The organism is Halomonas sp. hl-4 (assembly GCF_900215475.1).
Lineage (GTDB): Bacteria > Pseudomonadota > Gammaproteobacteria > Pseudomonadales > Halomonadaceae > Vreelandella.
On the sequence record NZ_LT907845.1, the window covers coordinates 338,233 to 452,055 of the forward strand.

Consider the following 113,823-nt stretch of genomic DNA (forward strand, 5'->3'; position numbering starts at 1 on the left):
CCCTTTACGTGGCTACGGATAATACCCTTGAAAATTATTCATTACTTAATGAGGCCGCACGTGAGTCAGCAAACGCTCGATAACGTTTTTCAAGAATGGCAAAGCAACGAAGCTCTGGCGGAGCAGATGATTCCTTTGATTGGCCGTCTGTATCGTCAGCACAATGTTGTGGCGACCATGTACGGGCGTTCGTTGATCAATCAGTCGGTCATTCGCATCCTCAAAGATCACCGGTTTGTGCGCAAAATCGAAGGTACCGAGCTATCGGTTGAAGATACCTATCCGATTGTCAAAACGCTGTGTGAGCTTAACCTTGGGCCTGCCCATGTGGATGTCGGTAAGCTTGCAGTGATGCTGAAACGCCAGGGTGGTGGCAACGTTGAGGCGTTCCTGCGCAAAGAGCTCCACCACATTGTTGATGGCTACCAGCCAGGCGCCAGTAAGGGTGAGCCAAAAGATGTAGTGCTATACGGGTTTGGCCGCATCGGTCGTTTGTTGGCGCGCGTATTGGTAGAAAAAGCCGGTGGCGGCAATCTGCTACAGCTGCGGGCAATTGTGGTGCGTGGGCGCGGTGATGTAGCGAAAGACCTGGAAAAGCGTGCCAGCCTACTGCGCCGCGATTCGGTTCACGGGCCTTTTGACGGCACCATCATCGTTGATGTTGAGGCGCGCACCCTGACGGTCAACGGCAATGTGGTTCAGGTGATTTACGCCGATAACCCCAGTGATATCGATTACACCGATTACGGCATCAATAATGCGGTTATCGTTGATAACACCGGCATTTGGCGCGATGAGGCGGGGCTGGGGCAACACGTCGCATGTCCGGGAGCTTCTAAAGCACTGCTGACCGCGCCGGGTAAAGGCGATATCAAGAACATCGTGTATGGCATCAATCATGAGTCGATTACCGAGCAGGATCGCATTGTATCGGCGGCGTCTTGCACCACGAATGCGATCGTACCTGTGCTCAAAGCGCTCAACGATGAGTACGGTGTCGTTACCGGCCACGTGGAAACCGTGCACGCCTATACCAATGACCAGAACCTGATCGACAACTACCATAAAGGCGATCGACGTGGCCGCAGTGCGGCGCTCAACATGGTGTTGACGGAAACTGGTGCCGCCAAAGCCGTGGCGAAAGCCCTGCCGGAGCTTGAAGGCAAGCTGACGGGCAATGCGATCCGTGTGCCCATTCCCAACGTGTCCATGGCGATCTTGAACCTGACGCTTGATAAAACCACCGATGCCGAGGCGTTAAATGACTACTTACGCCGGATGTCGATCGATTCAGCTTACCAAAAGCAAATCGACTTCGTGGACTCGCCTGAAGTCGTATCGTCTGATTTCGTGGGTAACCGACACGCCGGCATTGTGGATGCCAAAGCCACGATAGCCAACGGCCACCATGCGGTCGTATACGTTTGGTATGACAATGAATTTGGTTACAGCTGCCAAGTGATTCGTATTCTCCAGCAAATGTCGAACGTCAGCTTTTTGAAGCTACCTGCCCAAGTGAGTTAGTACGATAATTATGATTGATTATCATTAACTGATAAACGCCACCCAAGGGGGGCGTTTTTGTCGTTAGTTTCAATAAAAAATCTTGAAATGAGAGCGTCTATAGCACTTTTGGCGATACCAGTTGATGTGGTCATTAGGCTCGCTTGTCTTTATAATACGGTAGATTTTTCGGGGTGGTTCAAGCACTGCTTGGGCCTGACTGGTAACAATCTGAACAGAAAACAACAATTCACTGAGCAGAAAATAAGCATTCGAACCCCTTACCTTCGTATATCCGATCCATCAACTGGGCGAGACTATGATCGAAGTCAAAAAAGGCCTGGATCTCCCCATCACGGGAGCGCCCGAGCAGCGTATTGAAGATGCGCGTCCTGTGCGCCACGTGGCAATCCTGGGTACTGACTACGTTGGCATGAAGCCGACAATGGAAGTTCAGGAAGGGGATAAGGTCAAACTGGGCCAGCTGCTCTTTACCGACAAAAAAACTGACGGCGTGCGTTTTACGGCACCCGCAGCCGGTGAAGTGCTCGCAATAAACCGTGGCGAAAAGCGTCGTTTACTATCTGTCGTAATCAAAGTTGACGAGCAGGAGGAGGGCGTTAGTTTTACATCGCACGAACGCGCCTCGTTAGGCCAGCTTGACCGTCAGGTCGTGGTCGATCAATTGGTAGAGTCTGGACTTTGGACGGCGTTGCGCACGCGTCCTTTTTCGCGGACGCCCGCGATTGATAGCATGCCAGCCGATATCTTTGTCACCGCAGTGGATACCCACCCGCTAAGCGCTGATCCTGCGCTGATTATCAATGAAAATACCCAGGCATTTGAAGACGGCCTCAAGGTGCTAACTCGCCTGACCGAGGGCAACGTTTTTCTGTGCACGGGCGCTAACGCCTCTATTCCTGGCAGCGATGTAGAGGGCGTTACAACCGAGAGCTTTGCGGGGCCGCATCCTGCCGGCTTGGTCGGTACGCATATTCACTACCTGTCGCCGGTCGCCTTGCACAAAAAGGTATGGCACATTGGCTATCAGGACGTCATCGCTTTTGGCAAGTTGTTTGCTGAGGGCAAGCTGGATATGAGCCGTGTGGTCGCGATCGGCGGTCCACGTGCCGAGAATCCACGCCTGGTACGCACCCGCGTAGGGGCTAGCACCGATGAACTCCTGGCGGGCGATGTAATCCAACCCGAGGACACCCGTGTTATTTCTGGATCGATCTTCTCAGGCTTTTCCGCTGAAGGGAAGTTGACGTACCTGGGTCGTTTTGACAATCAAATCAGCTTACTTGAAGAGGGCAATAAGCGCTCCTTCATGGGCTGGTTGTCGCCGGGCGCCAACCGCCATTCCGTGCTGGGTATTTATATTTCTAAACTTAAAGGCCTGAGCAACTACGCCCCTACCACGTCGACGAACGGGTCGGAGCGTGCCATGGTGCCAATCGGCGTTTATGAAACCGTGATGCCGCTGGACATCATGCCAACGCAATTGTTGCGTTCGCTGATCGTGGGCGACATTGAGGTTGCCATGCAGCTGGGGTGTTTGGAGCTGGATGAAGAGGACCTTGCACTGTGTACCTATGTTTGCCCTGGCAAATATGAGTACGGTCCCATTCTGCGTGACAATCTCACCATGATCGAGAAAGAGGCCTGATGATGGGTATTCGACAGACACTCGATAACATCGAGCCGCACTTCCATAAAGGTGGTAAATACGAAAAGTTTTACCCGCTTTATGAAGCCGTAGACACTATTTTCTACTCGCCACCGACGGTAGCCAAAACCACCGCTCACGTGCGCGATGGTATCGACCTTAAGCGCATCATGATCACCGTCTGGATGTGTACCTTCCCGGCGATGTTCTTCGGTATGTGGAACGCTGGCTGGCAAGCCAATACAGCCATCGACGCTGGCTATTCCTCTATGGATGGCTGGCGCGAAGCGATAATGATGACGGTCGCGTCCGGGCATGATCCCAGCAGTCTGTGGGCCAACTTTGTATTGGGTGCGACCTACTTCCTGCCCATCTATCTGGTCACTTTTGTGGTCGGGGGCTTTTGGGAAGTGCTGTTCGCCATCAAGCGCGGTCACGAGGTTAACGAAGGCTTCTTCGTAACATCCGTGTTGTTTGCCTTGGTATTACCCGCAACTATCCCGCTTTGGCAGGTGGCGCTGGGCATTACCTTCGGTGTCGTGATCGGTAAGGAGATATTTGGTGGTACGGGTAAAAACTTCCTTAACCCGGCACTTACCGGGCGGGCCTTTTTATACTTTGCTTATCCGGCGCAAATCTCCGGCGACGCTATTTGGGTAGCGGCTGACGGCTACACGGGTGCCACGGCACTGTCGCTGGCTTTCCAGGAAGGCATGAGCTCACTAACCGACACTTACAGCTGGTGGGACGCCTTCCTTGGCTTTATCCCCGGTTCCGTAGGTGAAGTGTCGACGCTGGCGATCTTCATTGGGGCCGCTGTTCTGCTGTGGACGCGTATCGCCTCGTGGCGAATCATGCTGGGTGTTTTCCTTGGTATGGTGGTGACGAGCACACTGTTCAATCTGATGGGCTCGGAAACCAATCCGATGTTTGCCATGCCGTGGTACTGGCATCTGGTCATCGGTGGCTTTGCATTTGGCATGGTATTTATGGCAACCGATCCGGTATCCGCCTCAATGACCAACCAAGGGCGTTTGCTGTTTGGCGCGCTGATCGGTGTCATGACGGTGCTGATCCGCGTGGTCAACCCGGCCTTCCCGGAAGGGATCATGCTGGCGATTCTCTTCGCTAACCTGTTTGCGCCGCTGATCGACCATTTCTTTGTCCAGGCCAATATCAAACGCCGCCTCAAGCGCACAGGCGTACCGGCCGAGGAGGCAGCCTAATGGCAAAAAGTAATAACTCGATAAAGAACGTATTAATTGTCGCGTTCGCGCTGTGTATCGTGTGTTCCGTGATTGTGTCTACCGCTGCCGTGGCGCTGCGCCCGGCGCAGCAGCTCAATCAGGAGCTTGATCGCAAAACCAATATTCTGAACGTTGCCAAGCTCTACGAGCCGGGCATGGACGTAGAAGAGGTGTTCAGCGAGGAAATCACCGCTCGGGTTGTGAACATGGAGAGCGGTGAGTATACCGACGAGTTTGACGCGGATTCCTTCGATCAGATCGAAGCCTCGCGTGACCCGGCCACCGGCCGTACGCTGTCGGGCGACCAGGACATCGCAGGCCTATCACGGGTGGAAGATTACGCCACCGTGTATCTGGTTGGCGACCCTGATGACCCCGAACAGATCGTGCTGCCCATGCGCGGCCAAGGGCTTTGGGGCCTGATGAGCGGCTTTTTGGCCGTGGAAGGTGACGGTAATACGATTGTCAGTATCACCTACTACGAGCACAGCGAAACGCCGGGTCTGGGTGCTGAAGTCAACAACCCGCGTTGGCAGTCGCAGTGGGAAGGCAAGGAAATCTACGACGAAGAGGGCGACCTCATGCCGGAGATTCACTTGACCAAAGGCGGTGCCAGTGATGAGCATGAAGTCGACGCGCTGTCCGGTGCTACCTTGACCAGTAATGGCGTCACTAACATGCTGCAATTCTGGTTCAGTGAAGAAGGGTTCGGAACGTATTTAACCAAGTTCCGCAGCGTAACCGATACGGATGACGCTGAAGACGCCGACACCGACTTCCAAGATTCGGAGGGAGCTTAATCATGGCGGATGCAAATGCGAAAAGCGTTCTGGTAAGCCCGATTTTTCAGAACAACCCAATCGCCCTGCAGATTCTTGGAATTTGCTCGGCGCTGGCGGTCACCACCAGCATGAGCGTTTCGCTCGTTATGGCGCTGGCGGTAATTTTTGTGACCTCACTTTCCAGCTTCTTCGTGTCGCTGATTCGAAATCGAATTCCTTCATCGATCCGTATTATCGTGCAAATGACGATTATCGCCTCGCTGGTAATCGTGGTGGACCAGATTCTCAAGGCGTACGCCTTTGAGATGTCCAAGCAACTGTCGGTATTCGTGGGCCTGATCATTACCAACTGTATCGTCATGGGGCGCGCGGAAGGCTTTGCCATGTCCAATACGCCTGGCATGTCATTTCTTGATGGCATTGGTAACGGGCTGGGCTATGGCTTTGTGCTGATGGTCGTGGGCTTTTTCCGCGAACTGTTGGGTGCGGGCAGCGTGTTTGGCTTTACCATCTTGCCAACCATTCAGGATGGCGGCTGGTACGTACCCAATGGCTTGCTGCTGCTACCGCCTTCGGCGTTCTTTATCATCGGTCTGATGATCTGGGTGTTGCGCTCGGTTAGCCCAGAGCAGGTTGAAGAGAACGAGTTCAAGATGAAGGAAAATACTCAGCCGAAGGAGGCCGTGTAACATGGAACACTATCTAAGCCTTTTTGTTGCTTCGGTCTTCGTTGAGAACATGGCGCTGGCCTTCTTCTTGGGCATGTGTACCTTTTTGGCCGTTTCCAAGAAGGTCTCTTCAGCCATTGGCCTGGGTATTGCGGTTATCGTGGTGCTTACCGTCACGGTGCCGGTTAACAACCTGGTGTTTACCTATCTGCTGCAAGAAGGTGCCTTAACCTGGACGGGCATTAACGGCGCGGAAAACATCGACCTGTCGTTTTTGGGCCTGTTGAGCTATATCGGCGTAATTGCCGCCCTCGTTCAGATCATGGAAATGTTTTTGGACAAGTATGTGCCGTCGCTGTACAACGCTTTGGGGGTTTTCCTGCCGCTGATTACTGTGAACTGTGCCATTTTAGGCGGCGTACTGTTCATGGTTGAGCGTAACTACAACTTTGGCGAGTCGGTGGTATACGGTTTTGGCGCAGGCACCGGCTGGGCGCTGGCCATTGCGGCGCTGGCGGGCATTCGTGAAAAGCTCAAGTACAGCGATGTACCGGCCGGTTTGCAGGGCCTGGGGATCACCTTTATTACCGTAGGGCTGATGTCGCTGGGCTTTATGTCCTTCTCAGGCATTCAGCTTTAATCGGAGCCGGTTTTTCCCGGCGGTGCGTTGGCACGGCCGGGTTACAGAAAACCCTCAGCAATAGGAAACCGATATGGTTGATACAACTATCATCTTGCTCGGTGTTGTCATGTTTACGGTCATCGTTCTTAGCTTAACGGCGATCATTCTGGCAGCGCGCAGCAAGCTTGTGAGTAGTGGGGATGTGACCATAGAGGTCAATGAAGACCCCGAGCATACCTTGAAGACCCAGGCCGGCGGCAAACTACTGAACACCCTGGCGGCCAACGGTATCTTCCTTTCATCGGCATGTGGCGGCGGCGGTTCCTGCGCCCAGTGTAAATGTCGGGTGGAAGAGGGCGGTGGCTCGATCCTGCCCACAGAAGAATCGCACTTCACCATGCGCGAAAAGAAAGAAGGTTGGCGCCTTTCATGCCAGGTACCTGTCAAGCAGGACATGAAGATTGAAGTGCCTGAAGAAGTGTTTGGCGTCAAGAAGTGGGAATGCGAGGTCATCGACAATCCCAACGTCGCCACCTTCATTAAAGAGTTGAACCTCAAGCTGCCAGAAGGCGAAGAAGTGGCCTTCCGCGCCGGTGGTTATGTGCAACTCGTGGCACCGCCGTACGATATTAAATTCTCCGATTTTGATATCGAAGAAGAGTACCGTGCCGACTGGGAAAAGTTTGGCCTGTTCGACATTTCCCACAAGAACAATGAGGAAATCATTCGCGCTTATTCAATGGCGAATTACCCGGACGAGAAGGGTATCCTCAAATTCAACATTCGTATTGCAACACCGCCTCCGGGCACAAGCCATCCGCCTGGGTTGATGTCCACTTATGTCTTCAATCTGAAGGCGGGTGACAAAGTGACCGTGATGGGGCCGTTTGGTGAGTTCTTCGCTAAAGACTCAGACGCCGAAATGATCTTTATCGGTGGCGGGGCCGGCATGGCACCAATGCGTAGTCATATTTTCGACCAGCTGAAGCGGCTGAAGTCGGACCGTAAAATCTCGTTCTGGTACGGTGCGCGCTCATGGCGTGAAACCTTCTACAATGAAGAATACGATCAGTTAGCTGAAGAATTCCCGAACTTCGAGTGGCACCTGGCATTGTCCGACCCGCTGCCCGAAGATAACTGGGAAGGGCCAACTGGCTTCATTCACAATGTACTCTACGAAAACTATCTTAAGGATCACCCCGCGCCTGAGGATTGTGAGTACTATATGTGTGGGCCGCCCATGATGAATGCCTCGGTCATTAAGCTACTGCTTGATCTGGGGGTTGAGCCGGAAAATATCCTGTTGGATGATTTCGGCGGATAACGACCCACTTCCGGGACGTTTCGGGGCTAGCCAATGGCTGGCCTCGTTTATTTTCACGTCACGGATTTAAGGCACTAACTAGGCTGGTTACTGTCTATGGGGTAGCCCCATCGTAAGAGGAGGTAATTATGGCCACTTGGCTACTTGTTTTCGGGTTTATGGCACTGGTCATGACCGTCATGGCCGTTGGCGTCATCATGGGTCGTAAACCCATTGCTGGCTCTTGTGGCGGCTTGAATCAAATCGGTATGAAAGACGGCTGCGATATTTGCGGCGGTAAAGACGAGGTTTGCGAAGAAGAAAACCGCAAGCGTGGCAGTGCACGTCGCCGTAGCGATGAAAGTCGTGGCGCTGACCTAGGCTACAACGCTTCTCGTCGCTAATCCGCGACTTCCAGACTGTTCGTTTTTTCAAAACGCCGTGGCTTAGCCACGGCGTTTTCAGTTAATCTTCCAGTTGATTTTCCAACACCTCCTGAGCACGCGCCTGCCAGCTACCTTCGATGGAGGCCGCTTTATCAAGTGCCTCTCTGGCCGCTTCCGGCTGCTCGTTCTGCAACTGCAACAGCCCGATATTCAGCCACGCCGCGCCCATTTGCGGGTCTCGCTCAGTGGCCACTTGAAAGGCATTGAGCGCCTTTTCCGGCTGTTGATCGGCGTAATACGCATTACCCAGTGCAAATTGGGCAACCGCATTGTCGGGATAACGCTCGACCATCGCCTGCCAGCTGCTTAACGCTGCCTCGGGACCATGTGCTTCTTCGTAAGCACTGATCGCATTAACCGCGTTACGGGCGGTGATGCCCTCGGGAAGGGTGCCCGGTTTGGCCACCACAAAGCCCCAGCGGTCGGTTCGTGCCCAGGTCGCATCAAAGCGGCTGAAAGACATCGTGTGTCGCTCGATTTCACCGCTGTGCAGCGTCAGGGTTTCGTCATCCAAATCGTAGCCAATTGCCACCGCGTAATGCCACATGGGATACACCGGGAGCGACAGGTTCTGCATGACGACGACCGGATCACCGGCGGCTAAGTGCGCTAGCAGATCGTCGAAGCTGCCGCGAATAGGAAAGGCAAGCCGCTCGTGGCGTCGCACGGTGGCCAGCATTTCCGGCTGCACGCTGCCTTCGCGGTCAGGAATAAACACCTGGGGGATCAGCGTCTCAATGTCCGTATCGACCCCCTGGTGGTTCAGTACCATGGCCAGGGCCGCAGGGCCGCACTGGTATTCGGTTTGAGCGTAAAAGGGAACGTCGCTCAGTTCGCTTTGGCGGGGCAGGCGCTGTTCTGTGCTATCGCGTAGCTGAGGGGCGCTAGCGCAAGCCGTCAGTAACAACACTAGGACGAAAACGCCCGCTAAGCGGGCGTTGTGAAGTTGATGTACAGAGATCATGGATTAGCGCGTAAACGGATAAACGTCGGTCAGGCCGAGAATATCGGTCACCAGCAGAATCACGAATACCGCAAACAGGGCACCGATCACCCCTGCGCCCGCGGGCAGTTCTTCGAGCTGGTTGGCCATTTCTTGCGCTTCGGCATCGCTTAACGCTGCCACTCGAGCGTCTACTTCATCCAGGTCAACGCCTTGCTCGACCAGTGCATCCTGAATGTCGGCGCGGTTGAGTAGCTGATGGATGCGTTCGCGGTCAGCCTGACCGCTATCGTTGGCGAGTACCGATTGCGTACTGACAAGGTCCGTTGAGGGTGATGCAGCCGGGGCGGCGGCGGCGGGTAGGCTGGTAATGACCAGTGCGGTAATCAGCAGCGTCGAGAGGTAGGCACGTAATTTCTTCATCGTCTTGATCCTTAGACATATTTATAGGGATGAGCCAAGCACATAGGGCTTGAATAAAGAGTATAGGAATAATTGAGTATTTTTTTAAGCTAGGTATACCGTTGGGTACCGAGAATTCACGGTTATTGCTTATTCCTAACCTGGGGGTGATGGGAACGCTGTCGTTGACTTGTCGCGCTTAAAAGCTGGGCGCAACGCGATAGGTCCAGGCGGCTTCGGCAAGCAGGCCCCGAGCTCCGGCCATGGTCATCGCCAGGTCGTGTAACCCTGGCCATAAAGGAACCGGTGATGCGCCTTTCACGGCGAGATCCAAGCGCTGAGCCATCAGCAGCAGTTTATGTAAACGCTTCATAGGCAGACGCTGAATGGCCTTTTGATAACCTGGACGGCGTTTATCAAAGATCATCGGTTTTTGTGCTTTGCAGGCGTGTTCAAAGCTCTGACCTTGGTCCAGGTGTTGATGAAGCGACAGCAACGTTCGCAGCTCCCGGGTTAACGCCCAGAGGACAATAGGCGCTTCCACGCCCTCGCCACGTAGCCCGGTAATAATCCGTGAAACGCGGCTGGGTTCACCTTTCAAACAGGCGTCGGCCAGGGTGAAGACATCAAAGCGGGTGCTGTCTTCCACGCCCTGGGCGATGCTTTCTGCGTTTAGCCGTGCGCCCTGGGGGTGAATGAGGGCCAGCTTCTGCATCGCCTGGTCGGCGGCCAGCAGGTTGCCTTCGGTACGCTCACCCAGTAGGCGGGCGGCGTCCAGGTCAATCTGCAAGCCGTGCAGCGAGGCACGGTCGCGTAGAAAATAGCCCAGCCGCGAGACATCAACCGGCCATACCGGGACAAACAGACCATGTTTATCGAGCGCCTTGAACCAGGCGCTTTTTTGCTGCTTGGCATCGAGCTTGCCCATGCTGATCAGCAGCAGGTCGTCGTTATGGTCCAGATGTTGGGCGTACTCAGTGAGCGCTTTGCTGCCTTCCTGCCCCAGCTTGTGGTTGCCCAGGCGAAGTTCGAGCAGTTTGTTGGTGGCGAACAGCGAGAGGTTGCTGGCGACTTCAAGCAGCCGCCCCCAGGCAAAGTTAGGCTCAACGTCCAATACCTCGCGCTCTTCAATGTCCGCCTTGCGGGCGGCGGCTCTCACCGCATCGCAGGCGTCGCGGTGCTGCAAGGGCTCTTCGCCCGCCACGATCACGACCTTGGGCAGCGATTTGGTCAGTGCCGCGGGGAGTTGATCGGCGAAGACTTTCACGAGGCGTTATTCAGTGCGCTGAGACGTTCGATAATACGCTCTGCCAACTCGCTGTTGAGGGACTGCTCAGCGTCACTGAACAGCGTCTCGCGGTTGAGCAGGTCATCGTCGTTGACGCGTATGCGCGTGCTTACCGACAGCGTCTCGTCGTTGAGCAGGTAGGCATTGTCATCCAGTCGTTGAACCGACACCGTGCTGCTTAGCGTCAGCTCATGGTCGCGGGTGCCACGGCCTTCGCCGCCCAGGCGCCGTTCGTCCAGGTTGGGCGACCCCAGCGTGACGCGCCATTGGGCATTATCACCGCCGGTGTTGCCCTGGCGTTCCAGCCGCGTCACCAGCTCGCGGGCCATGTCGCTTTGGGTGTCACCCTCTAGGGTCAACGGCGGCAGGTTCGGCATCGAGCCGGTGCCGCGTAGACGAAAACCGCAGGCACTCAGGAGCAGGGCCGCCGAGGCGGCCATGCTGGTGGCTAAGAAAGTCCGTCGATTCATCCGCTCACCACTATGTTAACCAGCTTGCCCGGCACGACGATGACTTTACGCACCGTTTTGTCTTCCAGGTGACGCTGGACGTTCTCATTTTCCATCGCTAATTGCTCGATGGCTGCTTTTTCAGCGCTGGCTGGAGCTTCCAGACGGGCGCGCAATTTACCGTTGACTTGAACCACTAGCTCAATGGTGTCGCGGGTCAGTGCTGCTTCATCGACCGCGGGCCACGGCGTTTCAATCGCCGGAGTCGAATGGCCGAGCTGCTGCCACAGGCGATGACACACGTGTGGGGTAATCGGTGCCAGCAGCAACACACAGGCTTCAAGAGCTTCGCGGCTTACCGCCAGCCCCTGAGCGGAGTCGTCATCAAAGCGGGCCAGGGCGTTGGAAAGCTCCATTACCGCGGCAATCGCTGTGTTGAAGGTCGTCCGGCGGCCGATATCGTCACTGGCCTTCTTGATCGTTTCATGGGTTTTGCGGCGCAGGGCTTTTTGCTCGTCATTGAGCGCGGCAACGTCCAGAGCGCCGGGAGTTCCGGCTTCCAGATGCTCGTGGACTTGGCGCCACAGGCGCTTGAGGAAGCGGTGGGCGCCTTCCACGCCGGAATCCGACCATTCCAACGACTGCTCCGGCGGCGCGGCGAACATCATGAACAGGCGCACGGTATCGGCGCCGAACTTGTCGATCATCGACTGCGGGTCAACGCCGTTGTTCTTCGACTTGGACATCTTCTCGATGCCGCCCATCTCCACCGGCTGGCCGTCGCTCATCAATATAGCGCTAAGCGGGCGACCTTTTTCGTCTCGCTTTACTTCTACATCGGCGGGGTTAAACCATTGTTTGCCGCCATTTGCGGTGCTGCGATAGAAAGTTTCCGCAATCACCATGCCCTGGGTCAGCAGCTGCTGGAACGGCTCGTCGGAATCGACCAGGCCGAAGTCGCGCATCAGCTTGTGGAAGAAACGCGCGTAGAGCAGGTGCAGGATGGCGTGCTCGATACCGCCGATATACAGATCCACCGGCAGCCAGTAGTTGGCGCGCTCGTCGAGCATCGCCTCATGGTTGTCGGCGCAGCAGAAGCGCGCGAAGTACCAGGAAGACTCCATGAAGGTGTCGAAGGTGTCGGTTTCGCGGGTCCAGCCGTCGCCCAGATCGGAAAATGCCGGCATCTTCTTGAGCGGCGAGCCCGAAGCGTCGACGGTGACTTCCATGGGCAGTTCAACCGGCAGTTCGTCGTCGGTGAGCGGCACCGTCTGGCCTTCGGGGCCGTATTTGACCGGAATCGGTGCGCCCCAGTAGCGCTGGCGTGCCACGCCCCAGTCGCGCAGGCGGTAGTTGGTTTTCACCTCGCCGCGCCCCAGTTCGGCAAGCTTGGCGGCAATGGCGTCAAACCCGGCGGCAAAGTCCAGGCCATCAAACTCACCAGAGTTAATCAGCGTGCCGTGTTCGGCGTAAGCGCCCTGGGACAGATCCGGCGTGTTGCCGTTTTCATCCGCGATGACCGGCTTGATCTCGATGCCGTACTTGGTGGCAAACTCCCAGTCGCGCTGGTCGTGGGCGGGTACCGCCATTACCGCGCCGGTGCCGAACTCCATGAGCACGAAGTTGGCCACAAATACCGGCACTTCATCGCCGGTGAGCGGATGAATTGCGCGGTGTCCCGTCGGCAGGCCTTTTTTCTCCTTGGTCGCCATTTCGGCTTCCGAGGTGCCGCCCCGGGCGCATTCTTCGCGGAAGGCTTGCAGCTCAGCGTTGCCTTCGGCGGCCTGTTTGGCGAGCGGGTGGTCCGCCGCGACGGCCATGTAGGTCACGCCGAACAGCGTATCCGGGCGCGTGGTGTAGACCGAAAGCGGCTCGCCGCTAGAGCCGTCGGGGACCTTGATGTCGAAAGACAACTCGACGCCCTGGGACTTGCCGATCCAGTTGCGCTGCATGGTCTTGACCTGCTCGGGCCACTCGACGTTGTCGAGGTCCGAAAGCAGCTCATCGGCGTAGTCGGTGATCTTCAGGAACCACAGCGGTATTTCCTTGCGCTCGACCAGCGCGCCGCTGCGCCAGCCACGGCCGTCAATCACCTGCTCGTTGGCCAATACGGTCTGGTCGACCGGGTCCCAGTTGACCGTCGACATCTTCTTGTACACCAGGCCTTTATCCACCAGCTTGGTGAAGAACCACTGCTCCCAGCGGTAGTAGCTGGTATCGCAGGTGGCGAACTCACGGTTCCAGTCGTAGGCAAAGCCTAATGCCTTCAACTGGTTGCGCATATAATCGATGTTCTGGTACGTCCACTTGGCGGGCGGCACCTGATTTTGAATCGCGGCGTTTTCCGCTGGCATACCGAACGCGTCCCAGCCCATGGGCTGCATGACATTTTTGCCCTGCATACGCTGAAAGCGAGACACTACGTCGCCGATAGTGTAGTTACGCACGTGGCCCATGTGCAGCTTGCCGCTGGGGTAGGGGAACATCGACAGGCAGTAAAACTTTTCGCGGTTGGCGTCCTCTACTGCTTTAAAGCACTGATGTTGATCCCAGTATTGCTGGGCGTCGCGTTCAATTTCACGAGGGCTGTATTGTGCGTCCATCGGTTTATTTAATGCCTTGGCGTATCGCCCAATTTGGGCGCAAAGTGAATGGTAGATGACGACTGTCGGATTAGTGGCGTCGATTGTATCCTATGCAGGTGTATCCTTGAACGGCTAGCCGATGATAGGCCACACCCCGCGTCGACAAAAGGAGAGGTACCATGAGTGAACAACGCAACGACCATCGCCTGCGCGAAGGCTACGAACGTTTGCTGGAGCGGATGCAGGACGGCGCTGACGAGCTGACCTGGGATAACTTGCAAAAGGATTTGGACGACGCCGTCGAGTTTGAAGCGGAGCTGGAAGAGTACACCAAGGACGAACTGGCGTTGCTGCGTGCCTGGGTAGAGCGCGACCTGAAAGACATGCGCCACTACATGTCCGATACCGGCAAGCAGGTAGCCCACTGGCTGGGCATCGATCTAGAGCACCTTTCCCGCCGTGTGGTGGAGTCGCTGCTGTCGATTGCCGACCGTAGCATTGTCGATCGCGAGCGCTTTGCCGACGACCTGGAAGCGGCACGCGCCGACTACTGCGAAGGCGAAATGGCCGCTCCCGGCCTGATGGCCTGCGTGCACTGCGATGCGCAGGTGATGCTGGAAAGCGTCGCTCGGCTGGAACCCTGCCACCAGTGCGGCCACCGCTACTTCTACCGCTTCCCCAGCAAGATCGTCGAGACCTGATGCCTTCACGGCCAACATGCTAGCCGACAATCAAACTGACGCCTGCGATCGCCCCAAGCGAGAGCAGGCTCAGCACGCCAGCGTACAGCAGATTATGGGTCATCATCCGGTAGCCGCTCACCCCGTAGCGGCCCTGGAGTGACAGATTGATGCCCGACAGTGGCCCCACGCTGGTCCCCACTGCCCACGAGCTTAACGCCACAAAGGCAAACAGCGTTTGCTCGCCGCCCTCCAGGTTGAGTATCGAGGCCAATACCGACACGCCGATAATTGGGTGCAGCCCGACCAGTGCACTCAGCGAAATGGCGGCGAAGCTGATCATCGCCTGAGGCGTGCCAAAATCGGTAAACAGCGTCCAATCGTCACCCGCCGCGGCCGACACCAGCGTGGAAAGCCCCAGCGTCAATAACCCCGCCGCCAGGAACAGCGACACCTCGCCACGCATAGCGGGTAAACGGGTGAGGGTATGCTGACGAACTCGCCGCAGGGTATAGCGTGGCCCCTCGCGCAGGTTGCTAAGCACGGCAACGGCCGGCAGCAGAAAGGTAATAATGCTGACAATGGTCAGTGATGGCGTCAGCCAGAAGTGAAACAGCATCACCAGCGTCGCCATGCCCACCGGCATCAGCAGGCTACGCGGTGCCAGCGAATAGCCATCGACCTCGCGTAAGTCAAACCGGCGACGCAGCTCCAGCGTGGTGAACAGCCCCGAGAGCATCGCCAAGGGAAAGCCTACCAGAGCAATTTGGACGTACTGGACGTCTGGCACCAGCGAGATCACCAGACCCATCGAGGCAAAAAACGGCGACCACAGTGCGGCGCTGGAAAGCCCACGGTTAAGCGCCAACAACTGCGGCATCGTCAGCGGCCCACGCCTTGCCAGCTTATCGCCAACCATCAGCACGGTGGAAAGATTCAAAATCGTGCCCAGAAAATGCACGCCCAGCCAGGTGCGCAGCACGCCACCCGCACCGGTCACCCGACTCCCCGAGGCACCTTTGCTGCCTTGCTTGCCAATCAGCGTAATAAAACTGACGCCCACCAGCATGGCCACCACAAACACATTGCCCTGAAGCATGGCAGGCCAAGCAACGTCAGCGCCGTAAACAAACCGCGCCACCAACAGCATGCCCGCGCCCAGCGCAATCAACACCCCCGCCTGAATGCGCGAACGGCTAGGGATATCCCGCCAAAGCAAAAAAACCGCCGCCCACAGCACATAGCTAACCGCCTGAGTGGTAGCCACCCATCCGGTAAAGCCTGCAATTTGCACCATCAAGCCAAGTAAAATCAGCACGCCCGCCAAGCGCTGCCGAGAAGTCGTCTCTTGCATCTCAATCCTTTACTGGTTGAGTTAGCAGGCTAATCGGGTTTGCAATGGAAGGCCAGCCCCGAACCGATCTGCAAGGCCTCAACACTTGATACATGCGTAAGTTCGGTAAAAGCCCCCTCGAAATGCACAGAAATCCACCGCGCCACGCAACCCCCTAAAAGCACCACACCAATGTAGGAGCTCGACTTGTCGGGCGATTGATAAGGCCACAACACCTAACGCATGCATGGGTCCGAGAAAGGCACTAATCGAAATGCCCAGAAATTCAAAGTGTCACGCAACCCCCTACAAGCACCAAACCAATGTAGGAGCCAGACTTGTCGGGCGATGATAAAGCCGCAACACCTAACGCATGCTTGGATTCGAGAAAGGCACTAATCGAAATGCCCATAAATTCATAATGTTACGTAACTAACTATAAGCACCAGATCAATGTAGGAGCCAGACTTGTCGGGCGATTGATAAAGCCAAAACATCTAACGCATGCATGGATTCAAGAAAGGCACCCACCGAAACGCTCAGAAACCCACCGCGGCCCGCACCCCCTACAAGCACCACACCAATGCAGGAGCAACACTAGCCAAGCGATGAAAAGGCCAAAACCCCGCCATGAACTCGCGGTGGTAAATGTCATATAAAAATTAGCTTACGCTTTGCAATCCCGAAGAAAGCTGAGTAACGTCAACGATATAACGTCTGTGTAATCCAAAATAGACGAGAAAAATTGATGAGACGGTCGCAGGCGGAGCGTTTTAACGCATCCCAGACGTACCGGGGCGGTAGCGTGCCTTGCTTTAGCTCATTAGCCTAAAGGGCTGCGCACACCGGCAAATTCCTTTCCTATCACATGCGTATAAATTTGCGTTGTCTCGATGCTCTTGTGGCCTAGCAATTCTTGTACCGTGCGAATATCCGTGCCTTGGCTCAGTAATTGGGTGGCGAAACTGTGGCGTAAGGTATGGCAAGAGCCAGGACGAGGCAATGATGCAGACTTCATCGCTTTCTTCACTGCCTTTTGCACAGCGGATGAGTGAATATGGTGAAGAACGACGTTACCGGCATCATCACAGCATGGCCGGCTGGCAGGAAACAGCCATTGCCAACCTAGGGAAATGCCCGCGTTTGGGTACTTACGATTCAGAGCATGAGGTAAAGTGACTGGTACGCGACCACGTGCTAGCCGATAAGCAAGTTGCTGTTTAGCCGACTCAATTTGCGCCTCTAACGCTGGAAGACAGACAGCGGGTAGTAAAGTGGTTCGGTCTTTATCACCTTTCCCTGCCCTGACGGTGATGATATGGCGTTCGGTATCAATATCTCTTACGCGCAAACGGCATGTTTCGATGAGTCTCAGTCCCGAGCCATACATCAGGGTTGCCATCAAATGCATAGGTTCAGACAATTGATTTAATACGCGCATAACCTCTTCGTGTGAAAGCACGACAGGTAATCGACGCGGGCGTTTAGCTCGTGAAAAGGCGCCAATATCACCCAATGGCATATCAAGGATATGGCGATACAGAAATACCAAGGCATTTAGCGCCTGGTTTTGTGTAGCCGCAGCCACATATCGCTCTACGGCAAGGTGCTCCAGAAAAGCCTGCACTTCAGAAGGGCCCATACTGGCAGGGTGCCGCACCCCATGATAGCGAATAAAGTAACGTATCCAGTAACAGTATGTTTTTTCAGTACGCGGGCTATAGCGCTTTACCCGCATAGCAGCTTTCACACGATCCATTAGTTTCGGAGGCCTGTTTTGCATATCCATTTGGTGTCTATCTCCTGGTGGTGGATATGCATACAGTATTATTGAGCTTGGCAAAACGCGCAAGCGTGTGAATTCAGCAAATGCAGCCTAATTAATATTAATTTAATTTGAAATCATGTGGTTATGCACGAACAGGTAGGCTACATTTACTAAGTAAACATGCTGGCGCGTTCATCCAATCATAGAACGCGCCGTCTAATACCTGTTAAGTTCCTTAGAGAAGTGCTCAGACAAGAAGGAGGTGTAATGAAAAAGATGTTTTTAGCTTCATCTTTCGTAGATGTGGCTGATTTATTCGTGAAATTCACCGAGGAAGAATGTGCAGGCAAAACCGTTACATTCATACCTACCGCTAGCCTTGTCGAAGAGGTAAAGTTTTATGTGGGCGCTGGTAAAGAGGCTCTTGAAAAACACGGGCTAATTGTTGATGAGCTTGAAATTTCAACGGCAACAAAAGAAAAAATAGAAAGCACAATTCAGAAAAACGATTACATCTATATTACTGGCGGCAACACTTTCTTTTTACTTCAAGAGCTGAAAAGGACGGGTGCGGATAAAATCATAGCGGAACAAATAAATTCCGGAAAACTGTATATTGGTGAGTCTGCCGGCTCTATTGTTGTATCACGCAATATTGAGTATGTAAAAGATATGGATGATTTCACTGCCGCTCCGAACATTGGTACGTTTTCATCATTAGATGTGATTGATTTTTATCCGGTTCCTCATCATACAAATTTTCCATTCAAAGAGTCAGTTGAGAGCATCATTTCTAGCTATGAAGGGAAAATAGATCTTTGCCCAATCAGCAACACACAAGCAATTGTCGTAAATGGTAGTAAATTTGAGATCTGGGGCGTCGAAACTTAACAAGTTACTGCACCGGAAAAATAACTCGCTGGCGCTCGTCATTTTCCGGTGAGTAAAGCGTTATGTCAGTAATAGAGGAATCGATGGACGACCTAGCTGAAGGTTTTATCAAAGGTGTAGGCCGAGTGATTGCATATATCCTCGGTCAAATCCTGTTTGAGTTCGTGTTTTACTATGTGGGCTGGCCGTTCGTAAAAATTCTCACTTTCGGCAAGTATCCAAAGGGTCAGTCCCGCAACGGATGGTACACTGAAAGCCGTGAGGGTACCTGGACGAGCTGTTTAGGTTTGTTGGTGCTGGCTATCAGTTTGATGCTGTTTCTAACTTATGGCGGCAGCACATAACCAGTGAATCAAGCCGACCAATTTTCCGCGGCCGCTACAAATTAGTAGCTTATTAAAGACGTTGGGCGACAAGAAGTGGAGCGTTGATTCGGCCCAAGGGGGCGGTATGATATTGTCATACTTCTTCTGTGTTAGGAGCGTTAGCTATGAGCATGCACCGGAAAACCATCACGCTGACTGAACAGCAAAACGACTGGGTAAAAGGTCAGATTGAAAGCGGTCACTTTGGTAATGACAGTGAGTATATCCGCGATCTCGTCCGAAGAGACCAGCAGGCCAAAGAACGTCTTGCCACGTTGAGGCAAGCGCTCGCTGAGGGTGAGTCAAGTGGGAAACCTATGCCGCTCGATATAGCGGCTATTAAAGCGACGGGACGCAAGCGAATGAAGACGGCCAATTAGTGCTTAGGCTGAGTGTCACGCCAAAGGCGGAATCAGACCTCATCGGAGTTTGGATATATACCTGCGAAGAACGGGGGGTGATCAGGCGGATAAATACTTGGATCAGTTGGACGAAGGAATGAAACAGTTGATCAACCATCCATCACTTGGCACAGATTACACCCATGTTTTTCCTGGGTATCGCAGATTGCAGGTCGAGCACCACGCAGTTTTTTATCAAGTGCTTGAACCGGAGGTGATCGTTGTTCGTGTGCTGCACGAGGACATGGATGCACCTGAAAGGCTTCTGGAGTAAGGGCAGCTATGTTTTGGTCCCAGATTCAAGATTTCCATCCGATTCCATGCCATTGTCGCCCAACAAGTAGCTGCACTCGGAAAAATTACTCGCTGGCGCTCCCAATTTTCCGGTGAGCTAGGCGTTATGTTCAACAAGGCCATCGTAGGTGAGATTGATTGGAAGCAAGATGGAGGAGGACTTTCGTGAGGAGCTGGTGTATTCAAATGCAGCTCTTCAGAATCCTGATTCCCGTCTACACCAAGTACTAGAAAGCCATGGCTACAGCACTTCTCGTGCTTATGTGCTTCATTGGACTCCGGAACAACTTGAAGACATCTATGTTGTCCTGATTGATGCGTCTGTATTGGTAAGCGTTGAAATCGAGAAATTCGAGGGAGCTCGCTTGCCAGAAGTCGACGAATTGGAATTAGAGGCTTACGTCCGGGGGTTAAGCAGAATGAATCAGGTGCGTCTTGCGGTTGCGCAGGATCTAGCATCGGGAAAAACATAACTAGGTCAGGCACGGCGACGCCTTTTTCGTTGCGGCTTCGCCTCCACTACAAAGGCGCACGTGCTGACCGGCGTTATACGTAATTGAGGGAGAATATGGATCTAGAGTCAAAGCGTTTGGATTGGTGGATCAATAACCTGAAAACCATGCCCCGCGACATTTGGCTCTGGGTATGGCAGGAGGCCAACAGTCTTCAGCCTGATACACGCTGTTTTGCAGTAGATGACGGGATCGATCTAAGTCCAGAGGAGCAAGACCAGAGGGAAGTCGATCTCGAGAACAGTGACCTCATGTGCTTTTTCCATAAAGATCAACTCGAAGATATCGAGCAAAACCTAAAGGCCCAGAAGAAGGACTATGACCAGCGCGACCTCTATGCGGCCATAAATTACTACTGGAAGAATGATGCGTTCATCAACCTGGGCAGCGTATAACCAGCGGCTTTACAGCGACCGATTTTCCGCCGCTCTGCGGCTCCAAACCGGCGCGTGAGCCGAGCGTTGAGGCTGTAGAAAAACCCGCGGACGCCTAAGTTTTGGTAGGATCGAGGAAACAGACGAGGAGTGGTCAGCATGCCGCGCTTCAAGGCTTATAACTACGATCAGAACGCCATGGTGGTGATCAACTACCAGGATCAGCTCCAGCCAGGTACCTTTGAACACGCCGTGCACTACCTGATCGAGTACAAGCTCGACTTATCCGTTTTCCATCCCAAGTACCGCAACGATGCGACCGGTCGGCTGGCCTACGATCCGGCCATCCTGCTTAAGATTATCGTAAGCGATCCAATAAACCCATCTACCTAATCTCGTGAGGGCTGATCACACTGGTGATCTCTTTGGTTTTGGAGATCGTCATGACCTGTGAACTCAACCCCACTCAGGCCTTTTGGTTGGGCCATCTCTATCATGCCTCAGCGCTGAATATGCCGTTAAGTGATTACGCCGACTCACAAGCGTTACCCCTCACCGACCTGCTGACATGGGAGAAGCGGTTAAGCGTGCAAGGCTTGCCGGTGCCACCACGCTGCCGTCCCGCGCGGTTTTTGTCGGTGGAGGTGGTGACATGATCCGCCCTGGTACCGACCTGACGGTTTATTTATGCCGCGAACCCGTGGATATGCGCAAGCAAATCGATGGGTTGGCCTTGCTGGTCCAGGAGGCCATGGACTTGAACCCGTTCGATCAGGCGCTGTTTGTGTTCGGCAACCGCCAACGCGATAAGGTGAAGCTGCTATTCTGGGAACGTAACGGCTTTGTGGTGTGGTACAAGCGCCTGGAGCGCGAGCGATTTAAATGGCCAACGCATCTGGAAGGCGACACGGTGACGCTGACCGGTCAGGAACTGAACTGGCTGCTGGATGGCGTTAACCTTAAGGCCATGCAACCTCATAAAGCGTTGTATTTTCAGCAGGTTGGTTAGTTTTTTCTCCTGTCTCAGCGGTGTTTTTGGTATACTCGGTAGTATGCAAAACGCCGATTCTTCCTCGCCAACGATCTCCCAGCTTGAGCGCAAGCTGGCCGCTGCTGACGCTGAAAATGCGCGGCTATTGGCGTTGATGGAGAAAAAAGAAGCCCAGTGGGAAGCCACCAAACAATCGCTGTTTGAACAGTTCCGGCTGGCCCTGGAGCGTCAGTTCGGTCCTTCCACCGAGAAGTATCAGGTGGATCAAAAGGACCTGCTGATCAACGAAGCCGAAGTGGCGGTTGACGAGGAAGACGGCGACACCGACGCAGCGGACAACGAGGCGGTTAATGACACCGTGGCCGAGCCCACGGCGCCGGCGAAGAAACGCCGCTCTCGGGGTGGCCGGGTAGCGTTGCCGCCCGAGCTTCCACGGGTTGAGGTGGTGCATGATCTCCCTGAAGAGGCACGTCACTGTCAGGATGATGGCACCGCGCTCACGGTCATCGGCGAAGAAGTGAGCGAGGAACTGCACGTCGTGCCCGCCTGGGTGGAGGTGATCCGTCATGTGCGACGTAAGTATGCGTGCCGAACCTGCGAAGACGGCGTCAAGACTGCCCCGGCGCCCGCTAAGTTACTGCCGAAAAGCAATGCCAGCGCCACGCTGCTGGCCTATGTCGCCACCGCCAAGTACCAAGACGCCTTGCCGCTGTATCGGCAAAGCCAGATTTTTGCCCGCCATGGGGCGGAGATCCCCCGCAATACGCTGGCCCGGTGGATGGTGCAGGCCGGTGAACGCATCGCCCCGCTGATCGAGACGCTACGCCGACACCTGCTCCGTTCCCTGCTGATCCATATGGATGAAACGACGCTCCAGGTGAACCAAGAAGCGGATCGCAAAGCCAGTGCCACCTCTTACATGTGGGTGCAGCGCGGGGGGCCGCCAGGCCAACAGGTGGTCTTGTTCGATTATGACGCCAGCCGTGCCGGGCGAGTGCCTGTGCGCCTGTTGGGTGACTATGCAGGTCGCTTGGTCACCGATGGCTACGAAGGCTACGCCGAGGTGGTGCGTCGCAATGGGATCACCCAGGCGGGCTGTTGGGCACATGCACGGCGCAAGTTCGTCGAGGCGCAAAAAGTGCAGCCCAAAGGCAAAACCGGCAAAGCGGACTGGGCGCTGAACCAGATCCGTAAGCTGTACGGCGTGGAAAAACAGGCCAAAGCACTTGAGCCCGAAGCACGCCACAGGCTGCGTGAGCAGAAGAGCCAACCCTTAATCGCTCAACTGCGCACCTGGCTCGACAAGTCACTGGCGCAGGTGCTGCCTAAAAGTGCGCTGGGAAAAGCCCTGCACTACCTGGATCATCAGTGGCCGCGCCTGACCCGGTTCCTCGATGATGGCCTGATCCCGCTGGACAACAACCCGGCCGAAAATGCCATCCGCCCGTTCGTCGTCGGCCGCAAAAACTGGCTGTTCAGCCATACGCAGAGCGGCGCTCACGCCAGTGCGGCGATCTACAGCCTGATCGAAACCGCGAAAGCCAATGGCCTCTCGCCCTACGACTACTTACAACACGTCTTCAAGACACTGCCCACCCTCAACGATGATGAACTGACGACGCTGCTGCCCTGGCAGTGGAAAGAGACCTTACCGGTCTAAGCGAAGCTTGCATAGATGGGGTTTATGGCGCGCTTACAGATTATCCTGTTTGCTTACTCAAAAGGCATCACCTCCAGTCGCGAGATGCAGTGGAGCTGCGAGACCAATATTATTTTCAAAGCCCTTTCTTGCGATACCGTTCCCCACTTCACCACACTGGCCAGCTTCGTTAGCCGCCATGTCGATGAGATTGAAGTGCTGTTCGAACAAGTGCTGCTGGTGTGCCACGAACAAGGCTTGCTAGGTAACGAACTCTTTGCGATTGATGGCTGCAAGATGTCCTCCGATGCCTCAAAAGAGTGGTCTGGCACGTTCAAAGAATTGGACGAGAAACGTGAGAAACTGAGAGGCCTGATTCGGCATCACCTACTGGAGCACTACGCGCGTGATGAGGCCGAGACGGAAGCCGATCTGGATCGGGATATCCGACGGGCCAAGACGATTCTCTCGCTAGATACCGCCATGAACAAAGTGGATCGTTTCCTAAAGACGCACAGCCCAAGGATGGGCCGGGGGAAGCGAATCAAGGAAGTGAAGAGCAATCTGACCGATAACGAAAGTGCCAAAATGACGACCAGCAAGGGCACGATCCAGGGCTATAACGGTGTCGCCACGGTGGATAAAAAACACCAGATCGTCATTGACGCTCAGGCCTTTGGTGAAGGCCAGGAACACCACACTTTGCAGCCCGTACTGGAAACGGTCGAAGCCCGTTTTCAGAAGCTGGAGATTGCGGAAAATATCTACCAGCAAGGCACCGTCGTCACCGCGGATACCGGCTTCGCCAATGAAGCGAATATGAAGTACCTGCACGAACGACAGATCAATGGCTACATCCCCGATAACCAGTTCCGCAGCCGAGATCCGAAGTTCGCCGACCAGAAAGACAAATACGGCAAGCGCCATCAGAACCTGCCGGACAAAGGCTGGCGAGAGACGACGCCCGCCAGCGCGTTCCAATTTGATCCTGTAAAGCTAACGTGTATCTGTCCAGCTGGCGAAAAGCTGACCTATCGAGGGCAGCGGGAAGCCGACAATGGCAAGATCCGGGTGCACTTCGAAGGCCGTTTACTGCAATGTCGGCATTGCCCAAAGAAATACCGGTGCATGCAGAACCCAAGCTCGGCCGACCATCGCAACGGCGCTGGGCGACAAGTGTCTTTTATTATCGGGAACAATAACTTACCCAATTATACCGGCTGGATGAAGCACCGAGTCGATAGCCCCAAGGGCAAAGAAATTTACAGTCATCGAATGTCAGTCGTAGAGCCGGTGTTCGGCAATATTGGCACGACAAAAAGACTGAACCGCTTCAGCCTTCGGGGTAAGAAAAAGGTGCAAGGTCAGTGGCAGCTATACTGCTTGGTGCACAATATTGAGAAGCTAGCGAATTATGGCCATTTGGACGCGTCATGAAGGGCTTGGAGTGGGGTATGTTGCTTTGTGAGCGCAAAACACTGTCTTCAACTGGCTTAAGCTGGGCGCTCAAGTGGCTAAATGCCGACATTAAGATTACTCAGCCAGATGACCGGCTGGGTAAATAAATAAGGATAACAGGCGGTGGAGATGGCTCGAAATCAGGTTTTTCTACAGCCTCGTTAGCCCTTAATAGGAATATCACGTGAAATATTTTCAAAAAGGTAGTGGTGAATATTTAGTCTTAGTTCATGGAGCATTAACGGATGGTTCTATGTGGCTACCTCATATAGATTCATTGGCTCAGTATTTTGATGTCGTTTCAGTAACTTTAAGCCATTTTGATAATGATGACGGCTTAAGTTTTGGTCTAAATTCACATGCTCAAGAACTACGTGAGCTCGTGAAAAAGTTAGTTTCAGATAAGCCAGTGAATGTTGTTGGTTGGTCTTATGGCGCAGATGTTGTGTTGAACATGATAGCAACGTCTCAGTTAGCATTATCTAATGTATTTTTGTATGAGCTAGGATATCCCGGCTGTGTTCAAGAAGATGAAATGAAAATTTGGGTTACTGATGCAGAGTCAATGTTTGAGCCTGTTTTTAATCATGTACATCAGGGGAATTTGAGTTTAGCTGTTGAATCATTGATTGACGGTTCTGGGAATTGTCAGGGTTACTTCGAAAAGCAACCAACTGAGGTGAAGAGCTTACAATTACAAAAAGCTTATACATTACCTTTGCAACTGAATCAACAAGAACATCCATCGATTGACGTCCAAAGTCTATCAAATATCGATCTGTCTTTGATATTTGGGTATGGCGAGAAAACTCGAGCCTTATTTAGGCTAGCAACACTGAGTGATGCGCGAGCTTCAAAACGCTCAAAATTGGTAGTTATTGAAAATGAATTCCACATGTTACCCCAAGAAAATCCAGAAAAGTTTTCCAATTTACTAATTGATTTACTGGGAAAGAAGGGTTAACAAACGCTTCAAGAGGGACAGCCAACGCGCTGCATTTTTACTATGCGTTGGTTTTTGTGATTACGGTGTCATGCGGAGACTTGGTAGTAGCGTTGGCTGCCCCTTAAGCGGGCGTTAAATGTAGCAAAGAGGTTAATCGGTGCTTCTAGGGAAAGCTGAAGAAAATAGCCCATACCTTTGCCACAATTGTAACGGGGCAACTCGATGGGTATTACCGCTTGATCTCAGAAATGCCGTTGTTGCTTTGTCCCACCTGTCTTATTTCATTGGCTGCATTCTATTTATGATTTTCTACGCCAAGAGTGGAGCCAGCGATTTAATCACTATGGTCGTTTGGGCTCTGGGGTTGTGGTTCATTCGAAAGCTCTATAAGACCAGATTGGTGTGCGTCCATTGTGGCATCGCCGCCAGGTGAACACATTTAACCAGTCATTCCCGTTCGTTACGGCCCTGGCGGGTCTCCACCGGACAGCCTTTTCTCCGCTTCGCTGCGCAAAGGCCGCCGTTGAATATTGGCGTTAAATTTTTGCAGCACTCTCATCGACTATGGTGTAATACATTGTAGTCAACTAATTCGAGGGTACGGCCATGAGTGTCACTACAGTTCGCCTTCAGGCAGAAGTTGAACAGCACCTGGAGGCAATCGCCAGCAGGCTCCACCGGAGCAAAGGCTGGGTGATTAACCAAGCGCTTTCGGAATACATCGAAAAACAACAGCTTGAGCAAGAGCGTTGGAAGCAAACGCTAGAGGCAATGGAGTCAGCCGCCCAAGGGAAAGTGGTTGATGCCAGCGAGGTCCATCGTTGGCTCAATAGCTGGGGAACCGAAAACGAGCAGGATGCACCGAGGTCAGGTAAGTGAAACTGGTTTACACGGATGACGCCATTGAAGATTTGAAGCGCCTCAGGGAGTTCATCGCAGTCCATAATCCTGCAGCGGCAGCCAGGATAGCCGCAGAGCTGGTAGGCAAAATCGAATTGTTACCAGACTTCCCCAAAATGGGGATACCGGTTGAAATGGCACCGGTACCTGATTCGATCCGCGACATGGTTTTTGGGAAGTACGTTGTCCGTTATTCAGTACATGTCAGTGCCATCATCATTCTTCGGGTATGGCACGAGCTGGAGGGTGAACGGTAACAATTTAACCAGCCGTTGTTGCCGGACAATTTGTCCACAGCTGCACGGCTCCAAAATTGCCGTAAAGCTTCGCGTTATAAGTCATTGAGAGTTTGTACATGGGGTTGATTGAAGCGATTATAGTTGGCCTTCAGTTCAAGCGGCTAGAAAGGCCGTTGGTGTTCATTACTATGCTTTTCGCGTTAGTGTGCTTCGTCGCCATCGGCATTGTAATTGTTCTTGCGGGCATTGAGCTTCTCTCATCAGAAAAGGGTTTTCTTCCCGCCTTGGGAGCAGTTCTATTGTCGTTCCTATTTTTCGGGTTATCCGCCGTGTGCGGCCATTTCGTCAAAAAGAGCGTACAGTAAATGCCTTAGCGATGAGAGTCTGCTCGGTAATTTCGAATTGGACGGGCCGATGAAGAGGGCAAAGTCTCCAGGTTATGGCAACCCCGTGGGTTGTACGTCAAATCACGACGAGGCTCAGCTCGACAGCCCCTCGTGACCAGGCACGAAACCGCCCAGCAGGCGGTCGATTTCCTTGGCAGGCATTGGCCGGTAGAAGAAGAACCCCTGGATGAGATCGCAATGCATTTCGCGAAGCAGTGACAACTGTTCGGCGTTCTCGACGCCCTCGGCCACTACCTCCAACCCCAACCGATGACCGATGAAGATGGCTCCCTCCATGATGGCCCTATCCTTGGGCTGGGTGGGAGCGTCATGGATGAAGGAGCGATCGATCTTCAGAGCGGTGACTGGAAAGTGCTTGAGATAGCTCAGGGAAGAATAACCGGTCCCGAAGTCGTCGATCGCAATGCGAATACCGCGATGATAGAGGCGCCGCAGGTCCTCGAGGAGGGTCTCGTCGGCTTCGATCAGGACATTCTCGGTCAATTCGATGCCGATATCCCGCGGGCCTAAGCCGTGACGCTGCAGCGTGTCCTCGAAGCTCTTCAGGGCATCGGGGCGCACCAGTTGACGACCCGAGACATTGATGTCGATGCGGTGCTCATGAAATCCCTTGGCGCGCCATTCCACCTGCTGGCGGCAAGCCTCTTCGATGACCCAGTCGCCCAGCCGATGGATCACACCGGAGCGCTCGGCCAGCGGGATAAACTCGCCAGGCGAGATCGGCGGGCCCTCGGCAGGCTGCCAGCGTAGCAAGGCCTCGAGATTCTCTATTCGCCCACTGGCCGCCGAGACCTGGGGCTGGTAGTGGAGGGAGAATTCACCGTTATCCAGGGCTTCCTCGAGTCGCGCCGAGAGATAGTGCTGGCGAACCAGCTCATCATGGAGCTTCTGTTCGAAGAAACGTACAGCACCCCGGCCCTCCAGCTTGGCACGATTCTTGGCAACATCGGCATTACGGATCAATTCGCGTGACGATTCACCATTCTCGGGAAAGAGCGCCACCCCCAGGCTGGCCGTGACGTGACGCTCCCGGCCATCCAGGACGAAAGGTTCCCGGAAGACATTCTGGACATGACGAACGACCCGTCTGACATCGGGGGCCAAGTGGACGCCGGGAAAGGCCAGTACGAATTCATCGCTAGAAACACGGGACACCAGGTCAGTGATTCGCTGGCACTCTCTCAGCCGCCGCGTCAGCTCAATGAGCAGGCGATCGCCCTGATCATAGCCAAGGGCATCATTGATCTCGACGAAGTGATCGAGGTCCAGGTAGATGGTTGCCAGGCCATTGCCCTGGCGCCGACAGGAATCCAACAGACTGTCCAGGTCGACCTCGAAGGTCTGGCGGTTAGGGAGATGGGTGAGCCTGTCGAAACGGGTGGCGAATTCCAGGTCACGGTGGGCGCGCTTTTGGTCGGAAAGATCGACATCCACGCAGAACATCAAGGGTGCGTCGGTATGCTCATTGAGCATCAGATGCTGCGAAAAGACCGATACCAGTTCACCCGTTTTATGCTTGAGCTCGAGTTCATCGGCGGGTATATCGATGCCTTCATTGATCCAGGCTCTATGCGCCTGGATCATCTCGTCACGCATGAAGGCAGGAATGATCAGATCTTCCAGTAACTGTCCCTGGGCTTCCTCAGCGGTATAGCCATAGAGACGAGTGCTACCCTCATTCCAGTAAATCACTCGCCGATCGCGATCATACCCCTGAACCGCCACCTTTGGCAGACTCTCCAGCAGGGCGCGGAATCGCTGTTCACTCTCCAGATACTGGCGGCGTACTAACGCGACTTCTTCCCTGCTGGCATCATGCGAATCGATGCCATCAGTTGGAGGTGTCTTTGACACCTCCAACGCGAGCGCAGCGGAAAACTTCCTGCGGTTCTTCTTCAGGCGTTCCGAATCTCTGTGATGTCGGGAATCGCTGGCAGTCATGGGATTCACTTAAAGAAAACACACTGTCAAGAGCCATCATAATGGCAACAATAAGCAACTTTGTTGTGATTATCCTACACCTATTTGCAGGAGAACCTACATATATACGTTATCAACGGTCTGATCCTGTTTTTAAAAAAATCACTCTTTTTTAGTACATTTCTTTGACATATCGTTGCAAATCTTTTCATTTTAATCCTGTTGACCGCGGTGTTTACACCGGCAACACCGGGCAATTCCGCCCAGTTAACAGGAGAATACCAACATGAAACTCGATACTCTCAAGCACGGTTTCGACCTCACCTCCATGCTTGCCGATTCCCTCGCCGCTTATTGGCATCCGGGAGTGACCGAGGCGCTGAGGCATCAGGATTGGGCGAAAACCGATATTCGGGATCGAATCGATCTGACCGCCTGGCAGGGGTTTACCGCTGACCTGCCGCGCGATCCCTACGTTAACCAGCGATGGAAGCGGATGTCATGGCTCGCCCTGAATGATCAGGGAGATGTCGAGGATATGGGCCAATGCCCCATGGCCCAGGGAGGGGCCTTCAACGACGCGGAAAGCATGGCGGATCGCCTGCGGTACTATGATCCGCTGACTCGGGAATTCATGGCACGCCCCGATGTGAAGGCCTTCGTTCGCGCCTGGGCAAGGCTTTGGAGTATCGGTGCGCACGAACCCATCCTGATGCAGATCACCGGGGTCCGTGGAGAAGGCAACATCGACCCCCTTCAGGGGCAGGGAATTCATGCCGATGGCTGCAAGGCCCTAAGCATCCTGGTCATCAATCGGGAAAACGTGGCGGGCGCCGAGAACCACCTCTACGCAGACAAGGCTGGCACGCAACCCTTGGTCGATATCACCCTGGATCCGGGTGATATCCTTCATCTGCGCGATGACCGGCTATTCCACAGTGTCGATGGGATCGAACAGCTCGACAGCGAGGCTCCCTTCGAGCGGTTCATCATCATCATCAACAGCCGCTTCGTGGACGACTTCCAGAACCGGATGTTGCGTCGCCACTTCCCAGAAGCGGTCCTCAATGAGAGCTTCTAACACTCTCGGAAAATTGAGAACCTAGCAACACCTACGCCCCCGGAAATCCGGGGGCGTCTTGGTTGTGCGCCAGTCATGGCGCGCAGCGCCCAGCAAGAACCCACCCAACTGACTGATAATACTGGTTATCCATAACCTATGTTAAGTGGGCAGTCTAGGCATGTGTATTAGAATAATGTGAAAAAATCATTTGCCTGAGAGGTAATAGAGTGGCTCTCCTCGATACCGTCGTCATGCGGGGCCTTAGTCGCCAAGGTGCCTTGTCTCCTGAAGACAAGGCGTTGTTGCTGGGACTTGAGCTTAGCCCTCGGCGCATGTCAGCCAGCGAGGTACTATGGCTGGAAAATGGGGATGCTGATCTGTTCTGTGTGGTCAAGGAGGGCTGGGCATACTCCTATCGCAACTTGAAAAATGGTTCGAAGCAGATCCTCAAGTTCTACCTCCCCGGGGATATCATCGGTATTCGCGATTTTGGCTTCACCCGCCGCTTGGCAAGTGCGTCGATGATTAATGAAGGTGTGATCTACCCGTTTTCCTATCAGCAGCTTTTTGAACTCTTTGGGCGTTCAAACCTGGCTGTTGGCATCATGGCCACCGCGATGCGCCAGCAAGCGCTGCTTTCAGAGCGCCTGATCTACCTCGGCAAGTATACCGCCCACGAACAGCTGGCTCACTTTCTCTACGAAATCTATCTGCGACTCAAGCGGATTGGGGCCGTGGAGGACAATGGCTTTCTCATGCCGCTCACCCAGGAGTTGATCGGCGACGCGCTGGGGATGAGCCCTGTACACGTGAGTCGGACCTTCTCGATGCTGCGCGAAGAGGGGCTCGTGATCCGCGACCGTCAACAAGTAACGTTGCCAGACCCCGAAGCGTTGGCGCGGCTAGTCGAGTTCAACGACAGCTATATCGATGAATTACTACCTGCCACTTTTTCTGAACTGCTAAGCGCTACCCCATAAAGCGCCAAACGCAAAAGCACGCGTCGCGTCTGTTGGTAGGGCTGCTCGCTTGAAGTGGCTTTTCCATTGGTACGTCATAAACGGGTGCACTTCGTAGTAGCGATTCGTGTTGATAACGACTGAGTAGACTTGCCAGCCCCTGTGGGCCGGCTTTGTCGGGAAAGGCCCCTAGGCTCAGGGAGCGATGCGATTACTGGCGTCGGTAAAGCCGGCCAGCGAAATATCCAGGTCCATGCGGTCACCCTGTGGGCCAATCATGCTGAGGGTTGCCGTAGTGCCACTGCGGAGTTCCTGCAACATCGACGACTCAATGGGGGCGTCGGCACGGCACCCTTGCTCCTGGCAGACCTGATAGGGGAACTGGATCGGCTCACCGTCATCCACGCTCATTTGCATGCCCGGGGCTAGACGTACCCCTAGCGGCACGAAGAAGCTCATCACAGGGTCATCGGCCTCGGGTGGGTAGTCGAGAATTACTTGCATCAAGGGCTGGTCGCTGTCAGGTTGAGTGATCAATTGCGCCATCGCACAAGGGCTTGGGCCTTCGCCATTACGCTGGCAACGGACCTCCCAGTCCTGGAATGACTCGGTGGTGACATCATCATCGGAAGCCGTCCCAGGTTCTTGTTGGCTGAAGGCGTTGGGAGACAACATCAAGATCGATAATAGTCCCATCATACATAGGCTTTGCTTTAGACAGTGCGGCATTGACGTAACCTCTTATTGGTTCGCTCATGGTGAATAATAATACCTACCATGCCTGCTTGCTCGCTTGAGGTCGAGCCCCTTGGTCACGAGCGTGTGGCTGCCTCGGTTGATCAGGCGGCTTGAGGGCCAATATTCACAACACACATTGGTGGTAATCAAAACGCGCCAATGAGTACGGGTCAGGCTGCTAGCGCGCGGAACAAATGTAGGTTAAGCGTAGACGTTAGCAGAATAAGCTGCCCGTCCTTGTCGTTAGTGGAATATCAGCACGCCTCGACGTCATCCCATCCTCATTTGCAAATTGGCATTGTGCGGCGCAGTCACGAGCTCACGCCAAAGGCTTTTCAACAATCGGCACAGGGCGTCATAATCTCCGCTTAGGTTGACAATGTCGCTGGGTAAGATCACGCCTCCAAATGCTAGAATGAAAAACATACTGATCGCACTTGCACTCACCTTCGTAGTCGTCACCTCGATTCAGCTGTTTTCCCCGCTGGAGGTTGCCGGTGTTGTGGTGGTCGCGATTTATCTAATTCTATACGCGATTCTGCAGTGGCAGCATCGATTTAGAAAGCAACGTTCTTTTCCACACGACACCGCACCTGACCGTTCCAGTTGGCCTCTATCGAGGCCGTTTCGGCGATTGGGGCCTACGTTCGGTGGATGTCTTTTCTTGTGCGTCTTTTGGATCACCAACATCTTAAGCATTTTTAATCCATTTCAACTGGTGCAGATCATTCGCCAAATGATCGGCAATGCGCGACTGGAGAAAAGAGAGAAGCGGACCGGCGAAAGCGGTGTGAACTATAAAACCAAATCGAGATATCACCTTCCCGTTCATGGGGAATGGCTTGTCTTCAACGGAGGGTATAGCCCGAAGAGTTCGCATTCATGGGAGCTTCTGGGGCAACGGTTTGCTCTGGACCTCGTGAAAGCTGATCCAACGTTTTGTCGCCACTCGGGGAGCGGTACGCGATTAGAACAGTATTATTGTTATCGTCAGGATATATTGGCAGCGGCCGATGGACGTGTCGTGGGCGTCGAGAATCGCGTTTCTGACGCGCCGTTTGTCGGTTGGGGATTTAGTGATTTTACAGCACGGCATTTTGCTGGAAGCCACGTGATTATTCAGCATGCCGAAGGCGAATTTGCGTTGTACGCCCACCTAATTAAAGGCAGCATCTGTGTGCGCACTGGTGACCAGGTTAAGCGGGGAGAGCGCATTGGCCAGTGTGGGCACAGCGGCCATAGCAGTGAGCCACACCTCCATTTTCATTTACAAGACTCACCCAGTTTGTTCCAGGGGATGGGTTTGCCGGTTACTTTTTGTGACCTCCATGTAGATGGTAAAAACTTGGCTTCTGGTTACATTCGTGCCACTCAACGGGTCCGGAACGCTTCGCACGTTGCCACAGAAGCACCGAAGACATGAAACGGTAGCTTCAGGCCGAGGCTGTGTGAAAACTCATAAATCAGTTGGCTGTTGCCGTATTCAACTGTATGGCTACTGCTAATAGTGAATTGCTCCGAGTATTCTAGACACCCGTATACTTGCGGAAATAGGCAATCGTTTTGAAGTCGGATGCAAGGCGTTACCCCAGAAAGCTACACGGCGGCAAAGCCGGGCAAGTTCGGTGTAGGTGCCGGTTAACCAAAACGTTATTGGCATAAGCGCTGACCCAGAAACCAGGCAGGGTCAGGAGTTGTCAGATTTTCCAGTCCACCGGCGCACGAGGGTCGGGCTGGTAGACGAAGTAGGTGCCGGTGCGTAGCGTCCGCTCCAGGTGCGCGCCGAGGCTTGAATGATGTTGCGTGATCCGATTGAGGGCGTAGCGCAGCGAGCGGGTGGCGCTGGTGCGCGCGCGCTCTACGCCGTCACCGACGGTACGAGCCCGACCGTTCAGGCCGACACCGCGGCACAGCTCGTCGACGAGAAATTCACGATCGGCGCGTGCGAGTTGCGCTCGGTGAAAATCGTTGTTCGCCTCGGCTTCCGCGATGTCCTCTTCCGTCTCGGCAAGGCGCTGCCGGTAGGCCTCGCGAGCTTTGGAGTCGAACACCTCCAGTCCGCATTGGGCATCAATCCGGGGTGCGCCACCTGCGGACAAGCCGACGGGAAGCGCCCCACGCTCCACCTCGACCAGGTCGAGGACATGAAATTCCCGGCCGGGCTCCGCCAGTAAGCGCTCCAGGTACCGCATGCCCTTGAGATCTTTCAAGCGGACGGTAGGGCCTCCGAAAGTCACCGTTCGCATATCCCCTTCGCGGCAAAAAACACAATGCTCGGGTTCCGTAGCCTGCCGCGAGGGTGTCACCGGCCGGTGTTCGCGAGCCAGTTTTGCCCAGGTCGTGGCGTTGAGCTCCTCCAGCGCTCGGCAAGCGGCGTCGAGTTCCAGATCTGCGGTTCTGTCGTTACCTGCCGCGCGGTGTGCCGAAGCGAGCTCGACGCGTAGATTCGCGGCTTCGAACGGCATTCGCAGCGAGATCCACTCCATCATGGCCTGGCTCAGAAGCTCAATCGCTTGGCATTTCTGCCCGTCGTGCAGCGCCAACCGCCCCTGGGCGGCGAGCGCCGAGTTTTGTAATGTGCGGCTCTGGTAAGTCCGGGCGATATCCTTAAGGTCGGCTGCGGCAGTGCGAGCCGTGTCGCCGTCGCCAGCCGCCAGCGCTATGACCACCTGGGCCTCGCGCAAGGGGGCCCGTTGCAACCCTCCGGAAGGCGGGCGCTCCTTCGACGGGATATCAAATGGGTGCTCGAGCGCGCTTTCGATCATCGCAGAAGCTTCGTCGACTCGTCCTTGGGCCAACCGCAGCAAGGCAAGCCCCGGTTGGGGGAGCCAGGCATTCTGGTGGGCCGCCAGATACGACTCCTCTGCACCCGCGAAATCGCCCTTGCGAAGCCGCGCGTTGCCGAGTTCGGTCAATGGCCAACCGAATTCCCGCCGCATCCAGGGGCGCAGCTCTTCGCAGGCCTGCAATGCCTCCTGCTCGGCGGCATCGCACGGGCCCCTCAGGCGCATGATCTCCGCCCGGTGAACCCGGCAGCGGCCGTGGAGGCCTCCAAACGCTGCCCCTTGGCGCCACCGTTCCATGGCTTCGGTCCATTCCTCGGCGCGGTCGTACTGACCGATCCACTGCATCGCGCAGATAAGCTCGCACCACATCTGCCCCGAGGTGAGGGGGTCGAGGTTGCCCGCGCTCAGTTCCACTGCAACGTCATCCAGCGCGCTCAGCCCTTCATCCAGGTAGCCGTCGTGGATGCGGACCCTGGCGAAGGCCACCTGTCCAATGATCGAGGGTGCGGCCAGCCCGTGCCTTTGTCCTCCGTCCATGGCCCGTTGCGCCCATTGCCCAGTCCCCGGCATGTCGCCACACATCAACCGTTCGTAGGTCCGCACCGCGGCGATCCAGGCCCAGACCGGGTTGTCGGGCGCGTCTTTCACCAGGCATTCCGCCCGGGACAGCCAGGCGCGCACGGTGGCCATCAGGCCCGTGTCCATCATCAGGTACATGCCCACCATAACTGCCGCGAATGCCGCTTCCCGGGTGCGGTCGTTTTCAAGGTGCAGGTGGTAGAGCTCAGCGTACGCTGCCAGCGTTTCCTCCAGATCACCGGCACCGTAAGCCGCTTGGGCCCGCAGCTCCAAAAGCTCGGCAGTGGGTGGCGCGGCTGATGGTGGTTCTGACAGTCTCGTTAGTAGCTTCTGGGCCTGCACATAGTCGCCAGCGTCGAGGGCAGCCCGAATCCGCGTCAGTTCCCCTTCCGTCATCGCTCAACCCTCTTGTTGTGGTTGTAACAAGGATTGTCACGCATTTATGCGTAGGTGCAAGGCGCATCTAACCGAAAACTTATTCAACAGGGAGTATCTTGACATGAGTGACACCCTTTTCGACAGACTCGGCGGTCTCAACGGTATTGACAAACTCGTAAACCGGATCGTCGAACTTCACCTCGAGAGTGACATTGTTGGTCCACGATATTGGGTGCTCGATGAAGAGGCAATTGACCATGCGCGTGAGAAAGTCAAAGAGTTCATCGCGGCCGGTACTGGCGGACCCGTGGAATACACCGGTCGGTCGATGATTGAAACTCACACCGGGATGAACGTAAGCGCGGCCGAATACCTGGCCGTGATTGACGACATCATGCAGGCGATGAACGAGATGGAATATTCCGGCCCGGTCTGCAACGAAGTTCTGGGTATTGCCTATTCGCTCAAGGAGGAAATCGTTCACATATAGGCTGAAGTGTCGGTCGACGATGTACCGCACATATCGGAACTAACTAAACGGAGAAAAATCATGTTTATTCAGACCAAAGTAACCATTCTGAGGGCTCTATTCTCCCTGTTGTTCGCTGGCCCACTGCTGGTCACAATACCATCGTATGCTGACGATCGGGCCTTTATATGGAACCTTGACGACGAGGAGCTTCAATGGGGCCCCTGTCCAGAATTTATGCCCGAAGGCTGTGGTCTGGCTGTTCTGCAGGGCGATCCGGAAGACCATAATGCCGACGTTTTCTTCCGGCTCCCCGCTAAAACCACTGCCGACCATCACTGGCATCACTCCGCTGAGCGTATGGTGTTGGTCGCCGGTGAAATGGAGGTAGATTACGACGGGCAGGAGCCGGTGATTCTGAGACCGGGTACTTACGCTTATGGCCCGCCCAAACTGGCTCATGTCACGCACTGTCGTTCCGACGAAGACTGTGTATTGTTTATCGCTTTTGAAGAGCCTATAGACGCGCTGGAAACCGAATGATGTAACATAACGGCATTCCGGCTCCAATGGGGCGGGATGTCGTTTAACTCACCAGATTCTCTACCCGTTCGCGCACTCATCGACGTGAAGTTCCGGAAAGAAGCTAAACCCAAAAAATACCGGAAAGTTCAATTATCGGCATCTGGGCACAATATGATGTTAGAGCATTTCCTAAAGCTCAATAAGGTGCAAAAAATTGAGCTCAATGAGTATAAAAACCATGAAGCCCGCGCACTACGTGTGCCGGACCTCATTCATTCGGCCGCTTATAACTGGCGTTATATCAGTGTCGTCTAAAAGCCCGCTTCTGGCCGCTAGCTTTCTGTACTATCACCGTAAAATCGCGCCCCAAAAAAGCACTCTCATCAGTGCCAAAGGATAGTAGCGCGCATCATTGACCGGTGGGTAAAATGTGCAAAACTAGCCCACGCGAATTCGGCTTTTGCAGTGTAGCGTATGTAGAAATTAGGCGCGTATGATCACCTACATTGTTACTCCAGCGAGCCAATCAGATTGGCGGCCCTTGCTGCTTGCTGAACAATAAGAAATTGCCGCGTTACTCAGGGAGTTTGTGGCTTTGTCGTTACAAGAAAAGCGGTATCAGTTGCATTGGCTAACGGGCCAGTTTTGCGATGTCGGCAGCGAGTTGATGTATCGCCGGTCTATCCTGGAAAGCGTGAGGTTTGAGTACAGCCTTGCCTTGAGCATCGCGGCATTAGTTTTTGGCATGTTTGCGATTTCAGACTATTACTTGCTGGGCCTCACCCGGGAGTTTTATCTGCTGCTGGCCATGCGCATTGTGGTGGTGAGCATGTGCCTTCTGGTGGCCTTTGCGATTAGGCGCTGGGAAGGGCGCACATACCCAGTCTGGTTGCACGCTTTGCCGCTATGGATACTGGCGACGGGTATCATTTTGATTGTTCCATTGCGCCCTGAGAGCCTCCCCACTCAGGTAACAGCGGTTGTGGTCGCCACCATCGCATTCTATCTTCTGATTCCCAATCTGCTGACCGTCGTAACGTTTGCCAGCCTCTATTTGAATATTGGTTTTATGATCGCTGCCGTGCTGTTTGCGCAGATTGGATCAGTAGGGACGGTTCGCATAGCGCTGTTATTGATTATGACCAATGTAGTGGGGTTCTGTGCCTTGCTGCGATTGGAAAGCCTGCAGCGCAAGCAGTATGCCTTGCTTCATGAAGAGCGTGATCAAAACCACCAACTTCACAAGGAAATCGCGCATCGGAGATCGCTGGAAGAGCAGCTTCGGGTGGTCGCCGAGCGGGATGCGCTGACGGGGCTTAATAATCGCGGCCATTTCATGAGCCTGGCCGAAGCGCTATTACAGCGATCACAATTGGAAAAGGTGCCGTTTGGTTTTTTCATGATCGATGTGGACCATTTTAAGAGAATCAACGATACCTGGGGCCACAGTCACGGCGACTGGGTTTTAGCCAAGATTGCGGAGGTTTGTGCGCAATCGCTCCGCCCCACGGATGTGATAGGGCGTTTCGGAGGTGAAGAATTTGTGGTGGCCCTTCCGAATACCGGCCCTGATGACGCTCAGGTTGTGGCGGAGCGCTTGAAAAAGGAGGTGGCAGAGCTGCCGTTAAAGGAAGAAATGGGGGTGCTATGCCCAAGCGTAACTATCGGTATCGCTGTAGCAAACGCTGAGGAAGTCGACCTCGAATCCCTAATCACGCGAGCGGATCAGATGCTTTACGATGGTAAGCGTGGCGGTAGGAACCGGGTGGTAATGTGCCACAAGGGAGTGGAATAGGTTGAGGGATTGGCAATAGTTATCCAGCAGGCTGAACTTCGCTCTTGGCCGAATAACGGCAGCCTCGTTTAGACTGTTATTTGACGACATCAAACTTCCGTCTGCTCTGCCATTTCCAAAGCATCATCTACCTCTATCCCAAGGTATCTGACAGGGCTTTCAAGCTTCGTATGATCCAGGAGCAGTTGCATCGCTCTCAAATTTATCGTGCGGCTGTAAATCAGCGAAGCTTTGGTGCGACGCATTGTGTGCGTGCCATAGATCGATGCAAGTAGAGCCGTTTATTGCATGATACTCCATCGAGTAGAGGTCAATGAATGACTCAAATCATGCTTACGTTGTGCTAAGGTTGTTAAAAGTCGCTGCTTGACGCTGATCGGCTATGGCATCAACAACAGTAGCCTTTTTATCAGTATCATGAAGCACAAGCGCTGATTGGCATTTTTACGCTGAATTTTAATAAATTTATACGTTTCTAGTGACTAGACCGCTAGCGTGCAGCATAAAGTTATGACTGTTCGTAGTCGTCGAGCATACATAAATAATATTTGTTCAAGCGGATAGGTAAAAAGATGATCACTGACTATGTATTTATTGTCTTTTCACTTGTGCTGCTCTTCGTTGGTGCCGAGGGACTTGTCAGAGGAAGCACTACACTGGCGTTGCGAGCTGGGCTAAGCCCCTTGATAGTGGGACTGACGGTTGTAGCGTTTGGTACCAGTTCGCCAGAATTGGTCGTAAGCGTCAAAGCGGGTCTTTCGCAGCAAGGTGATATCGCAGTTGGGAACGTAGTTGGTTCGAATATCTTTAATATCGCTTTTATTCTCGGTCTAACGGCTCTGGTATGTCCGATTCCTGTTCATCGGCAAATCATTAAAATAGACGCACCCATTGCCCTCGGGGTGGCCCTTATATTGGTATTTTTCCTATTGGATCAGGCGCTAGGTCGTTTTGAGGGCGGACTACTATTCGTGGGAATTGTCGCGTACACCTGGGTGAATGTTGTCCTGGCTCGCAAAGAAACAACCACTATTGCTACCCCGAGCGATCCGTTAACACCAGTAGTTTCGCGGCATTGGATAGTAGATATTTTATTCATCTTAGGCGGTCTTGCAGTGCTGGTGATTGGGTCTAGTCTGCTGGTGGAGCATTCCATCAACTTGGCCAAGGACTTCGGGGTAAGTGATGCAGTTATTGGGCTAACTATTGTGGCTGCAGGCACCAGCATGCCGGAATTGGCTACCTCTATTGTTGCTGCTTTCCGTAAGCAACCCGATATCGCGATAGGCAATATTGTTGGTTCAAATATATTCAATATTCTTGGGATACTGGGTCTATCATCGCTTATCTCACCGTTAAGCGCGGCAGGTATATCGACACTGGATTATGCGACAATGATTGTGTTCACAGTCATACTAATTCCCTTACTCTATACGGGGCGGCTTCTTCATCGACTTGAGGGTGGTTTGCTTCTCTTTCTTTACGGAGCTTATATCTTTGCTCTGTGGCCCGCGTAGGAGACAAACAAAGCTATGAGCAGCGATAAAGATTCCGTTATGGAATAGCGGTTGTGTAGATTTTTTTATGGCACATCCGATAACACGGATAAACTGTTGTTCTGCTTTTACACAGCCGAAAACTCAGCAGTTTTGCGCACCGCATCGATATCATCCTGAAGCGACATGACGCTTTCTGAACGGGCCAGTGCCCTCCTTGAATGTTTTTTGGCGGCCGTCGCCATCGCCTGGTCATCTGCCGCGGCCAACGCACACAGCGCTTTCTGCAATCGGATCGATACCTCCACCATACCCGCGCCGTCACGGGCAATGGCCGTAAAAGCATCGTCGAAAAGGTCGTCGATCATCAGTTCGGGCACGGCGACACGGTCATAGGTGATCGCCTGTAATGCGTCTTTTTCAACGGGGGATTGCCAAAGCGTCAACAGGCGCACCAGCGTGCCAATGACATTAATCGCGGTGCCTGGGTCATTGATACCCGGCGACAGCGCTTTGTCGGCAATTTCGGACAACGCAAGAAGCCCGAAGCGGGGATCATCTTCAAAGGTACGGCTTGAGCCAATCGTGAAGGCGCTGGAGAACGCCTCGGTCTCAAGCGTCGTGCCTGGTTGAGTGTCGCCCACGATGGAAAGCAGCGGGAAGTGCGTATGCACAAAGGTGCCCGGCAGAGCCGCTACCGTCACGCGGCAGTCGTGCGCTTCAGCGCAGGATTGTAATGTTTCCAGGTCGATATGCTGGACATAGCCCACTTTTGAAGAACACACATGGACGCCCTTGTGAACAGCCTGATGCGGGGAAGCTGTCAAAGCGCCGAGCGAAGGCGCATGTCGGCGACGGTTCAGTGCGTCGCCTGCGGCTTTTTCCGCTTTCTCAATGGTATTCAACACTTTGCCCAGCCGGGCGATTCTGTCCACCCAGCGAACGAACGTGATGATGACAATGGCAAACACCAAAAGCGTCAGAGCGAAGATGGCAAACCGGCCTGCAGCGTCAAACATGTCGTTCTTGAGGGTTATAAGGGACACAATACTGAAGATGAAGGCGCCAATAAACGCAGACAAGGCGTTCTGGGTGACGTCATCGGCAATAACCAGCGGTATGGAGCGGGGCGTGGCTCCGGTGCTGGCAGAGGCATAAGCGGCCACCATGGAACCCACTGCAAATGTCGCAATCACCAGCATGCTCGACGCCATGATGGTCAGTAGCGATTCGACAGACTCCAGGGTGATATCGGGCAGCACACTAGATAGCCCCATATCGTCAGCGAGCATGGCGATGAAGGTGCCACCAATAGAAAGCACGCAAAGCATCAGTGGCTTGACCCACAGACGCTCGTTCAGCCGACTGAAAGCAAAGCGCAGCCTGCCCAGGGTGAACCGCTTTGATTGAGCCATAGTGCCATCCTCATGTGGTTTGGCTCAGAACCCTGAGGCCAGCTGGTGGAGCTCTCCGGTAAACCGGTTTGTAGAGAGTGTACGCTCTCCCGAGATGCACAGGAACACAACGAGCGCCGCATAAGCCAGTCGCAGCCGCGCTGTCGAAAAATGCATTTCATCGGCTAGTTGTGTAAGGATTGCCCCATAGCAGGCAGCGGTCGCTGGTATTTTGTGGGCGCGTGTCAGCGGGCACCCAGGAGAGATTCAATGCAGTTCGATATGTGGTTTATCTATCTCGTCAGTTGTATCGGCTTGTCGCTGTCGCCAGGCCCCAATGGGCTTCTCGCGCTGACGCATGGGGTGCTTCACGGAAGTCGCAAGACGCTGTTTACTATTTCAGGCGGCGCGATAGGCTTTGTCATCGTTATCGCCCTTTGCATGTTTGGTATTGGGGCGCTGATCAAGTCGTCGGTTATGTGGCTTTCCATTCTGAAGTGGGTAGGGGGCGCGTATCTCATTTGGCTTGGTATCCAGGTATGGCGCTCACCGCCAATTTCCACGACAGCGCATCCTGACCAAATGGTGACCAGCGGTTGGTCGCTTTTTCGCCAGGGGGCGCTTGCGTCGATTACCAATCCCAAAGTGTTGCTGTTCTTTAGCGCTTTCTTACCGCAATTCCTTGACCCGCAAAACAGCCTAGTGCACCAGTTTGTCATTATGGCGGCGACCTTCGTGATGACGGAATTTTTGGCAGAGTTCATTCTGGCAAGCGCCGCTAGCCGTATTCGGCATTGGTTAGAACGGGCCGGGCGAGGGTTTAATCGCGTTTGCGGGGGAGTGTTCATGGCCATTGGCGCAGCGCTGCCGTTACGGGCTTGAAACGTCAGTGGGCAAGCTTTGCAGACAGATAAGCCACGCCGAGGTGAATGATGATGTCCGAACAGTGGCTATTGCTGCTTTTAGCCGACGCCATGTTAATTATTCACGTGCTGTTTGTGGCCTTCGTTGTGCTCGGTCTGTTCGCCGTATACGCAGGGTATTTTCTGAAATGGCGTTGGGTGCGGAACAGAGTGTTCCGTATCGTTCATCTATGTGCCATTGGTTATGTGGTGGTGCAATCCTGGTTGGGCGCCGTCTGCCCGCTGACCACCTGGGAAATGGCGCTTAGAGCCGAAGCGGGCGCGGCTACTTATACCGGGTCGTTTATTCAGCATTGGCTGCAGAGCTTGCTTTACTACAGCGCGCCGGAATGGATGTTTGTGGTGGGTTACAGCGTGTTTGGTGGCTTGGTGCTGGCGAGCTGGTGGGTGGTGCGGCCTCATCGGCGTGTTCGTCCGCGCTAGGGTGTGTACTAGACTACCTTTATCAAGTCGCGATAGGGAGTCAAGACATGCGCCACCTATTCGTGATGCGCCACGCCAAGGCCAAACAGCCCAGCGGGGATATGGCCGACCACCAAAGGCCTTTGCGCAAGCGAGGAAAACGCCAGGCCGCGGCGATGGCGCCGGTGCTGCAGCGCTGGCAAGCGTTGGAAGGCGAGGTTTACGTCAGCACGTCGGCGCGCACACGTGCGACGTTCGACGAAATTGCCGGGCGACTGCCTGACCGCCCCATGGCGAATCAAGTGCACTTCGATGAAGCCCTTTACACCTTTGAGGGCGACGCGCTGCTGGCCTGGCTGAAGGCGCTGCCGGAGGGAGCCGAGCGGGTATTGATAATCGGCCATAATCCGGCGCTGATGGAGCTTGCCCGTTGGCTCGATAAAGCGTCGCCGACAAAGCTGTCTACTGCCAGCGTGCTGCATTTCACGCTGCCGCAAACGCCCTGGTCGGCCATGGAGCAGGGCGGCGCGACGCTGGTAGGGAGCCTTAGCCCGGAAGCCGCGAGTTATCCGCTGTTCAAGCGTCGGGCGCCCAAGCCGCCTGACCCTAAAAACGATATGGCGACACGAACCCGCGCCATGCTTGCGCACCAGTGCTGGATGATCAAGGCGCTGGAGCCCGGGGTCATCGCGGGGGAGGATCCCGAGTTTCTGCACCAGTACCGGGTAAACCTGCGTCGCAGCCGGGCGGTGGGCGAATCCCTGCGTTCCGTTACCAAGGTGCCGGGCCTCAAGAAGCAGCTCAAGGCGCTCAAGCACCGTGCCCGGGCGACCAGTGACCTCCGCGATCTGGACGTGTTTCTGGAGGATCTGGGCAATCTCTCACCGCCGCTTTCCGCCAATACTCGTAAGGACCTTCAACAATGGCTTCAGGCTTGCTGTGCGGAGCAGCATAACGCGGTATGCCAGCTGTTGAGCGCACCTGAATATGCCGAGCAGTTGCAGAACTGGCAGGCGTTTATTGCCTCCGGGGAGGTCAAGAAGGCGCTGTCCAAGCTCACCTCGAAGCGCATCAACGCAGTGCTGGATAAACGTATCGCCGCCCATGATGACGATTTGGCGCTACTGGCGTCCGATGCCTCCGACGCCGACTTGCATGAACTACGCAAGCGAGTAAAGCGCATTCGCTATCTGGCCGACCTGACGCCCGCGACGTCCAAGCGGTTTCTCGCTCAACTTAAGCACCGCCAGCGCCTGCTTGGTGACTTTCAGGATATCTGCACTCGACAGGCCTGGCTGGATGCTTTCTGCGCCAGCCTTTCACCGGACTCGCAGCAGAAGCAGGAGTGCCATCAATGGCGCGCTTCGCTGGAAGAGCCAAAGCAGAAACTGCGCGAGGAGATCCTTGCGTTTGTGCCACTGGTCAACGTTGCCTCATAGCCTTGCCAGCAGAAGATAGCCAATATATGATTCGTATATATAATATATTCACTTCATATATTGGGTGGTGTCATGGGTATCGTTAAGATCAATGATCAGTTGCATGAAGATATTCGCAAAGCGAGCGCCGTCATGGTGCGCTCTATCAATGCGCAAGCCGAGTATTGGATCAAAATAGGCATGCTCGCCGAGGCCAACCCAACCATGACGTTCTCTGAGATTATGCGCGAGCAAATGAAACAAGCCGATGTGGATGTAAGGAAGGTTGTCGGTGCCTAGTGTGATCCTGAAAAGTGAACAGGAACTGCGTGTAATGCGTGAAGCCGGGCGCCTACTCGCTTTGGTTTTCAGCTATCTGGACAAGCACATAGTGCCCGGCGTATCCACCATGGATATCAATCATTGGGCCGAACGCTATATCGTGGATGATTTGCAGGCACGCCCGGCGAGCAAGGGACAATACGATTATCAATTTGTGCTGAATGCGTCAGTCAACCATGTGGTTTGTCACGGCATACCATCGGAAAAGCAAACGCTTAAGTCAGGCGATATCGTCAATGTCGACATTACCCTTGAGAAGGGCGGATTTATTGCCGATTCCAGCAAGATGTACCTTATCGGCGATGTAAAACCCTATGCAAAGCGCTTGGTCGATAAAACCTACGAGGCCCTATGGAAAGGCATACAAGTGGTTAGGCCAGGCGCAACGCTGGGCGATGTCGGCCATGCGATCCAGCACCATGCTGAAAAGCACGGTTATTCCATTGTCCGGGAGTATTGCGGCCACGGCATTGGCCGGGAAATGCATGAAGAGCCTCAGGTGCTGCATTATGGGCAGAGAGGCAAAGGGTTGGTTTTAAAAGAAGGCATGGTGTTTACCATCGAACCCATGATTAACCAGGGAAAGGCCAAGATTAAAACCAAGAAGGATGGATGGACGGTGGTGACCAGTGACAAGAAATTGTCTGCTCAGTGGGAGCATACGGTTACGGTCACATCCTCTGGCTTCGAAGTGCTCACGTTGCGCGATGAGGAGCGTATTGAACCCGTATCTCATCAATAGTCGCAAGTACCCCGTTGCCTACCTTTAGTTAGCTGGCTGGACGACCAGTATTGCTTTGCATTTAGCTTAACGCCTGCATGGCCAGACACTCATCTGGCGAAGTTCATTAGCTGCGTTAAGCTGAAATGACCGGGTGTCTGTATAGCTATGTGAAGTTTTATGGCTAAGTGCCTGAACAGCAACGTTTTAAAGCCAAATGAAAAGGAGGTCGACGATGGCTAAAAAACCGAAAGGTAGCGGCAGCGGTGCATCTTCGGGTCTGAGTGAGTCACTCAACTCGGTTTCCTGCAGCACCGAGAAACTCCTGCTGGCGGCAATGGAGCGTGGCGGCAGTTGCCTCGAAACGGGGCGCTTCCTGATCAGCTACCGCGAAGGGCGAGTGGAAGAGGGCGTCAAGGCGCTGAAGGCACAAAACTTTCGGGTGGCCGATGCCCGTGACTTTGCCGATCAGGCGGTCAGCCTGGAAGACGCCGGGGATGCCGAGGCGATGGTATTCCCGGAGCTTGGCGTCGCGCTCGTTGGTGGTGATGCCCTACAGCAGCATGGCATGAGTGTTTTTGATGAGATCTCCGCGGAAGGCCCGATAGAAATTATCGAGCCTGAGTATTTTGCGTTTTCAGACAGCTCTGATTCTAAGAACTATGACTCTAAAAACTCGGAGTACCTGCGGGGCTTTCTGCGGGCAGCGAGTGTCATCGCTCGCGATCTCGGGGTTGATCTTGATCATGACGAAAGCGACGAAGCGCGTGTAGCAGAAGAGATGGAGGTGACGTGGGGGTTGGCCCAGTGCAAGGTGCCGCAAAGTAGCTGCACTGGCGCAGGTATTAAGGTGGCTGTGCTTGATACCGGGATGGATCTTGGCCACCCGGATTTCGCTGACCGGGAGTTCGTTACGCGCTCATTCGTCGGGGAGCCGGTTCAGGATATCAATGGACACGGAACGCACTGTATCGGCACCGCCTGCGGCCCAAAGGTGCCCGATGGAAACACCCAGCGTTATGGTATTGCGTATGAGGCGCAGGTATTCGTTGGCAAGGTATTGACCAACTCCGGCAGCAGCACAGGGGCGGGCGTACTTGCAGGCTTGAACTGGGCGATTGCCCAGCGCTGCGAAGTGATCTCAATGTCGCTCGGCAGTCAGAGCCCGGTACAGGCCGCCTACACCCATGCTGGCGAGGCGGCGCTGCGTAATGGCTGCCTGATTATCGCCGCCGCAGGCAATGCCTCTGCACGCACTGGCTCGCCCGCCAACTCGCCTACCGTTATGTCCGTGGCGTCTCTCGATGAGAACCTGAAGCCTTCCCGTTTTTCCAATCATGGCAAAATCGAGATTGCCGCGCCGGGGCGGGATATTTTTTCTTCCTGGCCACGGCCGAGTCGTCATAAAACGATTAGCGGCACCAGTATGGCAGCGCCTCACGTAGCAGGCTGCGCGGCTCTTTGGGCGCAGTCTGACTCGTCACTGCGCGGGATGAAACTGTGGCAACAGTTGGTGGTGTCGGTGCAAGCGCTGCCATCACGTGAATCCCGCATCGGTGCAGGATTGGTACAAGCGCCCTAAGAGAGGATGATCGATGCCGAAAATAGCGCTATGGATAATTACGATTTCTAACGATCAATCGATCAATGACATCGCCGCACGCCTTAGTGAGGAGGGGTTGACCGTTAAGGAGATCCTCGAGGAAATCGGGTGTATTACCGGGTCGGCAGATGAGATCACGGCTGAGCGGCTGAAAAGGGTCAAAGGGGTGGTGGATATTGCCCCTGATATGCAGATTGATGTGGGGCCGCCGGGCTCTGAAGAGACCTGGTAATACCGTTGACTATTTGCCAAGAACTGGGTGAAAGGAGGGTGGTTTGGACGAGTCATTACAGGCGCTGTTAGCAGAATTAGAGCAATTTGGTCAGGAAAACGATGCCGCCATCACCGACCGCCCACGGCGAATGCTAAATATCACCCGCGATACCGGGGAGTTTCTTGCGGTGCTAATACAGGCAACCAATGCGCAACGTGTACTGGAGATTGGCACCTCCAACGGGTATTCCACCTTATGGCTGGCGCAAGCGGCGCAAAAGGTAGGCGGGCACGTCACGACGATTGAACAATCCGAGTTCAAGCTTGAACTGGCGGCCAAAAATTTTGAGCGTTCAGGGCTTTCTGATGCTATCACCCAACTGCGCGGGGAGGCGGGCGGCCTGCTTGACAGCATGCTAGACGCCAACGCTGATTTGATTTTCCTAGATTCTAAACGCTCTGAGTATGAGCGCTGGTGGCCAACCATCAAGCGTGTACTGAAAAAGGGAGGTCTTCTCGTGGTCGATAACGCTACTTCCCACGCTGACGAGATGGTGCCTTTTATGGCGCTGGTATCGGGAGATGCGCATGTCAGTGCCTGCACCGTCCCTGTCGGGAATGGGCAGTTTTTGGCAACGCTGTGGGGTTAGTTAGGCTTCATAAACGCCTACGCTAATACACGGAAACCGCTTAGATGGTACTCTTTTTCTTATTCCCAACAGCCTACTACAAGGAAAGACCATGGCGATTACTCTTATCATCATCGTCGCGATACTTGCCGTTATCGCGTTTTACGTCATCGGTATCTATAACCGACTTGTTTCGCTGAAAAATCGCTTTGAGAACGCCTTTGCTCAAATTGAAGTGCAACTCAAGCGACGCCACGACCTGATCCCTAACCTCGTAGAGACCGCCAAGGGTTACCTCAGCCACGAGCGGGAAACGTTGCAGGCAGTTACTGAAGCCCGTAATACCGCAGTATCCGGGCTTAAGGCTGCCTCTGAAAACCCTGGCAGCGCTAAGGCCATTGCTGACCTGGGAGGTGCTGAGGGTGCGCTTTCGCAGGCGATGGGGCGTCTCAGCGTGGTGATGGAGGCCTATCCGGATTTGAAAGCCTCAGAAAACATGCAGCAATTGTCAGAAGAGCTCACCAGCACTGAAAACAAGGTGGCCTTTGCACGACAGGCATTCAATGACGCGGTGATGCAATACAACACCTATCGGCAAAGTTTTCCCCCGGTGGCGGTAGCCGGCCTGTTTGGGCATGGTGAAGATGCTTCCCTGTTAGAGTTCGAAGACAGCGCCCAGATTCAAGCGGCGCCGACGGTGTCGTTCTAAGATATTAATCAGGGAAGGCGAGACATGGATTTTTTTACTGCTCAAGATCAAGCTCGGCGCAAAACCGGGCGTCTAGTAGTACTGTTCGTTTTGGCGGTGCTGACCCTGATTATCGTGGCAACGCTGGCGATTGCTATCACACTCCAATTAATGAATGGGGGCCAATCGGCAGGGCAAACTAATCTAGATGCGCAGGGGATGTTATCAGCGCTATCGGTTGAACTTGTGGCGGGTGTGGCGATTGCCGTGCTGGTCGTGGTGGTGCTGGGCGGTCTATTCAAACAACATCAATTACGTCGTGGTGGCCGAGCGGTAGCGGAAGCACTTGGCGGACGCGAGATCAATCTAAACACCCGCGATGCAGACGAGCGGCGTATTCTCAATGTGGTTGAAGAGATGGCCATTGCCTCAGGCACATCAGTGCCCTCCGTTTTTGTATTGGAGGAAGAGAGCATCAATGCCTTCGCAGCAGGTCATCGGCCCAGTAATGCCGTGATCGGTATCACACGTGGCGCCATTCGAAACCTGACCCGGGAAGAGCTACAGGGCGTCGTGGCCCATGAGTTTAGCCATATTCTGCATGGCGATATGCGGCTGAATATGCGTCTAATCAGTGTGCTTCACGGCATCCTGGTGATTGGTCTATTGGGCGCTACCATACTGCGCAGCATGCGTTTTCGGCGGGTTGGCGGTGGCAAACGCGACAACTCAGGAGCGGTCATTTTAGCGCTGGGAGGGGTGCTAATGCTGATCGGTTACGCAGGGACCTTCTTTGGCAATGTGATCAAATCAGCCGTCAGCCGGCAGCGCGAATATCTGGCGGATGCCTCTGCGGTGCAGTTTACCCGCAACCCCCAAGGGATTGGTAATGCGCTGGTGAAGATCGGCGCGCATGCGCAAGGCTCTAACCTGCAGGCCGCTCAAGCAGCGGAATTCAGTCACCTTTTCTTTGGTCAGGGTGTGCGGCTGGGGTTTACTCAAATGATGGCTACCCACCCGCCGTTAAAAGATCGCATTGAGCGGGTCATGCCTGGCTGGGATGGTCGCTTTGAGGCTGCCTTGCCTGGGCAGCAGGCCGAGCACGAAAAACCTGAAGAGCGCGAAATACCTGATTCAGGTGAAAAGGCGGCGCACGCAAGCCCAGGGCGTAAAGCGGAAACGCTGGCCGCGGTTTTGACCGGCGCTTCTGCGCAAACCGCGATTACTGCTATGGGGCAGCCCGACCAACGCCACATCGAAAAGGCCCAGTCAACGTTACACGCATTGCCAAGTCGGATTAAAACTGCTGTCCATGAGCCCTACGCAGCGCGTGCCATCATCTATGCGCTGCTGCTTAGCGAGGACCAGGAGGAGCGTGAGCATCAGCTAGAGGCGCTGCAACAAATTGCGCTGCCGGATGTTTACCGAGCGCTGATGGACTATGGTCCTGAAATACTGAGATTAGAGGTAGAGTTACGCTTACCGCTGATCGAGTTGGTGCTGCCAGCGTTACAGTCGCTTTCGACAGAGCAGGTCCAGCACTTTCGCTTCTGTATGGAACGGCTGATTGAGGCGGATGGTCATGTCAGCCTGTTGGAGTGGACGCTGTATCAGCTGTTACTGAACAACTTGAACGAACAGGATAACAAACCCGCAAACCTGCAATTGAAAGATTTGCAGCGAGAGTGCCAGTTGCTCCTTACAGTGCTGGCTGCCGCCGGTCAGCATGACTCAGAAGAGATCAGTGCCGCGCTCAATGCTGCTGAAACCGAGCTGCCGTTCGCATTAGCTGACACTGACGATGTAAGCGATATGCGTGCGCTAAGTTTAGCGGTTGAACGCTTGCGGCGTTTAAAGCCCATGCAGAAGCCCGCGTTGCTACAAGCCATGGCGCGCTGCATTGAGCATAGTGGGCAAATTCGCCCTGCTGAGGCCGAGTTGTTTCGTGCTATGGCAGATATTCTCGACTGCCCCATGCCGCCACTATTAGCAGATGAATCGTAAGCAGAAATTCGCGACGCAGGGGGAATTAAGCTCATGGATGAAGCCGCGTCTTTAAACCGAGCGATTCATGAGAAGGTCATGCTGTGCACATATGACGCTTCGTGGCCAACTCTGTTCGATCAGGAGCGTGACCGACTGCTTGACTTGTTTCCAGGCGAGTTTTTGGCGATAGAACATATCGGTAGTACCGCGGTACCCGGGCTTTCGGCTAAGCCAATAATCGATATTCTAGCGGGCGTAGACTCAATGTCCCGGGCCGATGACTTAATGGAGCCTTTATGCAGTGCCAACTATGCCACATCCATGGAGTACAACGCTTCTTTGGTGGGGCGGCGTTGGTTAATGCGATGGGCTGAGGGCCGTAGGACGCATCACCTGCATCTGATGGTATATGGCAGCGACGAGTGGCATCGCCGATTGGCTTTTCGCAATAGACTGCGCGTTGATGCTGAGCTGGCGCAGCAATATGAGAAAAAGAAGCGCCTGTGGGCGGCGGAATTTGCGTCAGATAGAGAAGCTTATACGGCAGCTAAGGGAGATTTTATTCGCAAAGCATTGGAAATTGTCGATAAGCCGCTGTAGCGAGGCAATGTTCTGGCATAGCGATTTTTCTAGATTTTGACTCTATTCATATATTGGCAGTCGAGAAATAAAGGAACGTAACGATGTTTGATTACTCGCTGTATCACTGGATGACGTTTTTATCTGCGGCTGTGCTTCTAAATCTTTCACCAGGGCCGGATATTGCCTACATATTAGGGCAAACATTACGCAGCGGGCGTCAGCATGGGGTTGCCGCTATGCTGGGTATTTGGACGGGAGCGGCGCTGCATGTAGTGATGGCCGCCATAGGGCTTTCAGCCATACTGGCAACCTCCGCATTGGCTTTTTCAATTGTTAAATGGGTTGGCGCGGCCTATCTGATTTGGCTCGGCATAAAAATGCTGCTGTCACGGGGCGATCAATTTATTGCAGCGGAAAAGCAGCGCCACAAGCGCCTATCTTCGGTTTACTGGCAGGGGATGCTGGTGTCAGCTTTAAATCCCAAAGTGGCCGTCTTCTTCCTGGCTTTCTTGCCGCAATTTATCGTGGAAGGCGCAGGCCCTGCCCAGGCGCAGCTTTTATTACATGGCAGCCTGATTATTGTGGTGGCGGCGCTCATAGAACCACCGTTGGTGATGGCGGGTGCAAAACTGGGTGCTTGGCTGAACAGAAAACCACGCGTGGGTTTATGGATGAACAGAAGTTTAGGGGCGCTGTTCGTCGCTTTAGGCGCGCGGCTAGCGGCCAGTGCCAAGTAGGTTCGTTGCTCGAGTTTTGTTCTAGGCTTTCACTACTCAAGAAACTATTTCCGTATAACCAAGAGGAGGTGATGATGCCCGCCTATGCATTTGCTCTCATTCGAGAAACCCGGTTCGATCCCGAGATTAAACAATATTTAGAGGGTATCGATGCAACGCTCGCTCCTTTCGCGGGTAAATACATCGTGCATGGTGGGCCATACACGCCGCTTGAAGGAGCTTGGGCTGGCGATATGGTTGTCATTGAGTTTCCATCAATGGAACAAGCGCAAGGCTGGTATGACTCGGCTGCTTATAAAGCGATCCGACCATTTCGCACCCGCCATACCGAAGGTGATGTGCTGTTAGTCCAAGGCGTGCCTGAAGGGCATAAAGGTGCGGACATCCTGAGCTAGCGATCTCCGCACTTAACAATAACGGCTGTTTACGAGAAGGTGCTTATCTTCTGTATTTAGACGGGTTCGTGGATTGGAGTGGCTTCAAGCGCTTCCTGCATTTCATTGACCAAAGCTTCAATTTTGTGTGCTGCCTCTGCAACAGACGCTTTAAGTAGCTCGCCGCCTGCTTCCTGACCTTCGATCGCAATGGTGTGGATACGGGTAATGCCGATAAACTCAAGCGCTGTGGTCAGGTTTGGCTCCAGGTGGTTCATATGGGCCATTTCACCGCCGGGGTCAAAGCCTATGCCGCCTCTCGCCGTGAGAATAACCGCATGCCTTGGCCGGTCGGCGAGCTTTGGCACATAAGGGTCGGTCGGGTTGCTTTCATCGATATCCACCGTCCTGCCGGGTCGCACCACCTGATCGACCCACGCCTTAAGGGCGGCTGGCATACCGAAATTATAAAGTGGCGTACCGATCACCAAAATATCCGCTGCAATCAACTCATCAACCAACTGATCGCTTTCTGCCAGCGTATCCCTCATCCAGGTTTCTCGCTGCTCTTCAGGCGTAAAAGATGAGGCAATCCAGTCGTGGTTAATAAAAGACGGTGGGTTTTGGCCTATGTCTCGATAAGTGACGGTGTCTTGTGGTCGGCCTGATTGCCACTGACTGACAAACTGACGAGTGAGATTGCGACTGTGCGAGCCATGTTCGTCGGTGCCGGCAAAGCCAGGGCGAGCGCTGGCATCTATTTGCAGTATGTGTGTCATGAAAGTTCTCCTTGTGCGAAGAGTTAAACTCATCTGTAATTAACGACAAACACAGGTTAGCGCTCGGCTATATGAGCGACAAACGACCTTTACTTTCGCTTATAGATGAGGTGAATTCATTCATGAACCATCGGCGTTTACCTTCACTCTCGGCGCTTCGCGCTTTTGAAGCGGCGGCCCGTCATGAAAGTGCCAAGCAGGCTGCTCAGGAGTTGTCGGTAACAGCCACCGCCATCAGTCACCAGATTCGGGGGCTTGAAGAGACGCTGGGCGTTGCCTTGTTTGTACGTAAACCCCGCCAGTTGGCGCTGACGCCCCAGGGGCGTGAGCTACTGCAGGTGCTGGAAACCGCGTTTGATAGCATCAGTCATGTTGTTGAGCAACTGAGCGCAGTGCCCATTCGCCAAACGGCCACACTTTCGACGACGCCAGCCGTTGCAGTGCGCTGGTTGCTGCCCTGGGTATGTTTGCTGCGCGACTCTCATCCAGATATTGATCTGCGTATTCATGCCTCTCATGAGCCGGTAGCGCTAGATGGGGTAACGGCAGATATTGCTATTCGCTATGGTGATGGTCGCTGGCCGGGGCTTATCGCAGAGAAGCTGTTTGATAACACTTTCATTCCAACCTGCAGTCCACACCTTGGATTGCACGATGTAACGCAACTGCCATTACATCCGTTGATTCATTTTCGCAATGCAGGCGCTGTATCTTCGCCACTGGATTGGGCTGTTTGGCAGAAGTTGGCAAAGGTTCCTGGGCTGGATGTAAGTGCCGGGCTGGTTTTTTCTGACGAAACCCATGCTATTTCGGCCGCCGTCGGTGAGCAGGGCGTGGCGCTAATGAGCCGTCAGTTGATCAAGGATGAGTTGGAGGAGGGGCGCCTAGTGCAACCATTCGGCCCAGAATTTGAAGGTAAACCGTTCTTTCTGGTTTACCCAGAAAGCCGACAGTACGATCCGACAATTTTGGCTATTCGAGAGTGGGTAATGGCTGTGCCTGGAGTGCTAGCGACGTTATCGCACTGACGTGTGGGTATTATGGGCATCAGGCTGAACGCAAAGGAGCAAAAAAATGCAAGAGATCAGTAACATCATAGTCTCCGAGTTTTCGGATTTTAATGACCTGAGTGAATTCGTCATTGTGGTGGTTCGGTTGCTGCTGGCGGCCGTTCTTGGTGGTCTATTGGGGCTCGAGCGAGAGCAGCGAGGCAAGGCTGCTGGAATACGCACCCATATGCTGGTCTGCATGGGGGCTGCTTTATTTATCTTTATTCCTGAACAAGCGGGCATTTCTGATGCAGAAATGAGTCGGGTCATCCAAGGCGTTATTGCGGGCATTGGCTTCCTTTGTGCCGGCACCATCATCACCCGTAAAGATGAAAAAGGTACGTCAGGGCTTACCACGGCGGCTGGGGTTTGGCTAACCGCCGCTATTGGAATAGCCGTAGGCATGGGTCGCGAGCAGACAGCCGTTTTGTGCACGTTGCTGGCCTGGGTAGTGCTTTATGTGGTGCCTTTCTTTTCACGCCCAATCAGCAAGAAAAAGTCTTCACACCCGGGGGATGATGACGATGATTCAGATACTTGATGGTGGCAAACGACTATTGTCGCAATTTAGACACTCTGTCTTGACGTTGGCTTGATAGGGATAATGTACCAATCGTTTTACACGAGTCGACCAATGACCTATTTTCGTTTATTTGCAGCGAACTCTACTGTTCGATGTTGTCTTTGGAAAAACTAGCAATTGGCCTGCCTGTATCCAGTTGCATGGGGATCTTGGCATTGCCGAGGAGGCCCATAAACGTCACTCTAAGTCCCTGATAGTCGGCGTCTTCGGTAATGGCTTCCGCTTTCAGCGTGTTTGGGTCAAAAAGCAAACCGTCATTAACAACCTCCGTGGCGATAACATCACGCACCTTAATTAGAATTGCCTCGGAGTTATTGCTTGTTTGGCCAAGCATATCGATATCCCGTGTCGGCCGAATATCCGGCCCTTGCATCGCCCAAAGCAGTAGGGCCCCCTTAAGCGTAAAGCAGCGTTTATGAGTCGATTGGCTAAGCCGGTAAAGAAAACGCTCCATGGCGTAGTACTGCAGTAACTCCTGAAAGGGACGCTTTTCTTCCCGGGATTTATTCAGCAATTTCTGGCGGACAGAGGCCGTGATGTTTTTGGCCACTATGGACTCCTTTCATAATGTGCGGACTGTATTCACAGCTTGGCTTCTACATAAGGAGCCATGACCTTGGAGATGCGGCAGATTCTGGCGTATTCCATTAGCTTGCCCGGCCTGAAGGTTTTACGCGTGCGGTAGAATTCCAGGGCTTCCAGTACTACATCCATGCCGATGCGGTTGCGGAACTTGAAGCAGTCAGCCAGTGTCTTCTCCGGGTTGTAGACCTGCAGCGTATTACCATCCACCTTTGCGTGCTCAATACCTTCGCTGAATGCCCGCCCGGAGAAACGGTAACCGACCACTGGTGGGTAATCTAGAGCCGGTAGGCGAGCGTCCCGCTCCACTGCGAGATGAACTTTATGGGGGATTTGCGTGGTAATGCCGTGCCAATCGAGAGCGGAAATTAGGCATAGCACTGCTTGGGGAAAGCGCGTGACAGCGGCGACTAGATCCGGGTTTTCGATAGGTGGCAGCTCCGCCAGCCGGTAAAGGCCACGGCTGACAGGCTCTATCAGCCCTTCATCTCGGAGCTGATAGAACTGGTATCGGCTGATGCCCTGAGCCAGCGCCTCACTCAAACGCAGCTGGCCGCCTTGCTGGCGGAACAGGGTTTGGAGGTGCGCCCGGGAAGATCGGGCGATGTCATAGTCAGACAAATCGTCACCACTTATTGGTATCTGGTGACAGTTTGTCTGATTGCTATCACTGATTCAAGCGGGGGCTTTATCGGAGTTGCTTGGCTTGTTGTCTGCGTGATTGGCGGTAATTAGATATCCTGGCTTCCTATGGGAAACGTGCCTGACATCAGGCGAGAAAAGGGGCTACAAGCACCATCAGCGTTGTTTGGCAGGTTTACGTTTCACATTTCCTCTTTGTTTGTTGTTAGTGCCTGCATGCTTAGCCGGGCCACCGGTTTCACCCGGTGCTGTCTGCAGGCTGTGGCGTAATCTGCCCGCGTCGCTGTGCCTAAGTAGGCCACGCAGGTCATCCAGCAATGCCTGCTGAAATGCGTCAGGGTCGTCCTGCTGTTCGGAAATCGCGCGCAGGCGCTGCTCCCATAGCGCGGTGCGCTCTGGCGTACTGACGGCGCTGGGCAGGGCGGCGATGAGCGCGCTGCCGAGCTTGGTGGCGCGCAGGGCTTTTTGTTTGCGCACCAAATAGCCGCGCTGTACTAGGGTTTCGATAATGCCGGCGCGGGTGGCTTCGGTACCCAGGCCATCGGTATCGCGTAGCGTACGGCGTACTTCCGCGTCGTCCACGTAGCGGCCGATGTTCATCATGGCTTTGATCAGGCTTGCATCGGTGAACGGTTCTGGTGGGCGGGTTTCTTTCTCTTCAATGCCTGCGCCAAGTGCCTGGCAGGGCTCGCCCTGGGTCAGCGGTGGCAGCGGTGGGGTTTCGTCGCGGGTGGTGAAAAGTGGTTTCCAGCCGGGGTCAAGAATGCTTTGCCCGCGGGCGCGAAAGGCTTCATTCAGCAGCGTAAACTCCGCCTTGACTTCAAAGGTGCGCAGCGGGCGATAGAACTGCGCCATCACGTTGCGAACTACAAGCCGAAACACATGGCCTTCGGTGGCGGAAAGCTGGCTGAAATCCGCCGGTTTGCCGGTGGGGGCAAGCGCATGATGTGCGCCGACTTGCTTATCGTTCCACGCCTTGGAGCGTAGCGAGAAATCCGCGCCCTTAAGCCACTGCTGCAGCGCTTCATCGTTTTGGCAGGCGCCGCTCAGGCTACGCTGGGCAAGTGTTAGATGCTCTTCGGGGAGGTAGCGGCAGTCGGAGCGCGGGTAGGTAATTAGCTTGTGTTGCTCGTAAAGCCGCTGGCAAATATCCAGCACCATCTGCGCGGAAAGCCCGTGGCGGCGGGCGGCGTCTACCTGCAGCGCGGAAAGCGAGTAGGGTAGCGGCGGTGCCTGGCGCTTTTCTTGTTGATCAAGCTGCGTCAGCGTGCCGTGGGCGTTGGGTAACTGTGCCGCCAGGGCATCGGCAGGTGTGCGGTCAATCAAGCGGCCCTGGTCATCCAGCGGCTGATGCTCCTTGGGTGCCCACCAGGCGCGTAGCTGGCCTTGGGCCACCTTGAGATCAACCCATAGCGGGTAGAACGGGTGGGGCACAAAGTCGCGAATAGCGTTGTCGCGACGCACGATCAGCCCCAATACCGGGGTTTGTACGCGGCCAACGGAAAGCACACCGTCGTGCCCCGCTTGGCGGCCGGTAAGCGTCCAGGCGCGTGTTAAGTTAATGCCGTAGAGCCAGTCAGCGCGCGAACGCGCTTGGGCCGCTTGAAAAAGCGGCTGAAACTCCGTGTTGGGGCGTAATTTCGACAGTGCCCGGCTAACCGCCGGGCGGTTAAGGTCACTAATTAGCAGCCGCTGCACCGGACCCCGGTACTTGAGATGTTCAATCACTTCTTGAACGAGCAACTGGCCTTCTCGGTCCGGGTCACCGGCGTGAACAACCTCACTTGCCTGTTTGATCAGCTTACGAATAACCGCTAACTGGCCACGGGCTTTGGAGCGTGGTGCCAGTTGCCAAGTGGTGGGCACAATAGGCAGGCGATCCAGGCGCCACTGTTTGTCGGCGGGGTCGTAGGCCTCCGGTGCCGCCTGCTCTAGCAGATGGCCTAAACACCAAGTCACGATGGTATCACCGCAGTTAATTGCGCCGTCTTGGCGCTTGGCATTACCGGGAAGCGCCTCGGCAATCGCCCGGGCAAGACTGGGTTTTTCAGCGATAATCAAGCGCATGCGGCTGCCCTTAGCGGTATTAGCGAATGCCTATGGTAGCAGAGCCCAGAGCGGAGTTAGAGGGTGGTTAAAGTGTTGCGCTGGCATTCTTGTGTATAGTTTTTGTATAAAATATTGGGATTGCGTAAGCTGTCTAGCAGATGGTCAACGAGGCGACTTAGATGCGAGATCGCGGTAGAACACGACGTTTAATGGGCCTGGGCGCGCGCACCGGCGGTGCGCTGCTCAAAACCCGCTTGGGCGGCCAGGCAGACTGGCGAGCATTGGGCGAAGCGCTATTTGAAGGGCTTTCCGAGCTGAAGGGCCCGGCCATGAAGCTGGCGCAGATTATGTCCCAGTGGGACGACCTGCTGCCGCCGGATCTTGCCGATGAGCTTTCACGCTTGCAGCGTCAAGCCGAGCCCATGCCCTGGCCACGCATTCGCGAGGCGCTGGTGATGCAGTACGGCGATCTTGAGTCACATTTTCGCGAGATTGAAGAGCGGCCCTTTGCCAGTGCCTCCATGGGGCAGGTGCATAAAGCCGTAACCCAGGCCGGCGAAACAGTGGTGCTTAAGGTGCAATACCCCGGTCTGTCCGACGTACTGGAAAGCGATTTAAAGCAGGTAAGACGCATCATGGGGTTGGGGCGTTGGTTCAAGGTGCCCCAGGCCCGCCTTGATGCGCTGTTTGAAGAGTTGGCCTCGGGGCTTCGTGACGAGCTTGACTATCGCGCTGAAGCAGACGCCATGGCCCGCTACCGCGAGCGCTATCAGCATGATGAACGCTTAGTGATTCCCGAGCCGCTGTTCGAGCTTTCCGGCCAGCATGTGCTGGCGATGCGATTTGTGGGGGGGACGCCGCTGCGTGAGTTGGAAAGCGTTGACGATGACACTCGTCAAAGAGTCGCCGTGGCGCTGGCAGACTGGATTACCGAAGAGCTGTTTACCCACGGCGAACTCCACGCTGATCCTCACGCGGGTAACTTTGCTGCCGATGAGCAGGGGCGGCTGGTGATTTATGACTTTGGCGCGGTGATCCCGGTGCCGGAGGCGCGTCTGAAGGCCATGATGCTGCTACTCGATGCGACGCTTGCTCACGATCCTATGGCAATGGACGAGGCGCTGATAAAGATGGGGGGGCGACAAGGGCAGGGCGCGCCGCTGTCGCTTTATCGCGAATCTGCCGAATGCGTGGCCCCGCTGTTTGCGCCCGGCGAGCAGGATTTCAGCGACGTGCGGGTTCACCGCCGTCTTCGTGAGCTGACGCCCAAGGTATGGGGTGCCATGGATCGGCTGCAGCCTCCCGCCGATACGCTGTTGCTTTCCAGAGCGCTTAACGGCCACTACTGGAATTTGGTGCGTTTGCAGGCGCGGTTGAATATGCACTCACGGACGACCCCATTACTTGAATGGGCACGCAAGATTTAAACCAGCGTTTTCAGCCAGAACACCATTGTCTTGTGGCTCTCTGCGTCTTCGCCGATATCTTTCCAGGCGAAAGTGGTCGTCAGCTCGCCGTGGCGTTGGTAACCCTGGGCATGCCAAAAACCGTGCAGCGGACGGTAGTCGGCTGGTTCCAGAGGGTGGCCGCTTGGCCGCTCAACGGCGCAAAAAGCCGCTATATCAAAACCCTGCTGCTGGGCATGCGCTTCGCGCTCCGCCATAAAGCGCTTGCCGATACCGCGGCCGCGGTAGTCGTGAAGCAGCACCGATTCGCCGTAGTAAAACACCCGCTTGGGGGCGATGCCGTTAGACTCAAACGGGCGGCGAAAATCATCGACTTCATCTGCTAAGGGTTGCCCTGTGGCCGCCCCTACCAGCGTGTCACCGTCGAAGGCCAGGACGAAAAGGCTAGCGGGATTATCCGCGTAGCGGCCTAGGTAGTCCGCCTCGTAGCCGAGATCGCCGTCGTAAAGGTAGGGGAAGTCACGAAACACCTCAATGCGTAGCCGGGCAAGTGCCTGCAAGTTTGGCGCTATCGCGTGGCCTTGACAGATAGTGAAGGTCAGTTCGTTCATGGCATTGCTCTGCTGATTTAAACGCGGTGCGGTTCAGTTAATACGCCGCACTCTAACAGCCCCTCACTATGTCGCCAATCCGGTCTGCGTGCACCCTCTTGGTCATGCTAAACTATGTCGCTTTTGAACATGGTCTTTTAATAAGTGGAGACGGCAATGCTGGCGGTATGGGTCGATCAACTGCTGGGATTTGCCTCCGGGGCACTCGCGGCAATTAGGCAACAAGAACACTATCCCGATTTTATGACCTGGGTACGTGCCGAGGGTGCTGGGTTTTTTAATGATGACCTGGCAACCGCTCAGGCGCTTGCCCCCATTTTGTGGTCCCAAACTCCGCTGGAGCGGCTGGATTTCGCCTGTGAACCCCTGGCCACGCCGGGCCGCAACGAGCCCTGCTGGTGCGATTCCGGGCGCAAGTTCAAGCAGTGCTGCTCGCAGGTCGAGTTTCCCACTGAAATCCCCGAACAAATGATGTGGATGCTGTCGCTGCGCGAATGGAAAGGCGCAACGCTAAAAGCGGCGTTAAACAGCCAGCGAGCGCTTCCGCAAGCGCTATTGGAAGCCGGGTTGATAGCCGCTGAAAGTGGTCAAAGCGGCCGCGCCATGCAGATTCTTGAATCGCTGTTCGATGGCAGTGATTGGTCGCGACTACCCGAGCAGGCGGAGCCCGCGTTTGAAATTCTGCTGGATATCTATCAAGAACGCGGTTTTACCCGCAAGCGCGCCGACCTGCTGGATGACGTCCTGGAGCGCGGGCCGATTTTTCTAAGAGGCGTAGCGCTTGAGCGTCTGTGTCTTATGCACTTGGATAACGACGATCTGGACAGCGCCCGGGGGGCGTTCGTCAAAGCTCAGCAAGCGCTGCCGGACTCACCCACGCTGGCGTATATCGAAGCCATGCTGTTGCTTCACGAAGGCCACGAGCGGGAAGCCAAAGAGCGCGCCAACTTCTGGTATCGCCGCTTGGTCCGGCAGGGTGATCTCGACGATGAGCAGTTGGACTTCCTGGCGGCATTGGCGGATAACCCAGGCGCCACACTGGCGGATCAGCTGCTCAGCGCCGAAGAAGACCTGGCAACGCCGCTAATTTCGTTGCAGGCATTGCTCGCTGCGTTACCCGTCGCGCCGAAGATTGCCATCAACACGGAGGCTGACACGGGGCATTTGCAGTATCACACCAGCGCTCGCGAACAAACCCTGTTTGCCGCCTGGCACGAGCAATTTAAGGTGCTGGTCGATGAAGATATCGCCTTGGGGTTTCGTGATGACCCCTGGGGTAACGCGGTGGAATGGATGTCGGCGCTTTGCGCGCACCCCGAATGGCTTGATGCCCCGCAAGTGGTGCAGGACTTAACGATGGCGCTTACCAGCCGCTTTGGCAGTCTGCCTTGGATGGCCCCCAGCTTACTCGCCCCGCTGGCCAATCGCCTGTCACGTTGGCTGGCCCAAGCGCGTGCTGAAGGAGAGGGCAGCCTGCGCTGGGACGATGCCGATAATGCCATGCTGTTGCGCACCGGCTTGGCCCTGGTTGTCGGCATGGAGCGAGGTGCTCGCCAGCATTCACGTGAACTTGCCGAAGAACTCCTGGCGATTGACCAGGAGGATAGCCTTGGCTTGCGCGAACTGGTGCTGGATCAGTTATTGCGTGATGACCGCAACGAAGAGGCGCTGGCCCTGTCCGAGCAACCTGTTGACGATGGCTCGCAGATACTAGGGCTGCTCATGGGCCGCACATTGGCGCTTTATCGGCTGGCTGACCACGAGGCGGCAGAGCGTTCTCTAAGCGAGGTGATCGCCCATAACCGCCATGCGTTAGAGATGATTTGTGCCGAGAATCCCCGGCCTGTCATGCCCTATGCGGATGGCCAGGTTGACCCTGGCTCGCGTGCCGAAGCGTGGCAGTATCGCACGCTAATGCGTGATCAATGGCGTACCACGCAGGGAGCGTTGGACTGGCTCGACGCTCATCGTCCCAAGAGTCGCTGAGCGTTAGCGGGCGGCAGTTTGAGGTGCGGGCACTATCTGCTTGTCGCGGTTGATCCAGATAGCCAACGCAATGGCCGGCAGGCCTAGCAGGGTGGCCACGACAAAAAAGCTGGCATACCCCTGGGCGCTGACCACTATTCCGCCAAAACCGCTGAGAAACTTACCGGGTAGCGTCATTAATGAGGAAAAAAGCGCGTACTGGGTAGCGGTGTAGGCCCGTGAGGTGAGGCTGGAAAGAAACGCGATAAACACCGCGCTGGCCAAGCCGTTGGCCAGGTTATCGCCGGTAATCGTGAGTACCAGCATGGGCAACTGATTACCGATCAGCGCCAGGGCCGCGAACAATAGGTTAGTGACCATCACAATCCCCGCGCCGAAGATCAGCAGCGGGCCAATGCCATACCGCGCCACCAGCAAGCCGCCGAGTATGCCCCCGGTAATGCTCATTGCAATACCAAAGACGTTAGTGACGTTGGCAATGGTTTCCAGCGAAAATCCTAGGTCGATATATAGCGGGTTGGCCATCGAGGCCATGGCCAAGTCGCTGATCCGAAATACACCGATGAAAACCAGCAACCACAGCGCTTTAACGCCATAGCGGGTGAAAAAGTCGGTGAACGGGCAGACAATCGCGCCGATCACCCAGGCACCCACGCGGCGAAGGAGTTTGGGTTGGCCGCGGCTGGCGCGGATAAAGGCACGAACTTTGGGCTCGTGAATTAACTGCACGGCTAACGAGGTGCGTTTGGGTTCTGGACGTATCAGTACCGTGATCACGCCAACGCCAACCAGTGCCGCCATGGTGAGGTAAGCCACCTGCCACGATACGGCTGAGGCGACATAAAGCGCCAGCGCCCCGGCGGCAATCAACCCGCCGCGGTAGCCAATAATATACGTTGAGGCCATCGCTGCCTGAATATCATCGTCGGCAGATTCAATGCGGAAGGCGTCGATGGCAATGTCCTGGGTGGCTGACCCAAAAGCGACGAGTAGTGCAAATGCGGCTACCCAGCCCAGGTTACCTGCGGGGCTTAAGCCTGCTAGACCAATGAGACCAGCGGCAATCATTCCCTGGGCCAACAACATCCAGCCGCGTCGTTGGCCGAAATGGCGGGTTAGCACTGGCAGGGCTAAACGGTCGACCACTGGGGACCAGAAAAACTTGATCGAATAAAGCATCCCGATCCAGGCAAAAAAGCCAATCGCCGCCACCTCTACGCCATCGCTGCGTAACCAGGCGGAGAGCGTGGAGAACACCAATAAAAAGGGCAGCCCGGCAGAGAATCCCAAAAACAACATGGTAATAACCGGTGCGCGCAGATAAATCGCCAGAGCAGCGCGCCAACTGCGCTGGGGAGTAGGGATGGGCATACAGTGCGACTCCTGGGTAAGACGGTGACAACGGCCTAATGATAAGCTATGCCCACGCTTGGACACACAGCTAACAGCTTACCGGAGAGGAGTTTTGTATGTCGATTTCAGCCCAGCGGGTGGTCACCCTGCATTATCGTTTGAAAGACGTTCTGAGCGATGGTGGCGAGCAACTGCTGGATGATTCCCAGGCGCGGGATAAACCGCTTGAGTATTTGCACGGTCACGACAATATTTTGCCGGGGCTTGAGCAGGCTTTGGAAGGCCAGGAAGCAGGCGCCGAGCTTGGCGTGACGCTTGCCCCGGCGGACGCTTACGGGGTTTATAGCGAGGCGTTGGTGCAAACGGTAAGCCGGGCCTCGTTTGGCAGCGCCGAGCTTAGCGTTGGCGACCGTTTTCAAACCGAAGGTGAAGCCGGACCCCAGGTCGTTACCGTGCTCAACGTAGACGGAGACAGCGTGACCGTGGATACCAATCACCCGCTGGCAGGCCACACGTTGCGCTATCAGGTTAAGGTGTTGACCATACGCGAGGCGACTCGGGCAGAGCTTGCCAAAGGCCATCCACTGCCGCCGGGCACCGAACCCAGCAAGGTAGAAGATCGCAAAGTGCTTTAGCAACCGTTGATTGGCTAGCCAGCGCTGACTGGTTTACAGTTTGCTCTGTGAACGTGGGGGGATAAAACAGGAGATACCGCCGGATGCAACTTGCCTTATTGATGGGATTTTTGCTGGCGGCGGTAGCCCCGCTGCTGCATCGATGGTTCGGTGGGCACACGGCGCGAGTCATGGCGGCGTATCCCGCCTTTCTGGCCGTCTGGTTGCTGGGCCTGGCACCCGAGATATTGGCCGGTGAGTCGCTGCTGCTGGAGTGGGCGTGGGTGCCAGGGCTCGATATCAGCCTGACCTTCTTCATCGATGGGCTATCTTGGCTGTTCGCGATGCTGATCACCGTGATCGGCACTCTGGTGCTGGTCTACTCGGGGGAGTACCTGCGCGGCCATCGCGATCTTGCCCGTTTCCTGGTGGTTATCACCGCCTTCATGATGTCGATGCTGGGCCTGGTGCTTGCCGACAATCTGGTGACGCTGTTCGTCTTCTGGGAACTCACCAGTATCACTTCATATCTGCTAATCGGTTTCAACCACACCGACCCGGAAGCCAGAAAGTCGGCGTTGCAGGGGCTGTTCGTTACCGCGGGCGGGGGCTTGGCCCTGCTTGCCGGCTTCGCCATGCTGGGGGTGGCCGGCGATAGCTGGTCACTCGTCGAGCTCAACACCCAAGGGGAGGCGCTGCGCGAGCATGCCCTCTACTTGCCGCTGCTGGTTTGCGTGCTGCTGGGAGCCTTCACCAAATCGGCCCAGTTTCCTTTCCATTTCTGGTTGCCCAATGCCATGGCCGCGCCCACGCCGGTCTCCGCTTATCTGCACTCGGCGACCATGGTCAAGGCTGGCGTCTACCTGCTGGCGCGCCTGCATCCCGCGCTGGGCGGCACCGAGCTTTGGGTGATCACTCTGTCGCTGGTGGGTGCCCTGACCATGGCCACCGGGGCCTTCCTGGCCATCCAGCACACCAACATCAAGAAGTTGCTGGCCTATTCCACGGTGATGGCGCTGGGCACGCTGACCATGCTGTTGGGCATTGGCACCGAGTATGCCCTGACCGCCTTCGTGGTATTCCTGCTTGCCCACTCGCTCTACAAAGGCGCGCTGTTCATGGTCGCTGGCATCCTCGACCACGAGACCGGCACCAAGGATGTCACCGCCATGGGCGGTTTACGCCCGCTGATGCCACGCACCGCCGTGGTAGCGGCGGTGGCCGCGGTGTCACTGGCCGGCTTGCCGCCGTTGCTGGGCTTCCTGGGCAAGGAGTTAATGTTCGAGTCGGTGCTTGAGGCCGAGGCATGGCGCTGGTTGATCTTACTGTTGGCCTTCACTGCGGCCTTCCTGACGCTGGCGGTGGCGGCCATCGTGGTGCTGCGCCCCTTTGCAGGGGAGCGTCGCAAAACGCCCAAATCGCCCCATGACCCACCCCTGGTTATGCTGTTTGGGCCTGCGCTGTTGGCCGGGTTATCGCTGGTCTTCGGTCTGGCCCCGAGCCTGCTGGACGACTTGGTATCGGCCACCGCCTCTGGGGTCAGTGCCAGCGAAGTGTCGGCGCATCTGGCACTGTGGCACGGGGTTAATCTTCCGTTGGTGCTGTCACTAGTCAGCCTCGCCCTGGGTATTCTGGTATTCCGCCGCTGGGATTGGGTGCGCGCCGTCCTGGCACGGCTGGATCCGCTCATGGCCCGGGGCCCGGAAGCCGGCTATGAGGCCATGATGCGTGGCCTGGTGTCGGTCGCAGAATGGCAGACGCGGATACTGCAGAACGGCTATATCCGCAACTATCTAGTGATGACGCTGCTAGTACTGTTGGGCCTGGTGGGACATGCGCTGTTCTTCCGACACTCGCCAAGTTTTCCCTTCTCGGTGGACGCCTATTTCCATGAGGTGGTGACGGCTGGCCTGATGGTGGCCGGGGCGGTGGCGGCCTGTGTTATGCGCTCTCGCCTGGCCGCGGTGGCCGCGGTGGGCATCATGGGCTTTTCCATCGCCCTGACCTTCGTGCTGTTTAGCGCGCCGGACCTGGCTATCACTCAACTGCTGGTGGAGACCCTGACGGTCATTCTGCTGGTCTTGGTGCTATTTCGCCTGCCGCGCTTCGCCACTTTTTCCACCACGCTGGAGCGCCTACGAGATTTGGTGGTGGCCTGCCTGATGGGCACCATGGTCACCTTGCTGATGCTCTCGGTGCTGGGCGGCGAGCGGCTGCCGAGGATCTCTGACTACATGGTGGAGAACAGCCAGCCGTTGGGCCATGGCCACAACATCGTCAACGTCATCCTGGTGGACTTCCGGGCGCTGGACACCCTGGGGGAGATGTTCGTGTTGGCCCTCGCGGCCATCGGGGTCTATGCCATGATGCGCTTTCACGCCGTGGAATACGACGCCAAGCCCTCGGCCCCGCCGGAGAGATACGATGATTAGACCGGGCACCCTGATCCTCAGCGTCGCCGCGCGGCTGCTGCTGCCGTTGCAGTTGCTGTTCTCGCTGTTCCTGCTGCTGCGTGGCCATGACGAGCCGGGAGGCGGATTCATCGCCGGCCTGGTGGCGTCGGGGGCCTTCGCGCTCTACCTCTTTGCCTTCGGGCCTCGGGCGATGCACGCCATGCTCAAGGTCTCGCCGCGTGATCTGATCGGCATGGGCCTGCTTTTAGGGGTGCTATCGACATTGCCTGCCTGGTGGGTCGGCGATCCCTTCTTTACCTCCCAGTGGTGGACCATCCCGATTATCGACTTCAAGGCTTCGACGCCGCTGATCTTCGACATCGGTGTCTACTTGGTGGTGCTGGGCTCGGTGCTCACCGCTATCACCGCCCTGACCAAGACCGACCACGAGGATAAACCCGACAAGGAGGAGGTAACATGGAACCCTTGATGGCTGTGACCATTGGCATCCTGTTCGCCGCCGCCATCTACATGATGCTGCGCCGTTCCATCGTCAAGCTGGTGATCGGCCTGATGTTGCTCTCCAACGCCGCCAACCTGTTGATTTTCGTCACCGCAGGGATGACCCGCGGGGCGCCGCCGCTGGTGCCCCTGGGCATGAGCGCCCCCGAGGGGGCGGTCGCCGACCCGCTGCCCCAGGCCTTGGTGCTCACCGCCATCGTTATTGCCTTCGGCGTGCTGTCTTTCGCGGTGGTACTGGTGCGGCGTGCCTGGGAGATCGTTCGCGCCGATGACCTCGATAAGATGAAGGATACCGACACGTGATGCCTCAGATCGCGCTGCCAATCCTGATCCCGTTGTTGGCTGGTGCCGTTTCGCTGATGTTCTGGCGTTCCCGCGGCATGCAACGCTTCGTCGCCGTGGTCGGTACCGGTAGCCTGCTGCTCACCGCCATTTGGTTGCTCGCCACGGTGAATCGCGACGGCATCCTGGTGATGCACATGGGCGATTGGCAGGCACCCTTCGGCATTAGCCTGGTGGCCGATCTGTTGGGCGCCATCATGGTGTTGCTCACCGGCATCATCGGCTTCGCTGTGGCGCTTTATTCCCTAGCCACTACCAGTCGAGGCCACGAGGCCTATGGCTACTTTCCGCTGATGCATCTGCTGTTGGCTGGAGTGGCCGGTGCTTTCCTCACCGGCGACATCTTTAACCTCTACGTCTGGTTCGAAGTGATGCTGGTGGCTTCCTTCGCGCTGCTGATCCTCGGTAGCGAGAAGGCGCAGATGGAGGGCGCGATCAAGTACGTGACCCTCAATCTGCTTTCCTCGGTGATCTTCCTGGTTGCCGTGGGCCTGCTCTACGGTATGGTCGGCACCCTCAACATGGCGGACATCGCCCGGCGCCTCGCCACGCTGGAAGATACTGGCATGATTGATGTACTGGCGATGATGTTCATGGTCGCTTTCGGCATCAAGGCGGCGGCTTTCCCGCTGTTCTTCTGGCTGCCGGCCTCCTACCATACGCCGCCGGTGGCGGTCTCGGCGCTGTTCGCCGGGTTGCTCACCAAGGTGGGGGTTTACGCGCTGTACCGGGTGTTCACGCTGATCTTTAACCAGAACCCCGGCTATACCCATGAGATACTGCTATGGGGTGCGGGGCTGACCATGCTCTCCGGGGTGCTCGGCGCGGCAGCCCAGTACGAGTTCCGGCGCATTCTGTCGTTCCACATCGTCAGCCAGATTGGCTACATGATCCTGGGCCTTGCGTTGTTCACGCCCTTGGCGATCATCGGCGGGGTCTTCTACATCATGCACCACATCATTGTGAAGACTAACCTCTTCTTGGTCAGCGGTATTGTGCGTCGCTTGCGCGGGACCTACCAGCTCAAGCAATTGGGGGGGCTGTATCGCAGCCATCCCTGGCTGGCCGTGCTGTTCCTGATCCCGGCCTTATCGCTTGCCGGGGTGCCGCCGTTGTCCGGCTTCTTCGCCAAGTTCATCGTCATCCGCGCGGGCGTCGAGGCCGAAGCCTGGGGCGTGACTTTCATCGCCTTGTTGGTCGGCTTGCTGACCCTCTATTCGATGATCAAGATTTGGGTCGAAGTGTTCTGGAAGGATGCCCCGGAGGAAGGCGAGGTCGATCCCTATCCGCCGGTTGGCCAGCGTGAGATGTGGCTGATGACTGCGCCGGTAGTGGGGCTGGCGCTGTGCACGCTGCTCATCGGTCTAAACGCTGAACCCATCTATTCCCTGGCCGAGGCCTCGGCGACCGAGCTGCTCGATCCGTCTCGCTACATCGAGGCGGTGCTGGGCGAAGGCGAGGAGGTGATACCATGATCGGTGCTGCCTGGAACCTGCTGCTGGGTTTCGCCTGGGTGGTGCTTACCGGCGACTTCAGCGGAGGCAACCTGCTTGCGGGCCTGCTTTTCGGCTATCTGGTGCTGGCGTTGATCCAGCCCCAGGTGCCGGCCCTGGCCGGCCATGCCCAGCGCCTGCCGCGGCTGATTCTGTTCATCGGCTTCTTCCTCAAGGAATTGGTGCTGGCCAACTTCAAGGTGGCCTTCGATATTATCACGCCGCCCTGGTACATGAAGCCGGGTGTGATCGCCATGCCGCTCAAGGCGAGCAGCGAGTTCGAGATCGCCTTCGTCGCCAACCTCATCTCGTTGACGCCGGGAACCTTGAGCCTGGACGTCTCCGACGACCGCCGGGTGCTCTACATCCACGCCATGTTTCTCGACGACGAGGATGAGCTGCGCCGCGGCCTGGCCGAGCTCGAGCGCCGGGCCCTGGAGCTGTTCCATTGAGCGTTCTGCTGAGATTGCCATTGAGAGGAGGTGAGCCGTGTCGACTGTCATTCAACTGAGCCTGGCGCTTATGTGTATTGCCTTGTGCCTAGCCTTCGTGCGCCTGTTCAAGGGCCCCAGCCTGCCCGACCGGGTGGTGGCTCTCGAGCTCTTCTCGTCGATCTTGGTCGGCACCATCGGCCTGGTGGCCATCGCCACCAACGTGCCCAGCCTGCTGGACGTGGCCATCGTCATGGCGCTGATGGCCTTCATGGCGGCCATCGGCTTCGCGCGCTTCCTGGAACAAGGAGGGCCCCGCGATGATTGAACTGATCAAGGGCGGGCTGATACTGGTTGGCTCCATCTTCATGTTCCTGGCCGCTCTGGGTCTGGTGCGCATGCCTGACCTGCTGACGCGCATGCATGCCACCACCAAGGCGGCGACCCTGGGCGCTACTCTGATCATGCTGGCGGTGGCCCTGCACTTCGCCGAGGTGGCGGTGGTCGCACGCGCCTTTGGGGTAATCTTCTTCATCATGATGACCGCTCCCGTTGCTGCCCATGTGATTGGCAGGGCAGGCTATTTTGTAGGGACGCACCTGTGGAGCGGCACGATCAAGGACGAGTTGAGACCCAATTACGACCCTTTGACCCATGAATTGAAAAGTGGCCTCGAAACCCAGGAAAACGCCAAACATCATCCCCGTGAGACCGACCCGGATTAAGCCTGTCAGGCCACTAACGCTCGATAGTTTAACGAGTTAATAGCCGTTGAAGATTAAATTAATTTAGGAAATGGTGCAGCTGAATCATCGTTAACTATTCGGACGCCATTGCTATGGCTGCTGCCGATAAAGCGTCTGGCTCAGATGTTATCTCCGATTGTTGCTGACACTGTCAATTTGCACTTTGCAGGGTGCTAACGCACTGCATTTTTTAAGTTTTCCATTTTAACGCCAGTGATCGCGCCAGGTATGTAATACCCGCTCGGGATACCAGGTTTCGCCTAAACTGCCGTTGTAACGTGCCAGCGCTCGGGTGAAGTCACCCTGCTCTACGGCGAGGTAGTGGGCCAGGATGGTACAGCCGTAGCGCAGATTACGCGTTGGCTGGCTCAGGTCATCCATTGGCAAGCCCAGCTCTTCTACCCAAAACGGCATGATCTGCATCAAACCCACGGCCCCAGCCGACGACACGGCGTCAGCGTTGAATGCGCTTTCTACATGGATTAAGGCCAGCACCACCTCGGGCGGCAGTCCGGCAAGGCGGGCTTCTTGATATACCTGGGTTAATAGCTCTCGGCGCTTGGCTGGGTCGCTGATGAACGTGGCCAATGGTGCATCCATGCGCTTACGCCATTGGCGCATCAGCCACTGTTGTTGAGGTGTTTGTTGGCGCTGGTGGGTATCGGCCAATGTGGGGCGAAGTGACGTAGGCAGCGATTCGGCCTGCGTTACCGGAATAAGCAAAAAGGCGCTGGCGACCAAATAGCCCGCTATTAACTGTCGCACCAGGGCATTTGCTGCCCTGGCGCGGCAGGTGGGGCTGTTACGGGGTGGTGGGCGCAAGACCGGCTTTTTCGCGCAAAAACTCAATGATCTGCTCGGCTGGCACCATGGTCGCGTCGCTGTCCCGGCGGCCCTTGTACTCCAGTTCGCCGTTGTCCAGGCTGCGGTCGCCAATGACCAGGCGATGCGGTACGCCCATCAGCTCCAGATCAGCAAATTTAACGCCCGGGCGCGTGTCGCGGTCATCCAGCAACACATCAAGCCCTGCATTGCTCAGCGCTTGGTAGAGGCGCTCGGACTCTTCGCGTACGCGTTGTGATTTGTGCGCGTTCATCGGTACCAGGGCAACGTGGAAAGGCGCCAGGGCATTGGGCCAGATAATCCCAGCCGCGTCGTGGTTCTGCTCGATGGCAGCGGCAACCACGCGGGTAACGCCAATACCGTAGCAACCCATCCACGGATGACTGGTTTTGCCGTTATCGCCTAATACGTTGGCGTTCATGGCTTCGGAGTACTTTTTACCGAGTTGGAAAACGTGACCGACTTCAATGCCACGTTTGATCATCAGTGTGCCTTTACCGTCGGGAGAGGGGTCACCCTCGACTACTTTACGTAGGTCTGCGATGGTCGGCAGTGGCGCATCGCGCTCCCAGTTGATGCCGAAATAGTGTTTGTCCTCAATGTTGGCGCCGGCGCCGAAGTCGCTCATTAGTGCGACGCTTCGGTCGATAATGATGGGTAGCTTCAGTCCTACCGGGCCAAGCGAGCCGGGACCTGCGCCAATGGCCGCGCGAATTTCCTCTTCAGTGGCCATGGTCAGCGGGGTGGCAACCTGGGGCAGGTTTTCCGCTTTAACTTCATTGAGTTCGTGGTCACCGCGCACCAGTAAGGCGATCAGGTCATCATCCGTACCCTTGACGATAAGCGTTTTAACGGTCTTCTCGATGGCCAGGCCGAACTGCTGGACCAGTGCCGCGATGGTTTTGGCGTCGGGGGTGTCGACCAGCCGCATGTCTTCCTGGGGCGCGGCCCGGGTGGCTTCGCTGCCCAGCGGCGCCGGCAAGGCTTCGGCTTTTTCGATGTTGGCGGCGTAGTCCGAGGCGTTGGAGAAGACAATATCGTCTTCCCCTGAGTCGGCCAGCACGTGGAATTCATGCGAGCCCGTACCGCCAATCGAGCCGTTGTCAGCAATCACCGGCCGGAAGTCTAGACCCAGGCGGGTAAAGATACGCGTGTAGGCATCGTACATTGCCTGGTAGGTGTCTTTTAAAGAGGCTTCGTCCAGGTGAAACGAATAGGCATCTTTCATGATGAATTCCCGCGAGCGCATCACTCCAAAGCGCGGGCGAATCTCGTCGCGGAACTTGGTCTGAATCTGGTAGAAATTGACCGGCAGCTGTTTGTAGCTGGCGATCTCTTTACGTACCAGGTCGGTAATCACCTCTTCGTGGGTAGGGCCCACACAGTAATCGCGTGCGTGGCGATCTTTTAGGCGTAAAAGCTCAGGACCGTACTGTTCCCAACGACCTGACTCCTGCCATAGCTCTGCGGGTTGCACGGCGGGCATCAACACTTCTTGGGCACCGGCGCGATTCATCTCCTCGCGTACGATGGTTTCCACTTTACGCAGCGTGCGCAACCCCATCGGCAACCAGGTGTACAGACCCGAAGTGAGGCGGCGGATCATGCCCGCGCGCAGCATGAGTTGGTGGCTGATCACCTCGGCGTCTGCCGGGGTTTCTTTTAAGGTGGCAATGAGTAGTTGGCTGGCGCGCATGGGCGAGAGCATTCCTTGGTGAAGGGGTGGACCCGTTATCGTTCGTGAGGGCATTGTAAGGCCAAGCGAGTAAGGCGGCAAAACTGTCCGACTCGAAGAGCGCTGACGTTATAGTTGGGTATGCTAAACTCGTCGCGTTTTAACCCTACATAAAACGATTATTAACGGGGAGACCTGCATGCAACGCACAGTCAATCATTGGTTAAAAGGGGCCGTCATCGGCGCGGCGGTAATTGCTATTAGCGGCTGCGGGACGATTTTTCATCCAGAACGCAAAGGCCAGTTGGGCGGCGATATTGACCCTGCCATAGCAGTAGCCAATGGCGTTGGGCTACTTTTTTTCATCGTGCCGGGCGTGATCGCCTACGCTGTGGATTTTTCTAACGGCACGATCTATCTACCCAGTCAGACAAGCAGTGACATCGATATGCAATCTCTGGATGAAAATATTGATGTCGCTGCGCTTGAAAAACTGCTTTCCGAGCGAGTGGGGGAGCCGGTCACGCTAGACAGCGAGCTGGTAAAGGTTGAAGAAGTGGAAAGCTTGGATGAAGCCTTGGCGATGGTGCGCATGTCGGGTGTCAGAGACCAGGATCGTATAGCCACCATGTAAGATGCCCTACCTGCCTATGCGTACTGAGAAGGGTTGGGAACTGTTGGAAAGCGCGGCGGATGTGCTTCCATGAAGGCATGGCAGGCGCGGAGTACTCGGACGTCATCGAACTTACCGCCCGCTAGTTGAAAACCCACCGGCAGCCCGTTGTCAGTGAACCCGCAGGGCACCGAGGCGGCGGGTTGCTGGCTGAGGTTGAAAGGATACGAGAAGGGAGCCCACTCTTCCCAGTCGCGCATATCGCGGCCCGGAGGAACTTCCTGGTTGACCTCAAACGGCAAGACGGCCACTGATGGGGTCATGATCAGGTGATACTGCTGGTTAAAATGCTCGAGCCGCTGGGTTAGCAAGGCCCTGTGCGAAAGTGCCCGAAAGAGGTCAAGCGCGGACCATGCTTCGGCTTCGCGTGCATTGGCTACCATGCCGGGGTCCAGCTGTTCGCGCTGCGCTTGATTCATCTGTCGCCACTGGTCCAGCGAGGCGGTGAACCAAATCTTACGAAAGGTATCCAGCGGCGATGAGAATCCGGGGTCCACTTCGACGATTTCGGCACCCAATGCTTCCATCTTCTGGGCGGCTTCTTTTACCCGGCTGGCGATTTGGGGATCAACGTTGGCATAGCCCAGGTTAGCCGAATAGCCAATGCGTAACCCCTCAAGGCCCTTGTCAAGGTCGGCCCCCCAGCAGTCAGGCTGACCCCGGGTCGCGTAGGGGTCGCGGTAGTCGTAGCGGCCCATCACATTGAGCATGCTGACCGCATCGCGTACCGAACGCGTTAACGGACCCAGATGTGAAAGGCTCGGTTCCTTGGCTGGCGGCCACTGAGGTGTCCAACCGAAGGTGGGCTTAAAGCCGAAAACGCCGGTGAAGGCGGCGGGAATGCGGATAGAGCCACCTGAGTCACCTCCCTGATGCAACACCCCCATATTGAGTGCCGCGGCCGCCGCGGCGCCGCCTGATGAACCGCCGGGGGTAAGACGCGTATCCCAGGGGTTGTGGGTGGCACCAAAAACGCGGTTATCGGTGACGGCTTTCCAACCAAATTCGGGCGTATTGGTTTTGCCGAGAATTATGGCGCCGGCTTCGCGAAGCATTCGCGCAGGTGGCGCATCGGTGTCGCGCAGCGCTGTGGATGAGGTTAATGAACCCGAACGGCAGGGCATACCTGCCACCTCGGTTAAATCCTTGATCGATACCGGAATACCATCAATGGGGCTGAGCGGTTTACCTTGCCCCCAGCGCCGAGCCGAGGCTTTCGCGGCTTGCTCTGCACCTTCTGGATCAACGTAAACATAGGCGTTAACTGTGTCGTTAAAACGATCAATGCGCGCCAGAGCGGCACGGGTAGCGTCTAAGGGGGATGCTTGGCGTGTTTCGAAGAGTTGCTTGAGAGTTTGCACATCTAACGTACCGAGGTCCGTATCACTCATCTCACTCTCCTTGTTGACGGTCGCGTTGAGCGGCGATCCATCAGGCTGGATTTATGGCTTTCTAAGCGTAGGTAAGCAAGCCAGGCTATGCCAATCAGCGCTGTTCTTTTGTGACCTCATTTATTAATGCCGGTGGCGTTGCGGTGGGGGCCGATAAGTAGCGCTGGAAGATTTCCGGTTCATCGGTAATCGCGCTGGCAGCGCCCCACGCCCACAGCGGTTGAAAGGCAACAGGGTTATTGGGCGTGTAGCAAAGTAGCGAGTAGCCCGCCTGTTGAATGGCGTCAGCCTGAGCACGCTTGAGGCGTGACCAGTTTGCATGAAGACTGAAAGCATCGATTTCACCGCATTGCGTCTGCCAGCCTTTGGGCAGGCGGTTGACCAGCATGCCCAGCGCCAAGTTGTCTGCCGTGGCGAAGGTGCGGCTATGGCGTAGCGCCGTTTGATCAAAAGATGACAGGACAAACCGTTCGGCGGGCAGCGCTTCGAGCACCACCGGCAGCACACGTTCGACCAGAGCGATGGGGTCGTGGCCGCGGTTCACTTTGAGTTCAAGGTTGATGCTCATATCCAGCTCGTTAACCAGTGCTAGCATGGCCTCCAGACTGGCCATTTTTTCGCCTGCAAAGGCGGCTGAAAACCAGCGTCCTACGTCCAAGTCTTGGGTCTGTTTCCAACTCAGGTGACGTAATTTTCCGCGCCCGTCTGAACAGCGGTTAATATCCACGTCGTGCCAGATAACGGGGGTTCCATCGCCTAAAAGCTGCACGTCGAGTTCGACCCAACTGACGCCAACGTGATGGGCCGCACGCACCGCTGAGAGGGTATTCTCTGGGGCGGCGGCGGAGTAGCCGCGATGGGCAATTAGCGTGGGCAGCGAAATTTCAGGATGCATTGTCAACGTTCCGTTAGCCGTCGGCGTTAAATTCTGGACGAGTCTAGCATGGGCGTTGTGACAACTGCGTTGCGCTGGCGGTCCGATAGCGTTAGCTTGCTTACCTGAGTCTGAACATTATCCAATAAAAAGGAGCTTCCCGTGTCCCAGGAACATGTGTCTCAACGAATTCAGTTTGCTCACACTGGCGGTTCTGAGGTGCTGGAGTTAGTCGAAGTGACTCCCACCGTGCCCGCTGCCGGTGAAGTACGCATTGCGAATAAGGCCGTGGGCCTTAATTTTATTGATATCTATTTTCGTACCGGGCTTTATCCAGCACCGTCCCTGCCCTCTGGCCTGGGCACTGAAGGGGCGGGTATCGTCGATGCAGTAGGAGAAGGCGTTACCCATCTGAAAAAGGGTGACCGAGTGGCCTATGCCCAGGGCCCTCTAGGTGCCTACGCTGAGTCGCATACGCTGCCTGCGTCGAAAGTCGTCAAACTACCGGACTTTATTGATTTTGAAACGGCAGCGGCCAGCATGCTGAAAGGGTTAACGGTGCAGTATTTGCTACGCCAAACCTACGAGCTAAAAGGGGGCGAAACGATTTTGTTCCATGCCGCTGCCGGCGGTGTGGGCTCGATTGCCTGCCAGTGGGCGAAAGCGCTGGGCGTTAAGCTAATTGGCACTGTTAGTTCAAAAGAAAAAGCCGATTTAGCCATGGCCAACGGCGCGTGGGCGACTATTAATTACACGGAAGAAAATGTGGTAGAGCGGGTACGCGAGCTAACCGATGGCGCCATGTGTGACGTGGTTTACGATTCGGTAGGTAAAGACACTTGGGAAATGTCGTTGGACTGTCTAAAGCCACGGGCGCTGATGGTCAGCTTTGGTAATTCGTCTGGACCAGTGGACGGGGTGAATATCGGCATTCTCAACCAGAAGGGCGCGCTGTTTGTGACCCGTCCGAGCCTTAACGGCTATGCCGATACCCGTGAGCGCTTGGAAATGATGTGTGAAGAGTTCTTTGCCATGATTGAAAGTGGCAAGGTTAAAATAGATATCGCTAATCGTTATCCGTTAGCAGAGGCGGGTAAGGCCCAAGACGCTCTGCAGAGCCGCAAAACCACCGGTTCGACCATTCTACTGCCCTAAGCTTGCGGAAATGCCCGCTGCGAAAAGCAGCGGGCAACGCCCCGCGTTTATTGCGTTAGGACACGTCTACGTACGCCCCCATGTGGCGCATGCGCGTCTCGAAACTGACGACATTATCGACCAGATGGTCGGGCCCAAACGCCACGCATTCAGCCAATATCGCCTCGCTTAAGGTAATGGCCGCAAGGATCGAAGGGAAGAAATGCGGCGTAGCATTAGCAACGGTGAACGTAATAAGCGCGCCGGGTACCAGCGGTGAGCGAAGGGTGTCGGTTATCGCGATAGCCTGAACGCCGTTACGGCGGGTGACCTCCAGTGCTTTAACGGTTTCTGCGCAATAGGGCTCAAAACCAAACACCACGACCAAGTCTTGCTCGTTGAAACGATCCAGTTCGGTTAAAAGCCCGCCTTCCAAACCTCGAATTAGCGTGATATTAGGCATGGCGATGCGCCCTACATAGGCAAAGTGATAGGCACACGCAAACGTATCCCTAAATCCCACCACGGCGATATTGCGTGCCGCCAGCATTTGCTGGGCCGCATCGCGCACGCGTGCCTGATTATCCGCAGTAAATAAGCGGCCGATATTATCGAATGCGGCATCGCCCACATTTACAAACAGTTGATCATCGGGTTGGTGAGCCTGGTGACGTAGCTGGCTAGCGCGTCCGGAGAGCTCCACAGGTGGTGTCTGTACCGCCGATTGAAACACCTCGCGAAACGGTTCATAGCTTTCAAACCCAAGCCGCTTGGCCAGGCGCACTAACGTTGAAGGGGTGACCTGCGCAATTCCGGCCGTTTTACGGATCGACTGAAACGCCATTTCGAGTGGGTGTTCCATCACGTAGCTTGCCGCCTGTTTTAACTGCGGGCTTAACGTGGGATAAAGCTCCGCAAGCCTTTGATTAATAGAACCTAAGGGGGAGGAGGGCGGCGTAATCGATTCTCGGTTTTGACCAGTCATGTAAGGCTCCAGCGCATTCAGATGAGCAGTGTAACCCATGTAATTTGGTTGGTACATTTGTGTCTTTTTTATTTTTTAAAGAAATAATCGTGTTGACTGAAGCGGGTGGTACCTCTAGCATTGGGAATGATACATACGTTGCTTTTTAATATAAATTTGAAACGTATGTGCTTTTTCGCCGCCTTCTTTATCTAACAGGTAACCTGACCGTGATGACCTCAACCCTTGATTTGCCTTCCTATGAAACGCTGTTGGTCATTCAGCAAGGATATGTCCTGACGGTACGCCTCAACCGTCCTGAGCGGCTTAATGCGGTGGTTGAGGCGCTTTATCAAGACTTGCTCCACGTTTTGGCGATTGCCCAGCAAACGCGGGAGGTGCGTGCCGTGGTGCTCACCGGTGAGGGACGCGCGTTCTGTGTTGGCGCCGATATGAAAGCCCACGGTGGTGCCGCAAGAACGCTCTATCAGCGCCGCGAATATCTGCAGTTAGCCAATGACGTAGCGGACGCCATCGCCCAGCTCAGCAAACCGGTTATTGCTGCGTTGAACGGCTATGCCCTAGGCGCGGGCGCCGAGATGGCGGTGGCCTGCGATTTTATTCTAATGGCGGATGACGCCCCGATTGGCTTCCCGGAAACCAGCATTGGCACCTGCGTGGGCGGCGGTGTTTCAAAATGGTTACCCCAGTTGGTGGGGTTGGGACAGGCCCGTCGCCTGCTGTATACCGGTGAAAAGATAACAGGCGCCGAGGCTACCCGACTTGGGTTGGCGCTTGCTCATTACCCGCTTGATCAATTGATGCATGAAGCCACTGCGTTGGCGTCCCAACTCGCTGAGCGCGCGCCGGTATCCATGGCGATGTTAAAACCGTTGATCAATCGCGCGGCGCATACCGATATGCCAAGCCAACTGCAGCAAGAGCTGGATGCTGTTTTTACCTGTTCAACCACCGAGGATTGGCAGGAAGGGGTGAATGCGTTTGCTGAAAAGCGAGTGCCCCAGTTCCAAGGTCGCTAATCGCTTAGCCACTTTTTAGCTGGTGGGAGCCGGCATTTTTATTCATTTCGACAGGTAATCACATGCAATCTATCGAAGGTCACCTTCCTTCACGTAGCCCCCTCCACGTGGTGCTGGCCCCTGAGGGAATCGCGGTGGTGGGGGCTTCATCTGACCCCACCAAACGGGGTTATAAAGCTATGGTTGGTCTCGTTAAGGGCGGCTATCGTGGTGATATTTATCCGGTGAATCCCAAAGCCAAGGCTATTTTAGGCGTTAATGCTTGGTCGTCTATCAGCGCTATACCGGGAACACCGTCATTGGCGCTGATATGCACGCCGGCGGCGACGGTACCCGATCTAATTGCCGAGTGCGGCCGTCGAGGTATCAAGGGCGCGGTGGTATTAGCTAGCGGCTTTAGCGAAACCGGTGAGGCGGGGGCAGAGTTAGAAGCACAAATGATGGCTAATGCCCGTGCGCATGGCGTGCGCATCATTGGGCCAAATACATCAGGGCTATTTAATCTTCACCACAATGTCAATTTGCTGGCGCTTGAAAACCTCAAGCCCGGTGATATTGGTATTGTTTCCCAGTCAGGCAATATGCTGCTTTCGCTAGCGTTGGAGGCCCAGCATAACGGCCAGGTTGGGTTTAGTAGCTACATGGGCCCTGGCAACCAAACCGATCTCGGCTTTAACGACTATCTTCGCTATTTGGGTGAAGATGAGCACACGCGAGTCGCCACCCTATATGTAGAAGGCTTTAGAGACGGGCGTAAATTTCTTGACGTAGCCCGAGCGGTTACGGCCATGAAGCCGGTGGTGGTCTATAAGTCGGGCTCTACCGAGCAAGGCCAAAAAGCGGCAAGCTCGCATACTGGTGCGCTGGCAGGCAGCTATCAGATGACCGTTGACTTGCTACGCCAAGCCGGGGTGAGCGTAGTGCAATACTCCGATGAAATTCTGCCAGTCGCCGAAGGGCTAGGTCGCTTACAAAAAGCAGCGGGCAAACGCGTTGCGGTGATTGCGGACGGCGGTGGCCAAGCCACTATTGCGGCAGATCGACTGGCGGAGGCAGGACTAACGCTGGCGGCGCTCTCCCCTGACACCCAGGCGAAACTCAAGACACTGCTGTTACCCCAGGCGTCGTCCGTCAACCCTGTGGATGTGGCAGGCTCCTCAGACGCGAATCCCTCACTCTTGGCCCAATGTATGGAAGTGGTGGCGGCCGATGCGAACGTCGACAGTGTTTTTCTAGTGGGGATGTTTGGCGGCTATAGCCTGCGCTTTGCCGAGTCGCTATTGGGTGACGAAATGCGCGGCGCTGAATCCATGGTCGAACTTGCTCATGCGACCCAAAAGCCGCTAGTCATCTACAGCCTTTATGCACCGATTAAGCCCCCTCCACTACGGCGTTTGCACGAGGCAGGCTTACCCATTTACGCCTCAATCGAACATGCCGTGAGGGTGCTGGCGGCGCTTGGCGAGCGTGGTGAATACCTGGCGCGTGGCGCCGCCCAACCCGCTACTCGGCCGATGCAGGCCTCTCCTAACGGGCAGGCGCTGTTAGCGACCGCAAGACAACAAAAGCGAGACTTGCTCGAGTTCGAAGCCAAGGCACTGCTTGCCGAGCATTGTATCCATGTGCCCGACGAGCGGCGGGTGCAAAGCGCCAATGAGTTAGCGGATGTCGCACGGCACTTTGGCCATCACCCCCTGGCAATGAAAGTGGTGTCCAAGGATATTTTGCACAAATCAGATGCTGGCGGGGTGCAACTGAATCTGGTTGGCGAAGCCGCATTACGCGATGCCTATAAAACCATCATGGGTAACGCCCAGCGTTACGATCCAAGTGCCCAACTCGACGGGGTGTTAGTCACGCCCATGGTAGAGAAAGGGGTGGAGGTCATCATTGGTATGCTGCGGGATCCGGTCTTTGGCCCGGTCCTTATGTTTGGCCTGGGCGGCGTGTTCGTTGAGGTGTGGGAGGACGTGGCGTTTCGTTCCCTGCCAATTACCCAAGCCGATGCCGAATCTATGGTGAATCAAATCAAGGCGCAAAAAGTATTGGAAGGGGTCCGCGGTGCTCCGGCTGTCAATAAGCAGGCGCTAGTATTGTTATTGATGCGTATTTCAAAGCTGGTGGACGCCTACCCGAGTATTCGTGAGCTAGATTTAAACCCGGTAATGGCGTATCCAGAAAGCCACCCCCATGGTTATGCCATTGTGGATGCTCGAATCATTGTGGAGCGAGAAGAATGAGTCAATCGTTACCGACACTGACAGATGCTATCTTAACGCTTGAAGAGCGGGTGGCCACACTCACCTTGAATCGTCACGACGTTCGTAATGCGCTCACCGGCACCGCGTTGGTTGATGACATTGTCACCACCGCGCACTGGGTCAACCGCACAAGCGACGTCTCGGTGCTGGTGATCACCGGTGTTGGATCGGCATTCTGCGCAGGCGGCAACGTCAAAGATATGGCCGAACGTCGCGGCGACTTCGCTGGCGACGCTGCGGAAGTGGCTGAACGCTATCGCCGCGGAATCCAGCGAATGCCACTTGCGCTCAGCGAAGTAGAAGTGCCTGTCATCGCAGCGGTCAATGGGCCAGCGATAGGGGCTGGGTTTGACCTAGCGAATATGGCGGATTTACGGATCGCGTCACGTCAGGCTAAATTTGGCGAAACCTTCCTCAACCTGGGCATTGTTCCCGGAGATGGGGGAGCATGGTTTATGCAGCGACAGATAGGCTATCAGCGTGCTTTTGAGCTAACGTTATCCGGGCGAGTGATCGACGCCCAGGAAGCCCTGGATTATGGCGTTGTGCTGGAAGTGGTCGAGCCGGATGCCCTGATGAAGAGAGTCATGGAACATGCCGCGCGCATTGCCGCTCAGCCGCCTAAGGCCACACGGCTAACGAAACGCTTGATGAAAATGGCCCCGGATATGGAGTTAAAAGCGTTTCTGGACGTGTGCGCCGCATTTCAAGGCATGTGCCATAACGAACCCGAGCACCTTGACGCTGTTCAGAACATGCTGGCGCGTATGAAAACTTAACGACATAAACGTTTTCTTCGTTTTAATTAATGACCTTCCAATGCCTGGCTTTGCCAGGTTTTTTGCTATTAGGTGGCTTCATCAAAAGCAATACGTGTGTATGGTAAATGTATAATGTTGATCGGCTGCATCGCAGCATCTGATTTACAGTGAAGCGGGCGTTTCACGAAGGTGGCGGCGCCGGTGGCTCATAGGGAGGTGACGTAACAATGGCAATTGAGGATCTGGGACTAACGCCTAGCACCCTAGTGTTTATGGTTTTAGGGCTAACATTGGCCGCCTTTGTATGGGGGCGCTTTCGCTATGATCTGGTGGCGCTCGCCGCGCTATTGGGGTCAGTCATGCTTGGGTTGGTGCCCGCAAACGATGCCTTTCTGGGCTTTGGCCATCCTGCAGTGATCACGGTGGCCGCCGTTTTGGTGCTAAGCCGAGGGTTCGAACGCTCCGGTTTAGTCGATATTATCGCCGAGCAGGTACTCAAGGTCGGCGAACGGTTGATCCTTCAATTGCTGGTGTTGGTGGGCACTGTCGTGGTGCTCTCTGGAATAATGAATAATGTAGGGGCGTTGGCGTTACTCCTGCCTGTGGCCATGCGTTTGGCGCGTGAACACAATACCTCACCTTCACTATTGCTGATGCCGCTGGCATTTGGCTCGTTGTTGGGTGGGTTAATTACGCTGATAGGCACGCCGCCGAATATCATTATCTCAAGCTACCGGGCTGACGTGTCCGATGGCAATTTCGGCATGTTTAGTTTTGCCCCTGTGGGCATTGTGGTGGCGTTGGCTGGCCTTGCGTTTATCGTGCTTATCGGCTGGCGGTTTACGCCGAAGCGTAGTGGTCAAGCATCCGCAGCGGATATGTTCGACACGGCCAACTACTTGGTGGAGCTTAAAGTCAGCGATGATTCCAAGGCCAAAGGGTTAACGCTGCAACAGCTTCGCGATGAACTGGAAGATCCCATCCCGGTTTTGGCCGTGGTACGTGACGATAACCGCCAAGCGGGTTATTCATTCCACGGTATGCTTCAGGCAGGGGATATCCTGCTTTTAGAAGCCGGGCCGGATGAGCTGAAGCTGCTTGAGGATAAAGCAGGTCTTAGCGCCGTTGCCGAACCTGAGCAAGACGAGGAAGAGGACGGGGAGTCAATAGATGAAGATCGCGACTCAACGGAAGACGACAGCGAGCCCGAGGCGCACCCTCCGGTGGATACCGAAGGGCTTCAACTGGTGGAAGTGGTGGTGCGCAATGATTCGATGATGATCAACCGCAGCGTACGCCAATTACGTCTTAATCATCAGTTTGGCTTGCACCTGGTGGCCGTGGCCAGGGATGGCACACGTCTTAAACAGCGGCTGCGTGATATCCGTTTTAAGAATGGCGATATATTGCTGCTGCAGGGCGAGGAAAATGAAATTGCCGAAAGCCTTCCGACACTGGGCTGCTTGCCGCTGGCGAGTCGTGATTTGAACCTTGGTAAGCCGCGCAAGCTGCTGTTTTCTCTAGCGATTTTTGCGGCTGCGATTGTTGTGATGTTATTGGATTTATTACCCGCCGCGGTGGCATTGAGTAGCGCGGCATTGATTTCACTGCTGATTGGTGTATTGCCACTGCGCGAGGCCTACCAGTCGATTGATGGGCCTGTGATAGTACTGTTAGGTGCCATGATCCCGGTAGGGGAAGCACTGGAAACCAGCGGCGGGGCGGATTTAATTGCCCAAGCGCTGTTGCACTGGGGGACTGACTGGCCGGTGGTAGTAACGATGGTTGGGCTGTTTATTCTCTCCATGCTGCTTTCTAACGTCGTCAATAACGCTGCGGCGGCGCTGTTAATGGCACCCATTGCTGTGAGCCTTGCCAACGGCTTTGATGTGTCGCTTGACCCCTTTTTAATGATCGTTGCAGTGAGTGCTTCCTGTGCCTTCTTAACGCCGATTGGCCACCAGTCAAACACCCTTGTGCTCGGCCCCGGGGGGTATCAGTTTGGCGATTATTGGAAACTGGGCTTGCCGCTTTCGGTTGTCGTGCTGGTGGTGTCGATACCAATGATTCTGTGGGTTTGGCCGCTGTCGGGGTAACGCGTACAGAGTACTAGCACGAGACGATGAGGTGTGATCAATCAGCGTTATTTGATGAAAATTTTGCTACGCTTATGTTCTAAAGCGAACAAATAACGTTACGGGCTAGCTTATGAATCAACAGTTTCGTCAAGATGCGATTATTGAGCTGGTCCGCCAGCATGGCTACATGAGCATTGAGCAACTCACCGACCATTTTGCCGTAACGCCGCAAACCATTCGTCGAGACCTTAATACGTTGGCTAACGACGGCCGTGTGAGACGCGTCCATGGTGGTGTAGGGATTGAGTCAAGTACGGTGAATACGGCTTACAGCACGCGTAAAACCATGCATCTGGAAGAAAAAGAACGCATTGCCCGCTGTTTAGCCGAGCATATTCCGAACGATGCCTCGCTGTTTATTAACATTGGTACCAGTAACGAGGTGATCGCTCAGGCACTTTTAGATCACCAGGGACTGGAGATAATTACCAATAATCTCAACGTTGCCGCGATACTGCAGCATAAGGAAGACTTCACGGTGATTATCGCGGGGGGGCAGGTGCGCTCACGCGATGGGGGGATTATTGGCGAGGCGGCCATCGACTTTATCAATCAGTTTAAGGTCGACTACGGCATTATCGGGATCAGCGGCATCGACGAAGACGGTTCTTTACTAGAATTTGACTATCAGGAAGTCCGCGTTGCCCAGGCGATAATCGCCAATTCACGGCGTGTTTATCTGGCCGCCGATTACTCCAAATTTCACCGTAACCCGGTGGTTCGTCAGGGTAATATTGCCCAACTGGATGCATTATTTACCGACCGTAAACCGCCCGAGGCCATTCAGCGTTTGCTTACTCAGCACGATGTCGCGTTACACCTTGCCTGAATCGGCGAGTCGTTAGGGTTTTCATACTTGAGCATTGGTGGCGGCTGGCGTAGCCTAGGATGATAATAAAACGAAAGTAATCATACAAAATCGAAAGAACCAACAACAAAGCGAACTTGTTATGTCCTCTTTTATACTTGCCATTGATCAAGGTACGACCAGTTCCCGCGCGATTCTCTTTGACCGTGAAGGCCAAGTCGCCGCGGTCGCGCAGCAGGAGTTTACCCAGCACTATCCCCATGATGGCTGGATTGAACACGACCCTGAAGATATTTGGGAGACTGTTGTCGCCACTTGCCGAGACGTCGTCAAAAAAGCGGCGATCAAGGTAAACCAAATTGCCGGGGTGGGCATCACCAATCAGCGTGAAACCACCATCGTATGGGATCAGCACTCTGGGAAACCGGTTTATAACGCCATTGTTTGGCAGGACCGGCGTACGTCATCGCTCTGTGAGCAGCTTCGCGCTGAGGGCCACACTGAGCGTGTTCAAGCCAAGACTGGCCTGCTGATCGACCCGTATTTTTCCGCTACCAAGCTGGCATGGATATTAGACAACGTCGAAGGCACCCGTGCGCGGGCAGAAAAAGGTGAACTGCTATTTGGGACGGTTGATAGCTTTCTGATCTGGCGTTTAACCGGTGGCCGTCATCACGTGACAGACGCCACCAATGCGTCGCGTACGGCCTTGTTCAATATCCATGAGCAATGCTGGGACGACGAGCTACTTGATTTGTTCGATATACCCGCGTCGATGCTCCCCGAGGTGAAAGACTCAAGCGATGATTTCGGCACAATGGACACTCGCTGGTTGGGTGCCGAGCTGCCCATTGCCGGTGTGGCTGGCGACCAACAAGCCGCGCTGGTTGGCCAAGCGTGTTTTCAGCCGGGAATGGGGAAAAGCACCTATGGCACTGGGTGCTTTATGATCGTCAACACTGGCGAGACACCCTCTTTGTCGCGTAATCGGCTACTGACCACGATCGGTTATCGACTTAATGGCAAGCCCACTTATGCCATGGAAGGCAGTATCTTTGTAGCCGGTGCCACCGTGCAGTGGTTGCGCGATGGCCTGAATTTATTTGCAGATGCAGCGGAAACCGAAGCGCTTGCCCGTAAAACGCGTAGCGGGCACAGCGTTTATTTAGTCCCTGCGTTTACTGGCTTGGGCGCACCGCACTGGGATCCTAAAGCCCGCGGGGCGATTTTTGGCCTAACCCGCGACACCGGGATCGCGGAAATTGTCGCCGCCGGCCTTCAGGCGGTTTGTTACCAGACGCGTGATCTTCAACACTGCATGAATGACGACATGGAAGCGCCGCCCGGCAACTTGCGTGTCGATGGCGGCATGGTCAAGAACAACTGGGTCATGCAGTTTCTGGCCGATATGCTGAACGTGCAGGTGGATCGTCCAACAATTCTGGAAACTACCGCCCTGGGAGCCGCCTACCTGGCAGGTCTGCGACTAGGTTGGTATGAAACGCTTGATGATATTGAGCAGCTGTGGCGCTGTGAGCGTAGCTTCACGCCCAGCATGGAAGAAGCGACTCGCGATCAGCTTTATCAGGGGTGGCTAGACGCCGTCTCCCGTGTGCGCTCTGTGGATTAACGCTTGCCTATACGCCGCTATCGCCGTTAAGGGGTAGCGGCCAGCTATAATAAACCGCTTGCCTGTATTAGCCCTTCGTCGACTGGCGTCAATGTCTCCATGGCGTATACTTCCTTCCGCTTATCTAGGCCATTCGGCCTTATTTCCTGCCTGATCAGCGCACTTTGCGCCAGCGCCGTACCTTCTATGAAATTCTACAACACTCTTTGCGTCTATTTGCCGTGGATGTAGTCAAGCTACAACGCCGGCTGCGGCCAACGATGCATTGTGAGCTTTACGGCAGTGCACCATAGTGAAGTCATGGATCAGGGCGGTGTTTCGTTATCCCGATATGCCCTCCTGACCACTGCTACATTTGATGCGCTTTTGAATTATCCGGGCGCTTGAAGCGAAGGTCTTGTAACGCTTGTGACCCTATCGCAGTCACCGAACTGGACACTTATCCGGTCCAGCATGAGTAGCAACGTCACCATTCGTCATTAACAAGATGGCTGCTTAACGACTAACGATAATAGTAAGCAGCGGATGACCATACCATGAGGGTTTAACCATGAACTGCATCGAATTAAGTCAACAAGCCGACCGTATCGCGAATACCTTTAGCAAACAGGATCTTGCCAAGTTAGTATTGGCGCTAAAGGGCCAGAGGGAGTCGCTTCAGCACGCGGTTGAGGTAATCGATACGATCGATAGTCGCGTAGGCTACACGCTCGAAGAAGCATGGGATGAGGTATTGGCAGGCGATTCCCAGCTGCTGGTTGAGGATGAAGAATAGCCCGTAACTTACGTGCATTTCCTTCCCCCCTGACGGTTTCCGTTAGGGGGGGTTTATTATGGGCTGATGTTCACGCAAAGCCGCCCGTTTATGAAGGCACTTTTTGCATGGGGGTATAGGGTTGGGCCGTATCGCGGTGCTGGGCAAAATAGTCCTCAAAGCGTTCTTCTGCTTTCTCGCCAAACAACACACGGCAAGCTTCTTTTAATCCCTTAGAATGACGTAGTTGCTCGTGGTGAACCACTAGCGATACTTTTGCCCGCCGGCGAAGAAAATCTTCAAGTTGGGTAATCATTTCATGGTCGCGTGCGTGGGCAAGCTCGCAGCGAATATACTCTGTGCCCTCAATTAGAATGTCGGCTTCCGCAGGGTCTTGACGGATTTTTTCCAGCATGGGCATTGCCTGCTCGGCGTAACGCCGCCAAAGGCGCGATGAAAGGGGCTCTGAAGACGTAGCAGCCGTCATCGCATCCAGGTTCATGCGTTTTGCCTGATCCATAAATTGCTGTTTCACCGCGTTGGCGGGTTCGCCATACCAGCGGAAGCCTTGATCGGGTAGCGCGATGCCGAGTTGTACAACAGCCTCGGCAATTTCATCCCCTACGTTCAAACAGTCGGTCAGCTTGCCGCCAAAAATACTGATGTGAGCACTGTCCTTATTGGTATCAATTACATGCTTGCGGGATAGCTGTAGGAAATCACGGTCGCTTTCTTCTTCGGCTTTAATCGCTAACGGCCGAACGCCACAGCGCGTCGAGATGATATCGGTTTGATCGAGTGGCTTGTCGAGTGTCAGGCGTTTATTGATGTTTTCCAGCACAAAGGCAATATCCTCGGCGGTGACCTCCACCTCGGGATGCTCCATGTGCGTATCGGTGGTGCCAATACAGGTCCGATTGCCCATGGGAATCACAAAGAACAAACGACCGTCGTCAGCGAAAAATGCCAACACACGCTGCGAATCTGTCAGCTGCGGCACAATTAGGTGTATGCCCTTTGAATACAGGTGTTGATGGGTGGTCTTTTGTCCTGTCATGGCATTGTGTTGATCCACCCACGGACCCGCTGCATTAATTAACACCTTGGCGCGAATATCAAATGACTGGCCGTCAATCACGTTACGAGCTTTGGTTACCCAATAATCGCCGTGGCGTTCGGCACCTAGGGACTCAACATAATTTGTGGCGATGGCACCGTAGTTAAGGGCATGGCGAACAAAATTAAATACAAATCGTGCGTCATTGTCGTGCAGGTAGGCATCGGAATACTCAAAGCCGCCAACGGACCCATCGATATCGATGATGGGCTCTTCTTGCTTGATTTTCTTGGGGGACAGTAAACGAGGGCGCTTGGTAAAACCATTCCCCATTAGCCAGTAAAGCCAGGTGCCCGCCCACAAATAGCGTGGTGAGTGGCGAAAACCTTTGGTGATCGTGGTCAGAAAACGAATCTCCTGAACCGTTGACGGGTAACTTTTAATTAAATGATTACGACTTTTACACAGTTTACGAACCAGTGCGAAGTCTTTGCTTTCCATATATTTGATGCCGCCCCAAACCAGGTTTGAAGAGTGCATGCTGGTGCTGCCTGCAAAGTCACCTCGGTCAATCAAGGCCACGTTGGCACCTTTGCCCGAAAGCGCGGCAGCGGTGGCGGCACCGTTAATGCCGCCGCCGATAATCAGTACATCGAAGGCTTCGCTGTGTAGTTTTTCTATATTACGGTTACGCAGTTTCATAGCGGATCCAAATTAACAAAGAAAAGCCCCGTTCACGCTGGGCAGGGCGTTTAACCCACTCAGCCAGCCTTGTGGCGATGTATGGCGGCCCTGGTGGGCCGCCGTATTAGCGCGAGTATGCCGTTCTAAGCACCGCGTTAGCGGGTGCCTGCTGACATCCATTCTTCCATCATTTCGTCGTAAGGCACGGTGGTGCCCTGCGGCATTTCATCGTCAAGCTTTGGCTTGGGCGAGCCGTCTTCATCCAGCCATTCCTGCGGGTCGCGCTCGTCGTTGAGCACTGGCGCGTAGCTGTCGAATACGTTGGCACGGGCCAGGCGGCTCATGGTGTTGTCCATGTCTTCGGCCAGCTTATCCAAGCCTTCCTGTGGCGAGACTTCGCCGCTCATCACCGGTGCCAGGTTTTGCCACCATAGCGGAGCCATGCGCGGGTAGTCGGGCACGTTGGTGCCGGTAGGCGTCCAGTTGGACTCGTTGGGGCTGCGGTAGAACTCGACCAAACCGCCTAGCTTGGGTGCCATTTCGGTCATTTGATCCGAGAAAATATCCGACTCACGAATTGGCGTAAGGCCGTGCATCAGCTTTTCCAACGACGCGGTCTTGGATACGGTGAACTGAGCAAACAGCCAGGCAGCGGTGCGGCGGTCCTCAGGCGTTGAGTCAAAGAAGGTCCAGGCACCTACGTCCTGATAACCGACTTTCATGCCGTCTTCCCAGTACGGGCCAGTGGGCGAGGGAGCCATGCGCCACAGCGGGTTGCCTTCGTCATCGGTGACGGCCACTTCCGGGTCGGTCATGTCGGCGGTGAAGGCGGTGTACCAGAAAATCTGCTGGGCAATATGGCCTTGAGCAGGCACGGGGCCAGCCTCGCCAAACGTCATGCCCTGGGCTTCTTCTGGGGCGTAATCGGCTAGCCAGTCAACCGCTTTTTGCATGGCAAACACGGAAGCCGGCGAGTTGGTGGCGCCGCCACGGCTTACGCTTGCGCCGACCGGCTGGCTGTCTTCGTTAACACGAATACCCCAGTCATCAACCGGGTTGCCAAACGGCACGCCTTTGCTGCCCATACCGGCCATGGAGAGCCAGGAGTCGTGGAAACGCCAGCCTAGCGAGGGGTCGCGGCGGCCGTAGTCCATGTGGCCATAGACTTTCTCACCGTCGATTTCGCCAACGTGCTCGGTGAAGAACTCGGCAATATCCTCGTAGGCGGTCCAGTTAGTCGGCACGCCCAGGTCATAGCCGTAAATCTCGCGGAACTGCTCCTGGAAGTCTTCGCGTTCAAACCAGTCATGGCGGAACCAGTAAAGGTTGGCAAACTGCTGAGTGGGCAGCTGGTAAATATTGCCGTCCGGTCCGGTGCCGTACTGCAGGCCGATAAAGTCGTCAAGATCCAGTGTGGGCAGAGTGTAGTCGGCCCACTCGTTTTCCATGGCGTCAGACAGGTTGATCGTGGTGCCGTAGCGAATGTGCGTGCCGATGGAATCAGTATCGTTGACGAAGCCGTCATAGATGCTGTTCCCCGACTGCATCTGGTTTTGCATGGTATCGACCACGTCACCTTCACCGATGATGTTGTGGGTGACATTGATACCAGTGAGTTCGGTGAACGCCTCTGCCAAGACTTCGCTTTCGTAGACGTGGGTGGTTAAGCCCTCGGCGACGGTTTCAATGTCCATGTCGCGAAACGGCTCGGCGGCTTTGGCAAACCACATCAGCTCTTCGATCTTTTCCTCTCGGCTTAGTGTCGAGTCTTGGAAATGCTCATCGACCAGCCGTTCGGCAATGGCGCGCGCATCACTGTCATCCGCCGACAGCGTGGCGGATGCCAGCAGCAGGCTAGCGGCGAGGGTGGTGAGTTTGAAATTGTTATGTCGCATGTTGACCTCGTTGTGTTGTGATCTTCCCTAATGACGGAACCGTCCATGAAACCGCTACTTTGATTAGCGCCGGTTAGCCCCAGCGCATTAGCACCAACAGCCAGACAAACGATGCCGCCAGTGCCAACCAAATCGATAAAGAGGTGTAGCCAATTACTCCCAGGTGAATAAACGCGGCCGAGAGCAGACCAATAAACAGCCGGTCGCCGCGGGTTGTGCTAATCGGCAAAAAGCCCTTTCGCTCTATGGTGGGCGAGACAACTTCCCATACCGTCATCCCGGCCAGCATGGCCGCAATGGCGGAAAAGAAAATTGCCGTGGGCACTGTCCATACCATCCAAGACATACATCACCTCCTTAGGTACGACCCAGGGCAAAGCCCTTGGCGATATGGTTGCGAACGAAGTAGACCACCAGAATGCCGGGCAAAATGGTCAGCACACCGGCGGCGGCAAGCGTGCCCCAGTCGATCCCTGATGCAGTGGACGTGCGCGTCATGATCATGCCAATCGGTTGGGCACTGGTGGCGGTGAGCGTGCGGGCCAGCAGCAGCTCCACCCACGAGAACATAAACAAGAAGAACAGTGTGACGCCGATGCCCGAGCGGATCATGGGAATGAAAATCTTGATAAAAAAGCGCGGAAAGCTGTAGCCGTCGATATACGCCGTTTCATCGATCTCTTTTGGCACGCTGCTCATAAAGCCTTCCAGAATCCAAATGGCCAGCGGAATATTGAACAGGCAGTGGGCCAGCGCGACGGCAATATGCGTATCGAACAGCCCCACCGAGTAATACAGCTGAAAGTAGGGCAGCAAGAACACCGCAGGCGGTGCCATCAGGTTGGTTAACAGCCAGAAGAACAAATGCTTATCGCCGATAAAGCTGTAGCGGCTAAACGCATAAGCGGCAGGTAGCGCCACGCAAATGGTGATCAGCATGTTCATCAGCACGTAGGCGATCGAGTTGACATAACCCATATACCAGCTTGAGTTGGTAAAGATGCCAATATAGTTATCCAGCGTGATGTTCTCTGGCCATAGCGTCATGGAGCCTAATATCTCGCTGTTGGTTTGCAGCGACATATTGAGCAGCCAGTAAATCGGCAAAATCATTAAAAACAGATACAGCCCCAGCAGCACGCGGGAGCGCAGCCGACTGCGTGCGTTACGCTTGCGCCGTTTGGCAGGTGTCGTGCGGCTAAAAATCGTGTTGTACTTTTCGCCCTGCTGGGTATTTTCGAGTTGATAGCTCATGTCACGCGCCTCCCTGAGGATGTTTGTCTTTTTGCATGTGCATGATGGCGGTATAGAACACCCAGCTCACGAGCAGAATGACCAGGAAGTAGATGATCGAAAACGCCGCCGACGGCCCAAGGTCCTGCTGGCCGATAGCCATCGTGGCAAGCGACTGGCTTAAGAACGTGGTCGAACTGCCCGGCCCACCGCCGGTCAGCACGAACGGCTCGGCGTAAATCATGAACGAGTGCATAAAGCGCAGCAGTACGGCAATCACCAGCACATTGGTCAGCTTGGGCAGTTGGATGTAGCGAAACACCGCCCATTTGGAGGCTCGGTCAATGCGTGCTGCCTGGTAGTAGGCTTCGGGGATGGAGCGCAGACCGCTGTAGCAAAGCATGGCGACCAACGGCGTCCAGTGCCATACGTCCATTAATATGATGGTGATCCAGGCATCTGATGCGTCGCGGGTAATATTGTAGTCCACGCCTAATTGGCGTAAGCCCCAGCCCATCAGGCCAATATCGCCGCGGGTGAAGATTTGCCAAATGCTGCCGACCACGTTCCAGGGAATCAGCAGCGGTAGGGTAATCAAAATCAACACCGCCGAGGCCTGCCAGCCGCGTTTGGGCATAATCAGCGCAATGCCGATACCCAAAGGCACCTGAATGGCGAGAATCGTGAGCGAAAAGATCATTTGGCGGACAAACGCGACTTGCAGCTCAGGGTCGTTGAGCATGCTTTTAAACCATTCGGTGCCAGTAAAGAACCGGGCGTTGGCACCCAGCACGTCCTGAACCGAATAGTTGACGACCGTCATCAGCGGTACAATGGCGGAAAACGCCACCAACACCAGCATGGGAAGCACGAGTAGCCAGGCGCGGTTATTACGTATTTTATTCATGGTCTACCTCAACTCGGTACTCATCGACGTAAAGGCTTAGTTTGTCGTCTGGAAAGCGTACGTGAACCGTCTCACCCAGCGGCGGATGGTCCTCGGAAAGCCGCGCTTTGAACGTCTGTTGATTTAGCGAAAAGGTCAGAATGGCGTAGGTGCCAAGGTCTTGAACGTGCTGATTGTGCACCGCCAGGGTGTCGGGCTTGGCTGTCGCAAATACCTCGACAAATTCAGGCCGAATCCCAAGCTTTACGTTGTCGCTTTTAGCGCGACTCACTGCGCCCAGGTAGGCTGGGTTTAACGCAATGGCTTGGTCGCCAAAGTAGGCGGCGTGGTCTTGGTATCGCAGCGTGAAAAAGTTCATCCCAGGGCTGCCGATGAAGTAGCCCACAAAGGTGTGGGCGGGCGACTCAAATAACTCGCGGGGGGTGCCAAACTGCACCACCTGGCCTTCGTACATCACGGCGATTTTATCCGCGAAGGTAGACGCCTCTAGCTGGTCGTGGGTGACGTAAATCATGGTGATATTAAAGCGCTCGTGAATTTCCTTGAGCTTGCGCCGCAGCTTCCACTTTAACTGCGGGTCAATCACCGTGAGCGGCTCATCAAACAAAATCGCTGTCACGTCATCACGCACCAAGCCCCGGCCCATGGAAACCTTTTGTTTCTCGTCGGCGGTCAGGTTTTTGGCCTTGCGCGAGAGCAGCGGGGTCAGCTCTAGAATATCGGCAATTTCCAGTACCTTGGGCTTCACGCGATGCTCGGGGGTGTTCATGTTGCGCAGTGGAAACGCCAGATTATCGAACACCGTCATGGTGTCGTAGATCACTGGGAACTGAAAAACCTGGGCGATGTTGCGCTCCTCCGGCGGTAATTCGTTGACCAAGTGGCCGTCGAATAACACCTCGCCTTCGGAGGGGGCTATCAGTCCGGAAATAATATTCAAAAGCGTCGACTTACCGCACCCGGAAGGCCCCAGCAGTGCATACGCACCACCCTGGTGCCATGTATGTTGCATGTGGCGAATGGCGTAATCGGCCGCCGATTGCGGGGATTCGCTATAAGTGTGGGCAAGCGATTTAAGCTCGATCTCAGCCATGTGCAGCGCCCTCCATGAGATGCGTTGGGGTATGCACAATGCTGCCTTGCTGATCAAACACAAACAGCTTGTGAATCGGAAGGTGAACGTTGATAGCCTGATTCATACTCAACTCGTGAATGCCGACCAGGTGTAGCACCAGTGCAAAGTGCGGGTGGCGAACGTGTAAAAACGTTTCCGAGCCGCTGATTTCCGCCACATCGACGACGACTTCCAGGGCCAAGTCATCTTCCGCGCGGGGCGTGAGGCTCAAATGCGAGGCACGCACGCCAAACTGATAGTCGCCCGGTGGCAGCCGACGCAGGGCGTCGTCGCAAGCAAAGTGGGTGGTGCCATCGAAGGTGATTTGGTCATCTGTTAGCCGCCCGGGCAGAATGTTAATGGGCGGCTCGGAGAACATTTCAGCGCTTAACACACTGTTGGGTTCGCGGTAGGCCTGGTCAGTGGGGCCGTACTGCAACAGCCGGCCTTCGTGTAGCACTGCGGTATTGCCACCCAGCGCGAGCGCTTCATTGGGTTCGGTGGTGGCGTAAACGGCAATGCAGTTGCGCACTTTAAAAAGCTCACGCAGCTCATCGCGCAGTTCTTCGCGCAGTTTGTAATCCAGGTTAACCAGAGGTTCGTCGAACAAAATCACATCGGCATCTTTGACCAGCGCACGGCCCATGGCGGTGCGCTGCTGCTGGCCGCCGGAAAGCTCCTGCGGGTAGCGCTTAAGCAGATGCTCGATATGCAGCATTTCGGCAATTTCGCCCACGCGCTTATCAATCTCATGCGCCGGGTGTTTGGCCAGAATGAGCGGCGAGGCGATATTGTCGTAGACCGTTAAGCTGGGGTAGTTAATAAACTGCTGATACACCATAGAGACGTTACGGTGACGTACTGAAACGCCGGTAACGTCTTTGCCGTCCATCAGAATGCGCCCTTTGGTGGGCGCTTCAAGCCCAGCCATTAAGCGCATCAGGGTAGTTTTACCCGCCAATGTTCTGCCCAGCAGCACATTGAATGAGCCTGGCTCAAGCGCTAGGTCAACGTCGCGGATATAGGGAACACCACCCACAGTGTGTTCGATATTTTGCAAGTGTAGGGACATGCCAATCTCGCTAGCGTCGTTGTTATTGGAAAATCTAGCTTTCGTTTACGAAATTCTAGTTGATCGATTTCGAACATGCAACGCCTTTTATGTGCCGTTGGTAAGTCATTTGCGCATAAAAATCGAAAATTAAACGAAAGTATAGGCCCAAAAAAACCGGCCTCGCGGGCCGGTTATAAGTTGCAAGACTGCGCAAGCCGCTATTTGACGCTGGTTTCCGCCTTGTCGGCTTTGTTGTCAGCCGCGGGCTTAGCGTTATGGTCGATTAGCGTCGACTTATTCTTGGCAAAAGCGTCGTAGGCAAAATCATCCACAGTGAGCATTTCAAGCACTTCAGCCTCGAATTCGCGCATAAACTGAGCATCCTCTTCGCTAATCAGCGCTTTCTCTAGCGCCGCTTCGACACGTGCTTCAGGATGTAGCGCCGTTTGCGGAAGTTCACCTTTGGCGTAGGCTTTGTTGACCGTGCGATAAAGGGCTTCTGCGCGGTCATAGTCCACCAGCAGTGCGTTGTAGCGCGCTAACGGGTTGGGCTGCTCGCCGTCGTCCTTATCCCAGGTGTTTTCCAGCAGTTTGCTGCGCAATGCGCTGTGCGTCGAAACACGCTGGGCGATATCCCGTGCAAAGTCGTCATGGGGCTTGTCCCAGCGACGACCTGTTGGCATGACGATCACTTTAAGTGTTTTGCCCAGTGCGCGATTGGGTAGATTATCGAAAATCTCGACAAAAGCTTGCTCAGCACGCTGGAGCAGGAAGCGGCAACTGTAGTGCAGTAGGGCTTCTTCGCCTTCTACCTTAGTGCCCGACTGCCACTGCTTAAGCACCATGGAAGCGAGGTAAAGATTGGAAAGCACATCGCCTAAGCGTGCGGAAAGCATTTCGCGCTTTTTCAAAGCCGAGCCAAGGCTTGCCATGGCAGCATCGGCGCATAGGCCAAAGCCGGCTGAGAGACGCGCGATGTCCTGGGCATAGACAGTGGCGGGGCCATCGAACGGCACGTTGGGTTTGCCAATGCCGAAGCCTAGCGTGAAGGCGCGCGCCGCGTTGCCAAAGATCAAGCCGGCGTGGCTAAAGAACGCCTTGTCGAACGCTTTGATATCATTGGCGTCTTTGGCAGCCAGCTCTTCGAGCACGTAGGGATGGCAGCGAATTGCGCCCTGACCAAAGATCATCAAATTGCGGGTCATGATGTTGGCGCCTTCCACGGTGATTGCCACCGGGTTGGCGCTGTAGCCTATCCCTAAGTAGTTGCGCGGGCCAAGCGTGACCGCCTTGCCACCGTGTACGTCCATGGCGTCGGCCAGAATGTCGCGCTGGAATTCGGTCAGCTGGCTTTTCAGGATCGCCGAGGGGACCGCTGGCTTTTCGCCATGATCGATCAGATTGGCGGTTTGATACACCGTCGCCTGAGCGATGTAGCCCAGCGCTGCCATGCGCGCCAGGGGTTCCTGAACGCCTTCCATTTCCGCCACGGGGACGTTGAACTGGCGACGCACGCGAGTAAAGCCCCCGCTCCAGCCCAGTGCATAGCGCGCCGTGCCGGTGGCACCCGAGGGCAGGGTGATGCAGCGGCCGATGGAAAGACACTCAACCAGCATGCGCCATCCTTGGCCGATCATATCCGGGCCACCGATAATGGTATCCAGCGGCACAAAAACATCGTTGCCGATAATCGGGCCGTTCATAAACGGGCTGCCAATCGGGTGGTGACGGCGGCCAATGTCCATGCCGTCGGTATCGCGGGGAATCAACGCCAGCGTAATACCGCGGTCTTCTTCATCGCCGAGCAGGTTGTCTGGGTCAAACAGACGAAACGCAAGTCCGACCACGGTGGCAATGGGTGCCAGGGTGATCCAGCGTTTTTCAAAGTTAAGCCGCAGGCCTAAGACTTCTTTGCCGTCGACCATCTGCTTGCACACCACACCGGTATCCGGCAGCGAGGTGGCGTCTGAACCAGCACGCGGGCCCGTCAAGCCAAAGCAGGGGATTTCACGGCCATCGGATAAGCGCGGCAGGTAGTGATCTTTTTGCTCTTGCGTACCGTACTTGAGCAGTAGTTCGCCTGGGCCTAGCGAGTTGGGGACGCCGACGGTGACCATTAGCGTCTCGTTGGCTGATAACTTTTGTAGCACCATCGACTGTGCTTTGGCAGAGAAACCCAGCCCACCGTACTCCTTCGGAATAATCATGCCGAAGAAGCCTTCTTTTTTCAGGTAATCCCACAGCTGCTGGGGTAAATCTGCGCGCTCAATGGTGATGTCCCAGGCGTTACACATGCCAGCGGCTTTAGCGCACTGGTTGTCTAGGAAGGCTTGCTCATCTTCACGCAGACCGTCGTCTTTATAGTTGAGCAGCTTGTTCCACTGGGGCTTGCCGGAAAACAGCTCGCCGTCCCAAGCGACGGTGCCCGCTTCCAGGGCGGTGCGCTCCGTATCGGAAACCTTGGGCGCGACTTTTTTGAACATCGCAAACACCCGTGGGGTGAGCCATTGGCGGCGCAATGCGGGTAAGCCCGCTACTGCTACAGCGGCAGCGCCCAATAGAAGCAGTACGCCGATAACACTGGCATCTACCAGTAGGCCAACCAGGCCAAGTACGCCAAGCACGGCTAGGGCTGCTGGCGCGCCCGCCTCGCGGCGCATCACCACAAGCAGGCCGATAATGGCCAGCACAATCAGTAGTAGGGTGAGCATAAAGCCTCTCCATGTTAGGGGTAGTGCGGTATGATTCGTTTACATATTTAAACGGATGTTTGAATATTGGCAGACCTGTGCCATCCAGTGCAAGTATTTCGGTGCCTTTTTGCGGGTATAAAAAAACGCCGCAGCGAGGCTGCGACGTTTTAGAGTTTTACCCTCAGGGCTTGGTTCAGTGTTGTTTGGCAGGGGCACCGTTGGCAACGTAATAATCGACGTCAGCACGGGGCAGCGGCTCGCGCCCACGGATTCGGTCGGCGATTTTTTCCGCCAACATAATAGTGGGTGCGTTGAGGTTGCCGGTGGGGATGACAGGGAATAATGATGCGTCAACGACGCGCAGACCCTCGAGTCCATGTACTCGCCCTTGGCCGTCAGTCACTGCCATTATGTCATCGCCCATCCGGCAGCTGCCGCAGGGGTGGTAGGCCGTTTCCGCGTGCTGTTTGACGAACTTGTCCAGCTCTTCGTCGCTTTGCACGTTTGGGCCTGGTGCAATCTCGCGGCCACGGTATGGGTCAAACGCCGGTTGGGCGATGATATCGCGCGTCAAGCGAATGGCGTCGCGGAATTCTTGCCAGTCTTTGTCTTTCACCATGTAGTTAAACAAAATACTGGGCGCTGCGTGGGGATCTTTTGATGTCAGTCGGATACGCCCACGGCTTTCCGAACGCATGGACCCAACGTGGGCCTGAAAGCCGTGGGCCTGTACCGCACTTTTGCCGTTATAGCTGATGGCGATGGGCAAAAAGTGGTACTGGAGGTTGGGCCATTCTTCTTCATCGCGGCTGCGAATGAAACCACAGGATTCAAACTGGTTGCTGGCACCTACGCCAGTGCCTTTGAACAGCCACTCGGCGCCTATCTTGGGCTGGTTGTACCATTTGAGCGCCGGGTAGAGTGAAATAGGCTCTTTGCACTCGTACTGGATGTACATTTCCAGGTGATCCTGGAGATTTTCACCCACCCCGGGCAGGTCGTGCACGACGGGGATATCCAGTTCGCGGAGCAGCTCGGGATCACCAACGCCTGAACGCTGAAGAATTTGCGGTGAGGCAATGGCACCACCGCAGAGCAGCACTTCACGGCGAGCGTAGGCCTGCTGTTTTTCGCCTTTCTTTTCGTAACGAACGCCTACCGCACGCTTGCCTTCAAACTCGATTACATCGGTTACCGCGTGGGTTTCGATGGTCAGGTTTTCGCGCTGCTTGGCAGTATCCAGGTAGCCACGGGCAGTTGACGCACGCCGACCGTTGGGCGTCACGAAGCGGTCCATGGGGCCAAAGCCCTCCTGCTGGTAGCCATTGACGTCCTCGGTTTCCGGGTAACCTGCCTGCTTGCCGGCTTCGATAAAGGTGCGATACAGCGGGTTATTGCCAGCTTTTGGCGTAGTTACACTCACCGGACCGTCACCGCCGTGGTAATCGTTTGGCCCGATGTCGCGGGTTTCGCTTTTCTTGAAGTAGGGCAGACAGCTTAGGTAGTCCCAGTCTTCAAGACCCGGCTGCTTGGCCCAGTGGTCATAATCCAGCGCGTTGCCGCGGATATAGCACATGCCATTGATCAGCGAAGAGCCACCCAGACCCTTGCCGCGACCGCATTCCATACGGCGGCCGTCCATATGCGGTTCCGGGTCGGTTTCAAACGCCCAGTTATAGCGCTTGCCCTGCAGCGGATAGGCCAGTGCAGCAGGCATTTGGGTGCGAAAATCAAAGCGATAATCCGGCCCTCCGGCTTCGAGCAGCAGGACGCTCACGGCGCTGTCTTCGGTGAGCCGAGTCGCGAGCACATTGCCCGCCGAGCCTGCACCGATAATGATGTAATCAAATTCGCGTGGTTGAGACATCAGTGTTTCTCTCATCAAGATGGTAATCAGCTAAGTGTTTGAGAGTGTTGATTCAGGAGTTAAAACACTGACTCAAACGGCCCCATCTCGATCTGTACTGACTTGGTCTGGGTATAGTGATTTAGCGTCTCAACCCCGTTTTCGCGACCAATGCCTGACTCTTTGTAGCCGCCTACCGGCATTTCGGACGGAGATTCACCCCAGGTGTTGACCCAGCAGATCCCCGCTTCCAGCTGATGAATCACGCGGTGCGCACGGTTCAGGCTTTCGCTGAAGACACCGGCGGCCAGACCATACTTGGTATCGTTGGCGCGGCGAATGACTTCCGCTTCGTCATCAAAGGCGAGCACTGACATCACCGGGCCGAAGATTTCTTCGCGAACGATGCGCATGTCGTCGGTGCAATCGGTGAACACGGTGGGTGCAGCCCACGCGCCATTAGCGTAGCTGCCAGTGTTCCAGTTATCGCCGCCTATTAGCACGCGTGCGCCTTGCTCTTTGCCAAGGGCAATATAAGACAGCACTTTTTCCTGGTGCTCAAAGCTGACCAGCGGGCCAAAGTTGACGTTTGGGTCCATGGGGTCGCCCGCTTTAATACGCTTCACGCGCTCCACCAGCTTGGCCTCAAAGGCCTCTTTGACGCCGCGCTCGACAAATACCCGCGTGCCATTGGTACAGATTTGGCCGCTGGAGTAGAAGTTGGCCATCATGGCCGCATCGGCGGCGCGGTCGAGGTCGGCATCGGCGAACACGATTAATGGTGACTTGCCGCCGAGCTCCATGGTCACATCTTTAAGTGTCGAGCCAGCGGCCGCTGACATCACCTTCTTACCGGTTCCCACTTCACCCGTAAATGATATTTTATCGATGCCTTCGTGCTCCGTTAGCATCGCGCCCACGCGGCCGTCACCCTGTACAACGTTGAAAACGCCATTGGGTAACCCGGCTTCGGTGAAAATTTCCGCAAGCTTCAGGGCCGTCAGCGGGGTGACCTCGCTGGGCTTAAAGACAATGGCATTACCTGCCGCTAGCGCAGGCGCCGCCTTCCAGCAGGCAATTTGAATCGGGTAGTTCCAGGCGCCAATCGCCCCAATCACTCCCAGTGGCTCGCGACGGGTGTACACAAACGAGCTATCACGCAGGGGTATCTGGCTGCCCTCAATAGCGGGGGCCAAGCCTGCGTAATACTCCAGTGCATCCGCGCCTGTGACAATATCGACGCTTGCGGTTTCGCTAATCGGCTTGCCGGTATTGCGGGTTTCTAGCTCAGCCAATTCGTCATTACGCTCACGCAGAAGCGCTACGGCGCGCAACAGAATGCGCGAGCGTTCCATACCAGTCATGGCAGCCCATTCACGCTGGCCACGCTTTGCGGCTTCAACCGCGCTGTCGACGTCGGCTTGGCTCGCTTGACCTACCGTTGCCAGCAGGCTGCCATCAAAAGGATTGGTGATGGTGAAGGTTTCGCCTGATGTGGCATCAACCGGGTGACCATTAATAAATAGGGGCTGTATGTCTTGAGCGGCCATGGTGGTCTCCTTAATTAGATTCGGCAATGGATGCCTGCTGTTGGCACCCATGGTGAGCAAGTAATTGGTCAAGATAGGTGTGGGCCAGGTAACGGGCCTCTTCAGCGTCTAAGCCTTCCGGCGCGAGCGCACCGCGAAGCCATAGACCGTCGATCATCGCGGCCAAACCCCGTGCTGCATTGCGGGCCTCTGGCCGGGGCATCACACGGCTAAACTGGTGGCATAAATTAGCGTAAAGGCGGCGGTCGTTTACGTACTGCAAGCGCAGCAACATGGGTTTGTGCATGCTGCTTGCCCAAAAGGCGAGCCAGGTTTTGGCAGCCGGCCCGGTGACCTGAGTGCGGTCGAAGTTACCTTCAATGATCGCCCCAATGTGCGCGCGGGGAGATTCATCTTCTAATGCGCAGCGGCGGACATAAACGGCGTGGTTTAAGTCCGTTAAGATTTGCCGCATGGTGGCTTCCAGTAGGCCATCCTTGCCACCAAAATAGTGGCTGATAATGCCTGCTGAAACCCCCGCATGGCGGGCGATTCGGATGACAGTGGCTTCTGCTAATCCGACCTCATCAATGGCCGCCATGGTGGCTTTGATCAACTGCTGGCGGCGTATTGGTTCCATTCCCACCTTAGGCACAGCTTTCACTCCTCACGTTGAATGCCTATTCATCCCCTCAACTTGAAAAACAGAGGTAGGCATGATTACCTAGATATAGTCGCATTTTTTTATTGAACGTTCAATCAATAAAAAGATGTTGCTTCTACCTGCCAAGGCGTAAACGTCGGGTGGGTGTTCGACAACTTGATTAAAAGGGGATACTGCATGAAGGGAACACGTTTAGGCATGATGGGCGCGATGGTCGTAACGGCGGGTCTGCCTTCCCTAGCGATGGCCAACGAGTGCAGCACCGTTCGCTTTGCTGAGGTAGGCTGGACCGATATTACTGCAACCACGGCGCTTGCCAGTGAAGTATTGGAAGGCATGGGTTATGAGACGCGTGTGGATACGGTATCGGTACCGATTGCCTATTCTGGCATGGAAAACGGTGACTTTGATGTCTTTCTAGGTAACTGGATGCCGTCGATGGCGTCTATCAGCGACCCCTATACCGAAAAAGGTAGCGTGGACCGATTGACCGCCAACCTTGAAGGCGCTAAATACACCCTCGCAGTCCCGCAGTATGTTTACGACGCGGGCGTTACCTCGGTTGAGGACTTGGCCGAGCATGCGGACAAGTTTGACAACGATTTGCATGGCATTGAAGCGGGTAACGACGGCAATGAGCTGATTCAACAAATGATCGATGACGATGCCTTCGACCTTGGCGATTGGGAAGTGGTTGATTCCAGTGAAGCCGGCATGTTGGCCGAGCTGAGTGCACGGGTGCCTGACGAAGAGTGGATGGTGTTCCTGGGTTGGGAACCACACCCCATGAACACTAACTTCGACATGGCTTATCTGGAAGGTGCAGGCGATTACTTTGGGCCGGACCTGGGTGGTGCCACGGTATATACCAATACGCGTGGCGGCTACGTTGAAGAGTGTCCCAACGTCGGTGAACTACTCGACAATATGACGTTCACGCTCGAGATGGAAAACCAGCTGATGGGCGAAATCATGGACGATGGGGAAGACCCCCGTGATGCAGCGCGTGCATATCTCAAGGAAAACGATGATCTGCTAGGCGAATGGTTAGCTGGCGTTGAAACCATCGATGGTGAGCCTGCTGAAGAAGCTGTGCGTAGTGCACTTCAATAAGCCTCAGTGATGGTTGAAGGCGGGCCGGTTCTCGGCTTGCCTTTTGCCGTTAAGGTAGGCACAATACGTCTCCGCTGATGTCGGAAAGGCTACGTAGCTCAGTTGGTTAGAGCACATCACTCATAATGATGGGGTCCCCTGTTCAAATCAGGGCGTAGCCACCACTCAGCGTAGGTAGACTCGTAAACGAGTCAGCCGTAATGGTGGCCCCTTAGGTCCTCCCGCAACGCTAAACTGCAAACCCCGCCAGGCCCGGAAGGGAGCAACGGTAGTGGTGGATGCGTGTGCCGGGATGTGGCTTTTGGGGCCGCCTCCATTTATACCCCGCTTTTTTCGTTAATCTCCCTTTTTGCGACCTGTGCCTGCATCCAAGGCAGTGACTCACTTCGCCTGCCTGTGGCTCAACAGGCTGTCTCTTCTGGCAATCGTTTAAGATTTCTCAAGTTCCGCCCATTTAGCTTTGTGCGTTAGGTCGCGTCACGATAAAGGTGGCAACGCCACAAAAGAAAACGGCCATTCCCGCCAGTAATAAGGGGCTTCCACCGCTTGCCCAAAGGGTAAACCAGCTGGTAACCAGTAAAAGTAATGCAATGATTTTAGCCCGTTTGGGGATTGCCCGCTGTTCGTGCCAAGCCTTTAGATAAGGGCCGTAGCGAGGGTGGTGGTATAACCAGTGGGCTAAACGAGGCGAACCCTTGGTGGCTGCCCATAAGGCCAGCAATAGAAACGGTGTGGTAGGCACAAGAGGTAAGACAATCCCCGCTACTCCCAGCCCGATGCACAGATAGGCTAGCCCGCACCAAGCTAACTGTGTCAGTCGCATTATGCCTCTGTGCCAGTATATTTAGCCCCTAGTATAAGTGACCCGTTCAGCATGGCAAATCCCACGCCAGCTTTGCTTACTGCCGCTGAGTGGGTAACGCTTTAGCGTGTGAACCGCGTTTAGACCCATCGCTCGATTTGTACCTGACTCAGCGGTACTTTGGAAATCCGGCCATCATGGCTGTTAGCGACTAGAGGCTTCTATGAAAAAAACGCTCGCGTTGCTGGGGCGGTGGATGGCGGTGTCAATCTTGCTGCTGGGGGTGCTGTTGGCTGGGCCGGTATGGATGTTGGCCAGTGATCAGATCGTTACAGATGGGCATTGGTCGGCACTTGATCGCACTTCAGCGGATATTGCCCCGTCGCCAGAGGATGTCTCGGAAGCGGTCGTTCAGGTTTACGCTGCCCGCGCGTATAACTGGCGGGGTGCTTTTGGCGTGCATATCTGGATCGCCACTAAATCGCAAAATGCTGACCACTACCGGTTGCACCAAGTATTGAGCTGGCGTCGACCCACTGTAGTATCGTCGACTGATACACCGGACCGCTCTTGGTTTGGCAACCCGCCGGAATTGCTGGCAGATTATCGCGGTGAGCAAGCCCAGCAGATGATTCCCCAAATTGCCGATGCTGCGTCACGTTTCCCTTATGCCGACCTGTACCGAGTCTGGCCTGGCCCTAACAGCAATAGTTTTATCGCCTGGATTGCGCGTGAAGTGCCAAGCCTTAAGGTGGCGCTGCCCGTTACTGCTGTTGGCAAAGATTACTTGTTTGATGGGGTGGTTGCGCCGGTACCGAGCGGTACGGGTTACCAGCTGTCTTTAGGAGGCGTCGTTGGGTTACTGGTTGCGTTGGAGGAGGGTATAGAGGTGAACATTTTGGGGCTTGGAGTGGGCATTGATGTAATGCGCCCAGCGTTAAAGCTGCCTGGTATCGCTCGGTTGGGCATGCCAGCCAAGGTCATGGGAAATCGCCAGTAAACGGCAAAGCGTATTGCAAGGCTTGGTGACGAATTGCTGCCAGGATTACGCAGAGAAGGGAAAAATGATGTACTATGTCTGTAAATACATTAATTGCATTTTTGTTTTTACAGAATAGGTAATGAGCATGTCGATGCAAACGCTAACTGAACTGGCCTATAACAAATCTGCGGCGGCTGTTGGCTTGAAGGCGGCGGTGCGCATTTTGGACAAATGGCAGGCAACCGGCGAGCAAGGCGAGGCGATTTTGCGCGTATCGCACAGTACCTATGCCCGCGCTCGGCGCGGCGATTTGGCTGAGATCAAACTGGATAGCGACCAACTCACCCGGATCAGCTATTTGCTTAATATTCATGCGGCGTTACGCATGCTGTTCGAGAATCCAGATAATCTGTACGGGTTTGTCTCAATGGCCAATCACAACCCTTACTTTAATGGTCGCACGCCGCTTGAGGTGATTAGCAGCGGTGACTTTGCCGCGCTTTACGAAACGTTTAAGCGCATTGATAGCATGCGAGGTGCTCAGTGGTAGCACCGAGTGATCTGCCAGCATGTGCCACAAACCAGGTGGAAAGCTACCGCTTGATCCACAGCAAGTTTCCGCCGATTGGGCTATTTGACGATGTGGCAGACGCTGACGAATTTGAGGCGTTATATACGCTTCAGGCGTTAACCAATCCACGCCTGCGCAATGAAGTAGGCGACCTGGGGCTTTTGCCCGTCGATGAAATACCTTTCGGCATTCGCGGCTGTTCTTATGCGACTGCGCCCTTTACCCACGTGAACCCCAATGGCTCGCGTTTTAGCGATGGCAGCTTTGGCGTGCTGTATGTCGCCGATTCCCTCTCTGCCGCGATTGCTGAAGTCAAATACCATCAGCAAGCATATTGGCAGAAGGTGCCATCGCTGCACTTTGAGCGCTTTGTTTTTAGAGGGTTGAAGTGTGTGTTCGATGAAGGCGGCTGCCGTGATGCATTGACGTTAGCGCGAACCCATGCCATTTATCATCTGGATGCTTACCACGCGTCTCGGGAGTTGGGTGGTGAATTGCGCCGTTCGGCCAGTGTCGGGCTGCGGTATCACTCGGTGCGTTATGAGGGTGCGATCTGCTGGGCGCTGATGACACCTCAGTATGTAAGGGATGTGATTCAGACCACGCATCTGGAAATGATATGGAACGGTTCTATTGCTCAGGTTAACCGGCTTTCCGCGATACCCGTGCAGCAAAAATAGCGGCTTAGCTTATTTTTGCTGCTGCTTAGTGAAGCGCTGCATAATAGCGAGCGTTTCATCACTGACATGGTGCTCCATGCCCTCGGCATCAATGCGTGCAGTGGTATCGCGAACTCCCAGGGCGCGCAAGAAATGCAGCACAATGTCATGGCGCGCCCGAGAGGTTTCGGCCATTTTTTGGCCTTCCTCAGTCAGGAAAAGAGACCGATAGGGTCGGCTCGTCACCAGTCCCAGCTCATTTAAGCGTCGGATCATTTTTGACACGGTCGCCTGGCTAACCGCCATGCGGCTAGCGATGTCAGCCGCGCGTGCTTCGCCCCGATGGCGCAACAGGTCGCCAATCAATTCCACATAATCTTCGATAAGCTCGGTTTCGTGGGCGTTGCGCACGGTTTCGTACTGCTGCGCATGCTGCTCTACAGGCGGCAGTGCATCGCCACTCAGGCGTGAAGTAGGCGGCAACGGTTGGTGTTCGTGATCGCTCATATTGGCTATATAGGTTGGCTATCAGAGTGAGTAAAAACGTTGATTAGCATGGTAGCGTATTTTTTGGAATAATTGTTAGCCAAGGCTAAACTATTTGCATGATGCTTTTTAAGTGAGCTAAAGTTGTGTTTAACACGATCCTATCACAGTGGAGAGTCATTATGCGCCAACGAGATAAGAGGCTGACGTTCTGCATACCCCTGGTATTTACCGCAACCGTGGCCAGTGCTCAGGCGGATCAAGACGCGTCGCCTCTCAAGGTGGCTGTCACCTTTTCGGTATTGGGTGACCTGGTTGAGCAAGTGGCGGGGGATAGTGCCGAGGTATCTGTGCTGACCCCGATTAATGCCGAGGTACACGAGTGGGAGTTAACGCCTGACAACTTTGCCGCCCTGGAAGACGCTGATGTGGTGTTTTACAACGGCTATCAGCTAGAGCAATGGATGTCGCAAGTCAATGCCACGGTGGATGACGATACCCCTGTCGTGGCGGTGGCCGAGGCGTCGGGCTACCCGACTCAGACCATCGTCACCGGTGATATGGAAGGCGATGTCGATCCCCATCTGTGGATGGACCCGCGCGCGGCGGTAGCCTACGTGAAGGCGATTGCCGATCAGCTTGAAGACGCGCTACCTGACCAGGCAGACGACATTCAGCGCCGTGCTGAAAAGACTGAAGCATCACTCGATGATCTGCATGTTGAGCTACAAGAAACTCTTTCCTCAATACCTGAAGAGCGTCGTGTGCTGCTTTCCAGCGAAGCTGCGTTTCTTTACTTCGCCGATGCTTACGATTTCGAACACGATGGCATCTGGGGCACCAACGCTGAAACGGAAGGCTCACCGCGCCAGCTAATGCGGGTCATCGACATGATTAATGAGCGAAAGCCAGCCGCCTTGTTCTGGGAAAGCACCATTTCTGATCGACATGTCACCAGCGTGGCGAATGATACGAACCTGCCTGTGGCCGGCCCTCTGTATGTCGATTCGCTGAGCGAGCCCGATGGCGATGCGCCCGATTATTTCGCCATGCTGCGCCACAACGCTGAGCTTTTGCGTGATCATTTGGCAAGCGAGTAATCCGTCATGTCCCTAAACCCTGACACATCCACCGCCGCCATTGAGATTGAAGGTCTGTATGCGGCTTATCAGCGCAAGCCGGTGCTGGAAAATATCGACCTGGTGTTTCCGGCCGGTCAGTGGACCACCATTGTGGGTCCTAATGGAGCGGGTAAATCGACGCTTTTCCATGTACTGACAGGCAGTATGAAACCTTTGCGTGGCCGGGTTCATGCCTTCGGTCAGCCTATTGCCGAGCACCGCCGAGCAGGTCAGATTGCCTATATGGCCCAGCGAGAGGCCATCGAATGGGACTTTCCCGTGTCAGTGTGGGAGACAGTAATGGGCGGCCGCTTCGGCCATATGCGCCAGGATGCTTGGTGGCGGCGTTGTCTGCCCGCGCGCTGGTATCACCCACGTCACAGTGAGGCCGTGCGCAATGCATTGACCGCTGTTGACATGCTGGCGTTTTCGGACCGGCCAATTGGCGCGCTTTCCGGCGGGCAGAAAAAACGTGTACTGCTAGCGCGAGCCCTCGCGCAGCAGGCCAAAATTTTGCTACTTGACGAGCCGCTTGCCGGCGTTGACCCGCCCAGCGAAAAGCTCATTTTAGATGTTCTATGCCGCGAACGGCAGGCAGGTAGCACCATTATTATGGTGACGCACGATATGCCAAGCGCGCGCCGTTATGCTGACCGTGTCGTGCTGATTAATCGAGTGATTCGTGGCGTGGGCCGCCCAGACGACATGCTTAGCGATACCAAGCTGGCGGCGTTGGCCGTCAGCGCTATTGATGCCTCGGCTGACGATAATGGATTAATATCCAGCTCACTTACCACCGCGACAGGTTAACCAGGAGGCGCTGCGACCATGGAAGTGCTAGATACCTTAAGCTCCGCGCTGGTGAACGGTCTGATGAGTGCCCTCATGGTGGTGGTCAATCTGCTGCCTGATACCTTGTCGGACGCCTTTCAGTACCGCTTTATGCAACGCGCGCTGTTGACCTCGGTCATGGTGGGGGCGATCTGCGGACTGCTGTCGTGCTACGTGGTGCTCAAGCGCTGGTCACTGCTGGGGGATGCCATTTCTCATGCGGTGCTGCCCGGCGTGGCGATTGCCTACCTGCTCGGCTGGCCGTTTTTTATCGGTGCGTTTATTACCGGCGCGCTGACCTCAATAGGCATAGGGGCTATCGAGCGCCATACACGCATTAAGTCGGATGCCGCGATGGGGCTGATGTTTACTGGCGCTTTTGCGTTGGGGATTGTGATCATCAGCAAGATCGCCTCCAGTACCCACCTGATGCACATCCTGTTTGGCAACGTGCTCGGCGTGCGCGAATCCGCGCTTGTGCTCACCCTTGTCGCCAGCGTTATCGCGCTGCTGGTGGTGTGGCTCTGCTTTCGGCCGCTACTGCTATACGCCTTCGACCCCCAGCAGGCGCAGGCGCTTGGCTTCAACACCAGCGTGATTCACTACGGGCTGATTCTGCTGTTGACGTTGACCATTGTGGCGAGCCTCGAAACCGTGGGCATCATCCTGGTGGTGGCGATGCTGATAACGCCCGGGGCCACCGCCCACCTGCTCACCGATCGGTTTCGTACTATGATGCTGATTTCGGTTGCTGTGGGCGTAAGTTCAGCGGTGATCGGGCTATGGCTCTCGGCCGCGCTGGATGTGGCTTCGGGCGGTACTATCGTGCTGGTCGCCACCGGCTGGTTCTTCGCGGCGCTGGTGTTTTCACCCAGGCACGGCGTGCTGGCCCGCCAATGGCGGCGCTGGCGCCTGGGCTGAATGGCGCCTTATGGCGTGGTGGGTGTCGCGGGCGACTGCAGACGTTCCCAGGTTTTTTCGGCGATACCGATGCCGGCGCCCGCCATCAGCAAATAGGTTTGATCCGCGCCGGCCTCCATCAAGGGGGCTTCTTCATCGGGATAGTTGATACCGGCAATGATCGTGCCTTTGAACCCCGCCTTGCGCAGCTGGCGGGTGGCAAATAGCTTGCTTTCGGTATTGGGCGTTGCCAGCACCACGGCGTCAAGGGCCTGAATATCCAGGTGCGACCAGAAAGAGACGTCTTCCACATCGGCATAGCGAACGTCGCGCTGAGAAGCGGCTACCTTGTTGGGATCGGAATCGACTCCCACCACCCGTAAATGGTTCTCGACAAAAAAATCGTAGGCGGCACTGCCGGTGCGGCCCATGCCGATGACCAACAGTGTTGCATCGCCCAGGGTGACGGGCTGCTCATCGGGATGGCGTAAATGACGCTCAAAGCGGGTCAGGCGCGCCTCAAAACGATCAAACAGGGCGTGGGCGACCCGGTTGAGTGGTGCGGAGATGATAAATGAAAGCGCCACGGTGAGTGCCAGCGGCACCAGCCAGTCTTCCAGCAGGCTGGCCGCCACGATCAGGCCGAACTCGCTGTAGGCGGTGAGGCTAAGGCCCCCCAGGAAAGCGCTGCGGGCGCGAACCTTGAAGACAATCAGCAGGGCAAAGAACAGTGCGGCTTTCAGTGGCAGCAGCAGCGACATGACACCAGCGAAGATCAGCGCGTTGGTGTCGGGCAGGCCCGACATGCCTATCTGCAGGAAAAAACTGATCAGCAGTATTTCCTTGAGCCCCCACAGCGCCTTGGACATTTCCTGGGCACGCGGATGTTTGGCCAGCAATAGCCCCATCACCAGGGCGCCCACCTCGCCGCTGAGCCCCACGATATCAAACCCCATGCCGCCGACGGCAATGGCCAGCACCGCCCCCATCAGCACCAGCATTTCATCGTGCTGGGCAATGCTCATCAGCCAGTAAAGCACCGGTCGGAGGAGCGGCAGGGCCAGGATCCAAAGTGCCCACCAGGAGGGAGACTGGCCGCTGTAAATGCTGATGGCGGCCAATGCCACGAGGTCCTGGATGATCAGGATGCCGATCGCCAGTCGCCCGTGCAGCGCTCGCAGTTCTCTTTTGCCCTCGAGCACCTTGGCAGCCAGTACTGTGCTGGAAAACGACAGCGCAATGGACAGCAGAATGGCGGTGTCGAGCGCCAGGCCCATAAAGACCACAAAGCCCGCAGTGAAAATAAAGGTAGTAATGCTGAGGTGGATAAAAGCGCCGCCCAGCACGGCGGGCTCGACGAGGTTTCTAAGGTTGAGTTTCAGGCCAATGGTGAATAGCAGCAGCAATACGCCGAGGTGTGCCAGATGCTCGAGCAATGGACCGGTCTCGGTCGGCAAACCCAGATAGGGACCAGCGAAATTAAGCGCAAACCCGGCCGTTAAAAAACCCACCAGAGGAGGTAGGCTGAGTTGGCGAGCGGCAATCCCGAAGATAAACGCAAACGATAAAATAATGACTTCAAACATGCACAGACCCTAGCGTATGGAACGGACGGGTTATTTTCTTACTCGCCAATGCTTTTGCATTTCAACAAAGGTGAATGACGCCGACCAGGTGATCAATACAAAACCGGTGAGTGCCAAGGTGCCATACAGGAAACGAATCGGGCCGGTGGCATAAACGTCCCCGTACCCTACCGTGGTATAGGTGACGGCCGCGAAGAAAATATGATCCAGCAGGTTGAAAGCGCTATAGCCGTTCAGCGCGCCGATGCCTTGCAGCTCGACCAGCCACCACCCCGTGAGGCCGAATAGCCAGATTTCGGCGATGTGTGTCATCAGTACACCGAACGCCATGCCCAGGATACGCTGACGGTGGGGTCTGTGTGACCGCTCTATCTGGCGGGAAATGATCCAGAGTGCTTCATAGTGCAGCAGAACCGCGAGCACGACAGCGACAGACGTGGTGATGACCACCACCACGTGTTCAGGGTACGGAATAGTCACGTCATGCAGGGCCCGTGGTTACTAATGCTGGTTTGAAACTTACTATCTCATGCGCGCGCTTATTTTAGAAGCTGCCGAACAGGGTGCCGAGAGTGATCACGCTGATCAGGGCGGTAATCGGCAACACGATGGTGACCATGGCCACGTGGCCATAGGACTGGCGATGGGTCAGCCCACAGATAGTCAGCAGGGTAATCACCGCCCCCGAGTGGGGGAGCGTGTCCATGCCACCGGCAGAAATCGTGGCCACACGGTGCATGAGCTCGGGGTCGATGCCAGCTTCCTGGGCCATCGTTAAGTATTCGCTGCCGAGTGTTTCCAGCGCGATGGACAGTCCACCGGAAGACGACCCCGTAATGCCCGCCAGTACGCTCATCGCCATGGCCTCGGAAATAAGCGGATTGCCTGGTGACACGTTAAGCACCGCATCGCGAATCAATGCAAAGCCGGCAAGGCTGGCAATTACCGCACCGTACCCGACCTCGGAGGCGGTGTTGAAAATCGGTAGCAGTGAGCCGAAGCAGCCGTTGTTCACCGTGCCTTTCAGGTTGGCCCAGCGTTTCCACTGGCTGATGATGAGCCAGGCCGATGCGCTCAGCAGGGCAATTAATATCGACCACAGGCCGGTTTGGCCACTGGGCGACACGTCTTCAAATTCATCGCTGATGAAGCTTAAATCAAGGGACGGGAAGACGCCGTAGGTAAGTAGGGCATTCAGGCCAATTACCATAGCCAAGGGAATCAGTGCGATGGCCATGGGCATCGAGGTGGCAGAGGCGTCAGTATTATCGGTGTCAGTCTGTTCGGCTTCGCGTTCGGTGTGATGGCCGTATCCTTCGCCTTTGGCGGCCGCCTGCTTCACCCGTGATTGCAGATAGGTAGTGCCTAACCCCAACATGATAAGCCCGGCGATAATGCCAAGACCGGGGGCTGCGAAGCTATTGGTTTCAAAGTAGGGAATGGGAATAGCGTTTTGAATCGCCGGGGTGCCAGGCAGGGCGGTCATCGTGAAGGTGAAAGAACCCAGCGCGATAGCGCCGGGAATTAACCGCTTTGGCGCGTTGGCGCGACGAAACAGTTCACGGCTGATCGGGTAAATGGCAAAGGCCACCACAAATAGCGAAACCCCACCGTAGGTAAGAATAGCGCAGGCGATGACCACCGTTAACACCACATGCTGGGTGCCTAGCTTGTTGACAATGCCGTTGGCGATTGCCTGGGCCGCGCCGGAGTCCGCCATGAGCTGGCCAAACAGAGCGCCCAACAAAAACAGCGGGAAAAACTGAATAACATAATCACCCAGCGCGCCCATAAAGGTGTCGGTGTAAATAGGCAGTAAGAACGCAACGTCACCAGAGAGCGTGACGGCGAGTGCGGCCATCAGAGGGGCTAGCAGTAAGACGCTAATCCCACGGTAAGCAAAGAAGATGAGCAGCATTAACGAAATAACGATAGCAAGTGTGCTCATGCGGGCTCCTGGGTAAAGTTTAATTTAGATAAACGCGAAGTAAGCGAACCGCGGATACTAGGCATTATGTTGCATGGCAGCAATAGGGGCATGACTAAAGTGGTAGTGGCGATAAAAAGTGTTATATGAGGCAAAAGTCACCTCATATAGGTGTTTTCTCTGATAAAATCCCGCGTTTTCTCGCTTACCACCTCACTGTCCTGCTTTAGGAAGATTGATGAACGCCGTAATTATTGCCGTACTTGTCATGGTCGCGCTCTCGCTAGCGCGGGTGTCGGTTGTGTTTGCGCTTATCTTGGGCGCGTTGGTAGGAGGGCTCGTGGGCGGGCTCTCGTTGGATCAAACGCTCGAAGCGTTTAATGAAGGCGTGGGCGGAGGCGCCCAGGTGGCGTTGGCGTACGCGACGTTGGGAGCTTTTGCCGTTGCGATTTCCCGCTCAGGGCTTCCGGACATGCTGGCTAACATCTTGATCAGAATGCTAGGCAAAGAAGCCAGCGCGCTTCACCAAAACCGGGTGAAGTGGGTGCTATTGGCCGCAGTGGTACTGGTCGCGATCATGTCGCAGAATGTGATCCCCGTACATATTGCCTTCATTCCGGTACTGATTCCGCCGCTTTTAGCTGTGATGAACCGCCTCCAGCTAGATCGCCGAGCAATGGCTTGTGCACTGACGTTCGGCTTAACCGCCCCCTATATGCTGCTGCCCGTTGGTTTTGGTGCTATTTTTCTCAACGATATTCTATTGGCCAATCTGAACAGTGCGGGGGAGCCGCTGGGGCTGGAGATTACGCGCGATATGCTACCGATGGCCATGGCCATTCCGGTCAGCGGGATGTTGCTTGGGTTGATCGTGGCGCTAACCGTCAGCTATCGCGGTCGTCGTGAGTATGCGGCCAAGCCATTGGCGAATATGTCTGCAGGGCATTCCGCCACGCCGAGCCAGCCACACGCGCTTGGCCTTGCGATGTCCGGTGTTGCCATTGTCGCCGCGCTGGGGCTTCAGCTTTATAGCGGCTCGATGATCCTGGGCGGTCTGGTGGGTATCGGCCTGCTGTCGTTGGGCGGCATCTTTAAATGGCGCGAGGCCGATGACTTGTTCACCAGCGGGATGCGCATGATGGCGCTGATTGGTTTTATCATGATTTCGGCGGCAGGCTTTGCGGAGGTCATGAAAACCACCGGCGATATCGACACACTCGTCTCCGGCGCTGTTGACCTGTTCGGTGATAATCGCGGCCTGGCCGCCCTGGTCATGTTGCTGGTTGGCTTGTTCATCACCCTGGGCATCGGCTCGTCGTTTTCGACGATTCCCATCATTGCCGCCATCTTTGTGCCGCTCGCCGTTCAGTTCGACTTCTCCCCCATGGCGACCGTGGTGCTGGTCGGTACCGCGGCGGCCTTGGGAGATGCGGGCTCGCCGGCATCCGACTCGACGCTTGGCCCAACCGCAGGGCTGAATGTGGATGGACAGCACGATCATATGTGGGACAGCGTGGTGCCGACCTTCCTGCACTACAACCTACCGCTGATCGGCTTCGGCTGGCTGGCGGCGATGACGCTTTAACCCTCCAGGGCGAGAAGGACAACTGGAATCGGCTTGCAACTCAGCGGATATGCCCCCACCTAGAAGAGTGTTAAGCGTAGTTTTGAACGCATCACGCTAGGAGAAGTTAGATGAGCAAACGTATTTTGGTGGTCCTGACGTCTCATGATCAGCTAGGTGATACCGGCGACAAGACCGGGTTTTGGCTGGAAGAACTCGCCGCCCCTTACTATGTGTTCAAAGACGCTGGCGC

At 55.4% G+C, this 113,823-nt stretch carries 111 protein-coding genes, 1 tRNA gene, 1 other RNA gene and 2 pseudogenes (1 of these 115 only partly in view); 77 read left to right on the forward strand and 38 right to left on the reverse strand.

Annotation, left to right across the window (positions count from 1 at the left end):
* The first annotated feature begins 60 nt into the window (after positions 1-60).
* The 8 genes from CPH17_RS01730 to nqrM all read left to right on the forward strand — a co-directional run bounded on the left by CPH17_RS01730 (position 61) and on the right by nqrM (position 8,198).
* A complete protein-coding gene (locus CPH17_RS01730; RefSeq protein ID WP_074396148.1) occupies positions 61-1,524 on the forward strand; it encodes a glyceraldehyde-3-phosphate dehydrogenase in 1,464 nt (487 codons plus the stop codon).
* Between the two features lie 298 nt (positions 1,525-1,822).
* A complete protein-coding gene (locus CPH17_RS01735) occupies positions 1,823-3,172 on the forward strand; it encodes a Na(+)-translocating NADH-quinone reductase subunit A (RefSeq protein WP_074396149.1) in 1,350 nt (449 codons plus the stop codon).
* Positions 3,172-4,398 (forward strand): NADH:ubiquinone reductase (Na(+)-transporting) subunit B, encoded by a 1,227-nt coding sequence (locus CPH17_RS01740; protein ID WP_074396150.1) that lies wholly within the window; start codon positions 3,172-3,174, stop codon positions 4,396-4,398. Before CPH17_RS01735 ends, CPH17_RS01740 begins: the two co-directional genes overlap by 1 nt.
* The gene (locus CPH17_RS01745; RefSeq protein ID WP_096298035.1) at positions 4,398-5,219 is read left to right on the forward strand and encodes a Na(+)-translocating NADH-quinone reductase subunit C; all 822 of its coding nucleotides are present in this window, start codon (positions 4,398-4,400) and stop codon (positions 5,217-5,219) included. The genes CPH17_RS01740 and CPH17_RS01745 overlap by 1 nt, the downstream gene beginning before the upstream one ends.
* A 2-nt stretch (positions 5,220-5,221) precedes the next feature.
* Positions 5,222-5,890, forward strand: a complete 669-nt coding sequence (locus CPH17_RS01750; RefSeq protein ID WP_074396152.1) for an NADH:ubiquinone reductase (Na(+)-transporting) subunit D — start codon at positions 5,222-5,224, stop codon at positions 5,888-5,890.
* Between the two features lies 1 nt (position 5,891).
* Positions 5,892-6,509, forward strand: a complete 618-nt coding sequence (gene nqrE / locus CPH17_RS01755) for an NADH:ubiquinone reductase (Na(+)-transporting) subunit E (protein WP_074396153.1) — start codon at positions 5,892-5,894, stop codon at positions 6,507-6,509.
* 73 nt (positions 6,510-6,582) lie between these two features.
* A complete protein-coding gene (nqrF, locus tag CPH17_RS01760) occupies positions 6,583-7,815 on the forward strand; it encodes an NADH:ubiquinone reductase (Na(+)-transporting) subunit F (protein WP_074396154.1) in 1,233 nt (410 codons plus the stop codon).
* 128 nt (positions 7,816-7,943) lie between these two features.
* Entirely contained in the window at positions 7,944-8,198 is a 255-nt protein-coding gene (nqrM, locus tag CPH17_RS01765; protein WP_074396155.1) for a (Na+)-NQR maturation NqrM, read from the forward strand.
* 61 nt (positions 8,199-8,259) lie between these two features.
* Here the strand turns inward: nqrM and CPH17_RS01770 are convergent, their stop codons facing one another.
* The 5 genes from CPH17_RS01770 to leuS form a co-directional block, all read right to left on the reverse strand.
* Entirely contained in the window at positions 8,260-9,204 is a 945-nt protein-coding gene (locus CPH17_RS01770) for a PA2778 family cysteine peptidase (protein ID WP_096298037.1), read from the reverse strand.
* A gap of 3 nt (positions 9,205-9,207) precedes the next feature.
* A complete protein-coding gene (locus CPH17_RS01775; protein WP_074396157.1) occupies positions 9,208-9,606 on the reverse strand; it encodes a PA2779 family protein in 399 nt (132 codons plus the stop codon).
* A gap of 178 nt (positions 9,607-9,784) precedes the next feature.
* Complete coding sequence (gene holA / locus CPH17_RS01780; protein ID WP_096298039.1) at positions 9,785-10,852, reverse strand: DNA polymerase III subunit delta; 1,068 nt, start codon at positions 10,850-10,852, stop codon at positions 9,785-9,787.
* Entirely contained in the window at positions 10,849-11,343 is a 495-nt protein-coding gene (locus tag CPH17_RS01785) for an LPS-assembly lipoprotein LptE (RefSeq protein WP_096298042.1), read from the reverse strand. The genes holA and CPH17_RS01785 overlap by 4 nt, the downstream gene beginning before the upstream one ends.
* The gene (gene leuS, locus CPH17_RS01790) at positions 11,340-13,925 is read right to left on the reverse strand and encodes a leucine--tRNA ligase (RefSeq protein ID WP_096298044.1); all 2,586 of its coding nucleotides are present in this window, start codon (positions 13,923-13,925) and stop codon (positions 11,340-11,342) included. The genes CPH17_RS01785 and leuS overlap by 4 nt, the downstream gene beginning before the upstream one ends.
* 161 nt (positions 13,926-14,086) lie before the next feature.
* On the opposite strand from leuS, the gene CPH17_RS01795 reads away from it, so the two are divergent.
* Positions 14,087-14,608: a zinc ribbon-containing protein gene (locus tag CPH17_RS01795; protein WP_074396161.1), complete on the forward strand. Its 522-nt coding sequence runs from the start codon at positions 14,087-14,089 to the stop codon at positions 14,606-14,608.
* Between the two features lie 19 nt (positions 14,609-14,627).
* Here the strand turns inward: CPH17_RS01795 and CPH17_RS01800 are convergent, their stop codons facing one another.
* Together CPH17_RS01800 and CPH17_RS01805 are read right to left on the reverse strand one after the other, a co-directional pair.
* On the reverse strand, positions 14,628-15,941 hold the full coding sequence (locus CPH17_RS01800) for a hypothetical protein (RefSeq protein ID WP_074396162.1): 1,314 nt from the start codon (positions 15,939-15,941) through the stop codon (positions 14,628-14,630).
* A gap of 802 nt (positions 15,942-16,743) precedes the next feature.
* Positions 16,744-17,709: an integron integrase gene (locus CPH17_RS01805; RefSeq protein WP_269449431.1), complete on the reverse strand. Its 966-nt coding sequence runs from the start codon at positions 17,707-17,709 to the stop codon at positions 16,744-16,746.
* A gap of 246 nt (positions 17,710-17,955) precedes the next feature.
* On the opposite strand from CPH17_RS01805, the gene CPH17_RS01810 reads away from it, so the two are divergent.
* The 15 genes and pseudogenes from CPH17_RS01810 (at position 17,956) to CPH17_RS01880 (ending at position 27,063) form a co-directional block, all read left to right on the forward strand.
* Positions 17,956-18,579 carry a peptidase E gene (locus CPH17_RS01810; RefSeq protein WP_096298046.1) on the forward strand — a complete coding sequence of 208 codons (624 nt, stop codon included), beginning with the start codon at positions 17,956-17,958 and terminating at the stop codon, positions 18,577-18,579.
* An 83-nt stretch (positions 18,580-18,662) separates the two neighbouring features.
* Complete coding sequence (locus CPH17_RS01815; RefSeq protein ID WP_096298048.1) at positions 18,663-18,923, forward strand: hypothetical protein; 261 nt, start codon at positions 18,663-18,665, stop codon at positions 18,921-18,923.
* A gap of 146 nt (positions 18,924-19,069) precedes the next feature.
* On the forward strand, positions 19,070-19,324 hold the full coding sequence (locus CPH17_RS01820) for a type II toxin-antitoxin system ParD family antitoxin (RefSeq protein ID WP_096298050.1): 255 nt from the start codon (positions 19,070-19,072) through the stop codon (positions 19,322-19,324).
* Between the two features lie 118 nt (positions 19,325-19,442).
* Positions 19,443-19,619 carry a type II toxin-antitoxin system RelE/ParE family toxin gene (locus tag CPH17_RS01825; protein WP_231898067.1) on the forward strand — a complete coding sequence of 59 codons (177 nt, stop codon included), beginning with the start codon at positions 19,443-19,445 and terminating at the stop codon, positions 19,617-19,619.
* A 169-nt stretch (positions 19,620-19,788) separates the two neighbouring features.
* Positions 19,789-20,112: a hypothetical protein gene (locus tag CPH17_RS01830; RefSeq protein ID WP_096298052.1), complete on the forward strand. Its 324-nt coding sequence runs from the start codon at positions 19,789-19,791 to the stop codon at positions 20,110-20,112.
* Between the two features lie 95 nt (positions 20,113-20,207).
* A complete protein-coding gene (locus CPH17_RS01835; protein WP_096298054.1) occupies positions 20,208-20,546 on the forward strand; it encodes a DUF7716 domain-containing protein in 339 nt (112 codons plus the stop codon).
* Between the two features lie 138 nt (positions 20,547-20,684).
* A pseudogene (locus tag CPH17_RS01840) lies at positions 20,685-20,891 on the forward strand (transposase); the annotation flags it as partial.
* 77 nt (positions 20,892-20,968) lie between these two features.
* Positions 20,969-21,181, forward strand: a complete 213-nt coding sequence (locus tag CPH17_RS01845) for a hypothetical protein (protein WP_074394775.1) — start codon at positions 20,969-20,971, stop codon at positions 21,179-21,181.
* Positions 21,178-21,534, forward strand: coding sequence for an IS66 family insertion sequence element accessory protein TnpB (tnpB, locus tag CPH17_RS01850; RefSeq protein WP_074394776.1), 357 nt, complete (start codon positions 21,178-21,180; stop codon positions 21,532-21,534). Before CPH17_RS01845 ends, tnpB begins: the two co-directional genes overlap by 4 nt.
* Before the next feature lie 43 nt (positions 21,535-21,577).
* Entirely contained in the window at positions 21,578-23,176 is a 1,599-nt protein-coding gene (gene tnpC / locus CPH17_RS01855) for an IS66 family transposase (RefSeq protein WP_074394777.1), read from the forward strand.
* 33 nt (positions 23,177-23,209) lie between these two features.
* Positions 23,210-24,592: pseudogene (locus CPH17_RS01860) on the forward strand (transposase); the annotation flags it as partial.
* Between the two features lie 205 nt (positions 24,593-24,797).
* A complete protein-coding gene (locus CPH17_RS01865) occupies positions 24,798-25,577 on the forward strand; it encodes an alpha/beta fold hydrolase (protein ID WP_096298058.1) in 780 nt (259 codons plus the stop codon).
* A gap of 588 nt (positions 25,578-26,165) precedes the next feature.
* Positions 26,166-26,438, forward strand: coding sequence for a CopG family ribbon-helix-helix protein (locus CPH17_RS01870; RefSeq protein WP_074396604.1), 273 nt, complete (start codon positions 26,166-26,168; stop codon positions 26,436-26,438).
* Entirely contained in the window at positions 26,435-26,716 is a 282-nt protein-coding gene (locus CPH17_RS01875; protein WP_096298060.1) for a type II toxin-antitoxin system RelE/ParE family toxin, read from the forward strand. The genes CPH17_RS01870 and CPH17_RS01875 overlap by 4 nt, the downstream gene beginning before the upstream one ends.
* 98 nt (positions 26,717-26,814) lie before the next feature.
* Positions 26,815-27,063, forward strand: a complete 249-nt coding sequence (locus tag CPH17_RS01880; RefSeq protein WP_096298062.1) for a hypothetical protein — start codon at positions 26,815-26,817, stop codon at positions 27,061-27,063.
* Between the two features lie 114 nt (positions 27,064-27,177).
* Here the strand turns inward: CPH17_RS01880 and CPH17_RS01885 are convergent, their stop codons facing one another.
* Positions 27,178-28,830 (reverse strand): putative bifunctional diguanylate cyclase/phosphodiesterase, encoded by a 1,653-nt coding sequence (locus CPH17_RS01885; RefSeq protein ID WP_441316766.1) that lies wholly within the window; start codon positions 28,828-28,830, stop codon positions 27,178-27,180.
* A 481-nt stretch (positions 28,831-29,311) separates the two neighbouring features.
* Between CPH17_RS01885 and CPH17_RS01890 the strand changes: the two genes are divergently transcribed.
* Positions 29,312-30,106: a 2OG-Fe dioxygenase family protein gene (locus tag CPH17_RS01890; protein ID WP_096298066.1), complete on the forward strand. Its 795-nt coding sequence runs from the start codon at positions 29,312-29,314 to the stop codon at positions 30,104-30,106.
* Positions 30,107-30,315: 209 nt separating this feature from the next.
* The gene (locus tag CPH17_RS01895) at positions 30,316-31,068 is read left to right on the forward strand and encodes a Crp/Fnr family transcriptional regulator (RefSeq protein WP_096298068.1); all 753 of its coding nucleotides are present in this window, start codon (positions 30,316-30,318) and stop codon (positions 31,066-31,068) included.
* A 174-nt stretch (positions 31,069-31,242) separates the two neighbouring features.
* On the opposite strand, the gene CPH17_RS01900 is transcribed toward CPH17_RS01895, so the two are convergent.
* Positions 31,243-31,746, reverse strand: coding sequence for an invasion associated locus B family protein (locus tag CPH17_RS01900; RefSeq protein ID WP_331710449.1), 504 nt, complete (start codon positions 31,744-31,746; stop codon positions 31,243-31,245).
* A 418-nt stretch (positions 31,747-32,164) separates the two neighbouring features.
* On the opposite strand from CPH17_RS01900, the gene CPH17_RS01905 reads away from it, so the two are divergent.
* Complete coding sequence (locus CPH17_RS01905; RefSeq protein WP_096298070.1) at positions 32,165-33,208, forward strand: M23 family metallopeptidase; 1,044 nt, start codon at positions 32,165-32,167, stop codon at positions 33,206-33,208.
* A gap of 274 nt (positions 33,209-33,482) precedes the next feature.
* Here CPH17_RS01905 and CPH17_RS01910 read toward each other — a convergent pair whose 3' ends face one another.
* Positions 33,483-35,546, reverse strand: coding sequence for a tetratricopeptide repeat protein (locus tag CPH17_RS01910; protein ID WP_096298072.1), 2,064 nt, complete (start codon positions 35,544-35,546; stop codon positions 33,483-33,485).
* A gap of 103 nt (positions 35,547-35,649) precedes the next feature.
* Between CPH17_RS01910 and CPH17_RS01915 the strand changes: the two genes are divergently transcribed.
* The 5 genes from CPH17_RS01915 to CPH17_RS01940 all read left to right on the forward strand — a co-directional run bounded on the left by CPH17_RS01915 (position 35,650) and on the right by CPH17_RS01940 (position 39,834).
* Positions 35,650-36,018, forward strand: a complete 369-nt coding sequence (locus CPH17_RS01915; protein WP_074398505.1) for a truncated hemoglobin — start codon at positions 35,650-35,652, stop codon at positions 36,016-36,018.
* A gap of 60 nt (positions 36,019-36,078) precedes the next feature.
* The gene (locus tag CPH17_RS01920; RefSeq protein WP_082934243.1) at positions 36,079-36,540 is read left to right on the forward strand and encodes a DUF4437 domain-containing protein; all 462 of its coding nucleotides are present in this window, start codon (positions 36,079-36,081) and stop codon (positions 36,538-36,540) included.
* Between the two features lie 36 nt (positions 36,541-36,576).
* Positions 36,577-36,837, forward strand: coding sequence for a hypothetical protein (locus tag CPH17_RS01925; RefSeq protein WP_096298076.1), 261 nt, complete (start codon positions 36,577-36,579; stop codon positions 36,835-36,837).
* Between the two features lie 280 nt (positions 36,838-37,117).
* Complete coding sequence (locus CPH17_RS01930) at positions 37,118-38,317, forward strand: GGDEF domain-containing protein (RefSeq protein ID WP_096298078.1); 1,200 nt, start codon at positions 37,118-37,120, stop codon at positions 38,315-38,317.
* 572 nt (positions 38,318-38,889) lie between these two features.
* The gene (locus tag CPH17_RS01940; RefSeq protein ID WP_096298081.1) at positions 38,890-39,834 is read left to right on the forward strand and encodes a calcium/sodium antiporter; all 945 of its coding nucleotides are present in this window, start codon (positions 38,890-38,892) and stop codon (positions 39,832-39,834) included.
* Positions 39,835-39,941: 107 nt separating this feature from the next.
* On the opposite strand, the gene CPH17_RS01945 is transcribed toward CPH17_RS01940, so the two are convergent.
* Positions 39,942-41,228: a DUF2254 domain-containing protein gene (locus CPH17_RS01945; RefSeq protein ID WP_096298083.1), complete on the reverse strand. Its 1,287-nt coding sequence runs from the start codon at positions 41,226-41,228 to the stop codon at positions 39,942-39,944.
* Positions 41,229-41,477: 249 nt separating this feature from the next.
* Between CPH17_RS01945 and CPH17_RS01950 the strand changes: the two genes are divergently transcribed.
* From CPH17_RS01950 to CPH17_RS02010, 13 genes are all read left to right on the forward strand, one after another.
* Positions 41,478-42,089 carry a LysE family translocator gene (locus CPH17_RS01950; protein ID WP_096298085.1) on the forward strand — a complete coding sequence of 204 codons (612 nt, stop codon included), beginning with the start codon at positions 41,478-41,480 and terminating at the stop codon, positions 42,087-42,089.
* Positions 42,090-42,136: 47 nt separating this feature from the next.
* Positions 42,137-42,553, forward strand: coding sequence for a DUF2784 domain-containing protein (locus tag CPH17_RS01955; protein ID WP_441316757.1), 417 nt, complete (start codon positions 42,137-42,139; stop codon positions 42,551-42,553).
* A gap of 47 nt (positions 42,554-42,600) precedes the next feature.
* Positions 42,601-43,971 (forward strand): CHAD domain-containing protein, encoded by a 1,371-nt coding sequence (locus CPH17_RS01960; RefSeq protein WP_172898683.1) that lies wholly within the window; start codon positions 42,601-42,603, stop codon positions 43,969-43,971.
* Between the two features lie 72 nt (positions 43,972-44,043).
* On the forward strand, positions 44,044-44,250 hold the full coding sequence (locus CPH17_RS01965; protein WP_027335531.1) for a ParD-like family protein: 207 nt from the start codon (positions 44,044-44,046) through the stop codon (positions 44,248-44,250).
* The gene (map, locus tag CPH17_RS01970; RefSeq protein WP_096298091.1) at positions 44,243-45,034 is read left to right on the forward strand and encodes a type I methionyl aminopeptidase; all 792 of its coding nucleotides are present in this window, start codon (positions 44,243-44,245) and stop codon (positions 45,032-45,034) included. Before CPH17_RS01965 ends, map begins: the two co-directional genes overlap by 8 nt.
* Positions 45,035-45,248: 214 nt before the next feature.
* A complete protein-coding gene (locus tag CPH17_RS01975) occupies positions 45,249-46,595 on the forward strand; it encodes a S8 family serine peptidase (RefSeq protein WP_096298093.1) in 1,347 nt (448 codons plus the stop codon).
* A 13-nt stretch (positions 46,596-46,608) separates the two neighbouring features.
* Complete coding sequence (locus tag CPH17_RS01980; protein WP_096298096.1) at positions 46,609-46,848, forward strand: hypothetical protein; 240 nt, start codon at positions 46,609-46,611, stop codon at positions 46,846-46,848.
* A 43-nt stretch (positions 46,849-46,891) separates the two neighbouring features.
* Positions 46,892-47,479, forward strand: coding sequence for an O-methyltransferase (locus tag CPH17_RS01985; protein ID WP_197703506.1), 588 nt, complete (start codon positions 46,892-46,894; stop codon positions 47,477-47,479).
* Positions 47,480-47,570: 91 nt separating this feature from the next.
* Positions 47,571-48,167, forward strand: coding sequence for a LemA family protein (locus CPH17_RS01990; RefSeq protein ID WP_096298098.1), 597 nt, complete (start codon positions 47,571-47,573; stop codon positions 48,165-48,167).
* A gap of 24 nt (positions 48,168-48,191) precedes the next feature.
* Positions 48,192-50,150, forward strand: coding sequence for a M48 family metallopeptidase (locus CPH17_RS01995; RefSeq protein WP_096298100.1), 1,959 nt, complete (start codon positions 48,192-48,194; stop codon positions 50,148-50,150).
* 78 nt (positions 50,151-50,228) lie between these two features.
* Positions 50,229-50,732, forward strand: a complete 504-nt coding sequence (locus CPH17_RS02000; RefSeq protein WP_231896442.1) for a GrpB family protein — start codon at positions 50,229-50,231, stop codon at positions 50,730-50,732.
* Between the two features lie 83 nt (positions 50,733-50,815).
* The gene (locus tag CPH17_RS02005) at positions 50,816-51,451 is read left to right on the forward strand and encodes a LysE family translocator (RefSeq protein ID WP_096298102.1); all 636 of its coding nucleotides are present in this window, start codon (positions 50,816-50,818) and stop codon (positions 51,449-51,451) included.
* A 74-nt stretch (positions 51,452-51,525) separates the two neighbouring features.
* Complete coding sequence (locus CPH17_RS02010; protein ID WP_096298104.1) at positions 51,526-51,846, forward strand: DUF1330 domain-containing protein; 321 nt, start codon at positions 51,526-51,528, stop codon at positions 51,844-51,846.
* Between the two features lie 56 nt (positions 51,847-51,902).
* On the opposite strand, the gene CPH17_RS02015 is transcribed toward CPH17_RS02010, so the two are convergent.
* Positions 51,903-52,604: an FMN-dependent NADH-azoreductase gene (locus CPH17_RS02015; RefSeq protein WP_074396581.1), complete on the reverse strand. Its 702-nt coding sequence runs from the start codon at positions 52,602-52,604 to the stop codon at positions 51,903-51,905.
* A gap of 122 nt (positions 52,605-52,726) precedes the next feature.
* On the opposite strand from CPH17_RS02015, the gene CPH17_RS02020 reads away from it, so the two are divergent.
* A complete protein-coding gene (locus tag CPH17_RS02020; protein ID WP_096298106.1) occupies positions 52,727-53,632 on the forward strand; it encodes a LysR substrate-binding domain-containing protein in 906 nt (301 codons plus the stop codon).
* 46 nt (positions 53,633-53,678) lie between these two features.
* Positions 53,679-54,194, forward strand: coding sequence for an MgtC/SapB family protein (locus CPH17_RS02025; protein WP_074396579.1), 516 nt, complete (start codon positions 53,679-53,681; stop codon positions 54,192-54,194).
* Positions 54,195-54,318: 124 nt separating this feature from the next.
* Here the strand turns inward: CPH17_RS02025 and CPH17_RS02030 are convergent, their stop codons facing one another.
* The 3 genes from CPH17_RS02030 to CPH17_RS02040 form a co-directional block, all read right to left on the reverse strand.
* Positions 54,319-54,786: a nucleotidyl transferase AbiEii/AbiGii toxin family protein gene (locus CPH17_RS02030; RefSeq protein WP_096298108.1), complete on the reverse strand. Its 468-nt coding sequence runs from the start codon at positions 54,784-54,786 to the stop codon at positions 54,319-54,321.
* Positions 54,787-54,818: 32 nt separating this feature from the next.
* The gene (locus tag CPH17_RS02035; protein ID WP_231896440.1) at positions 54,819-55,439 is read right to left on the reverse strand and encodes a type IV toxin-antitoxin system AbiEi family antitoxin domain-containing protein; all 621 of its coding nucleotides are present in this window, start codon (positions 55,437-55,439) and stop codon (positions 54,819-54,821) included.
* Positions 55,440-55,616: 177 nt separating this feature from the next.
* Positions 55,617-57,527: a DNA topoisomerase III gene (locus tag CPH17_RS02040; RefSeq protein ID WP_096298112.1), complete on the reverse strand. Its 1,911-nt coding sequence runs from the start codon at positions 57,525-57,527 to the stop codon at positions 55,617-55,619.
* Between the two features lie 161 nt (positions 57,528-57,688).
* Here CPH17_RS02040 and CPH17_RS02045 point away from each other — a divergent pair, with 161 nt between their 5' ends.
* Complete coding sequence (locus CPH17_RS02045) at positions 57,689-58,936, forward strand: ABC1 kinase family protein (protein ID WP_096298115.1); 1,248 nt, start codon at positions 57,689-57,691, stop codon at positions 58,934-58,936.
* On the opposite strand, the gene CPH17_RS02050 is transcribed toward CPH17_RS02045, so the two are convergent.
* Positions 58,933-59,526: a GNAT family N-acetyltransferase gene (locus CPH17_RS02050; RefSeq protein WP_074396577.1), complete on the reverse strand. Its 594-nt coding sequence runs from the start codon at positions 59,524-59,526 to the stop codon at positions 58,933-58,935. The two genes, CPH17_RS02045 and CPH17_RS02050, sit on opposite strands and share 4 nt — an antisense overlap.
* A gap of 156 nt (positions 59,527-59,682) precedes the next feature.
* Here CPH17_RS02050 and CPH17_RS02055 point away from each other — a divergent pair, with 156 nt between their 5' ends.
* The gene (locus CPH17_RS02055; protein WP_074396576.1) at positions 59,683-61,512 is read left to right on the forward strand and encodes an SEC-C domain-containing protein; all 1,830 of its coding nucleotides are present in this window, start codon (positions 59,683-59,685) and stop codon (positions 61,510-61,512) included.
* 3 nt (positions 61,513-61,515) lie between these two features.
* On the opposite strand, the gene CPH17_RS02060 is transcribed toward CPH17_RS02055, so the two are convergent.
* Positions 61,516-62,883 (reverse strand): AmpG family muropeptide MFS transporter, encoded by a 1,368-nt coding sequence (locus CPH17_RS02060; protein ID WP_074396575.1) that lies wholly within the window; start codon positions 62,881-62,883, stop codon positions 61,516-61,518.
* Between the two features lie 98 nt (positions 62,884-62,981).
* On the opposite strand from CPH17_RS02060, the gene CPH17_RS02065 reads away from it, so the two are divergent.
* From CPH17_RS02065 to mnhG, 8 genes are all read left to right on the forward strand, one after another.
* Positions 62,982-63,500 (forward strand): FKBP-type peptidyl-prolyl cis-trans isomerase, encoded by a 519-nt coding sequence (locus CPH17_RS02065; protein WP_074396574.1) that lies wholly within the window; start codon positions 62,982-62,984, stop codon positions 63,498-63,500.
* 83 nt (positions 63,501-63,583) lie between these two features.
* A complete protein-coding gene (locus CPH17_RS02070) occupies positions 63,584-65,911 on the forward strand; it encodes a putative monovalent cation/H+ antiporter subunit A (RefSeq protein WP_096298117.1) in 2,328 nt (775 codons plus the stop codon).
* Positions 65,904-66,362 carry a Na+/H+ antiporter subunit B gene (locus CPH17_RS02075; protein ID WP_074396572.1) on the forward strand — a complete coding sequence of 153 codons (459 nt, stop codon included), beginning with the start codon at positions 65,904-65,906 and terminating at the stop codon, positions 66,360-66,362. The genes CPH17_RS02070 and CPH17_RS02075 overlap by 8 nt, the downstream gene beginning before the upstream one ends.
* Positions 66,350-66,697 carry a Na+/H+ antiporter subunit C gene (locus CPH17_RS02080; RefSeq protein WP_074396571.1) on the forward strand — a complete coding sequence of 116 codons (348 nt, stop codon included), beginning with the start codon at positions 66,350-66,352 and terminating at the stop codon, positions 66,695-66,697. Before CPH17_RS02075 ends, CPH17_RS02080 begins: the two co-directional genes overlap by 13 nt.
* Complete coding sequence (locus CPH17_RS02085) at positions 66,694-68,211, forward strand: Na+/H+ antiporter subunit D (protein ID WP_096298119.1); 1,518 nt, start codon at positions 66,694-66,696, stop codon at positions 68,209-68,211. Before CPH17_RS02080 ends, CPH17_RS02085 begins: the two co-directional genes overlap by 4 nt.
* Positions 68,208-68,681: a Na+/H+ antiporter subunit E gene (locus tag CPH17_RS02090; RefSeq protein ID WP_074396569.1), complete on the forward strand. Its 474-nt coding sequence runs from the start codon at positions 68,208-68,210 to the stop codon at positions 68,679-68,681. Before CPH17_RS02085 ends, CPH17_RS02090 begins: the two co-directional genes overlap by 4 nt.
* A gap of 37 nt (positions 68,682-68,718) precedes the next feature.
* Positions 68,719-68,988, forward strand: a complete 270-nt coding sequence (locus tag CPH17_RS02095) for a monovalent cation/H+ antiporter complex subunit F (protein ID WP_074396568.1) — start codon at positions 68,719-68,721, stop codon at positions 68,986-68,988.
* Positions 68,981-69,385, forward strand: coding sequence for a monovalent cation/H(+) antiporter subunit G (mnhG, locus tag CPH17_RS02100; RefSeq protein WP_074396567.1), 405 nt, complete (start codon positions 68,981-68,983; stop codon positions 69,383-69,385). Before CPH17_RS02095 ends, mnhG begins: the two co-directional genes overlap by 8 nt.
* Positions 69,386-69,610: 225 nt before the next feature.
* Here the strand turns inward: mnhG and CPH17_RS02105 are convergent, their stop codons facing one another.
* Positions 69,611-70,147 (reverse strand): transglycosylase SLT domain-containing protein, encoded by a 537-nt coding sequence (locus CPH17_RS02105; RefSeq protein WP_441316767.1) that lies wholly within the window; start codon positions 70,145-70,147, stop codon positions 69,611-69,613.
* A gap of 61 nt (positions 70,148-70,208) precedes the next feature.
* The gene (locus CPH17_RS02110) at positions 70,209-71,945 is read right to left on the reverse strand and encodes a proline--tRNA ligase (protein WP_096298121.1); all 1,737 of its coding nucleotides are present in this window, start codon (positions 71,943-71,945) and stop codon (positions 70,209-70,211) included.
* A gap of 178 nt (positions 71,946-72,123) precedes the next feature.
* Here CPH17_RS02110 and CPH17_RS02115 point away from each other — a divergent pair, with 178 nt between their 5' ends.
* Complete coding sequence (locus CPH17_RS02115; protein WP_096298123.1) at positions 72,124-72,558, forward strand: hypothetical protein; 435 nt, start codon at positions 72,124-72,126, stop codon at positions 72,556-72,558.
* Between the two features lie 14 nt (positions 72,559-72,572).
* Here the strand turns inward: CPH17_RS02115 and CPH17_RS02120 are convergent, their stop codons facing one another.
* Positions 72,573-73,988, reverse strand: a complete 1,416-nt coding sequence (locus CPH17_RS02120; protein WP_096298125.1) for an amidase — start codon at positions 73,986-73,988, stop codon at positions 72,573-72,575.
* Between the two features lie 94 nt (positions 73,989-74,082).
* Complete coding sequence (locus CPH17_RS02125; protein WP_096298127.1) at positions 74,083-74,883, reverse strand: glycerophosphodiester phosphodiesterase family protein; 801 nt, start codon at positions 74,881-74,883, stop codon at positions 74,083-74,085.
* Positions 74,884-75,039: 156 nt separating this feature from the next.
* On the opposite strand from CPH17_RS02125, the gene CPH17_RS02130 reads away from it, so the two are divergent.
* On the forward strand, positions 75,040-76,017 hold the full coding sequence (locus CPH17_RS02130) for an NADPH:quinone reductase (RefSeq protein ID WP_074398501.1): 978 nt from the start codon (positions 75,040-75,042) through the stop codon (positions 76,015-76,017).
* Between the two features lie 55 nt (positions 76,018-76,072).
* Here the strand turns inward: CPH17_RS02130 and CPH17_RS02135 are convergent, their stop codons facing one another.
* Positions 76,073-76,981: a MurR/RpiR family transcriptional regulator gene (locus CPH17_RS02135; protein ID WP_074396561.1), complete on the reverse strand. Its 909-nt coding sequence runs from the start codon at positions 76,979-76,981 to the stop codon at positions 76,073-76,075.
* 212 nt (positions 76,982-77,193) lie between these two features.
* Here CPH17_RS02135 and CPH17_RS02140 point away from each other — a divergent pair, with 212 nt between their 5' ends.
* From CPH17_RS02140 to CPH17_RS02170, 7 genes are all read left to right on the forward strand, one after another.
* Positions 77,194-78,000 (forward strand): enoyl-CoA hydratase/isomerase family protein, encoded by an 807-nt coding sequence (locus CPH17_RS02140; protein ID WP_096300878.1) that lies wholly within the window; start codon positions 77,194-77,196, stop codon positions 77,998-78,000.
* 62 nt (positions 78,001-78,062) lie between these two features.
* A complete protein-coding gene (locus tag CPH17_RS02145) occupies positions 78,063-80,240 on the forward strand; it encodes an acetate--CoA ligase family protein (RefSeq protein WP_096298129.1) in 2,178 nt (725 codons plus the stop codon).
* Entirely contained in the window at positions 80,237-81,040 is an 804-nt protein-coding gene (locus CPH17_RS02150) for an enoyl-CoA hydratase-related protein (RefSeq protein WP_074396558.1), read from the forward strand. Before CPH17_RS02145 ends, CPH17_RS02150 begins: the two co-directional genes overlap by 4 nt.
* A 209-nt stretch (positions 81,041-81,249) precedes the next feature.
* Positions 81,250-83,118, forward strand: coding sequence for an SLC13 family permease (locus CPH17_RS02155; protein WP_074396557.1), 1,869 nt, complete (start codon positions 81,250-81,252; stop codon positions 83,116-83,118).
* A gap of 112 nt (positions 83,119-83,230) precedes the next feature.
* The gene (locus CPH17_RS02160) at positions 83,231-83,989 is read left to right on the forward strand and encodes a DeoR/GlpR family transcriptional regulator (protein WP_074396556.1); all 759 of its coding nucleotides are present in this window, start codon (positions 83,231-83,233) and stop codon (positions 83,987-83,989) included.
* Between the two features lie 121 nt (positions 83,990-84,110).
* Positions 84,111-85,598, forward strand: coding sequence for a glycerol kinase GlpK (glpK, locus tag CPH17_RS02165; protein WP_074396555.1), 1,488 nt, complete (start codon positions 84,111-84,113; stop codon positions 85,596-85,598).
* A 550-nt stretch (positions 85,599-86,148) separates the two neighbouring features.
* Positions 86,149-86,373, forward strand: coding sequence for a hypothetical protein (locus CPH17_RS02170; RefSeq protein ID WP_074396554.1), 225 nt, complete (start codon positions 86,149-86,151; stop codon positions 86,371-86,373).
* An 88-nt stretch (positions 86,374-86,461) separates the two neighbouring features.
* On the opposite strand, the gene CPH17_RS02175 is transcribed toward CPH17_RS02170, so the two are convergent.
* The 11 genes from CPH17_RS02175 to betI form a co-directional block, all read right to left on the reverse strand.
* Positions 86,462-88,111 carry a glycerol-3-phosphate dehydrogenase/oxidase gene (locus CPH17_RS02175; RefSeq protein ID WP_074396553.1) on the reverse strand — a complete coding sequence of 550 codons (1,650 nt, stop codon included), beginning with the start codon at positions 88,109-88,111 and terminating at the stop codon, positions 86,462-86,464.
* 137 nt (positions 88,112-88,248) lie between these two features.
* Positions 88,249-89,988 carry an ABC transporter substrate-binding protein gene (locus tag CPH17_RS02180; RefSeq protein WP_074396552.1) on the reverse strand — a complete coding sequence of 580 codons (1,740 nt, stop codon included), beginning with the start codon at positions 89,986-89,988 and terminating at the stop codon, positions 88,249-88,251.
* A 73-nt stretch (positions 89,989-90,061) separates the two neighbouring features.
* The gene (locus CPH17_RS02185) at positions 90,062-90,334 is read right to left on the reverse strand and encodes a DUF2160 domain-containing protein (RefSeq protein WP_074396551.1); all 273 of its coding nucleotides are present in this window, start codon (positions 90,332-90,334) and stop codon (positions 90,062-90,064) included.
* Between the two features lie 11 nt (positions 90,335-90,345).
* On the reverse strand, positions 90,346-91,242 hold the full coding sequence (locus tag CPH17_RS02190; RefSeq protein WP_074396550.1) for a carbohydrate ABC transporter permease: 897 nt from the start codon (positions 91,240-91,242) through the stop codon (positions 90,346-90,348).
* A gap of 1 nt (position 91,243) precedes the next feature.
* On the reverse strand, positions 91,244-92,128 hold the full coding sequence (locus CPH17_RS02195) for a carbohydrate ABC transporter permease (protein WP_074396549.1): 885 nt from the start codon (positions 92,126-92,128) through the stop codon (positions 91,244-91,246).
* Positions 92,121-93,221, reverse strand: a complete 1,101-nt coding sequence (locus CPH17_RS02200) for an ABC transporter ATP-binding protein (RefSeq protein WP_074396548.1) — start codon at positions 93,219-93,221, stop codon at positions 92,121-92,123. Before CPH17_RS02200 ends, CPH17_RS02195 begins: the two co-directional genes overlap by 8 nt.
* Complete coding sequence (locus CPH17_RS02205) at positions 93,214-94,314, reverse strand: ABC transporter ATP-binding protein (protein ID WP_096298131.1); 1,101 nt, start codon at positions 94,312-94,314, stop codon at positions 93,214-93,216. The genes CPH17_RS02200 and CPH17_RS02205 overlap by 8 nt, the downstream gene beginning before the upstream one ends.
* Before the next feature lie 200 nt (positions 94,315-94,514).
* Positions 94,515-97,007 carry an acyl-CoA dehydrogenase gene (locus tag CPH17_RS02210; RefSeq protein WP_074396546.1) on the reverse strand — a complete coding sequence of 831 codons (2,493 nt, stop codon included), beginning with the start codon at positions 97,005-97,007 and terminating at the stop codon, positions 94,515-94,517.
* A 175-nt stretch (positions 97,008-97,182) separates the two neighbouring features.
* A complete protein-coding gene (gene betA / locus CPH17_RS02215) occupies positions 97,183-98,856 on the reverse strand; it encodes a choline dehydrogenase (RefSeq protein ID WP_096298133.1) in 1,674 nt (557 codons plus the stop codon).
* A gap of 59 nt (positions 98,857-98,915) precedes the next feature.
* A complete protein-coding gene (gene betB / locus CPH17_RS02220) occupies positions 98,916-100,385 on the reverse strand; it encodes a betaine-aldehyde dehydrogenase (protein ID WP_096298135.1) in 1,470 nt (489 codons plus the stop codon).
* Between the two features lie 10 nt (positions 100,386-100,395).
* Complete coding sequence (betI, locus tag CPH17_RS02225; RefSeq protein ID WP_096298137.1) at positions 100,396-101,004, reverse strand: transcriptional regulator BetI; 609 nt, start codon at positions 101,002-101,004, stop codon at positions 100,396-100,398.
* Positions 101,005-101,205: 201 nt separating this feature from the next.
* On the opposite strand from betI, the gene CPH17_RS02230 reads away from it, so the two are divergent.
* From CPH17_RS02230 to ffs, 3 genes are all read left to right on the forward strand, one after another.
* On the forward strand, positions 101,206-102,141 hold the full coding sequence (locus CPH17_RS02230; protein ID WP_096298139.1) for a choline ABC transporter substrate-binding protein: 936 nt from the start codon (positions 101,206-101,208) through the stop codon (positions 102,139-102,141).
* 87 nt (positions 102,142-102,228) lie between these two features.
* Positions 102,229-102,305 (forward strand) — tRNA-Met (locus CPH17_RS02235).
* Positions 102,306-102,351: 46 nt separating this feature from the next.
* Positions 102,352-102,448, forward strand: an RNA gene (ffs, locus tag CPH17_RS02240) — signal recognition particle sRNA small type.
* 147 nt (positions 102,449-102,595) lie between these two features.
* Here the strand turns inward: ffs and CPH17_RS02245 are convergent.
* Positions 102,596-102,964: a YbaN family protein gene (locus CPH17_RS02245; RefSeq protein ID WP_074396523.1), complete on the reverse strand. Its 369-nt coding sequence runs from the start codon at positions 102,962-102,964 to the stop codon at positions 102,596-102,598.
* Positions 102,965-103,166: 202 nt separating this feature from the next.
* Between CPH17_RS02245 and CPH17_RS02250 the strand changes: the two genes are divergently transcribed.
* From CPH17_RS02250 to CPH17_RS02260, 3 genes are all read left to right on the forward strand, one after another.
* Positions 103,167-103,943 (forward strand): DUF3750 domain-containing protein, encoded by a 777-nt coding sequence (locus tag CPH17_RS02250; protein ID WP_096298141.1) that lies wholly within the window; start codon positions 103,167-103,169, stop codon positions 103,941-103,943.
* 133 nt (positions 103,944-104,076) lie between these two features.
* Positions 104,077-104,475 (forward strand): antitoxin Xre-like helix-turn-helix domain-containing protein, encoded by a 399-nt coding sequence (locus CPH17_RS02255; protein ID WP_096298143.1) that lies wholly within the window; start codon positions 104,077-104,079, stop codon positions 104,473-104,475.
* A gap of 50 nt (positions 104,476-104,525) precedes the next feature.
* Entirely contained in the window at positions 104,526-105,176 is a 651-nt protein-coding gene (locus tag CPH17_RS02260; protein ID WP_231898070.1) for an RES family NAD+ phosphorylase, read from the forward strand.
* Positions 105,177-105,185: 9 nt separating this feature from the next.
* Here CPH17_RS02260 and mntR read toward each other — a convergent pair whose 3' ends face one another.
* Entirely contained in the window at positions 105,186-105,662 is a 477-nt protein-coding gene (mntR, locus tag CPH17_RS02265) for a manganese-binding transcriptional regulator MntR (protein WP_096298147.1), read from the reverse strand.
* A gap of 161 nt (positions 105,663-105,823) precedes the next feature.
* On the opposite strand from mntR, the gene CPH17_RS02270 reads away from it, so the two are divergent.
* Genes CPH17_RS02270 through CPH17_RS02280 form a run of 3 tightly spaced genes read left to right on the forward strand, consistent with a single transcriptional unit; the run spans position 105,824 to position 108,514 of the window.
* Positions 105,824-106,741, forward strand: coding sequence for a metal ABC transporter substrate-binding protein (locus CPH17_RS02270; RefSeq protein WP_074396518.1), 918 nt, complete (start codon positions 105,824-105,826; stop codon positions 106,739-106,741).
* A 6-nt stretch (positions 106,742-106,747) separates the two neighbouring features.
* A complete protein-coding gene (locus tag CPH17_RS02275; RefSeq protein ID WP_096298149.1) occupies positions 106,748-107,572 on the forward strand; it encodes a metal ABC transporter ATP-binding protein in 825 nt (274 codons plus the stop codon).
* Positions 107,573-107,590: 18 nt separating this feature from the next.
* Entirely contained in the window at positions 107,591-108,514 is a 924-nt protein-coding gene (locus tag CPH17_RS02280; protein ID WP_096298151.1) for a metal ABC transporter permease, read from the forward strand.
* Between the two features lie 8 nt (positions 108,515-108,522).
* Here CPH17_RS02280 and CPH17_RS02285 read toward each other — a convergent pair whose 3' ends face one another.
* From CPH17_RS02285 to CPH17_RS02295, 3 genes are all read right to left on the reverse strand, one after another.
* Positions 108,523-110,079, reverse strand: coding sequence for a cation:proton antiporter family protein (locus tag CPH17_RS02285; protein WP_096298153.1), 1,557 nt, complete (start codon positions 110,077-110,079; stop codon positions 108,523-108,525).
* A 30-nt stretch (positions 110,080-110,109) separates the two neighbouring features.
* The gene (locus tag CPH17_RS02290) at positions 110,110-110,559 is read right to left on the reverse strand and encodes an ion channel (protein ID WP_096298156.1); all 450 of its coding nucleotides are present in this window, start codon (positions 110,557-110,559) and stop codon (positions 110,110-110,112) included.
* Between the two features lie 64 nt (positions 110,560-110,623).
* A complete protein-coding gene (locus CPH17_RS02295) occupies positions 110,624-112,027 on the reverse strand; it encodes a GntP family permease (protein ID WP_096298158.1) in 1,404 nt (467 codons plus the stop codon).
* A gap of 217 nt (positions 112,028-112,244) precedes the next feature.
* Between CPH17_RS02295 and CPH17_RS02300 the strand changes: the two genes are divergently transcribed.
* Both CPH17_RS02300 and CPH17_RS02305 read left to right on the forward strand, forming a co-directional pair.
* The gene (locus CPH17_RS02300) at positions 112,245-113,591 is read left to right on the forward strand and encodes a Na+/H+ antiporter family protein (RefSeq protein ID WP_096298160.1); all 1,347 of its coding nucleotides are present in this window, start codon (positions 112,245-112,247) and stop codon (positions 113,589-113,591) included.
* Between the two features lie 110 nt (positions 113,592-113,701).
* On the forward strand, positions 113,702-113,823 hold the start of the coding sequence (locus tag CPH17_RS02305; protein ID WP_096298162.1) for a type 1 glutamine amidotransferase domain-containing protein. It continues 565 nt past the right edge of the window; only the first 122 of its 687 coding nucleotides appear in the window; its start codon is at positions 113,702-113,704; the stop codon falls past the right edge of the window.

What these genes read in the sequence shown, in the direction of transcription:
- CPH17_RS01735 (WP_074396149.1), top strand. Translation starts at nt 1,823, where the DNA reads ATGATCGAAGTCAAAAAAGGCCTGGATCTCCCCATCACGGGAGCGCCC.
- CPH17_RS01740 (WP_074396150.1), top strand. Translation starts at nt 3,172, where the DNA reads ATGATGGGTATTCGACAGACACTCGATAACATCGAGCCGCACTTCCAT.
- CPH17_RS01745 (WP_096298035.1), top strand. Translation starts at nt 4,398, where the DNA reads ATGGCAAAAAGTAATAACTCGATAAAGAACGTATTAATTGTCGCGTTC.
- CPH17_RS01750 (WP_074396152.1), top strand. Translation starts at nt 5,222, where the DNA reads ATGGCGGATGCAAATGCGAAAAGCGTTCTGGTAAGCCCGATTTTTCAG.
- nqrE (WP_074396153.1), top strand. Translation starts at nt 5,892, where the DNA reads ATGGAACACTATCTAAGCCTTTTTGTTGCTTCGGTCTTCGTTGAGAAC.
- nqrF (WP_074396154.1), top strand. Translation starts at nt 6,583, where the DNA reads ATGGTTGATACAACTATCATCTTGCTCGGTGTTGTCATGTTTACGGTC.
- nqrM (WP_074396155.1), top strand. Translation starts at nt 7,944, where the DNA reads ATGGCCACTTGGCTACTTGTTTTCGGGTTTATGGCACTGGTCATGACC.
- CPH17_RS01770 (WP_096298037.1), bottom strand. Translation starts at nt 9,204, where the DNA reads ATGATCTCTGTACATCAACTTCACAACGCCCGCTTAGCGGGCGTTTTC.
- CPH17_RS01775 (WP_074396157.1), bottom strand. Translation starts at nt 9,606, where the DNA reads ATGAAGAAATTACGTGCCTACCTCTCGACGCTGCTGATTACCGCACTG.
- CPH17_RS01785 (WP_096298042.1), bottom strand. Translation starts at nt 11,343, where the DNA reads ATGAATCGACGGACTTTCTTAGCCACCAGCATGGCCGCCTCGGCGGCC.
- leuS (WP_096298044.1), bottom strand. Translation starts at nt 13,925, where the DNA reads ATGGACGCACAATACAGCCCTCGTGAAATTGAACGCGACGCCCAGCAA.
- CPH17_RS01795 (WP_074396161.1), top strand. Translation starts at nt 14,087, where the DNA reads ATGAGTGAACAACGCAACGACCATCGCCTGCGCGAAGGCTACGAACGT.
- CPH17_RS01800 (WP_074396162.1), bottom strand. Translation starts at nt 15,941, where the DNA reads ATGCAAGAGACGACTTCTCGGCAGCGCTTGGCGGGCGTGCTGATTTTA.
- CPH17_RS01805 (WP_269449431.1), bottom strand. Translation starts at nt 17,709, where the DNA reads ATGGATATGCAAAACAGGCCTCCGAAACTAATGGATCGTGTGAAAGCT.
- CPH17_RS01810 (WP_096298046.1), top strand. Translation starts at nt 17,956, where the DNA reads ATGAAAAAGATGTTTTTAGCTTCATCTTTCGTAGATGTGGCTGATTTA.
- CPH17_RS01815 (WP_096298048.1), top strand. Translation starts at nt 18,663, where the DNA reads ATGGACGACCTAGCTGAAGGTTTTATCAAAGGTGTAGGCCGAGTGATT.
- CPH17_RS01820 (WP_096298050.1), top strand. Translation starts at nt 19,070, where the DNA reads ATGAGCATGCACCGGAAAACCATCACGCTGACTGAACAGCAAAACGAC.
- CPH17_RS01825 (WP_231898067.1), top strand. Translation starts at nt 19,443, where the DNA reads ATGAAACAGTTGATCAACCATCCATCACTTGGCACAGATTACACCCAT.
- CPH17_RS01830 (WP_096298052.1), top strand. Translation starts at nt 19,789, where the DNA reads ATGGAGGAGGACTTTCGTGAGGAGCTGGTGTATTCAAATGCAGCTCTT.
- CPH17_RS01835 (WP_096298054.1), top strand. Translation starts at nt 20,208, where the DNA reads ATGGATCTAGAGTCAAAGCGTTTGGATTGGTGGATCAATAACCTGAAA.
- CPH17_RS01845 (WP_074394775.1), top strand. Translation starts at nt 20,969, where the DNA reads ATGACCTGTGAACTCAACCCCACTCAGGCCTTTTGGTTGGGCCATCTC.
- tnpB (WP_074394776.1), top strand. Translation starts at nt 21,178, where the DNA reads ATGATCCGCCCTGGTACCGACCTGACGGTTTATTTATGCCGCGAACCC.
- tnpC (WP_074394777.1), top strand. Translation starts at nt 21,578, where the DNA reads ATGCAAAACGCCGATTCTTCCTCGCCAACGATCTCCCAGCTTGAGCGC.
- CPH17_RS01870 (WP_074396604.1), top strand. Translation starts at nt 26,166, where the DNA reads ATGAGTGTCACTACAGTTCGCCTTCAGGCAGAAGTTGAACAGCACCTG.
- CPH17_RS01880 (WP_096298062.1), top strand. Translation starts at nt 26,815, where the DNA reads ATGGGGTTGATTGAAGCGATTATAGTTGGCCTTCAGTTCAAGCGGCTA.
- CPH17_RS01890 (WP_096298066.1), top strand. Translation starts at nt 29,312, where the DNA reads ATGAAACTCGATACTCTCAAGCACGGTTTCGACCTCACCTCCATGCTT.
- CPH17_RS01900 (WP_331710449.1), bottom strand. Translation starts at nt 31,746, where the DNA reads ATGATGGGACTATTATCGATCTTGATGTTGTCTCCCAACGCCTTCAGC.
- CPH17_RS01905 (WP_096298070.1), top strand. Translation starts at nt 32,165, where the DNA reads ATGTCGCTGGGTAAGATCACGCCTCCAAATGCTAGAATGAAAAACATA.
- CPH17_RS01910 (WP_096298072.1), bottom strand. Translation starts at nt 35,546, where the DNA reads ATGACGGAAGGGGAACTGACGCGGATTCGGGCTGCCCTCGACGCTGGC.
- CPH17_RS01915 (WP_074398505.1), top strand. Translation starts at nt 35,650, where the DNA reads ATGAGTGACACCCTTTTCGACAGACTCGGCGGTCTCAACGGTATTGAC.
- CPH17_RS01920 (WP_082934243.1), top strand. Translation starts at nt 36,079, where the DNA reads ATGTTTATTCAGACCAAAGTAACCATTCTGAGGGCTCTATTCTCCCTG.
- CPH17_RS01925 (WP_096298076.1), top strand. Translation starts at nt 36,577, where the DNA reads ATGTCGTTTAACTCACCAGATTCTCTACCCGTTCGCGCACTCATCGAC.
- CPH17_RS01940 (WP_096298081.1), top strand. Translation starts at nt 38,890, where the DNA reads ATGATCACTGACTATGTATTTATTGTCTTTTCACTTGTGCTGCTCTTC.
- CPH17_RS01945 (WP_096298083.1), bottom strand. Translation starts at nt 41,228, where the DNA reads ATGGCTCAATCAAAGCGGTTCACCCTGGGCAGGCTGCGCTTTGCTTTC.
- CPH17_RS01950 (WP_096298085.1), top strand. Translation starts at nt 41,478, where the DNA reads ATGCAGTTCGATATGTGGTTTATCTATCTCGTCAGTTGTATCGGCTTG.
- CPH17_RS01955 (WP_441316757.1), top strand. Translation starts at nt 42,137, where the DNA reads ATGATGATGTCCGAACAGTGGCTATTGCTGCTTTTAGCCGACGCCATG.
- CPH17_RS01960 (WP_172898683.1), top strand. Translation starts at nt 42,601, where the DNA reads ATGCGCCACCTATTCGTGATGCGCCACGCCAAGGCCAAACAGCCCAGC.
- CPH17_RS01965 (WP_027335531.1), top strand. Translation starts at nt 44,044, where the DNA reads ATGGGTATCGTTAAGATCAATGATCAGTTGCATGAAGATATTCGCAAA.
- CPH17_RS01975 (WP_096298093.1), top strand. Translation starts at nt 45,249, where the DNA reads ATGGCTAAAAAACCGAAAGGTAGCGGCAGCGGTGCATCTTCGGGTCTG.
- CPH17_RS01980 (WP_096298096.1), top strand. Translation starts at nt 46,609, where the DNA reads ATGCCGAAAATAGCGCTATGGATAATTACGATTTCTAACGATCAATCG.
- CPH17_RS01990 (WP_096298098.1), top strand. Translation starts at nt 47,571, where the DNA reads ATGGCGATTACTCTTATCATCATCGTCGCGATACTTGCCGTTATCGCG.
- CPH17_RS01995 (WP_096298100.1), top strand. Translation starts at nt 48,192, where the DNA reads ATGGATTTTTTTACTGCTCAAGATCAAGCTCGGCGCAAAACCGGGCGT.
- CPH17_RS02000 (WP_231896442.1), top strand. Translation starts at nt 50,229, where the DNA reads ATGCTGTGCACATATGACGCTTCGTGGCCAACTCTGTTCGATCAGGAG.
- CPH17_RS02005 (WP_096298102.1), top strand. Translation starts at nt 50,816, where the DNA reads ATGTTTGATTACTCGCTGTATCACTGGATGACGTTTTTATCTGCGGCT.
- CPH17_RS02010 (WP_096298104.1), top strand. Translation starts at nt 51,526, where the DNA reads ATGCCCGCCTATGCATTTGCTCTCATTCGAGAAACCCGGTTCGATCCC.
- CPH17_RS02015 (WP_074396581.1), bottom strand. Translation starts at nt 52,604, where the DNA reads ATGACACACATACTGCAAATAGATGCCAGCGCTCGCCCTGGCTTTGCC.
- CPH17_RS02020 (WP_096298106.1), top strand. Translation starts at nt 52,727, where the DNA reads ATGAACCATCGGCGTTTACCTTCACTCTCGGCGCTTCGCGCTTTTGAA.
- CPH17_RS02025 (WP_074396579.1), top strand. Translation starts at nt 53,679, where the DNA reads ATGCAAGAGATCAGTAACATCATAGTCTCCGAGTTTTCGGATTTTAAT.
- CPH17_RS02040 (WP_096298112.1), bottom strand. Translation starts at nt 57,527, where the DNA reads ATGCGCTTGATTATCGCTGAAAAACCCAGTCTTGCCCGGGCGATTGCC.
- CPH17_RS02045 (WP_096298115.1), top strand. Translation starts at nt 57,689, where the DNA reads ATGCGAGATCGCGGTAGAACACGACGTTTAATGGGCCTGGGCGCGCGC.
- CPH17_RS02050 (WP_074396577.1), bottom strand. Translation starts at nt 59,526, where the DNA reads ATGAACGAACTGACCTTCACTATCTGTCAAGGCCACGCGATAGCGCCA.
- CPH17_RS02055 (WP_074396576.1), top strand. Translation starts at nt 59,683, where the DNA reads ATGCTGGCGGTATGGGTCGATCAACTGCTGGGATTTGCCTCCGGGGCA.
- CPH17_RS02060 (WP_074396575.1), bottom strand. Translation starts at nt 62,883, where the DNA reads ATGCCCATCCCTACTCCCCAGCGCAGTTGGCGCGCTGCTCTGGCGATT.
- CPH17_RS02065 (WP_074396574.1), top strand. Translation starts at nt 62,982, where the DNA reads ATGTCGATTTCAGCCCAGCGGGTGGTCACCCTGCATTATCGTTTGAAA.
- CPH17_RS02070 (WP_096298117.1), top strand. Translation starts at nt 63,584, where the DNA reads ATGCAACTTGCCTTATTGATGGGATTTTTGCTGGCGGCGGTAGCCCCG.
- CPH17_RS02075 (WP_074396572.1), top strand. Translation starts at nt 65,904, where the DNA reads ATGATTAGACCGGGCACCCTGATCCTCAGCGTCGCCGCGCGGCTGCTG.
- CPH17_RS02080 (WP_074396571.1), top strand. Translation starts at nt 66,350, where the DNA reads ATGGAACCCTTGATGGCTGTGACCATTGGCATCCTGTTCGCCGCCGCC.
- CPH17_RS02090 (WP_074396569.1), top strand. Translation starts at nt 68,208, where the DNA reads ATGATCGGTGCTGCCTGGAACCTGCTGCTGGGTTTCGCCTGGGTGGTG.
- mnhG (WP_074396567.1), top strand. Translation starts at nt 68,981, where the DNA reads ATGATTGAACTGATCAAGGGCGGGCTGATACTGGTTGGCTCCATCTTC.
- CPH17_RS02110 (WP_096298121.1), bottom strand. Translation starts at nt 71,945, where the DNA reads ATGCGCGCCAGCCAACTACTCATTGCCACCTTAAAAGAAACCCCGGCA.
- CPH17_RS02115 (WP_096298123.1), top strand. Translation starts at nt 72,124, where the DNA reads ATGCAACGCACAGTCAATCATTGGTTAAAAGGGGCCGTCATCGGCGCG.
- CPH17_RS02120 (WP_096298125.1), bottom strand. Translation starts at nt 73,988, where the DNA reads ATGAGTGATACGGACCTCGGTACGTTAGATGTGCAAACTCTCAAGCAA.
- CPH17_RS02125 (WP_096298127.1), bottom strand. Translation starts at nt 74,883, where the DNA reads ATGCATCCTGAAATTTCGCTGCCCACGCTAATTGCCCATCGCGGCTAC.
- CPH17_RS02135 (WP_074396561.1), bottom strand. Translation starts at nt 76,981, where the DNA reads ATGACTGGTCAAAACCGAGAATCGATTACGCCGCCCTCCTCCCCCTTA.
- CPH17_RS02140 (WP_096300878.1), top strand. Translation starts at nt 77,194, where the DNA reads ATGACCTCAACCCTTGATTTGCCTTCCTATGAAACGCTGTTGGTCATT.
- CPH17_RS02145 (WP_096298129.1), top strand. Translation starts at nt 78,063, where the DNA reads ATGCAATCTATCGAAGGTCACCTTCCTTCACGTAGCCCCCTCCACGTG.
- CPH17_RS02150 (WP_074396558.1), top strand. Translation starts at nt 80,237, where the DNA reads ATGAGTCAATCGTTACCGACACTGACAGATGCTATCTTAACGCTTGAA.
- CPH17_RS02155 (WP_074396557.1), top strand. Translation starts at nt 81,250, where the DNA reads ATGGCAATTGAGGATCTGGGACTAACGCCTAGCACCCTAGTGTTTATG.
- CPH17_RS02160 (WP_074396556.1), top strand. Translation starts at nt 83,231, where the DNA reads ATGAATCAACAGTTTCGTCAAGATGCGATTATTGAGCTGGTCCGCCAG.
- glpK (WP_074396555.1), top strand. Translation starts at nt 84,111, where the DNA reads ATGTCCTCTTTTATACTTGCCATTGATCAAGGTACGACCAGTTCCCGC.
- CPH17_RS02170 (WP_074396554.1), top strand. Translation starts at nt 86,149, where the DNA reads ATGAACTGCATCGAATTAAGTCAACAAGCCGACCGTATCGCGAATACC.
- CPH17_RS02175 (WP_074396553.1), bottom strand. Translation starts at nt 88,111, where the DNA reads ATGAAACTGCGTAACCGTAATATAGAAAAACTACACAGCGAAGCCTTC.
- CPH17_RS02180 (WP_074396552.1), bottom strand. Translation starts at nt 89,988, where the DNA reads ATGCGACATAACAATTTCAAACTCACCACCCTCGCCGCTAGCCTGCTG.
- CPH17_RS02185 (WP_074396551.1), bottom strand. Translation starts at nt 90,334, where the DNA reads ATGTCTTGGATGGTATGGACAGTGCCCACGGCAATTTTCTTTTCCGCC.
- CPH17_RS02190 (WP_074396550.1), bottom strand. Translation starts at nt 91,242, where the DNA reads ATGAGCTATCAACTCGAAAATACCCAGCAGGGCGAAAAGTACAACACG.
- CPH17_RS02195 (WP_074396549.1), bottom strand. Translation starts at nt 92,128, where the DNA reads ATGAATAAAATACGTAATAACCGCGCCTGGCTACTCGTGCTTCCCATG.
- CPH17_RS02200 (WP_074396548.1), bottom strand. Translation starts at nt 93,221, where the DNA reads ATGGCTGAGATCGAGCTTAAATCGCTTGCCCACACTTATAGCGAATCC.
- CPH17_RS02205 (WP_096298131.1), bottom strand. Translation starts at nt 94,314, where the DNA reads ATGTCCCTACACTTGCAAAATATCGAACACACTGTGGGTGGTGTTCCC.
- CPH17_RS02210 (WP_074396546.1), bottom strand. Translation starts at nt 97,007, where the DNA reads ATGCTCACCCTACTACTGATTGTGCTGGCCATTATCGGCCTGCTTGTG.
- betA (WP_096298133.1), bottom strand. Translation starts at nt 98,856, where the DNA reads ATGTCTCAACCACGCGAATTTGATTACATCATTATCGGTGCAGGCTCG.
- betB (WP_096298135.1), bottom strand. Translation starts at nt 100,385, where the DNA reads ATGGCCGCTCAAGACATACAGCCCCTATTTATTAATGGTCACCCGGTT.
- betI (WP_096298137.1), bottom strand. Translation starts at nt 101,004, where the DNA reads ATGGAACCAATACGCCGCCAGCAGTTGATCAAAGCCACCATGGCGGCC.
- CPH17_RS02230 (WP_096298139.1), top strand. Translation starts at nt 101,206, where the DNA reads ATGAAGGGAACACGTTTAGGCATGATGGGCGCGATGGTCGTAACGGCG.
- CPH17_RS02245 (WP_074396523.1), bottom strand. Translation starts at nt 102,964, where the DNA reads ATGCGACTGACACAGTTAGCTTGGTGCGGGCTAGCCTATCTGTGCATC.
- CPH17_RS02250 (WP_096298141.1), top strand. Translation starts at nt 103,167, where the DNA reads ATGAAAAAAACGCTCGCGTTGCTGGGGCGGTGGATGGCGGTGTCAATC.
- CPH17_RS02255 (WP_096298143.1), top strand. Translation starts at nt 104,077, where the DNA reads ATGCAAACGCTAACTGAACTGGCCTATAACAAATCTGCGGCGGCTGTT.
- mntR (WP_096298147.1), bottom strand. Translation starts at nt 105,662, where the DNA reads ATGAGCGATCACGAACACCAACCGTTGCCGCCTACTTCACGCCTGAGT.
- CPH17_RS02270 (WP_074396518.1), top strand. Translation starts at nt 105,824, where the DNA reads ATGCGCCAACGAGATAAGAGGCTGACGTTCTGCATACCCCTGGTATTT.
- CPH17_RS02275 (WP_096298149.1), top strand. Translation starts at nt 106,748, where the DNA reads ATGTCCCTAAACCCTGACACATCCACCGCCGCCATTGAGATTGAAGGT.
- CPH17_RS02280 (WP_096298151.1), top strand. Translation starts at nt 107,591, where the DNA reads ATGGAAGTGCTAGATACCTTAAGCTCCGCGCTGGTGAACGGTCTGATG.
- CPH17_RS02285 (WP_096298153.1), bottom strand. Translation starts at nt 110,079, where the DNA reads ATGTTTGAAGTCATTATTTTATCGTTTGCGTTTATCTTCGGGATTGCC.
- CPH17_RS02295 (WP_096298158.1), bottom strand. Translation starts at nt 112,027, where the DNA reads ATGAGCACACTTGCTATCGTTATTTCGTTAATGCTGCTCATCTTCTTT.
- CPH17_RS02300 (WP_096298160.1), top strand. Translation starts at nt 112,245, where the DNA reads ATGAACGCCGTAATTATTGCCGTACTTGTCATGGTCGCGCTCTCGCTA.